The sequence below is a fragment of the Streptomyces sp. OR43 genome (genome assembly GCF_008042275.1).
Lineage (GTDB): Bacteria > Actinomycetota > Actinomycetes > Streptomycetales > Streptomycetaceae > Streptomyces.
Genome location: NZ_RDBK01000023.1, coordinates 1 through 114,304, shown reverse-complemented (window position 1 = coordinate 114,304; position 114,304 = coordinate 1). Strand labels below are relative to the sequence as shown.

Sequence of the window (114,304 nt, the reverse complement as noted above, 5' to 3'; positions counted from 1 at the left end):
CGGCAGTGCGCGGCGATCCACCGCCTCGCCTCGCCTCCGGTGGCCGTGCGCAGCGTTGCCGGGACGGCGCGGGTGCCGGTGGTGCTCACACGCGGACCGGGGCGGTCAGGCCGTGGGAGCCGGACGACGTCACTGCTCGGCCGACTTCACGAGCTCGTCGATCGCGTACGGCATCGACAGCAGCGTGCCCTGGGAGATGGCCGCGCCGACCGCCGGACCCTCGCTGTCCAGCAGGTACGACACCCGGCCGTCCTTGACCGCCTTCAGGTTGCTGAACAGCTCGGACTTCTTCAGGGCTTCCTGGTCGGCCTTGTCGTTGATGACGAAGATGCGGTCGACGTCGACGAGGTCCATGCGCTCGGGCGAGAGCACGGTGTAGAACTTTCCGCCCGCGATCTTGTCGATCTCCGTCGCGCCCTTGTAGCCGATGCCCGTCACCAGGCGTCCGCGTACGTCGGTGGTAGTGAACGGCGCCACGGACTTCTCGTACCAGGACAGGGCGACACCGGTCTGGTTCGCGAACTCCGGGTGGGCCTTGGCGGCCGCGTCGAGCTGCGCCTGAACGCCCTTCACCATCGTGGCACCCTCGGCCTCCTTGCCGAGCGCCTTGGCGATGTGGAGCGCGTTGTCCTGCCAGGGCGCGCTGAAGGGCTCCTTCTCCGCCTTGGTGCGGCCCACCGTGGGGGCGATCTTGGAGAGCTTGTCGTACGCGGCCTGGTCGACCTCCGAGTAGACCGCGATGATCAGGTCGGGCCGAAGGGCGGCGATCTTCTCGTAGTTGGGGCCCGCGTCACCGTTCTTCATGATGACCTCGGGGCGGGCGTCGCCCCACTTGTCCTTCACCCAGGGCCACTGGGTGTTGATGTCGGGGGACTTGCCGGCCGGGTTCGGGTACTGGTCCACCATGCCGACCGGCTTGATGCCGAACGCCAGGATGGTCTGGTCGTCCGTGTAGCCGACCGAGACGACCCGCTCGGGCGCCTTCTTGATCTCGGTGGATCCGAACGCGTGCTCCACGGTGACCGGGAACGCACCTGCTGCGGCCGGGGCCTTGTCGCCCGCCTTGTCCGTCTCGTCCTTCGAGTCGGAGCCGCATCCCGCCAGGAGGCCGATGCCGAGGGCGGCGGCGGAGACCGTCGCCGCCAGCCGCTGCCAGGGCTTGGTGAGCATCGTTCTGTGGAGGAGCATCCGGATTCCCTTGCTTTCGCACTGTCCAATGGGCCCCGTGTAAGGGCAGCCAAACCTTAGCCCTATGGGGTGAGGTTAGCCTAGCCTAACCTTTGTATTTCCTTTGCTCAAAACCTAGTTGAGCGATACATGCGTCCGGCCGATCGGCACGATGAGCGGCCGGTCGCCGACCGGATCGTCGATCACCATGGCCCGCAGACCGAACGCCTCCTCCAGCAGCCCGGCGGTGATCACATCGCGGGGATGGCCCTGCGCCAGAATCGCGCCTTCGCGCATCACGACGAGGTTGTCGCTGTAGCGGGTGGCCAGGTTGAGGTCGTGCAGCACCATGACCACGGTGCGTCCCGACTCGTGCAGGTCGTCGACCAGATCGAGCACATCGATGGCGTGCGCCAGGTCCAGGTAGGTGGTCGGCTCGTCCAGCAACAGCAGATCGGTGCCCTGGGCCAGTGCCATCGATATCCAGACGCGCTGGCGCTGACCGCCCGACAGCGAGTCGACGGGACGGTCCGCCAGTTCGGACACCCCGGTCATGGCCAGCGCGGACGCCACCACATCGGCGTCGTCCGACGACCACTGCCGCAGCCAGCTCTGGTGCGGATGCCGGCCGCGGGCGACCAGGTCGGCCACCGTCAGCCCTTCGGGAGCGACGGGGGCCTGCGGCAGCAGGCCGAGCTTCTTCGCCACATCCCTGGTCCTGAGCCCGGCGATGTCCTCCCCGTCCAGGACGACCGCGCCCTTGACGGGCTTGAGCAGGCGGGTCAACGTGCGCAACAGCGTGGATTTCCCACAGCCGTTGGGGCCGATGATCGTGGTGATCACGCCCGGTGGGATCGCGACGTCCAGCTCGTCGATGACGGTCCGCCCGCCGTACCCGACCGTGATGCCTCTGGCCGCCAGCCGGGCGGCGTCCGTGCCCACCGACTCGACCTCGGTGGTGGTGTGGTGAACGGCCACAGGCCCCCCATTCTCCGGGTAGTCCGACTCGTCTTTCATCTATCTGAGATTCGCCCGTACCAGCAGATACACCAGGAAGGGTCCGCCGATCGCGGCGGTGACCACCCCGACCGGGAGGCCGATCGGCAGCGCCGAGCGCGCCACCAGGTCGGATCCCGTCAGCAGCAGCGCACCGGTCAGCCCCGAGGCCACCATCGGCGGTGTCGGGCACCTCGCCAGACGCATCGCCACCTGCGGCGCCACCAGCGCGACGAACGGGACCGGACCGGCCGCACTCACCGCGACCGCGGCCAGCAGAACCGCGCACAGCAGGAGAATGGCCCGCACCCTCGTGAACCGAACGCCCAGGCCCGCGGCGACCTCGTCGCCGAGGTGCATCGGCTTGAACTGGAACGCGACGCAGGCCACGACGGCCAGCAGGACCAGCGAGCACCACAGTGCCACCCGGACCTCGTCCCACGACCGGTTGTCCAGCGATCCGACGAGCCACGCCTGGGCCCGCGCCACATCCCTGATGTCCGCCGAGACCAGCAGCCAGGTCGAGACCGCCTCCGTCATGGCGCTCACCGAGATACCGATGAGGATGAGCCGGAAGCCGTCGATCCCCCGCCGCCACGCGAGGAAGTACACCAGCAGCCCGGCCCCGAGGCCGCCGGCGAGCGCCGCCGCCGAGAGGCCCACGGAGCCGACGACCGCCGCGGCGGTCCCGCCCGACGCCGTCACCAGGAACACCGCGACCATGCCCGCGCCCCCGGTGATGCCGAGAACGTCCGGGCTGGCCAGCGGATTTCGCGCCACGGACTGGGTGATCGCCCCGGACACCCCGAGCGCGATTCCCACGACGAGTCCGGCCATGGCCCGCGGCATCCGCAGGTCCATGACCACGAACTCGTCGACCTGCTCGCCCCGGCCCAGGAGCGTGGCGATCACCCGGGAGAGCCCGATGGGGAAGTCCCCGACGCTGATGGAGAGGCAGAACACGAGGAAGCACGCGGCCGCGAGGAGCAGCGTCACCAGCACGAGCCAGGGCCGCCATACGAACGACATCCGGCCGACCCGCACACCTGGCACCGGCGCCGGCGAAGTCTTCGTCTCTGTCACGTTCATGCGCTCCTGAACTTTCCGCGCCAGACCAGACCCGCGAAGAACGGGGCGCCGAGCAGGGCGACGACGATGCCCGCGTCCAACTCGCCCGGCCGCACCACCAGCCGGCCCACGATGTCGCAGACCAGCAGGACCACCGCGCCGAGGAGACCGGCGTACGGCACCAGCCAGCGGTAGTCCGGTCCGGTCAGATAGCGGGCCACATGAGCGACCATGAGCCCGAGGAAGGCGATGGGGCCGCACGCCGCCGTCGCCGCGCCGGCCAGCAGCGTGATGGCGAGAATGCCGGCCGTCCGGCTCAGCGCGATGTTCACGCCCAGTCCCCGGGCCACGTCGTCGCCCAGGTTCAGCAGGTTGAGGGAGGGCAGCACGGTGAGCGCCAGCACCAGCCCGGCCGCGATGAACCCCGTGACCGGCCAGATGACTTCGAAGCCGACGCCGGCCACGGAACCCGCGTTCCAGAACCGCAGCGCGTTCAGCGACTTCTCGTCCGACAGCGCGACCGCGGTCGTCATGGCCGCGAGGAACACGGTGATCCCCTGACCGGCCAGGGCCAGCGTCAGCGGATTGCCCGCTCCCCTGCCGATGCTCGCCAGCCCGAACACGACGACACCCGCGAGCGCCGCCCCGAGGAAGGCGAACCAGACGTACTGGAACGGATCGGTGAGCCCGAAGACGGCGATGACGGACACCACCGCGAACGAGGCGCCCGCGTTCACACCCAGCAGGCCGGTGTCCGCGATCGGGTTGCGCGTGTAGCCCTGGATCAGCGAGCCGCCGACGCCCAGGGCGATGCCCGCCACCACGGCGAGCACCGTCCGGGGCACCCGCACGGTCTGCACGATGAGCCGGATCTCGGTGAGCCGCTGGTCGGATTCCGGCGCCGCGAACAGCCCGTGCCACACCTCGGCGGGGCTCAACGCCCGCGCACCCACGGCCAGGGACACCGCTCCCGCGACCACGAGGATCACCAGGAGCGTGCCCAGCCCCACGGCCCGCCGCCGGCGGGCCGTCGTCGTGCCCCTGGACGCGGGGCGCTCCACTGCAGTCGTGCTCATGTCGGCGTACGTTATTCCTTTGATCCACTTGGAGGCACCGCGGTCCGGACCTCGGTGAACGGCCCAGCGCGTTTCCGCAACGCCGCGAGTGTGCGTGCCAGGCGTCGCCGGGCAGGCGGGACCTTCACCACACGGCCTAGCCGGTGGCGCCGGCGACCGGTTCGGCGCAGCGGACCAGCAGCGAGTCCAGGATCTCTCCGACCCGTATCGCGGTGTTGGACAGCAGAGCCGACGTGATGCCGTGCGTGTGCTCGGTGCCGCCCTGGAGGTAGATGCCGCAGCGCAGGCCGGAGTCCGTCGCGATGCGGTAGTCGCGCTCGACGCGGAGCCGGCCCTGGTCGTCGCGCAGGCAGCGGTCCGCCAGGTCGCCCAGCAGTCCGGCCGGGTCGGCGGGGCTGTAACCGGTGGCGAGCACCACCACGTCGGCGTCCAGGAGCGTCTCCTCGCCCGTGACGAGGGACCGTACGGTGGCGCGGACATGGTCCGGCGTCTCCTTGACCTCTTCGAGGCGCGACACGTTGAGGAAGCGGAGCCGCTCGGCGCCGAGCACCTTCTCCTGGTACATCTGGCGGTAGAGGTCATCGATCAGATCGATGTCCACCACGGAGTAGTTGGTGTTGCCGTGGTAGTCCATGAGTCTGCGCTTGACGCCCTCGGGCGCGTCGAAGTACTCGTCGACCGCGCCGGGGTCGAAGATCTTGTTGGCGAAACTGCTGTCGTCGGCGGGGCTGTAGCCGTAGCGGGAGAAGACCGCGCAGACCTCGGCCCCGGGGAAGCGCCGGTGCAGGTAGGCGACGTTCTCCGCGGCGCTCTGCCCGGCACCGACGACCACGAACCGTGAGGGCGAGGTGCCCTCCAACGTGTCGACCTTCGCCAGCAGTTCGGAGTTGTGCCAGACGCGTTCGCCGCGCTCCACGCCCTCCGGTACGAGGGGACGCAGCCCGGTACCGATGACGAGGTTGCGGGCCCGGTGCACCGTGAGCCCCTCGCCCGACCGGACCGTGACATCCATGTATTCCACGACACCGTCGACGAGGACCGGCGTGACGCCGACGACCTCGTGGTCGTAGGAGACCATGCTGCCGACCTGCGCGGCGGCCCACTCGAAGTAGTCGTGGAACTCCACCCGCAGCGGGAAGAGGTTCTTGTGGTTGATGAAGTCGATCAGGCGCCCCTTGCTCTGCAGATAGCAGAGAAAGCTGAACTCACTGGACGGGTTCCGGAGCGTCACCAGGTCCTTGAGGAAGGAGACCTGCATGGTCGCGTCGTCGATGAGCATGCCGCGGTGCCAGCCGAACCGCGGCTGCTGCTCGAAGAAGTGAGCGCTGAACGCCTCCGAGGCTCCGCCCCTTGCGTTGTGCTCGCTGATCGCGATGGCCATGGCCACGTTGGACGGCCCGAAGCCGATGCCAATGAGGTCGTGGACCGGTGGTGCGTCGCCAGGACGAACCTGTGACATGTCACTCCCATCGTGCGGGGAAGCCGCCTGTCAGGTGTGGGGAACGTGCGATAGACGGGCACGCCGAGGGAGCGACCCGGTGGAACTTAGGTGAGCCTAAGCTAATCCTGTGAAGCTGTCGATAGAGCGAAACCGGCCAATCGAGACCGCCGGGGCCGGTCAACTCACCCACCGCACCCGCCCATTGCCAGATTAGGTAAGGCTTGCTTTACTGCTGTCGCTCCATTCCCACACTGAGGAGGAACCCCCATGCGGGTCGTCATGTTCGGTTACCAGACCTGGGGGCACCGCACCCTGCAAGCCCTCCTGGACTCCGAGCACGACGTGGTGCTGGTCGTGACCCACCCCAAGAGCGACCACGCGTACGAGAAGATCTGGAGCGACTCCGTCGCGGACCTCGCCGAGGAGCACGGCGTTCCGGTGCTGATCCGCAGCCGCCCGGACGACGAGGAACTGTTCGAGCGCCTCAAGGAGGCAGAGCCGGACATCATCGTGGCCAACAACTGGCGGACCTGGATCCCCCCGCGCGTCTTCGCCCTCCCCCGCCGCGGCACCCTGAACATCCACGACTCGCTGCTGCCGAAGTACGCCGGCTTCTCGCCGCTGATCTGGGCCCTGATCAACGGCGAGCGCGAAGTGGGCGTCACCGCGCACATGATGAACGACGAGCTCGACGCCGGCGACATCGTCCGGCAGGAGGCGGTCCCGGTCGGACCGGCGGACACCGCGACCGACCTCTTCCACAAGACCGTCGGCCTCATCGCCCCGGTCACCACCGGCGCGCTCGACCTCATCGCGGGCGGGCAGACGGAGTTCACCCCCCAGGACCGTTCCCTGGCCAGCTTCTTCCACAAGCGCTCAGCCGAGGACATCCGCGTCGACTGGTCCTGGCCGGCGCAGGACCTCGAACGCCTGGTGCGCGCCCAGTCCGAGCCGTACCCCAGCGCCTACGCCTTCCACCGGGGCAAGCGCCTGGAGATCCTTGCCGCTGTGGTGTCCCAGGGCCGCTACGGCGGAACACCCGGCCGCATCTTCTACCGCGAGGGTGAGGGCGTGGTGATCGTCGCCGGCGCGGACGCCCGCACCGGCCGCAACCACGGCCTGGCCGTGACACGCGTGCGCACCGAGGACGGCCGGGAGATGCCCGCGACGGAGTACTTCACCTCGATGGGCGGATACCTGACCAGCCGCCCCTGACCCACGGGGTCACGCGACCCCCGGCACGGACCGCGCCTGCCGCGAGCGGAGCCGTGGCGGTACTCCTCCGGGAGCCCGCCACGCTCTTCGCACGGGGCGGGGGCGTTGGTGTGCCGGCCGGAGCGGGGCCGGAGGGCCCACCCGCCGCCTCACGGGCCGTCTCACGCGCCCGGCGGGGAGAGCTTGCGCCGCGTCTCCTCGGCGTCGGGCACCGAGACCGCCAGTCTGCTGAGCGGTGAGCTGCGGTGCAGTTCCACGCACAGCACCGGGCCGCCCGACCGCACCAGTGTGAAGTCCTGGCCTTCGCGATGTTTCCGGATGCCCGCGCACAGTCTGCCGGGCACGCAGGTGCCGCTCTCGCGTTCACCGCGCAACGCCCGCCACCAGTCGGGCTCGACGTACACGTGGCGCAGAGCGGACACGGGCACCCGCACGTCCCGGTGGCGGGCCGCCGCCTTCTCCCACCACGACAGTCGTACGACGATGTCCGCACCCTCGGTCAGCACGCGCGCCACGGGTCCGCCCTCCTGTCCGTCCGTCGGCTCACTTGGCCAGCTCGACGCGGACCAGGGCGGCCGCCAGCCTCGGCAGGTCGTCGCCGGTGACGAGGCCGGCCAGCCCTTCGGGCGTCTTCGGCAGGTGCAGCGCGGCGGCGGCGTGACGGGCCCGGGTGTCGAACGCCGGGCGCAGCTCGGGCCACACGCCCTGTGCCTCCCGGCTGAAGATGTCCGCGCCCACGGGCCCGATCCGGGGGAACTCCCGTAGCAGCCCGCGTATCCGCTCCGGATCCCCGTCCGCCTCCTCGCGCAGCCGCCGCAGATCTCCGCGGTACCGGTCCAGGAGCAGTCGCGCCCCGTCCCCGAGGGCGGTGGCCGTGCTCTCGTCGTAACGGCGGTAGTGCGCGCGGCCCAGGGCGTCCACGCGGTCCTGCCAGGAGGCTTCCGCCATCGCGCGCGGTGTGCGCATCCCCGCCGCGGACAGTTCCCGGGCCGCGGACACCGCGATGTCGGCCTTGATGCGCACCGAGAGCAACACACAGAGCGTCAGCAGCCGGTACAGCGGGGAGGGGGTGTTCCGGAGCCGGATTCCGGCTTCCTCGGCGTACGTACGCCCGTGTTCCTCCAGCAGACGTTCGGCTTTCGCCGACCGGGGCATGAGGCACCTCCCGCGGATCTCACACGGTGGTGCGGCTCGGCCGGCGTCATCCACCGCGTGTCGCTGTTCGTCACCGCGCACCGGCTCGTATGCCGGGCCGCCGGCCGGCCCCTCATTCTACTCGTCCGGGTGCGAGCGGGCCTTCGCGCGCATCCGGTTCCTCCTGTACGGGCCGTGCGCCCGGGGTCACCCGAGCGCACGGCCCGATGGGCGTTCGCCGGGCGGCGGTGCCATGTTTCGGACGTGGGCCAGTGGCTACCCGGTGTACGGCGACGCCGCATCTGCTTGCCGGTGCGGACCGTGTGCCACTGGACAGGGAAACCGACGACTACCAGGAGGAGAGCGCCATGCCGGCAGGATCCAGCCGCAAGCGAGAGCGTCAGTACGAGCACGTGAAGGAGAGCGCCAAGGACCGCGGCGAATCCGAGAAGCGCGCGAAGGAGATCGCCGCGCGCACCGTCAACAAGGAACGCGCCCGCTCGGGTGAGTCGAAGACATCGAGCAGAACGTCCACACAGGACCCCAAGTCGGCTTCCCAGCGCGGCGGGGAGCGCTCGCACCAGGGCGCCCAGGGCCGTACCAGGGACCAGTTGTACGAAGAGGCCAAGAGGAAGAACATCGAGGGCCGCTCGACGATGAACAAGGAGCAGCTCCGCAAAGCGGTCAGCCGCTGAACCTCCGGGCATCGCCCGTGGGCCGCAGGGCCCCCCGTGGGCCGCAGGGCCGTGACCGGCCGTGCGGCCCCTTTTCAGCCAATTGCTTTTCAGCCAACGGCCCGAAGGGCGGGCAGCAGCTCTTCGCGTGCCCATCGGATGAAGGACTGCTGGTGCTCACCGCCGATCTGCACGAGTGCGATCTCGGTGAACCCGGCATCGATGAAGGCGCGTACCGCTTCGACGAACTCCTCGACGTCGTCCCCGCAGGGGACCGAGCGCGCCATGTCCTCGCGACGCACATGCTGGGTGGCCTGGTCGAACGCTGCGGGGCCCGGCAGTTCGGAGTTCACCTTCCAGCCGCCCACGGACCAGCGGAACTGGTCGTGCGCACGGCTGACCGCCGCGTCCCGGTCCCGGTCGTAGCAGACCGGCAGCTGGCCGACGCGTGGCTTCCCACCGCCGCCATGCCGGTCGAACCCGGTGAGCAGCTCCTGTCGGGGCTCCGTGGCGATGACGAGGTCCGCCAGCCGGCCCGCGAGCGCACAGGACCGGTCCCCGGAGACCGCGACACCGATGGGCACGCGCACCTCCGGTACGTCCCACAGCCTGGCGTTCTCCACGTCGAAGTGGGTGCCGTGGTGGCTGACGTATCCGCCGTCGAACAGCGCTTGGATGATCTCCACCGCTTCTTCGAGCATCTCCAGCCGCACATGCGCCGACGGCCACCCTGCGCCGACCACATGCTCGTTGAGGTTCTCGCCGGATCCCAGCCCGAGCCGGAACCGCCCGTCGGACAGCAGCTGCATCGTCGCGGCCTTCTGCGCCACGACCGCCGGGTGGTAGCGAGTCGTCGGGCAGGTCACGTAGGTCATCAGCGGGATGCGGGAGGTGGCCTGCGCGGCCGCGCCCAGCACGCTCCACGCGTAGGGGGCGTGTCCTTGCTCAGCCAGCCACGGGAAATAGTGGTCGGAGGTCACGGAGAAGTCGAAGCCGGCCTCCTCGGCCGCCACCACGTCGTCGACGAGCGCACGCGGTCCCGACTGTTCGGTCATCATCGTGTATCCGAATTGCACCATACGGAATGGTTTTCCCTGTTTTGGAGAGTGAAACATCCTCGCCGGAACGAGGTGGCCGAGGCACGTTTCTCCCCTCGAGCCCGTGGAACCCGAGGCATGAACGCCGTAGAAGCAGACAGGAACCGAGGGACACCATGACTGTCGCCACGTATTGCCTGGTCGCCGTCGATTGCCCCGACCCCGAGGCGCTGGCCGCCTTCTACCAGGGGATTCTGGGCGGTGAGGTGAAGCGGGGAGCCGAGAACTGGTACGACCTCTACGTCCCGGGCGGGGCCCGCATCGCCTTCCAGCTCGCCCCTGACCACCGTCCACCCGAATGGCCCCGGGGTGACTTCAACTCCCAGCAGGAACATCTCGACTTCCACGTGACGGACATGGACCGAGCCCAGCGCGAGGTGCTCGCGCTGGGCGCTGAGCCACTGGATCTCGACGACCGGGGCGGCGAGCGCGGTTTCCGGGTCTTCGCGGACCCAGCCGGGCATCCGTTCTGCCTCTGCCGTCAGTGAGCGGCGGATCTCCACCGCCTCTGCCGTCAGTGAGCGGCGCATCTCCACCGGCCGGGCCGGAACGCGACGCGCGCGGCAGAACTCACGCACGCGGGCGCCCGCGTCGCGTGCGCGCTCGTGACGCCGTCGCGGGCTCGCGAAGTCAGCGGGCGGCCGTGCGCCGGGCGGACCTGGCGCCGGCCAGCACGCTCCGCGCCACGGCTTCCCTCCGCCGGCCCTCCTCCTTGAGACTTTCGTCGCCGAGCGCGGCGCCGTCCGACTTGAGCTTGGCGGCCCTGGCCCTCATGGCCAGCGCGCGGACGAGTTCGACTTGCCTTCCCATGCGTCCTCCGCACCTCCCGGGTCGTACGTTCTCGGGCGCGTTCCGGTCATGCGCCCTGCGCGGAGGTTTCCCCTCAGATCCGGATTTAACCGGAATCAGTTGACCTGCCTTTCCGCCGACGCCCTCCTCCCCGACCCGCGTGATTGGCCCGGTCGCGCAGCGGGAAGGCGACTCGAATGCGGATCAACCATGAGGAAGCGCCTGTTCTCGATGCCCTGGCCGCCTATCGGCAGCGGGACGAACTCGGATTCTCGCCCCCGGGGCACAAGCAGGCCCGGGGCGCGGCACCGGAGGTCAGGGCCCTGCTCGGTGACGCCGTCTTCTTCGGTGACCTCCTCGCCAGTGGCGGACTCGACGACCGGCGGATGAAGTCGGCCGTGCTGCAGCGGGCCGAGGACCTCATGGCCGACGCCGTCCACGCCGACCACACCTTCTTCTCCACGTGCGGCAGTTCGCTGTCGGTCAAGGCAGCGATGCTGAGCGTCGCCGCGCACGGCGAGAAGCTCCTGGTGGGACGCGACGCACACAAGTCCGTCATCTCCGGCCTGATCCTGTCCGGTATCAGGCCGGTGTGGATCAACCCCCAATGGGACACGGAACGCCATCTCGCCCACCCTCCGTCGGCGGACGCCTTCGAACAGGGCTTCGCGGAACACCCCGACGCGAAGGGAGCCCTGGTCACCAGCCCCACGCCGTACGGGGTGTCGGCGGATCTGCGAGCCATCGCCGACGCGTGTCATCGCCACTCCCGCCCGCTCGTCGTCGACGAGGCCTGGGGAGCGCATCTCCCCTTCCACCCGGATCTGCCGGCATGGGCGATGGACGCCGGGGCCGACGTGTGCGTCACCAGCGTCCACAAGATGGGCAGCGGACTGGAACAGGGGTCCGTGTTCCATCTTCAGGGCGAGCTGGTCGACCACGACACGCTGGCATCACGGGCGGACCTGCTGGGCACGACGAGTCCCTCGGTGCTGCTGTTCGCCGGCCTGGACGGCTGGCGGCGTCAGATGATGACGGACGGTCACGCGCTGATGTCCCGCACACTCGATCTCGCCGCTTCCGTGCGAGAGGAGATCGAGTCGATCGACGGAATGCACGTCAACGACCGTGCCGACTTCTGTGGGCCGGGTGCCGGGTTCGGGTTCGATCCGCTGCCGGTCGTCATCGACATCGAAGGGCTCGGCATCTCCGGATACCGCGCGGCCGACTGGCTGCGCGAGCACCACCGTATCGACGCGCATCTGATGGATCACCGCCGAATCAGCACCCAGCTCACCCATGCCGACGACGCCGGCACCACGGAGCGTCTCCTGAGCGCGTTGCGTGACCTCGGCCGCCGGGCGTCCGGCCTGCCACGGGGGCCGAGGACGGCAGTTCCGTCACCGGACCGACTCCGGATGGAGCAGGCGCGTCTGCCGCGCGACGCCTACTTCTCGGCCACCGAGGACGTGCCGGTCGAGCAGGCCGCCGGACGGATCGCCGCCGAGATGGTCACGCCGTATCCTCCGGGCATCCCCGTGGTACTGCCCGGCGAGCAGCTGACCGAGCCCGTGCTGCGCTATCTCCGTACCGGGCTCGACGCGGGCATGAACCTGCCCGATCCGGCCGACCCCGCACTGGACACCGTACGAGTCTGCGCGAACGGGGACGGCGCGTGAAACGGAACCGGTCCGGCCCCCGCTGACGGCTCACTGAGCCGGGCCACCCCGGAGTCAGTCACGTGTTCCGGAGACACACTCCGTCACCACGGCCCGCAGGCCGCCGGTGCGGGCGGACACGTCCCCCGCGTCCCCCGTATCTCCTTCAAGCTTCCCGCACGACGTCCTGAGAGACCTTCCGGGCTCCGCCGCGGCGTTCGAGGGGCGCGGCGGTTGCGGGCGCCCCGGCACGGACGGGACGGACGACGCTGCACGCCGACGCGCTGCGCACCCGGAGCTCCGTGGACCGGATCGTGCTGGACGCTCATCACGTACGGCACCCTGGCGATCCGGAGCCGTTCGTCCCGGAGAGCGACCCGCGCTCGCCGTCCCCGGCCCGTCCGGCGGGACGCGCGCCACGGGCCCGGCCCCCGGAGCGTCCCGGCATCGCACGGTTCGGGAGCTGCACACGACCGGGAAACGGGTGCGGGACCTACACGGGTTCGGGAACGAAGGGGAGGAACGCGTCGGCGCCCGGCTGGATGACCCCGTAACTGCTCTCGGGCACCTGGTTCCACTCGCCGGGCAGCCCGCCCAGTGGTTCGGAGACCACCATGCGGGTGCCGTCGGACACCTCCCTCAGGACGTCCAGGTCCGGCTGAAGTGCCCGCACGGTGTCCGCGCCCGTGCTGCAGAACAGCGACCTGGACGCGCGCATGCTCGAGTAGCGGAACGCCCACAGCCGCTCACCGTCGGACACCGCCACGGTCATCTGCAGCGGATGCTCCACACCGTGCTCGTGGCCCAGCCGTTCGATCAGCCCGGCCATGCGTGCCACGGCGCCCGGCACGTCCTGGTCGAGACCGAAGGTGATGGCCAGATAGAACATCACCTCCGAGTCGGTGGATCCTTCCAGGGCGGAGAACAGCGCCGGGTCGACGGCCAGGGAAAGGGCCCGTCGCAGGCGGTGGAAGTCGGCGACGGCTCCGTTGTGCATCCACATCCAGCGGCCGCGCCGGAACGGATGGCAGTTGGTCTGCTGGATCGCCGTTCCCGTGGACGCCCGGACGTGCGCGAAGAACAGCGGAGACCGTACATGGTCCGCGAGCTCCCGCAGATTGCGGTTGTTCCACGCGGGTCCGGTGTCCCTGATGACGGCGGGTGTGTCCCTTTCGGGCCCGTACCACCCGACGCCGAAACCGTCGCCGTTGGTCGTCTCGACGCCCAGGCGCGAGTGCAGGCTCTGATCGATGAGCGAGTGTTCCGGCTTGTAGAGGAGATCGCTGAGTACGACACTCGTGCCGGAGTAGGCCAGCCATCTGCACATGAGCGGCTCCCTTTCCCGAGTGGACGTGCGGAAACGGTCCCGGCGTACTCGGGCCACCGCCACGGTCCCGGCGCGCCCGAGAGTCGTCGTGCTGTCCACGCTACCGACTCGGTGCGCCGGGACCGTGGCGGTGGCCCGAGTACGCCGGGACCGTTTCCGCACGTCCACTCGGGAAAGGGAGCCGCTCATGTGCAGATGGCTGGCCTACTCCGGCACGAGTGTCGTACTCAGCGATCTCCTCTACAAGCCGGAACACTCGCCCCCGACCCTGCCCCGTTCCGGCGCGGATCGCATGCCTCTGGCATGCATGGTCCGCGCCGGTCGGGTATGCGCAGGGCGGGGGCGTCGGTCCGGACCGGGGCGGCCGTGGGGAACTCCTCGACCACCGCGGCCGGCGCCCGGCGGGACTCGCGGACCCCAGGCAGCGGCGGCAGCGGCACCAGCTCGATGTGCTGGGGCTCCTGCGCGTAGCGGGTGAACCAGACGACCTTGCCCTCGGCCGTCCGGCAGGTGCCCCAGCTGTCGCTGAGGGCCATGACCCGGCTGAGGCCGCCGCCCTCCTGGAGCAGCCGCGGCATGTCGGAACCGTTGTCGGCGACGGAGACCGTGAGGTGCCGTCCGGACCAGCGGAGTTCGAGGACACAGGTGTTGTCGTCGCCGACGTGCCGCTGGACGTTGGTCAGCAGCTCTTCCACAGCACGGCACACGGGCCGGATGTGGAGTTCGAGACTCCAGTGGCGGAGGTGTGCGGCGACTATCCGTCGCAGCTGGGACACACGCTCTGCCGATACCTGGAGTTCGACCAGATAGTGCCGGTCGAGTGGAACGGTCATCGTCGAGGCTCCTCACATCGAGGCCCACGTACTTCGCCCGTTGAACGAACGACCCCCGCATACGAAGAGTGAGCAGATGTCACTTCTGGGTCACTCCTCAGGGTGAGGCCGCGGGGCCGGATGCGCAACACATCCGGCCCCGCACCCCCGGTGACCGGCGCGTATCACCCGCCTCGGTGCAGCGCGGACAGCACCCGGTCGGGGGTGAGCGGGAGCGTGCGCAGCCGGACGCCGGTGGCGTGGTGGAAGGCGTTGCCGAGGGCCGCGGCCGCGCCGACGATGCCGATCTCTCCGATGCCCTTGCTGCCCATGGGGTTGAGGTGCGGGTCGTCCTCGTCGATCCAGTGCGCCTCCAGGCCGGTCACATCGGCGCAGGCCGGCACGTGGTACGAGGCGAGGTCGCTCTCGGTGAAGTCCCCGAAGACCGGGTCGAGCGAGCCGCCCTCGGTCAGGGCCATGCCGAGCCCCATGGTCATGCCGCCGATGAGCTGGGAGCGTGCGGTACGGGAGTTGAGGATGTGCCCGGCGGCGAAGACCCCGAGCATCCGGCGCACGCGGACCTCACCGGTCCGCGAGTCGACCGCGGCCTCCGCGAAGTGGGCCCCGAACGCGTGGCGGGCGTAGCGCGACTCCTCGGCCGTCTCCTCGGTGGTGTCCGCGGTGACGGTCACTCCGGCGGCGGGCAGCGGTCCGGAGCTCTCGCCCAGCCGCTGCACGAGGGCGGTGGCCGCCTTGTGTACGGACCAGCCCCAGGAGGCGGTGCCGGAGGAGCCGCCGGCCAGCGGGGCGTCCGGCAGATCGCTGTTCCCGATATCGACCCGCACGTTCTCCACCGGTGTCTCCAGCACCTGTGCGGCGATCTGGGCCAGGACGGTCCGGGCGCCGGTGCCGATGTCGGTGGCGTTCACGGCGATGCGGTAGGAGCCGTCGGGTTCCGCGTGCGCCGAGGCGTGGGAGGCGGAGGCGTAGACCGGGTACGTCGCGGCGGCGACGCCCGTACCGAGCAGCAGGGCGCCTTCCCGGCGGACGGCCGGGCGCGGGTCGCGGTCGTTCCAGCCGAAGCGTGCGGCCCCCTCCCGGAGGCAGGCGGCGAGACCGCGGCTGCTGAAGGGCTTGCCGGAGTCGGGCTCGGCGGCCGGATCGTTGCGCAGGCGCAGTTCGACGGGGTCGAGCCCGAGGCCGGAGGCGAGTTCGTCCATGGCTGATTCGAGGGCGTACATGCCGGGCGCCTCGCCCGGGGCGCGCATCCAGGACGGGCTCGGTACGTCGAGCGCGGCGACCCGGTGGACGGTCCGGCTGTGCGCGGATCCGTACATCACGCGGGCCGGGACGGCGGCCTGTTCCACGAACTCCTTGACGGTGGAGGTGTGCGTGATGATCTCCTGGGCCACCGAGGTGAGGGTCCCGTCGTTCGCCGCCCCGAGCCGGACGCGCTGCACGGTGGGTGCCCGGTGGCCGACGACGGCGGCCATGTGGCGCCGGGGCATGGCCAGTTCCACGGGACGTCCCGTGTGGAGCGCGGCCATGGCGGCGAGCACGGCCTGGGGGCGAGGAGTTCCCTTGCTGCCGAATCCGCCGCCGACGTGTTCCGACACCACGGTGACCTGGTCCGGGCGGAGTCCGAACACGGTGGCGAGACTGTCGCGCACCTTGGTGGCGCCCTGGCTGGAGTCGTACAGGGTGAGCCGCCCGTCCTGCGACCAGAGCGCGGTCGTGGCGTGCGGCTCCATGGGGTGGTTGTGCAGCGGCCCGAGCGTGTACGTGGCGTCCACCTGAACGGGGGCCGCGGCGAACGCGCGGTCGGCGTCGCCGCGTTCGCGGACGGCCGGGTACCCGCCGTTGGCGGTCTCCGGGGTGTACAGGCCGGCGTGGTCGGCGGTGAGGACGGTGTCGTGCGGGGCGGTCTCGTAGGTGATGTCCAGCGCCTCGGCGCCGGCCCGTGCGCCTTCGAGGGTGTCGGCCACCACCAGAGCGATCTGCCAGCCGCGGTGCGGCACACGGTCGTTCTGGAGCACGGCGAGGATCGGGTCGTCCGGCTCCCGGGTCCTTGGCGCGTTCTCGTGGGTGAGGACGGCCTGCACACCGGGGAGGGCGAGGGCGTCGGTGGTCCGGATCGCGGCGACCCGGCCGCAGGGCACGGTGGCGGGCACCGGCCAGGCGTACAGGCAGCCGGGCAGGTGGCGCTCGGCGGCGTAGCGGGCGACGCCGGTCACCTTGTCCCGGCCCTCACGGCGGACGACGGGTGCGCCGAGCGGCTGGGGGGCGTGGCTCATGGCGGAATCCTCGGCTGTTCGGGGGGCACCGCTGGCGGGCGCCCCGGGGGGCGTGCGTCTTCAAACGTCGGCGTCTTCAAACGTCGGCATCTTCAAGCGTCGGCGCCTTCGAGCCCTGGCGTTTTCGGGCGCCGGCGCCCTCTGGCCCTGGCATCTTCAGGCACGGGCATCTTCGGGCGCGGGCATCTTCAGGCGGGGGCATCTTCAGGCGCGGGTGGTGAGTGCGGCCAGGACGTCGACGGCCAGGTGCCGGGCCAGAGTCACCTTGAACGCGTTGTCGCGCAGCGGCCGGGCCGCGGCCAGTTCGGCGTCCACCGCGCTCAGGTACACGGCATCGCCCGCGGGTGCGCCGCGCAGCGCCTCCTCGGCGGTGCGGGCGCGCCACGGCCGGTGGGCGAGTCCGCCGAACGCCAGCGCGGCGTGCTCGATCCGCCCGTCGCGCACCCGCAGGACGGCCGCCACGGAGGCGAGGGCGAACGCGAACGAGGCACGGTCGCGGGCTTTGCGGTAGAGGGAGACCGTGCCCTCGGGAAGCGGAGGAAGGACCACCTCGGTGATCATTTCGTCCGGCCGGATCACGGTGTCCGCACTCGGGTCGTCCCCGGGCAGACGGTGGAACTCGGCGACGGCCACCGTCCGTTCGCCGTCCGGTCCGTGCAGGAGCACCACGGCGTCGAGGGCCGCGAGCGCCACCGCCATGTCCGAAGGATGGGTGGCCACGCACGCGGTCGAATGACCGATGACCGCGAGGTCGCGGTGGGCGCCCTCACGGGCCGGGCAGCCGCTGCCGGGTTCCCGCTTGTTGCAGGGCTTCGACGTGTCCTGGAAGTAGGGGCAGCGGGTGCGCTGGAGCAGGTTCCCGCCGGTGGTGGCGGTGTTGCGCAGTTGGCCCGAGGCCCCGGCCAGCAGCGCCTGGGAGAGCACGGGATAGCGCGTACGGACAGCGGGGTGGGCGGCCAGGTCGCTGTTGCGGACGGTGGCCCCGATGCGCAGTCCGCCGTCGGCCGTGTCCGTGACCCGGTCCAGCGGCAGCCGGCTGACGTCGATGAGGAGGCCGGGACGCTCCACGCCGAGTTTCATCAGGTCGACCAGGTTGGTGCCGCCGCCGAGGAACCGGGCCCCGGGACGGGCGGCGCTCTCGCGAACCGCTTCGGCGACCGATTCCGCGCGCACATAGGCGAAGGGCTTCACGACGCGACATCCCCGATCGCCTCGACGATACGGGGGTAGGCGCCGCACCGGCACAGGTTGCCGCTCATCCGTTCGCGGATCTCGGCGGCGTCGAGTGCCACCGGGGCGGTGACGGGCGCGGTGGGCGCGGTCGCGTGGGACGGGAAGCCGTCCTGCGCCTCACCCAGAACGCCGACGCCCGAGCAGATCTGCCCGGGCGTGCAGTAACCGCACTGGAGCGCGTCACGCTCCAGAAAGGCCTCCTGGAGCGGGTGCAGCCGGCCGCTGTCGGCCAGGCCCTCGACCGTGGTGATCCGGGCCCCGTCCTGCGCCACGGCCAGCAGCAGACAGCTGTTGGCGCGCCGGCCGTCCACGAGCACGGTGCAGGCGCCGCACTGGCCATGGTCACAGCCCTTCTTCGCCCCGGTCAGGCCCAGGTGTCCGCGCAGCGCGTCCAGGACCGTGGTGCGGTGGTCGAGCGTCAGGGTGTGATCGGTTCCGTTGACGGTGAGGGTGAGGGTGGAACGGTGGCCGGTTGCCCGCTCCTCACCCTCGCCGCTCCTCCCCCGGGTGGTGGTCGGGTCCACGTGACGGCACCTTTCGAGAGGTAGTTTTGTCTGCTTTCTACCAGCCTGGTGGCGGCTCCGCGTCGTGAAGCCGCAGCGGCGTGGCGTTCGGCCTACTTGTTCTTCAGCCGCAGCCGGACCTCCTCCTCCTGGTCGCCGGAGACCGTGCCGACGACCTGCACGGCGAAGGCGTCCGCCAGGCCCTGCCGGAGCCGGTCGACCGCCCGGTAGCCGCCCTGCACGTCGACGGTGACGGGCTCACCGAGCTCCACGGACCCGGACACCACCCGGGCCTCCGTGACGTCGACGGTCACGACCCATGCCGTGGGCCGCTTGCCGTCGACCTCCTGGGGTACGTCGGCCGAGGCCCGGTCGGTGACGAAGGCGGCCCGAAGCACGTCGAAGACCGTGCGCGCGTCGTCCTTCCCGCACCCGCTGACCACGACCGACACCTCGCGGCCGTCCCGGTTCTCCTCGGACTGCTGCTTTGCCTGTGTGCTGTTCACCGCGGTTCCTTCCCATGGGGTCACTTCCAGGCTCACCCCGCGGGCGGACGCCTGCGACACGGGTGGCCCGGAAGCCCCGCGGGTACCCGTGAACGAGCAGCCCACGCCGTCCCAAACATTTTCAGTGGCTTTATCCACTTAAAACATGAATTCGATGCCAGAGTTGAGTGACAGCCTCACCCTGGGGTATCCGGCAAGCATGGATGTATCGGATGGAGCCCTGAATTCCCTGGCCATCACCCTCGCGGACGGACGGGGCGCGACCGGGGCGGTGCTGGGTGTCGTCGGCGTGGTCCTGGTGGCTGTGCTGATCGGCGCCTTCTGGCTGGGCAAGCGGCGGCGCGACCAGGAACTGCCGCCGCCCCGGCCCGAGGAGCAGCCGCTGACGCCGGACCACCGCGCGCACGTCGAGGAGCCCGATGTCCACGGCGACGACGCCTTCCCGCCGGATGGCCGTGGGCTGTCGCCCTACGAGCTCGGCGATCACGGGAACGAGACGCTCCACCGGGACGACGACGAGCGCCGCGACTGAGCGGCCCCCGCGTTCCGAACGGGGCAGGCACCGTCCCGGATCGGTCGCCTTTCCCCGCAAACGCCCCTTCTCGCGGCCGCCCGCGCCTTTGACCGGTCGGCCGCGTCGCCGCGTGTTGCGGGAGCGGCCGCCCGCGGAGAGGCTGGTGAGGGCCCCGAGGGCCATCGGCATTCATCTGCCGCACTCCCCATGAAGGCAGTAGGACCATGACCGGAAGTACCTCTGGTACGGCATCCGCGCCCGCACCGCTGACCGGGTCGGCGGCGCCCTGCTGGGTCAATCTGATGACCCTGAACCTGGAGTCCGCCCAGGAGTTCTACGGCCCGGTGATGGGCTGGACGTTCCGGCCGGGCAAGCTCGGCCAGGAGTTCTCGGTCGCCCGCCGCGGTGACGTACCCGTCGCCGGGATCGGCGCCGTGGCGACCACCTTCCAGGTGGCGGTGGCGTGGACGCCCTACTTCGCCGTCCAGGACGCCGATGCCACCGCCGCCCGGATCCGGGAGCGCAGCGGAACCGTCGCGGTCGGCCCGCTGACGCTGGGCAAGGGGCGCGGCGCGCTGGCGGCCGACCGGGACGGTGCGGGCTTCGGCATCTGGGAGCGGACCGCGCCCGCCACGTCGCCGCCCGCCCCGGACGGCCATGCGCACGCCTGGCTGCGGCTGCGCACGCGCAACGCGTTCGACGCCGCGATCTTCTACGGCGAGGTCCTGGACTGGGCAAGCGGACGGCCCGGCTCCTGCGAGGTGGCGTACGCGAAGGACGAGGTGGTCGTCCAGTGCGGCGGGCGCCAGCTGGCCCGGATCAGCTCGGGCGCCCTCGAGGCCGCCCCCGACCCGCTGGTCCGCCCGCACTGGCAGGTCAATTTTCCGGTGGATGACGTCGCCGTCGCTGTCGCGTCGGCCCAGAGGCACGGCGGTTCACTGGTCGAGGAACTGTCGCGGCCGGAAGGACGCGAGGCGACACTCGTCGATCCGGACGGCGGGCTCTTCACTCTCACGGACGTCCACCGCGCCGAGGACACCGGCGCGCCCTGACTCCGCGTGCCGTCACCGATCCCGCCGACGGCCGTGGGACCGGGTCAGCGCCCAGGCGGGGAAGACGAACCAGCAGATGAGGAACCACAACGCCATCCCGCCCACCAGCCAGAGGGCGAGGGCGTTGTGCAGCGCCACCCGCAGGATCAGCAGGAGCGCCGAACACATCGTGCAGAACAGCAGGATCAGCCCGATCACGGTCAGGCGGGACGCCCAGGTGACCGTCTGCGGCTTCATCCGCCGCCCCGTGAGCAGCCGGTGGTACGACACGGGCCCGATGAGCGCGCCCGCCGTGGCGGAGCCGAACATCACCGTGATCACGTAGATCGTGCGGTCGGTGTCGGAGAGATCCGTGAAGCGCGGCTGGAAGACGACGGCGAGCAGGAAGCCGAAGAGGATCTGTACGCCGGTCTGGGCGACGCGCAGTTCCTGGAGCAGATCGGTCCACCGGCGGTCGGCCCGTTCCTCCGGCGTCTCCCGGCGCCCCCACCCGCGGTCCTGTCCCTGCTCCTCCTCGGGTGGGCTCACCGTGGACCTCCGTCCGCCTAGTCACAGTTCCTGTACGTCTCGTGCCCCTTTTCCCACACCGTAGACCTCCGGCAATGGGGCCGCCCGCCGCGTCGCGGGACGCCGGCTGCCCGGCCGCTCTCAGCCGACCGGCAGCACGAGCACGGGACGGTCCCACATCACCGCGGGCGGCGCGGCCCGCACGGTTCCGGTCCGGTGGGCGCCCACGCTCGCGTAGAACCCCTCGGCCGGCGGATGCGAGACGATGCGCACCTCGGTGAGTCCGGCCGCCTGCGCTTCGTCCCTCAGGTGTCCGACGAGCAGGCGCCCGATCCCGGCGCCCTGCGCGTGGTCGGCGACGAACATGAGGTCGAGTTCCGGCGGGTCGATGATCAGGGAGTAGAAGCCGAGCAGCCGGTCCGTGGTCTCCCCCACGGCCGCGAAGACCCTGTGCGTCTCGACGTAGTCGTGGCCCACCCGGTAGCCGGCGACCATGGGTGCGTACGGACCCTCGTAAGCGCGGGAGGTTCGCACGAGCCGGGACAGGCGCTTTGTGTCCCGCGCACCGGCCCGCCTGACCCCGACGTCTTCGCCCAGGGCCCGGCGCGCCCGCTCAGTAATGCCTGATCTCATGCTCCGAGTATTACGCACCTGGGATGGAGCAAGACGCCACCGGAGGCTTCAGGAGGAGCGGCGCGCCGCTCGCCACTCCTCGACGACGGCCTCGACATCGAACGGTTCGAGTTTCAGGAGCGGCCCGGGCGGCGGCCTCCTGACGGCCTCGGCGATCTTCTCGTTCACCTCGCCCAGCATCCGCCGCACCTGGGCCTCGGTCCGCGTCCCGGGCACGGCGGCGAGGGTTTCCTCCGCCTCTTTGCGCAGGGCCAGCGCCGGCGGGAGCACGGACATCCCCTCGCGCTCCATCTTCGCCTTGATCCACCACGCCTCGTCGTAGGGGCGGTCGAGTCCTTCGAGGGGCTTGCCGAACCCCGGCAGCTGCGAGACGTCACCCCGCTGCTCGGATTCCCGGATCTGCTTGTCGACCCATGACTCGAAGCTGACGCCCGCGGGTTTGCGCTCGGTCACCGTGATGCCCCTCTCGGAGATGCCTCTGGTGTGCGGCCCCTTCACGATACCCAGCCGCACAGCGCCGGGCGGACCGGCCGGGCGGGCGGGCACCGGGCCTTGCAACGCCGACGGCGGGGTACACGAGCGGCACGCCCGTCCGGACGACGACGACGGGACACGACCGAAAGGGATGGTGAGAGTGATGCACAGCCACACGCGAACCGGGACCCGGCGGGAGTGGTGACCATGACGACCGTAGTGATCATCGTCGCGGTGGCCCTGGTGGCGGTCTGCGCAGGTGCGTTCGTGTACACACGACAGGCAGGCGGCCAGGGAATGCGGCGTCGCTTCGGGCCCGAGTACGACCGGGCCGTCGCCGGCCACGACGGCGACACGAAGGCCGCCGAACGTGAGCTGCACGAGCGGTGGAAGCGGCACCGCTCCCTGCACGAGCGCCCCCTGACGCCCGGGGCCCGCGCCCAGTACTCGGACCGCTGGACGCGGATCGAGGGCGGCTTCGTCGACGCGCCGCAACAAGCCGTGGCAGAGGCGGACATCCTGCTGGCCGAACTGGCCCGGGACCTCGGCTTCCCCGACGGCAGCGACTTCGGGGAGCAGAGCGCCGCGCTCTCCGTTCACCACGCCGAGCACGTCAACGGCTATCGCCGGGTGCACGCCGCCCGGCAGGGCGACGGCGGCACGGAGGACCTGCGGGAGGCGCTGCTGGAGGCCCGCGGCCTGTTCGACGTCCTCGTATCGAACGGAACGGACCGATCTGTCCGTCGGCACCCGCACCCTGTGGAAGGAAGTGGCACGGCATGACGCACGACGCCGGAAACATCCCGCCCGTCCCGAGCGACGCTCCCGAGGCGGCGAAGCGGCCCCGGCCCGCCGCTCCCGACGCCGGCGCGGACCGCGGCACCCGGGAAACCCGGGCAGCGAGCACCGGAGCGCCGGGCACCGTAGGAAAGCCGCGGCCGGACAGCGCCCCGGACGGGGGGCCGCGGACGAGGCCCCCCGCCGCAGCGCCCCGGAACGAAGACGGCACGGCGGATGACACCGACGGGCGCGCACCCCACGCGCTCCGGCCCCTCTTCCCGGAGGGCGACCACGACAAGCTCGCCCTGCGGATCCAGCACGCGGTGAGCGAGTTCGTCGAGAGCCCCCGCCGCGCGGTCGAGGAAGCCGAGAGCACGTTCGACTCCGTCGTCGAGGGCCTCAAGGACGCACTCGAAGAGCAACGGCGCACGCTCGGAGGCGTCGGACGGGACGGTGATCCCGGCATGCGGACCGAGGAACTCCGCGTGACGCTCCAGCACTACCGGGACCTCACCGAACGGCTGCTGAACGTGTGAGGCGCGCGGCCGCACCGGCTCGCGGGCGCATGCCCTTTCCCGCAGGGCGGCCCCGCGTCCCGGCCCGGACGTGACTCCGCCCCCGGCGATGGCGCCGGGGGCGGAGTCACGTGGTGCCGTGCGGCCGGTCAGCCGGCGGGCACCACGAGGTCGTCCCGCAGCCGCCGCAGTGCGGCTTCCGGGATGCGCAGCCCGTCGCGCGCGTACCCGTCGATCCCTCCCCAGCGCTCGTCCATGGCGTCCAGCGCCGTGTCGAGGTAGCGGGGCCTGACCTCGATGATCGCCGAGGCGATCTCCGGGTCGCCGCCCGCGTCGAGATAGCTCTGCACGGACGGCCGGAAGGCGACCCGCATCACCGGGTTCACGGAGAGGAACTCTTCCCGGACGACATCGCGCGAGGCACCGAGGAGGAGCAGCAGCAGGACCGCCCCCCAGCCCGCCCGGTCCTTGCCCGTCGTGCAGTGGAAGAGCACCGGGCGCGCGGCGGCGTCGGCCGCCGTCTCGAGGAAGGCCCGGTAGGCGGCAGCCGCACGCGGCGAGAGCACCACCTGCCGGTAGGTCTCGGCGAACATCTCCTCGGCCTTCCCGCCCCCCAGCAGCCGCTCGGTCTCGACCGGATCGGCGAGCAGGGCGCGGAGCCTGGCCGGCGCCACGCCCGGATCGTCCCCGAGCACGTCGGCGACGAACAGCCGGGCGCCGGGCGGCAGACGGTCGGGGGCCGAGGCCCGTTCGTCCGCGGTCCGCAGGTCGACGACCGTACGGATGCCGAGCACGGCCACCGTCGCGTCGTGTACCGGGTCGTGCCCGCTGAGCTGGCCCGAGCGCAGCACCACGCCGGGTCGCACCTGCCGGCCGGGCCCGAGAGCGATGCCGCCCAGATCCCGCAGGTTGAGAACAGAGGCTGCCGGGACGGCCCTGGCGGTTTGCACGATGAGATTCCTCTTTTCCCGACACGTATCCGAATTGATTTCGGCCTGGCCGGATCAAAAGTCGCATGATGTCGGGAAATCGACAAAGTAAAACGCCGGTGATCATCGATCGCGCGCACGCGGACCGAGGGGGTGCGACAGGAGGCGTGCGCAACGCTTCCGACCTGGGGCGTGGCGCTCACGCGCCGTCCGGAATCCGCCGCCGCGCCACCGGGTGTGGCGCGGCCCAGCCCGTTCTGCGGCGCGGAGTCAGCGGAAAGGCCCCGGAGAAGCCATGGAGAGAGGCGCGGAGAGGCCGCAGCAAGCGCGCCCGCGGAAAGAATCGCGACAGGGAGAAATCACGTTCTCACCGGCCGGGCCCGGCGCCGGGCCGGCCACTGCTGCCCGGCGGGTCTCACTCGGCCAGAAGTCTTGCCTTCTGGGCCTCGAACTCGGCATCGTTCAGGATGCCTTGCTTCTTCAGCTCCGCCAGTCGCTCCAGTTGGCCGATGAGATCGTCGGCGGGTGCCTGGGCGGCCTGCTGCTGAGCGGCCTGTTGCTGGGCCGCCTGCTGCTGGGCGGCCTGCATCTGCATCTGCTGACGCATCTGCTCCTCGGCCATCTGCTCGGAGTCGTCCTCGGCGAACCTCGCCTGCTGGCGCCGCTGAACGCGGCCGCTGACCGCCGAGGCGGTTCCCGCGACGACGGCCGTGCGCGCCGCGGCGCCGAGCAGACCGGGCCCGCGACGGTTCATTCCAGGTCCTCGAAAGATCGGCATGTCGTACGCCTTTCCGGTGCGGTGCGTTGTCAGCTTGCGGACGCGGCGGCTGCCACTGCGGCCTCCGCGACGTCTGCGGGAATCCGCTCATGGGCGACGAGTTGTCCGCCCGACGCGCGGACCGCCTCGGTGAGGGGCAGCGCCCAGAGGTCCTCCCACACGATCAGCGCCGCGGAACTGCCCGGTGGCACGCTCTCGCCGAGGGTCCGGATGTCATCACTGTTCAGCAGGGCGCCGGCCTCACCCTCGACCGGCTCGAAGGAGACCAGGTCCTCCGGGTCGAGGTCGTCCAGTTCGACGATGTCGATCGCACCGTCCTCGGACCGGTACACGAAGGTCAGGTCGATGATGCGCACCGCCTTGGACGCCACCGCTTCCGCCAGCGCCGGCGCGATGGCACCGGTGAACCGGCTGCCCGGGAAAGCGACGACGAGGTACTCCACAGGTCCCACAGCCACGGGCGTGTCCTCTCCGGAAGGATGAATTGCCAGCAGCATAACTTCGGACATTTATTGCCGCACTGTGGCAAATCGTCACCGGCCGGAGGATGCGCATCGGCCACGGCTGCCGGCAACCGGCGCCCGCCCGGATCTGCCGGCCCGCGAAGGGGCAGCCATGCGGCGCATGCGGACGCCGCCCTACGCGACCGTACGTGAAGGATCAAGTGCGTTCGGAGAGAGGGCAAGGTCACAGGCCGGGCCTCTGCTGCCCGTCCGGGACCTGTCCTAGCATCTGGGCATGACGGTCCAGCCTGCTGACGGGCTTTCGTTGGCCGCCGAATTCCCTGACCCCGCCCACGAGCAGTGGCAGAGCCTTGTCGAAGGTGTGCTGCGCAAGTCGGGCAAGGACGTTTCGGGTTCGGCCGCCGAGGAAGCACTGTCCACCACGGTGGAGGACGGGCTCATCACGCGCCCCCTCTACACCTCGCGCGACGACGCGCCCGATGCCGGTCTCCCGGGCTTCGCCCCGTTCACCCGCGGCAGCACGCCGCAGGGAAGTACGGCGGGCGGCTGGGGCGTACGGCAGCAGCACACGTCGACGGATCCCGTACGGCTCAACGAGTCCGTGCTCGGGGACCTGGAGAACGGCGCCACCTCGTTGTGGCTGACCGTCGGAGGCGTCGGCGGTGTGCCGGTCTCCGGTCTGGCGCGGGCGCTGGAAGGCGTCCACCTCGACCTGGCACCGCTCGTACTCGACGCCGGGGACGAACTCGACGCCGCGGCCACGGAGTTGTTCCGGCTTCACCAGGAGCGCGGCGTCCCGGCGGACGCGGTGCGCGGCAACCTCGGGGCAGACCCGCTCGGGCAGGCCGCCCGCAGCGGCGACGAGGCGGACCTGACGTCCGCCGTGCGCTGGGCAAGGCACTGCGCGGCCGGGTATCCCGGGCTGCGGGCGCTGACCGTGGACGCGCTGCCGTACCACGAGGCCGGCGGCTCGGCGGCGCAGGAGCTGGGTACTTCGCTGGCCACGGGCGTCGCCTATCTGCGCGCGCTGACCGACGCGGGACTCGGGGTCGACGAGGCCTGCGCCCAGCTGGAGTTCCGGTACGCGGCCACCGCCGACCAGTTCCTGACGATCGCCAAGCTGCGCGCGGCCCGCCGGCTGTGGGCCCGGGTCACCGAGGTCTGCGGGGCGCCGGAGGCCGGGGCGCAGCGCCAGCACGCGGTGACGTCGCCGGTGATGATGACGCGGCGCGATCCATGGGTGAACATGCTGCGGACCACGCTGGCCTGTCTGGGCGCCGGCGTCGGTGGCGCCGACGCCGTGACCGTGCTGCCCTTCGACCACGCGCTGGGTCTCCCGGACGCGTTCGCCCGGCGCATCGCCCGCAACACGTCGACGATCCTGCTGGAGGAGTCCCATCTGGCCCGGGTCATCGACCCGGCGGGCGGTTCCTGGTATGTGGAACGCCTGACCGACGAACTCGCGGACGCCTCCTGGGCCTTCTTCCAGGAGATCGAGCGGGCCGGCGGTCAGGCCGCGGCGCTCCGTTCGGGCATGGTCGCGGACCGGATCGCGGCCACCTGGGCCGCCCGCAGCAAGGACCTGGCGCGGCGCAAGGAACCGATCACCGGCGTGAGTGAATTCCCTCAGCTCGCGGAACGCGCGGTGGAGCGCGAGCCGGTGCCGCCGGCCGCGACCGGGGGTGGCGGCCTCCCGGTGGTCCGCCGCGACGAGGCCTTCGAGGCGCTGCGCGCCCGTTCGGACGCCCATCTGCTGGCGACCGGCGCCCGGCCGCGGGTCTTCCTCGCCGCGCTCGGTCCCGCCTCGGCACACACCGCTCGCGCCTCGTTCGCCGCGAACCTGTTCCAGGCGGGCGGCATCGAACCCGTCCACGAGCCGGTACAGGTGGACGCCTCGTCGGCCGCGGCGGCCCTCGCCGCGGCGGGAACGGACGTGGTGTGCCTGTGTTCCAGTGACGCGCTCTACGCCGAACAGGCCGGCGAGGTCGCCGAGGCGCTCGTCGCCGCCGGCGCGCAGCGGGTGTACCTGGCGGGACGGCCCGGGGCGCACCCGGGCGTCGACGAGTACGTCTTCGCCGGATGTGACGTGGTGGCCGTGCTCTCTTCCGTTCTCGACCGTATGGGTGTGGCGTAATGCGGATCCCCGATTTCTCCGACATCGAGCTCGGGCCGGGCGACGGCGCCGAGGTGACCGAGGACCAGTGGCGTACCGCGGTCAAGGAGTCCTCCGGGAGCTCCGAGGGCGACCTGCTGTGGGGGACCCCCGAGGGCATCGCGGTCAAGCCGCTGTACACCGGGCAGGACCTGGAGGGCATCGACTTCCTGGGGACGTATCCGGGGGTGGCGCCGTATCTGCGGGGCCCGTATCCGACGATGTACGTGAACCAGCCCTGGACGATCCGGCAGTACGCGGGTTTCTCCACCGCCGAGGAGTCCAACGCCTTCTACCGCCGCAACCTGGCGGCCGGGCAGAAGGGTCTCTCGGTCGCGTTCGACCTGCCGACCCACCGCGGCTACGACAGCGACCACCCGCGGGTGACCGGTGACGTCGGCATGGCCGGTGTGGCGATCGACTCGATCTACGACATGCGCCAGCTGTTCGACGGCATCCCGCTGGACAAGATGTCCGTGTCGATGACGATGAACGGCGCGGTGCTGCCCGTACTCGCCCTGTACATCGTGGCTGCCGAGGAGCAGGGCGTCGCGCCCGAGAAGCTGGCCGGGACCATTCAGAACGACATTCTGAAGGAGTTCATGGTCCGCAACACCTATATCTATCCGCCGAAGCCCTCGATGCGGATCATCTCCGACATCTTCTCGTTCACCTCGCAGAAGATGCCGCGCTACAACTCGATCTCCATCTCCGGCTACCACATCCAGGAGGCCGGGGCCACGGCCGACCTGGAACTGGCCTACACCCTGGCGGACGGGGTGGAGTACCTGCGGGCCGGACGCGACGCGGGTCTCGATGTCGACGCGTTCGCGCCGCGGCTGTCGTTCTTCTGGGCGATCGGCATGAACTTCTTCATGGAGGTCGCCAAGCTCCGGGCCGCCCGCCTGCTGTGGGCCAAGCTCGTCAGGGAGTTCGAGCCGAAGAACGCCAAGTCGCTTTCCCTGCGCACTCATTCGCAGACGTCGGGATGGTCACTGACGGCGCAGGACGTGTTCAACAACGTCACCCGCACGTGTGTGGAGGCGATGGCCGCGACCCAGGGCCACACCCAGTCCCTGCACACCAACGCCCTGGACGAAGCCCTCGCGCTGCCCACCGACTTCTCGGCCCGCATCGCCCGCAACACCCAGCTCCTGCTCCAGCAGGAGTCCGGCACGGGCCGGGTCATCGACCCGTGGGGCGGCAGCGCGTACGTGGAGAAGCTGACGTACGACCTGGCGCGGCGGGCCTGGCAGCACATCGAGGAGGTCGAGGCGGCGGGCGGCATGGCCAAGGCCATCGACGCCGGCATCCCCAAGCTCCGTATCGAGGAGGCCGCGGCCCGCACCCAGGCCCGCATCGACTCCGGACGCCAGCCCGTCATCGGCGTCAACAAGTACCGCGTGGAGACCGACGAGAAGATCGACGTCCTCAAGGTCGACAACTCCTCCGTGCGCGCCCAGCAGCTGGAGAAACTGCGGCGGCTGCGCGAGGAGCGCGACGAGCAGGCCTGCCAGGACGCACTGCGCGCGCTGACGGAGGCGGCCGGGCGGGATCCGGGTCCCGGTCTTGAGGGCAACCTGCTGGCGCTGGCCGTCGACGCGGCGCGGGCGATGGCGACCGTGGGCGAGATCTCGGACGCCCTGGAGAAGGTGTACGGCCGGCACGCGGGCCAGATCCGTACGATCTCCGGTGTGTACCGCAACGAGGCAGGGGAGTCGCCGTCCGTGGACCGCACCCGCGCGCTGGTCGACGCGTTCGAGGAGGCGGAGGGACGCCGTCCGCGGATCCTGGTCGCCAAGATGGGCCAGGACGGGCACGACCGCGGCCAGAAGGTCATCGCGACCGCCTTCGCCGACCTGGGCTTCGACGTGGACGTCGGCCCGCTGTTCCAGACGCCGGGCGAGGTCGCCCGCCAGGCGGTCGAGGCGGACGTGCACATCGTGGGCGTCTCCTCCCTCGCCGCCGGCCACCTCACCCTCGTCCCGGCGCTGCGTGAGGAGCTCGCCGCCGAGGGCCGGGAGGACATCATGATCGTGGTGGGCGGGGTGATCCCGCCGCAGGACATCGACGCGCTGCACGAGGCGGGCGCGGCGGCGGTGTTCCCGCCGGGAACCGTGATCCCGGACGCGGCTCACGACCTGGTGACGCGGCTGGGCGCCTCACTCGGCCACGAGCTGTGAGCCGCTGAACCGATGGCTCCGAAGATCGATCTCGACAGCTATGTGAAGGGGGTGCTCGACGGGAAGCGGGCGCACATCGCGCGCGCCATCACCCTCGTCGAGTCCACCCGTCCCGACCACCGGGCGCTGGCCCAGCAGTTGCTGCGCGAGCTCCTGCCGCACTCGGGCAACGCCCGGCGCATCGGTATCAGCGGGGTGCCCGGCGTCGGCAAGTCGACGTTCATCGACGCGCTCGGCACGATGCTCACCGGGCTCGGACACCGGGTCGCGGTGCTCGCCGTGGACCCGTCCTCCAGCCGGACCGGCGGCTCCATCCTGGGCGACAAGACCCGGATGGAGCGGCTCGCGGTGGACCCGGCGGCGTTCGTCCGCCCCTCCCCCACCGCCGGCACGCTCGGCGGCGTGGCGAAGGCGACCCGCGAGTCCATCGTGGTGATGGAGGCGGCGGGTTATGACGTGGTGCTCGTGGAGACGGTCGGCGTCGGCCAGTCGGAGACCGCTGTCGCCAACATGGTCGACACGTTCCTGCTGCTCACGCTGGCCCGCACCGGTGACCAGCTCCAGGGCATCAAGAAGGGTGTGCTGGAGCTGGCGGACGCCATCGCCGTGAACAAGGCCGACGGTCCGCACGAGCGTGATGCCCGCTCGGCGGCGCGTGAACTGGCGGGCGCGCTAAGGCTGATGCACCCGGTGGACGCGGCGTGGACCCCGCCGGTGCTGACCTGCAGCGCCCGGGAGTCCAGCGGTCTGGACACCCTGTGGGAGCGGCTGGAGCAGCACCGCACGCTGCTCGAATCGACGGGCCGCCTCGCGGCCAAGCGCAGCGAGCAGCAGGTCGACTGGACCTGGACGATGGTGCGGGACGAACTCCTGGAGAGCCTGCGCAGCCACCCCGAGGTGCGCGCACGTGCACCGGAGCTCGAACTGCGCGTACGGGAGGGCTCGTTGCCTGCCACACTGGCCGCCGAACAGATCCTGGAGGTGTTCCGGGGACCGGGTCCGGCGACCGGGCGCGCAAGCCTCTAGAGGTCGAGCTGGTACTCGAACGAACGGTGCGTCGGCTCGTATCCGAACGCGTCGTTGATGCGCCGCATGTACGTGTTGCTGTCGGCCGTATCCGCGAGCAGGCCGCCCAGGCCCGGGTGGCGCTCGCGGGCCCCGAGGATGGCCGCGGCCTTCATCCACCGGGCGAGGCCGTGGCCCCGGTGCTCGGGCAGGACGCCCGTGCCGTAGTGCTGCCCGTCGCCCTGTCCGTCACCCGGCACGACGAGTTCGGTGAAGCCGGCGATCGACCCGTCGGCCTCGTCGACGGCGGCCACCGTGTGCAGGTGGTCGCCGCGGTCCATGACGGCCCGCGCGACGGCCCTGACCCGGTCGACGTCCCAGGCCACGGTGCCGTAGTCGGTGTCGTCCATGGGCATGTCGTCCATGGCGCGGCGAGACGCGGCGAACGTGTGCGCCAGCGGTTCCGGGACGATGCCGTCCCAGGATTCCAGCCGGTAGCCCGGATGCGGTTCGCGGGTGATGGCGGTCAGGGCCGCGGCGTCCGCCTTCCCGAGTGCCAGCCGGGCGTACGTGAGGGCGAGGACCCGGCGCGCGCCTCCGGCCTGCAGGAACAGGTCGCCCGGGGTGCCGGCCTCGGTCTGCGCGACGACCGAACGCCGGCCGTGCTCCCTGGCTCCCCGGACGGCCGCGTCGAGCAGCCGGGAGCCGGTGCCCTTGCGGCGTTCCGCCGGGTGCACGTGGAGTTCCAGTTCGGCGAGATGGTCCTGGCCCTCCCGGGTGAAGACCCGGAGGAACGCCGATCCGACGGGCGCTCCCTCTTCGTCGGACGCCAGCCACACCAGGCGGTAGCCGCCCGCGTCGCGGTCGGGATCGGTGAGGGCGGTGAGGTGGATCGGCAAGGTGACTCCGCGGTCGGGAGGGAGAAAGGGCCCGGAGTACCAAACCACCCCCGCTCCCCCACCGCAACGGGTTACGGCCCCGGATGAGAACGTCGGCCGCATCACATCGGGCCTCCCGAGCCCGGCGGCCGTGCTACATTGCCATCGGTACATGTGTACGCCTCTTTTTTCAGGCTCCGGTACCGATTCACCTTCACCACGCTGATGCGCCCGTCCTCTTCGGCCGGCGATCCAGCTTCCTCGCATTGCTTCTCCAGCCCGGTACGGACTCTTTCCCGCCGGTCTTTCCTGCCCGTCGTCCGGGGCGTGAGTTCTCCGCCCCTGTCTCTGCCGGGCCCCTTCATTCGCATGTCCGCGAAAGGACCACCCCGCATGACCACCACACTCGAAAACCCCGTATCCACCACCCGGCCCGCGACCACCACGGCCGCCGCCGGCATCCTCGACCTGACGCAACAGGGGCACGGCTCACTGCGCTCGCCCGGCGGCCACCCGGCCCCCGGCGACGTCCAGGTGCCCTCGGCCCTCATCCGCCGGTACGGCCTGCGCAAGGGCGACGCCGTCGAGGGTCTCTGCGAGCGGCGCGGCGCCCTGAGCGCCGTCGCCCGCGTCAACGGGCTCGCCCCGCAGACGCTGCGCGGCCGCCCGCACTTCCGCGACCTGACCCCGCTCCACCCCCGGCAGCGACTGCACCTGGAAACACCGTCCGGCGGTCCCTCGACGCGCATCGTCGATCTGGTCGCCCCGGTCGGCAAGGGACAGCGCGGGCTGATCGTCGCGCCGCCCAGGACCGGCAAGACGGTCCTCCTCCAGCAGATCGCGGCGGCCGTCGCCGAGAACCACCCCGAGTCCCATCTGATGGTGGTGCTCCTCGACGAACGCCCCGAGGAGGTCACCGACATGCGCCGCTCGGTCCGCGGCGAGGTCTACGCCTCCACCTTCGACCGGCCCGCCAAGGAACACATCGCCCTCGCGGATCTCGCCCTCGAACGCGCCAAGCGGCTCGTCGAGCAGGGCCGCGACGTCGTCATGCTGCTGGACTCGCTCACCCGGCTCTGCCGGGCCCACAACAACGCCGCGGGCAACGGCGGCCGCACCCTCAGCGGCGGTGTGGACGCAGCCGCGCTGACGGGCCCCAAGAGGCTCTTCGGTGCCGCCCGCCTCACCGAGGAGGCCGGCTCGCTGACCATTCTGGCCACGGCTCTCGTCGAGACCGGCTCCCGCGCGGACGAGTACTTCTTCGAGGAGCTGAAGGGCACGGGCAACATGGAACTGCGGCTCGACCGCTCACTGGCCGAGAAGCGGATCCACCCGGCGGTGAACATCGCCGCCTCCGGCACCCGCCGCGACGAACTCCTCGTTCCGGCAGATGAGTTGACCGCTGTACGCGGACTGCGCCGGGCCCTGCACGCGCGGGACGCCCAGACGTCCCTGGAGACGCTGCTGGACCGGATCCGGAACACCGGGGACAACGCCGCGTTCCTGCGCATGATCCGTACCACGGTGCCGCCGGCCTGACGTGCCCCGGCTCCGGCTCACTTGAGCCGGGCGTGCAGCGAGGCGGTGTGCTCGCGGACCTGCTCCGGGGTGAGATAGCTGTCCGTGTACTCGAAGTCCCGCAGGGTCGCGGGCTTGCGCGACTGGAACCCGGTACGGACGAAGTCGTCGCCCGCCGCCGCGTTGATCAGCCAGTTCGCCATGACGCGGGCCTTCGCCACATTGGTCCGCAGCGCCGACCAGTGGTAGCCGCGCGCCACCGCCTGGGCCGTCACCCCGTGCATCTCGATGCCGAGCGGCTTGGACACGGCGTCCTTGCCGCCGAGGTCCACGACGAGTCCGAGGTCCTTGTGGACGTACGGGCGCATCGGCTGGTGCCGGAGTGTGGCGAGCAGGTTGTCGGCGAGCCTGCGGCCCTGACGCATCGCGTGCTGGGCGGTGGGCGGGCAGACCGCGCCGTCGCCCTTGACCAGGTCCGGCACGGCCGCCACGTCCCCGAGGGCGAACATGCCGTCGTAGCCGGGCAGGTTCATCTCTGGGGTCACCGCCAGCCTGCCGCGTACCGTCTCCGCGTCGAAGGTGGTGACGAGCGGGCTCGCGGTGACGCCGGCCGTCCAGATGAGCGTGCGGCAGGGCAGTACCCGGCCGTCGGTGAACGTCACCTTGTCGGCACCCGCCTCGGCGATCGAGACGCCCAGCGACACCTCGATGCCGCGTTCCCGCAGCACCTTCAGCGCGCTCTCGCCCAGCTTGTCGCCCAGTTCGGGCATCAGCTTCGGGGCGATGTCGATCAGATGCCACTTGATCAGCTTCGGGTCGAGCCGGGGGTAGTGCCGCACCGCGCTGCTGGTGAGGCGCTGAAGGCAGGCCGCCGTCTCGGTTCCCGCGTATCCGCCGCCGACCACGACGAACTGCAGCCGTGAGGCCCGCTCCTGCTCGTCGTTGCTGGCGTCCGCGAGGTCGAGCTGGGCGATCACGTGGTCGCGTACGTACGCCGCCTCGGCCAGCGTCTTCATGCCGCGGGCGTTGTCGAGCAGGCCGGGAATGTCGAAGGTGCGGGTGACGCTGCCCGGACTGAGCACGATGTAGTCGTACGGCTCGTAGACGACCTCGTCGGTGATCTTGCGGATGACGCAGACCTTCGCCTTCGGGTCCACTCCGATGGCCCCGCCGGGGATGATGCGGGTGCGGTGCCGGCTGCTCCGTCGCAGTGACAGCGCGACCGACTGCGGGGTGAGGACGCCGGAGGCGACCTGCGGCAACAGGGGCAGATAGAGCTGGTACGAGAACGGCGCGACGAGCACGATGTCCGCTTCGCCCGGGCGGAGCCCGCGCTCCAGACGGCGTACGCACTCGACCCCGGCGAATCCGGCTCCGACAACGAGAATCCTGGGTCGTGCCACAGTGTTCGTCCCTTCTCGGGGTCTGCACGGTCATCCGTTCGCCTGCCCCGTCACACGCGCCCGTCACCTCTCATCTTTACGAGACGGGCGCGAGACCGCCTCCTGAGCGGGCAGAACGGAGGACCCCGGCCCGGTTCATCTGGCCAGGTACGTCCAGGCGGTACAGGCGCCTCCCGCCGTACTCGCGACCACAGCGGCGGCGACGCAGCGGGCCCTGAGCCTGCGATAGCGCTCGCTGTACTCGCCGCGCAGTTCGGCGGCGCGGACCGAGACGCGGACCAGCATCGCCCGCGAGGCGGCGGCCCGGTCCGCCGTGTAGACCCGTTCCACGTCGTCGCGCTGGGCCGTCGTCAGCCACGGAAGCGCGTCCGTGAAGCGACGGGCGCGCCGACGGGCCTCCTCGACCTCGGCGTTCCACAGCAGATAGCCCTCCATCTGGGCCAGTCCGCGGGCGGTGTCCTGGTCACGGTCGGGACCCATGCGCTTCTCCTCTCCGCCGGCCGTCCTGCTCACGCCTGCTTGTCCCCGGGTGCCACCGTCGCGGAGCGGTCGTGGCGGTTGGCGGCATCGTCGAGCTCCCGCACAACCGGGTGGTGCAGGTCGAACGCCGGGGATTCGGAACGGATCCGGGGCAGCGTGACGAAGTTGTGCCGCGGCGGCGGGCAGGAGGTCGCCCACTCCAGCGAACGGCCGTAGCCCCACGGGTCGTCGACCTCGATCTTCTTGCCGTACTTGGCGGTCTTCCACACGTTGTAGAGGAAGGGCAGCATCGACAGGCCGAGCAGGAACGAGGAGATCGTCGAGATCGTGTTCAGCGCGGTGAAACCGTCGCTGGCGAGGTAGTCGGCGTAACGACGGGGCATACCCTCGGCGCCGAGCCAGTGCTGGACCAGGAACGTGCCGTGGAACCCGGCGAACAGGGTCCAGAAGGTGATCTTGCCGAGCCGCTCGTCCAGCATCTTGCCGGTGAACTTCGGCCACCAGAAGTGGAATCCGGCGAACATCGCGAACACCACGGTGCCGAAGACGACGTAGTGGAAGTGCGCGACCACGAAGTACGAGTCCGAGACGTGGAAGTCCATCGGCGGCGAGGCCAGGATGACACCGGTCAGACCACCGAAGAGGAAGGTGATCAGGAAGCCGATCGCCCAGAGCATCGGTGTCTCGAAGGAGAGCGAGCCCTTCCACATCGTGCCGATCCAGTTGAAGAACTTCACTCCGGTGGGCACCGCGATGAGGAACGTCATGAAGGAGAAGAACGGCAGCAGCACGGCGCCGGTGACGAACATGTGGTGCGCCCACACCGTGATCGAGAGGCCGGCGATGGCGATCGTCGCACCGATCAGGCCGATGTAGCCGAAGATCGGTTTGCGGCTGAAGACGGGGATGATCTCCGTGACGATCCCGAAGAACGGGAGCGCGATGATGTACACCTCCGGGTGACCGAAGAACCAGAAGAGGTGCTGCCAGAGCAGCGCGCCGCCGTTGGACGCGTCGAAGACGTGGGCACCGAACTTCCGGTCCGCCTCCAGCACCAGCAGTGCCGCCGCCAGCACCGGGAAGGCCAGCAGGACCAGGACGGCGGTCATCAGGACGTTCCAGACGAAGATCGGCATGCGGAACATCGTCATGCCGGGTGCGCGCATGCAGATGATCGTGGTGATGAAGTTGACCGAGCCGAGGATCGTGCCGAACCCGGAGAAGGCCAGCCCCATGATCCACATGTCGCCGCCGATCCCGGGCGAGCGGACCGCGTCCGTCAGCGGGGAGTAAGCGAACCAGCCGAAGTCCGCCGCACCGTTCGGGGTGAGGAATCCGGCCACCACGATGAGCGAGCCGAAGAGGTAGAGCCAGTACGCGAACATGTTCAGGCGGGGGAACGCCACGTCGGGCGCGCCGATCTGCAGCGGCATGATCCAGTTGGTGAACCCGGCGAACAGCGGCGTCGCGAACATCAGCAGCATGATCGTGCCGTGGATGGTGAACGCCTGGTTGAACTGCTCGTTCGACACCAGCTGGGTGCCGGGACGGGCCAGCTCGGCGCGCATGACGAGCGCGAGCAGACCGCCGACGATGAAGAACGCGAACGAGGTGACCAGGTACAACGAGCCGATCGTCTTGTGGTCGGTGGTGGTCAGCCACTTGATGACGACGTTCCCCGGCTCCTTGCCGTGCACCGGAAGCTCGTTGGCGTACGACTCCTCTTCTTCCATCGGCTCTGCTGTGCCCGTCGTCGTCACAGGGACGCTCCTTCGGTTGTCATCCGCGGGTGGACCGCGCACCCGGTGTGGCGCCGCGCCGGCGGGTCGGCCGAACGGCCCTCCCCGCGCATCGCGCGTGTTTCCGGTTGCAGCAAACCAGCCACGGGCCTCCCGGGGGACGCCCGGCGCCCGCCACGGCGGCACTTTCACTCGTCAGGGCGCCCCCCGGTTCACCACAGGCCCGGCCACGCGCGGGCATCGCCGAAAACAGCTCCGCCCCGGCTCGACGCAAGGTCGGCCGGGGCGGAGCAGCAGTCACCGGGCCTACGGACGGGGGCGAGGATGCGGCGGGCCCCCTGGTCCTTTCGCCCGTGTCACCTCAGGCGAGGCTCGCGATCGCCTGGTTGAACGTGGCCGACGGGCGCATGACGGCTGCTGCCTTGGCCGGGTCGGGCTGGTAGTAGCCGCCGATGTCGGCCGGCTTGCCCTGGACCGCGATCAGCTCGCCGACGATGGTCTGCTCCTGCTCCGCCAGCGTCTCGGCGAGCGGGGCGAACGCGGTGGCGAGGTCCGCGTCGGCGGTCTGCTTCGCCAGCTCCTGGGCCCAGTACAGGGCCAGGTAGAAGTGGCTGCCGCGGTTGTCGATGCCGCCGAGCTTGCGGCTCGGCGACTTGTCCTCGTTCAGGAACGTGGCGGTCGCCCGGTCCAGGGTGTCGGCGAGGACCTGGGCGCGCGCGTTGTCCGTGGTCTGCGCGAGGTGCTCGAAGCTGACCGCGAGGGCGAGGAACTCGCCCAGGCTGTCCCAGCGCAGGTAGTCCTCCTTGACGAGCTGCTGGACGTGCTTGGGCGCGGAGCCGCCGGCGCCCGTCTCGAACAGACCGCCACCGTTCATCAGCGGCACGACGGAGAGCATCTTCGCGCTGGTGCCGAGTTCCAGGATCGGGAACAGGTCGGTGAGGTAGTCACGCAGCACGTTGCCGGTCACCGAGATGGTGTCCTCGCCGCGGCGGATGCGCTCCAGCGAGAAGGCGGTGGCCTTCTCGGGGGTCAGGATCTCGATCTGGAGACCGTCGGTGTCGTGGTCGGCCAGGTAGGTCTTGACCTTGGCGATGAGCTGCGCGTCGTGGGCGCGGTCCTCGTCGAGCCAGAACACGGCCGGGTTGCCGGTCGCGCGGGCGCGGGTGACGGCGAGCTTGACCCAGTCCTGGATCGGCAGGTCCTTGGTCTGGCACATCCGGAAGATGTCGCCGGCGCCCACGGTCTGCTCCAGCACGGCGTTGCCGGCGGCGTCGACGACGCGCACGGTGCCCGTGGCGGGGATCTCGAAGGTCTTGTCGTGGCTGCCGTACTCCTCGGCCTTCTGCGCCATCAGACCGACGTTGGGCACCGAGCCCATGGTCGACGGGTCGAAGGCGCCGTGCGCGCGGCAGTCGTCGATCACGACCTGGTAGACACCGGCGTAGCTGCTGTCCGGCAGGACGGCGAGCGTGTCGGCCTCCTGGCCGTCCGGGCCCCACATGTGGCCGGAGGTGCGGATCATGGCCGGCATGGAGGCGTCGACGATGACGTCGCTGGGGACGTGCAGGTTGGTGATGCCCTTGTCGGAGTCGACCATCGCCAGGGCGGGGCCCTCGGCGAGCTCGGCCTCGAAGGACGCCTTGATCTCGGCGCCGACGTGGGGCACCGAGTCGAGGCCCTTGAGGATCCCGCCGAGGCCGTCGTTCGGGGTGAGGCCGGCCGCGGCCAGGACGTCGCCGTACTTGGCGAAGGTGTTCGGGAAGAACGCGCGGACCACGTGGCCGAAGATGATCGGGTCGGAGACCTTCATCATCGTGGCCTTGAGGTGGACGGAGAACAGCACGTCCTCGGACTTGGCCCGGGCGATCTGCGCGGTGAAGAACTCGCGCAGCGCCGCGACGCGCATGACGGCGGCGTCCACGACCTCGCCCGCGAGGACCGGTACGGACTCGCGCAGCACCGTGGTGGTGCCGTCGTCGCCGACGAGCTCGATGCGCAGCGTGCCGGGCTCGGCGATCACGGCGGACTTCTCGGTGGAACGGAAGTCGTCGACGCCCATGGTGGCGACGTTCGTCTTCGAGTCGGCCGTCCAGGCACCCATGCGGTGCGGGTGCGTCTTGGCGTAGTTCTTGACCGACGCGGGGGCACGGCGGTCGGAGTTGCCCTCACGCAGGACGGGGTTGACCGCGCTGCCCTTGATCTTGTCGTAGCGGGCGCGGACGTCCTTGTCCGCGTCGCTCTTCGGGTCGTCCGGGTAGTCCGGAAGCGCGTAGCCCTGCCCCTGCAGCTCGGCGATCGCGGCCTTCAGCTGCGGGATCGAGGCCGAGACGTTCGGCAGCTTGATGATGTTCGCGCCGGGAGTCGTGGCCAGCGCGCCGAGCTCGGCGAGCGCGTCGTCGATGCGCTGGTTCTCCTGGAGGTGGTCGGGGAAACTGGCGATGATCCGGCCCGCCAGGGAGATGTCACGGCTCTCCACGGTGACCCCGGCCTTCGAGGCATAGGCCTCGACCACGGGCAGGAACGAATACGTCGCCAGGGCCGGGGCCTCGTCGGTGTGTGTATAGATGATGGTCGAGTCAGTCACCCTGTGCTCCGCTCCACGTCTGCAACATTGCTTGACATCAAGATATCTCGTGATCGCCGCCGACTCGACAGGGCCCTGTCCCCCACCCGGTTTTGCGCCACGCCCGTCGGCCTGGCAGCGTGCGACGCCATGAGCGACGACAGCGGTTACGAGACGGTGGACGCGGCCCTGGCACGGGCGGTGCGCCTGCGGAAGGAGAAGACTCCGCGGGCGAACGAGGAGCTGGTGAGGCTGGCGGCGCGCCATCCGCACGATGCCGCCGTCGCCTATCAGACCGCGTGGTCGCACGATTCCCTCGGGCTCGAGGCCCGGGCCGTGCCCTTCTACGAGCGCGCGCTGCACGGCGCCGGGCTCGCGGCACAGGACCGCCACGGGGCGTTCCTCGGTCTCGGCAGCACATTGCGGGTGCTGGGCCGGTACGGGGAGGCACGTCAGGTGCTCGGCCGGGGGCTGGAGGAGTTCGCGCAGGACGCCGCCCTGCTGACGTTCCTGGCCATGACGCTGTACAACCTGGGCGAAGCCCGCGAGGCCGTACGGACACTGCTCCTGGTCTCGGCCGCCACCAGTGAGGATCCGCAGGTCCGGGCCTACCGTCCGGCGATCGAGTACTACGCCGACCGCCTGGACGACACGGAGTAGGTCCGCTCAGGGCCGGTGCCGCGGGGGCACCCGTTCGCCCGCCGGCACCGGACCGGGCGGGGTGCCGTCGCCGAACGGGCGGCCGCCGAGCTGCTCACGGTGGTGCGGGGTGAGGAACCCGGACAGGTCGGGCCCGGCGGGCACGATGCCGGTGGGGTTGATGCCGGTGTGGACCCGGTAATAGTGCTGCTTGATGTGGTGGAAGTCGACGGTGTCCCCGAATCCGGGAGTCTGGTAGAGGTCCCGCAGGTAGGCCCACAGGACCGGGTCCTCGGCCAGTTTCGAGCGGTTGCACTTGAAGTGACCGTGGTAGACGGCGTCGAAGCGCACCAGCGTGGTGAAGAGGCGGATGTCGGCCTCCGTGATCGTGTCGCCGACGAGGTAGCGCCGGTCCGCCAGTCGCTGCGACACCTGGTCCAGGCGGCGGAAGAGTGCCTCGTAGGCGCCCTCGTACGTACTCTGGCCGTCGGCGAACCCGGCCCGGTACACGCCGTTGTTGATGTCGCGGTAGATCCCGTCCATCACCTCGTCGATCTCCTCGCGCAACGGCTCCGGGTAGAGGTCGGGTGCTCCGGGGCGGTGCAGGGCGGTCCATTCGGTGGCGAGGTCCAGGGTGATCTGCTGGTAGTCGTTGGTGACGAGCCTGCCACTGGGCACGTCGACGATCGCGGGGACGCTGACGCCGCCGGGGTAACCGCGCTCCCTCGCGTCGTACGCCTCGCTCAGATAGCGGATGCCGAGCACCGGGTCCCGGCCGTCCGGGTCCAGCGTGAAGCGCCAGCTGCGGTCGTCCTGCAGCGGGTCGGCGACCGCGAGCGAGAGGGCGCTCTCCAGGCCCAGCAGCCTGCGGGAGACCAGGGCGCGGCTCGCCCACGGGCAGGCGCGGCTGACGACGAGGCGGTAGCGGTCCGCCTCGACGGGCCAGCCGTCCCGCCCGTSGGCGGTGATGCGGTCGGCGAAATGGCTGCGGGACCGTTTGAAGGGCTTGTGTCCGTACGAACGGTTGCCGTCCTGTGCCGTGCCGTCGGGGTCGTTCATCGCGTCTCCTTTGTGGTTCCGCTCAGTGGTCGGCCGATGAGGGTGCGGACTGCCGTGTACGGTCCCTTCCCCGCCGGACCCCGCCCACATCGGCCAGCGCCACGACGAGTCCGGCGAGCACGAAGGCGACGGAGACGATGAGCCCGTGGTCGTAGGCGGTGGACCAGGCCGCGGAGCCCACCTGGGCGAAGAACACCGAGCCCACCGCGGCGATCCCGATGGCGGAGCCGACGCGCTGGCCGGTCTGCAGGGTGCCGCCGGCGCTTCCTGCCGTGGCGACCGGCACCTGCGACAGGGTCAGGGTCTGGTTGGGCGCGATGACCAGACCGCTGCCCAGTCCGGCCAGGAGCAGCGGGGCGGCCATGGCCCATCCCGCTCCTCTGCCGGGCACCAGGTGGACGGCGAGCGCGGTGGCGGCCAGTCCCACCGCGACGGTGGCCATGCCCAGGACGACCAGGGGACGCCCGTACCGCCCGACGAGCCTGCCTCCTGGGCTCGCTGCGACGGCGGAGCCGAGGGCGAACGGAGTGATCGCCAGGCCCGCCTGCAGGGCGGTGTAGTGCAGGCCGCTCTGCAGGTAGAGCGTGGTGATGAAGAAGATCGAGGTGAAGCCGGCGAAGTACAGCAGGATCAGCAGGCAGCCCAGCCAGTAGGAGCGGACGCGGAAGAGCCTGAGGTCGATGACCGGCTGGGTGCCGCGGCGCCCGCAGCGGGACTCCCAGCCGACGAACGCGGCGAGCAGCACGGCGGCGACCACCAGGAGCAGCCACTTCCCGTTGCCCGGCCACTGATGGGCCTGGACGAACGGCAGCAGCAGAGCCAGCACGCCCGCGCCCAGCAGCAGGATCCCGAGGGGGTCGAGGTCCCGCAGCCGGACCGGGCCCGCGGAAGGCGTGTCCGGCAGAAGCCGCCGCGCCAGCAGGAGGCAGACGAAGCCGAGCGGCAGGTTGACGTAGAACACCCAGCGCCAGCCCTCCTCGGCCCCGGCCGCCTGGATGAGCAGTCCGCCCAGCAGCGGGCCGACGGCAGTGGAGATGCCGACCACGGTGCCGAACATGCCGAAGGCCCTCCCGCGTTCCCGCCCGGAGAACATCTGCTGGATGAGGGCGGAGATCTGCGGCGAGAGGAGACCGCCCGCCAGCCCCTGGACCAGTCGGGCGATCACCAGCCAGACGCTGGACTGGGCGGCCCCGCAGGCCGCGGACGACAGGGTGAAGAGCACCAGCCCCGCCATGAAGACCTCGCGCCGCCCACGGGCGTCCCCCAGACGCCCGGCGGGAATCAGGAAGAGGCCGAAGGCGAGCGCGTACCCGGAGAGCACCCACTGCAGGTCGGACTCGGGGGTGTGCAGCCCTTCCCGGATGGAAGGCAGGGCCACATTGACGATGGACACGTCCAGAAGGGTCATGAAGCCCGCGACCAGACAGACCGCGAGCGCCCGCCACCGTCTGGGGTCGGGGGTGTCCGCACCGGCGGCGGAACCCGCATCCCGGCCCGCAGAACCCCGGTACCCCGCACTCTCTGCCATGGCTCGCACCCTAGGGCGCACGCGCCGATTCCTCACCCCGGCAGAGCCACCCGGCCCACTGGCACAGTTCGGACTTCGCATCCCCGAAACCGGCACATTACGCTTGCACTTGCAATCTTATTGGCTCTAAAGTGCCGCATATGCAGACCTATACCATCGGGCAGGCCGCCCGCCTCCTGGGCGTCAGCCCGGACACCGCGCGGCGCTGGGCGGATGCCGGCCGTGTCGCCACCCACCGCGAGGAGGGCGGTCGCCGCCTCATCGACGGCCGCGACCTGGCCGCGTTCTCCGTGGAGGTCGCGCAGAACGGCACGGGCGATGAGGAGGTCTCGTACACCTCCGCACGCAATGCCTTCCCGGGCATCGTCACCGCGGTCAAGCTCGGGGATGTGGCGGCACAGGTGGAGATCCAGGCCGGTCCGCACCGGCTCGTGTCGCTGCTGACCCGGGAAGCCGTCGAGGAACTCGGCCTGGAGGTCGGGATGACGGCGACCGCGCGTGTGAAGTCGACCAGCGTGCACATCGACCGCACCTGAGCCGTCACCCCCGCCTGTCCGTTGCGGTGGGGCCGGCGATCTGCATCAGAGCCGGAGCGGGAGCGGCACAGCAGCCTGCGTCATCGGCCTGCCCCGCGGCGGGTTCGTCGAAGAGGCCGGCGCCGCCGCACACCCCGGTCTCGGGGAGGGTGAGCTCGACGCGGTCGGCGGCTTCGGTGTCACCGGCGAGGGCGGCCGCGACGGAGCGGACCTGCTCGTAGCCGGTCGTGGCGAGGAAGGTGGGGGCGCGTCCGTAGGACTTCATGCCGACCAGGTAGACGCCCTGTTCGGGGTGGGAGAGCTCGCGGTGGCCGTGCGGGTAGACGGTGCCGCAGGAGTGCTGGTTCGGGTCGATGAGCGGGGCGAGCTCCACCGGCGCCTGGAGGCGCTCGTCGAGGGCGAGGCGGAGTTCGGACAGGAAGGACAGGTCGGGGCGCAGGCCCGTCAGGACGATGACCTCGTCCACCGGGTCCAGACGCCGGCCGTCCTCACCGACAAGCACCAGCCGGCCGTCGGCGGCGGGCTCGACGGCCTCGGTACGGAAGCCGGTGACGGCGTCGGCGTATCCGTCGTCGACGGCGGCCTTGGCGGCCAGGCCCAGGGCGCCACGGGCGGGAAGCTGGTCGGCGGAGCCGCCGCCGAAGGTGGAGCCGCTGATGCCGCGGCGCAGGATCCACACGGAGTGGGTACCCGGCGCGTCCGTCGCCACGTCGGCGAGGGCGGCCAGGGCGGTGAACGCCGAGGCCCCGGAGCCGATGACGGCGGTGCGCTTTCCGGCGTACCGGGCGCGGACGGCGGGGTCCTTGAGGTCGGGGACGCGGTACGAGATGCGGGCGGAGGCGGCGTGCTCGCCCAGGGCGGGCAGTCCGTCGGCGCCGATCGGGCTCGGGGTGGACCAGGTGCCGGACGCGTCGATCACGGCCCGGGCCAGGATGCGCTCCTCGGTGCCGTCGGCGCGTGTGATGCGGAGGGTGAAGGGCTGCCGCTCGCGGTCGGCGTCGACGATCCGGTCGCGGCCGAGGCGGGAGACGCCGGTGACGGTGGTGCCGTAGCGGACCTTGTCGCCGAGGACGCCGGCGAGGGGCTGGAGGTACTGCTCGACCCAGTCGCCGCCGGTGGGGTAGGTATCCGCGTCGGGCCGAGTCCAGCCGGTGGGCGCCAGGAGCTTCTCGGCTGCCGGGTCGGTCAGTTCGCCCCAGGTCGAGAACAGCCGCACATGTGACCAGCCGCGCACCGCCGTCGCGGCACGCGGACCGGCCTCCAGGACCAGCGGTTCGATGGCGCGCCCGACGAGATGGGCGGCGGCCGCCAGCCCGGCGGGGCCGGCGCCGATGACGACGACCGGAAGCTCTGCGGTGATGGTCATGGCGGTGATGTCCTCCAGGACGAGCGGCCACTCACGGGCCACTGATTCGATCGCTGTCTATATCCGAAGCTTGCACCCGGTATCGACGAGTGTCAACATAGACGTATGTCGAATTCAGGGATGGTGGAGCTGCCGGTGCCGGCCACCGGAACGGTCGTGCCATGCTGCCCGCCGATCACCTCGGGGGAGCTGTCACCGGGCGACGCCGAGCGGATGGCCGTGATGTTCAAGGCGCTGTCGGACCCGGTGCGACTGCGCCTGTTCTCGAAGGTCGCGTCCCATGCGGGCGGCGAGGCGTGCGTGTGCGACATCTCCGATGTCGGCGTCTCGCAGCCGACCGTCTCCCATCACCTGAAGAAGCTGCGCGAGGCCGGCCTGCTGACCTCGGAACGGCGCGGCACCTGGGTGTACTACCAGGTCGCCCCGTCCGTCGTGGCGGCGATGTCCGCCATGCTCGACCTGCGCACCTGACGGCGTGCGGATGCCCTGCCCGCCCCGCACGTGCGGGGCGGGCAGGGCATCCGCACGCCGTCAGCCCTCCCGGCCCGGGGTGACGGGCGCGGCGAACCTGTTGCGCCAGGCCAGCGCGACGTACACCAGCCCGATCAGCACCGGAACCTCGATCAGCGGGCCGACGACACCCGACAGCGCCTGGCCGGAGGTGACACCGAAGGTGGCGACGGCGACGGCGATGGCGAGCTCGAAGTTGTTGCCCGCCGCGGTGAACGCCAGGGTCGCGGTGCGGTCGTAGGCCAGCCCGAGGGCCTTGCCGAGCGCGAACGTGCCGAAGAACATGATCGCGAAGTAGACGAGCAGGGGCAGTGCGATGCGTACGACGTCCAGCGGCTGCGAGGTGATCGTCTTCCCCTGGAGCGCGAAGAGGACGACGATCGTGAACAGCAGCCCGTACAGGGCCCAGGGGCCGATCCTCGGCAGGAACGCCGACTCGTACGACGTCCGGCCCATCCGCTTCTCACCGATGCGGCGGGTGAGGAAGCCGGCGAGCAGCGGGACGCCGAGGAAGACGACGACGTTGAGAGCGATGTGCCAGACGGGCACGTCGAGGCCCTGTCCGTCGCCGAGGCCCAGCCACCGCGGCAGCAGGTCGAGGTAGAACCAGCCGAGCGCGCCGAACGCGATCACCTGGAACACGGAGTTCAGCGCGACCAGCACGGCCGCGGCCTCACGGTCACCGCAGGCGAGGTCGTTCCAGATGATGACCATGGCGATACAGCGGGCGAGACCGACGATGATCAGACCGGTGCGGTACTCGGGCAGGTCGGGCAGGAAGGTCCACGCGAGGGCGAACATCACCGCAGGACCGATGACCCAGTTGACGACCAGCGAGGACACCATGAGCTTCCGGTCGCCGGTGACGGCGTCGAGGCGGTCGTAGCGGACCTTGGCCAGCACCGGATACATCATGACCAGCAGGCCGAGCGCGATCGGCAGGGAGATCCCGCCTGCCTCGACCTTCGCCAGGGCACCACCCATCCCGGGTACGGCCCGCCCCAGGCCCAGCCCGCCGGCCATGGCCAGCAGGATCCACACCGCGAGGAAGCGGTCGAGGGTGGAGAGCTTGCGGACGACGGACCCGCCCTCCGTCCCGGGGCCGGCCACGGGGGCGGAGTATTCGGTGGGAGTCACGGGCAAGACCTCTTGTTGACGGTCGCCGTACGGGCCGAGGCGGCCAGCGCCGCGAACTGTCCGGAGAGACCGGCGAGGACGTCGGGGCGCAGCTTGTAGTAGGTGAAGCGGCCGCACGGCTCGGTCTCCACCACACCGGCCTCACGCAAGACCTTCATGTGGTTGGAGAGGTTGGTCTGCTTCGCGCCGGTCTCCTCGACCAGATGCGTCGTACAGAGCGTCTCGCGCGCCAGCAGGGTCACGATCCGGAGGCGGAGCGGATCGCTCAGCGCCCGCATCAGATCAGCATCAACTGAAGTCAGCATGCACTGATACTCTCACGTCATCGTCCGCTGATACCAGCGGGGACTGATTCGCCGACGGCCCGTTCCGTCATGCGTCGAGGGAGCACGAACACCATGGCCGAGCCCGGCGGCAAGCCGTCCGTCCTGTTCGTCTGCGTGCACAACGCGGGCCGTTCCCAGATGGCGGCGGCCTGGCTGACCCATCTGGCCGGGGACCGGATCGAGGTCCGCTCCGCCGGTTCGGCCCCGGGCGCCCACGTCAACCCCGCCGCCGTCGAGGCGATGGCGGAGGCCGGTATCGACATCTCCGCCGAGACGCCGAAGATCCTGACGGCCGACACGGTCCGGGAGTCCGACGTCTGCGTCACCATGGGCTGCGGCGACACCTGTCCCGTCTTCCCCGGCAAGCGATACCTCGACTGGCAACTGGACGACCCGGCCGGTCAGGGGGTCGAGGCCGTGCGCCTCGTCCGCGACGAGATCAGGACGCTCGTCGAGGGTCTGATCGCCGAGCTCGCCCCGGACGCCAGGGCCTGACGTCCCGTCCGTCAGACCGCGCCCTTCTTCGCCGCGGCAAGGATCTTCACCACGGTGTGGAAGAAGCGCGTCGTCGCGTCATGACCCAGAACGCGCTCCTGGAAGCCCTTCGCGGCGGGCGCCTTGCCGTTGATCAGGTACCAGACGACGAAGGCGTCGGACCCGCTGGTGCCGATGATCTCCATGTCCTTCTTCGGGGAGAGCATCGGCAGGGAGAGCTCCGGATCGATCCGCTCGGTCGTGAACACCACGCAGCAGCGCAGCTCGTCGGTGACCGTGACCGTCTTGAACGGGTCAAGCGCGATCAGCGCCTCCAGTTCCGGCACCGTACGCAGACAGACCGCGACCTCGTAGCCGAGTTCCTGGGTCAGCCGCTCACGGACGCGCGCACCGAGCACGGCCCGGTCCGTCTCGTCGGACTCGAAGAAGACGTTCCCGCTCTGGATGTAGCTGCGTACGGAGCCGAACCCCATCTCCGTGAACAGACCGCGCAGATACTCCATCTTCACCGAGCGGCCCGGCACGTTCATTCCGCGCAGGAACGCGATGTACAGCAATCAGATCACCTGTCCGCATGAAGATGTCCGCCGGAGCACGGGAACCACGGCCGCGCCCGACAGCGTAGCCCCCGCACCGTTCGACGGCGGGGCGGCAGGTCCGCGGGCTGCGGCGGACTCTTCGGCGGACCTCGCGCAGGAGCGGGCGGCGGGGTTCTTCGCACGGGGGCTCCGGCGTCCTACGGTGGTGGTCCAGCGTCGACATCCTTCCTGGGAGATTCCGTTGCGCATGCTGATCAACGTGCCTGAGACCGTGGTCGCCGACGGGCTGCGCGGCATGGCCGCCGCCCATCCCGAACTGACCGTGGACGTCGAGAACCGTGTCGTCGTACGCCGCGACGCGCCCGTGGCCGGACAGGTCGCCCTGGTCTCCGGTGGCGGGTCCGGTCATGAACCGCTCCACGCCGGCTTCGTCGGCCCCGGCATGCTCTCGGCCGCCTGCCCCGGCGAGGTGTTCACCTCACCGGTCCCGGATCAGATGGTGCGGGCAGCCGCCGCCGTCGACAGCGGCGCGGGCGTGCTGTTCGTCGTGAAGAACTACACCGGCGACGTGCTCAACTTCGAGATGGCCGCCGAACTCGCCGACGAGGAAGGCGTACAGGTCGCCCAGGTGCTCGTCAATGACGATGTGGCGGTGACCGACAGCCTCTTCACGGCCGGGCGCCGGGGCACGGGAGCGACCCTGTTCGTCGAGAAGATCGCCGGGGCCGCGGCGGAGGAGGGCGCGCCGCTGGACCGGGTGGCGGCCCTCGCGCGGCAGGTCAACGAGGCGTCGCGGAGCTTCGGCGTGGCGCTGAGCTCGGTCACCACGCCCGCCAAGGGCTCCCCCACCTTCGATCTCCCGCCCGGCGAACTCGAACTCGGGGTGGGGATCCACGGCGAGCCGGGACGGGAGCGGCGCCCGATGATGACGTCGCGGGAGATCGCCGACTTCGCGGTCGACGCGGTGCTGGAGGACCTGCGGCCGCGGGGTCCGGTCATCGCGCTCGTCAACGGGATGGGCGCGACACCGCTGCTGGAGCTGTACGGATTCAACGCCGAGGTGCAGCGGGTGCTCTCCGAGCGCGGCGTGGTGGTGGCCCGTACTCTCGTGGGGAACTATGTGACCTCGCTCGACATGGCGGGCTGTTCGGTGACGCTCTGCCAGGTCGACGAGGAGCTGGTACGGCTCTGGGACGCGCCGGTGCAGACACCCGCACTGCGCTGGGGCCGCTGACCCGACCGGCCCCTCGCGGGGACGCCGATTCATCCGACGCACCGAGGAGCGCATGTGCTCGACGCCGAATTCTTCCACCGCTGGATGTCCACGACCGCTGCCTCCGTCGACCGTGAGGCAGCCCGTCTGACCGAGCTCGACTCCGCGATCGGGGACGCCGACCACGGCAGCAATCTGCAGCGCGGCTTCACCGCGGTCTCGGCCGCCCTGGACAAGGAGCCGCCGCAGACCCCTGGCGCCGTACTGATGCTGGCCGGGCGGCAGTTGATCTCGACCGTCGGTGGCGCCTCGGGACCCCTGTACGGGACATTGCTGAGGCGTACGGGAAAGGCGCTGGGTGACGCGCCCGCCGTCACCGCCGGGGAGCTGGCGCGCGCGCTCGGAGAGGGCGTGGCGGCGGTGGCCCAGCTGGGCGGGGCGCAGGCCGATGACAAGACGATGCTCGACGCGCTGCTGCCTGCCGCCGAGGCGCTCGCGACGTCGTTCGAGGCGGGAGCGGACGCGGCGCGGGAGGGCGCGCTGGCGACCGTACCCCTGCAGGCGCGCAAGGGCCGGGCCAGCTACCTGGGTGAGCGGAGCATCGGGCACCAGGATCCGGGGGCCACGTCGGCCGCGTTGCTGATCGCCGCGCTCGCGGAGACGGCCGCCGTGGCGGGAGGCGACGCGTGAGCGCGGACCAGCAGGTCGGGATCGTGCTGGTGTCCCACAGCCGCGCGGTGGCGGAGGCCGTCGCCGACCTGGCGAGAGGACTCGCGGCCGGCGGTGCCACCGCGCCGGTGGCCGCAGCCGGCGGCACACCCGCGGGCGGGCTCGGGACCAGCGCGGAGCTCATCGCGGAGGCGGCCCGGTCCGTGGACGGCGGCGCGGGGGTCGCGGTCCTCGTCGACCTGGGCAGTGCCGTGCTGACGGTGAAGGCGATGCTGGCCGAGGGCGACGAACTCCCGGACGGGGCACGCCTGGTGGACGCGCCGTTCGTGGAGGGGGCGGTGGCCGCCGTGGTCACCGCGTCGGCCGGCGGCGACCTGGACGCGGTGGCGGCCGCGGCCTCCGAGGCGTACGGCTACCGCAAGGTCTAGGGACGGCCTGTCATCCGGGTGTTCATCGGCCGCCGTGCCCACACTTGACGGCATGACACCCCGTGATCCCGGCAGACGCAGTGCCGGCCTCCTCCTGTTCCGCCACCGTGGCACCGGCTTCGAAATCCTCATCGGGCACATGGGCGGGCCGTTCTGGGCACGCCGGGAGAGTGCGGCCTGGTCGGTGCCCAAGGGTGAGTACGGCCCCGATGAGGGAGCGGAGGCGGCGGCCYGGCGCGAGTTCCAGGAGGAGTTCGGGCACCCGGTGCCGGACGGCGTATGGCTGTCGCTGGGTGAATCGCGCCAGGCCGGCGGCAAGACCGTGACGGTGTGGGCCGTGGAGGGCGACCTCGATCCGGCGGCGGCGGTCCCGGGGACGTTCACGATGGAGTGGCCCCGGGGCTCGGGGGTGCGGCGGGAGTTCCCGGAGGTCGACCGGTTCGCCTGGTGTACGCCGGAGACGGCGGCCGAGCGGCTGGTCAAGGGGCAACGGATCTTCGTGGACCGGCTGCGGGACCTTCTTGCGGCCGGACACGGCCCCGCCGCGCCCGACGACGAGGCCTGAAAGGACCGTATCGGCCGGCCCCGCCGTCGTGCGTGGCCGTGTCAGGAGCGGGCGACGGGCCGGCCGGCGTGGAGCTCCAGCCGGTCGCCCGTGAAGCGGCTCCGGAAGCTGCGGTCGTGCGAGACGACCACGACGGCTCCCTCGTACGCGGCCAGCGCGGCCTCCAGCTCCTCGACCAGGGCCAGGGCGATGTGGTTGGTCGGCTCGTCCAGCACCAGCAGGTCGGCGGGGCGGGTGACCAGCCGGGCCAGCGCCAGCCTGCGCTGCTGACCGACGGAGAGCGCGGACACCGGGACGGTCAGGTCCTCCGCACGGAAGAGACCGAGCGCGAGGAGCAGGTCGGTGTACTCGTCCGCATGACCGGGCCGCCCTGCCGCGAACGTGGCCAGCAGGGTGCGGCGGGTCGGCCGGGCGGGAAGTTCCTGGGGAAGGTAGCCGATCCGGGCCCGGCGGCGCACCGTGCCCGAGTCGGGGGCGAGGTCACCTGCGAGGACCCTGAGCAGAGTCGACTTCCCGGCCCCGTTGGGTCCCGTGACGAGCAGACGCTGCCCGCTGTCCACCCGCAGCTCGGGCACGTCCAGCCGGTCGCCCACCGCCACGGAAGCGAGCTCCACCAGCGGCCCGGGGCGCCGGTCGCCGTCGGAGGCCAGAGTCAGTCCGGCGGAGAACCGCAGCGGCTTGGGCGGTGCCGGTACAGGCTCCCTGCGCAGCCCTTCCAGCCGGGTTCGCGCCGCTCTGACCTGCCCGGACAACTTCGCCTCGTGCGAGCGGCGGTGCTTGCCCCAGCCCTCCCCCGGGTCCTTGCCGGTGGCGGCGAGCCGTTGTCCCGCCGCGTCCACGAGTTCTTCGGTACGGGCCAGTTCGTCCAGCCACTCCTGGTGGTCCTGCGCCCAGCGGCGGCGTGCGGCGGCCCTTGCCGTGCGGTAGCCGTCCCAGCCGTCGCCGTACCGGACGACGCTGCGCAGATCACGGTCGACCTCGACGATGACGGTGGTGGTCCGTTCCAGGAACGCGCGGTCGTGGGTGATCACGACGAGGGTGCCGCGGTGGGCGCGCAGTTGGTCCTCCAGCCAGGTGACGGCCCGGAGGTCGAGGTGGTTGGTCGGTTCGTCGAGGAGCAGCAGCTCGGGACCGGACGCCAGGACACAGGCGAGCGCGAGCCTGGACTGTTCGCCTCCGGAGAGGCTGCCGAGTGTGCGCTCACGGGTGAGATGTCCGAGTCCGAGGCCGTGCAGCGCGGCCCGGGTCCGGGCGTCGGCCCGGTATCCGTCACGCTCCTCGTACTCCGTCAGCAGGTCCCCGTACACGGCCAGTTGCGCGTCGTCGGCGCCGCCGGGGGCGGCGAGTGCCGCTTCGGCGGCGCGGATCCGCCGCTCCAGCGCGCGCAGTTCGTGGAGCGCCGCGTCGACGGCGTCCTGGACCGTACGGGTGGGGTCGAGGTCCAGCGTCTGGGAGAGGTAGCCGGTGCCGCCGTGGAAGCGGACGGTGATCTCGCCGCTGTCGGGCGTCTCGGCACCGGCGATCAGCCGCAGGAGGGTCGACTTCCCGGATCCGTTCTCGCCGATGACACCGACGTGGTCGCCGGGGCGGACGGTGAGCGAGACCTGATCGAGGACGGCGCGGTCTCCGTAGGCCTTGGAGACGTCCTTGAGGGTCAGCTGGGCGCGGTCGTACGGGAGGGGCATGGTGGTGGTTCCTTGGGGTTCGCGTGCCTCGCCGGCCCGGGACGGGGCGCGACGGGCGAGGGCTTCCGGACGGGCCGAGGAGAGGGCGGCGCGCGGCTGCCCGGGCGTCACGAGGTGACGGCCCGGCGGAGTGCGGCGGCTGCCCTGGCCGGAGTCAGCGGAAGAAGTAGTACGAACCCATGAGGTGAGTGTAACGGGGGTGGCGCGGGGCGCTCCAGATGTCCTGGACGGCGCGGGGGCCTCCAGGTGTCCGGGGTGGCGCGGGCCTTCTCAGGTCTGATGTGGCGTCGAGCGCGGCGGCGCCCGGCTCGGCTGCGTGCGGCCCGGCGGCGCCCGGCGGCGCCCGGCGGACCGTCATACCCAGGTCTGACGTGAGATTCCGGGCCCTGGTCCGATGCCGCGGGCCGGGTACACGGGAGATCGTCGGGACATGACCTCCTCCTCCCGGCCCGCCGCCCCGGGTTCCGTGCCCCGCCGCCCGTCCTCGTCCACGGTGAAGCCGTCCGCCGCCCTCGCCCCGTCCGCCGGGATGTTGCCGGTGGAACGCGCGGACGCGTTCCCGGGCCGCTGGGCGGGCGGCGTCGCGATGATCCTCGGCCCGACGCTGATGCTGTGCGGGGCTCTGCTGCGTGTCCGCTCCGACTTCTTCTATCCCGCGCAGCTGACGGCGTACGAGCGGCACCCCGGACTGATGGCCACCTCGTACGCCCTCTTCGCCGCCGGCAATCTGCTGCTCTGGCCCGCCGTGGCCGTGCTCGCGGCCCGGATCGGGGCGCGTACCCCCGGCTGGGGGCTGTGGGGCGGGGTGCTCACGCTGTCCGGGCTGTTCGCCCGGGCGTTCCACGCCGGGGCGGACCACATGGCCTTCCGGCTGGCGGACGCCGAAGGTGCCGCGGCCGCCACCCGGACCGTCTCCGAGACGTATGGCGCGTTCCAGATCTTCTCCGCGCTGAACCTCGCCGTCCTGGCCGGCTGGCTCGTCCTGGCGCTCGGCGCCTGGCGCACCCGGGTGTTCGGTCCGATCCGTGCCCTCGCTCTCGCCCTGATGGCCGCCCTCCCCCTGGGCGTGCTGAAGGGCACCACCCCGCTGTCCTTGGTGGCGCTGACGGGACTGACGGCCGCTCTGCTGCCGACCGGCGTCGGCCTCCTGCGCGAGGGGCCGCGGCCCGGGCGGGCCGCGGTGCTGCGCTGGGTGCCGCTGTCCCTGATCGCCCTTGCGCTGCTGGTCGTTCTGGGTCAGGCGGGCTGAGTGGCCCGGGACCGCTACGGTCGTGCCATGGAACGGACGGCCGGCCGGCACCTCTACGCCCTCGACCTCGCCGCGGCGCTGGCGCTGACCGCGGTCTATGCCGGATTCGCGGGCCTGACGGCGGCCGACGGGGAGCCGGCGTACGACAGCCCGGCCTGGCTCGGGTGGTTGGTCGCGGCAGCCGTCGGTCTGCCCGTCGCCGTGCGCCGGCGCCTGCCCATCACTGTCCTCGGTGTCGTCCTCGCGGCCCTGACCGCCGCCTCGGCCCTCGACCTGACCCGTGAGCCGTATGCCGCGGCGGGGCTGGCCGCCTACGCCGTGGGCCTGTCCGTGGCCCCCCGTCGCTCTGTGGCCGCGCTCGCCGTCGCAACTCCGGTGGCGGCCGGTGGTGTGTATCTGGGTGAGGCGGTGATCACTCCGGCCGGCGACGGGCAGGACGCGCTGGGGGTGGCCGCACTCGTGCTGTCGGCCATCGGTGGAGCCTGGGCCGCCGGCTTCGCCGTCCGTTCCCGCAGGGCCGAGAGACAACGGGAGGAGCGCCGCAGGGCCGAGCGCGTACGGGACCGGGAGCGGCTGCACATCGCCCGCGAGATGCACGACATCGTGTCGCACCACCTCGGCCTGATCGCCGTCAGGGCCGGCGTCGCCGCGCATGTGGCGGAAGCCGATCCCCTGGAGGCCCGGACCGCACTCCGGGCCATAGAGGAGACGAGCCGGGCCGCGCTGACGCAGATGCGCCGCACGCTCGGCGTGCTGCGCACGGAGAGCGCCCCGCTGGACCCGGTGCCAGGGCTCAGCGGTCTGCACCGGCTGGCGGAGGAGGCACGGCGGGCGGGGGTCTCGGTGGACCTGACCGTGCGCGGCGCGGAGCGGCTGGCGGACGGTCCGCAGCTCACGGTGTACCGGATCGTCCAGGAGAGTCTCACCAACGTGGTCAGGCACGCCGGCCCCACACAGTGCCGGGTCGCGGTCGACGCGGACGCCACGGCCGTGCGGATCGACGTGGTCGACGAGGGCCGCCCGGACGGSTCCGKGCCCGTCGCCGGGGAGCTGCCCGGCGGACACGGTCTGGCCGGGATGCGGGAGCGGGCACTCATGTACGGCGGGAGCGTCAAGGCAGGTCCCCTGCCGGAGGGCGGCTTCTCGGTGTCCGTACGTCTTCCCCTCGCGCCGGAGTCGGCATGACCGGGCCGGCCGACGCGCCCGCCGCACCGGACGGGCCCGGACCCGTCCGCGTCCTGGTCGCCGACGATCAGGCCATGGTCCGCGGCAGCTTCCGCATCCTGGTCGACCACACCCCCGGCCTGAGGGCCGTGGGCGAAGCCGCGGACGGATCCGAGGCGGTCGACCTCGCTCGCCGCGAGCAGCCGGACGTCGTCCTGATGGACATCCGGATGCCCGGCCTCGACGGCATCGAGGCCACTCGCCGGATCTGCTCCGACCCGGCCACGGCCGGCGTCCGGGTGCTCATCCTGACCACCTTCGATCTGGACGAGTACGTCTACGGCGCCCTGCGCGCGGGTGCGGCGGGCTTCCTCCTCAAGGACACGCCGCCGCCGGAGGTCCTCAGGGCCATCTCCGTCGTCGCCGCCGGCGACTCCCTGCTGGCTCCCTCCGTCACCCGCCGGCTGATCTCCGAGTTCGCCCGCCGGCCGGAACCGGGCCGGCCGCCCGCCCGAACGCTCGACGGCGTCACCGATCGCGAGCTGGAGGTCCTCGGTCTGGTCGCCCGCGGCCTGTCCAACACCGAACTGGCGGAGCATCTGTGCCTGAGCCTGGCCACGGTCAAGACGCACATCGGGAGGCTGCTGGCGAAGCTCCGGGCGCGTGACCGTGCGCAGCTGGTGATCGTGGCCTACGAGACCGGTCTGGTGGGCGGATATCCGCCCGGCCCTTGAGCGGGCCCGCGCGTCACCGCCGGCGGAGGCGGATGACGGCGAGGCCGCCGTCGAGGTCGACGGTGGAGCGGTGCGGCGGGGCGCCGTCCTCCTCGTCGTCGCGCAGCAGCAGCGCGCTCTGGCGCTCCTTGAGCTCGCTCTGCTTGCCGGGTGAGAACGTCGCGTGCAGTTGCTCGAACCCGGTCGCCGATACCTGGCCCTGTCGGGCGCTGTTGCGCCACGGCAGGAGACCGGCGCGTCCTGCCCGGAGCATCAGCTGGTCCAGCAGGGCGAGCACGGTCAGACCGATGACCAGTACGGGCAGCGTCATCAGGGCGGCGAATTCCATACGGGCAGTATCCCGCCGCCCGGTGCGGTGCGCATCGGTCGCGGGTATGACGATGCGGGCCGGCGCACGGTGTGCGATGGCCCGCAGGGTCATACCGGAAGGGCAGCCGGTGCCGGTCAGCCGTGGGGAAGGATGACCGCCCGGCCGTTGATCCGGCCGTCGTGCAGCCGCTCGTACGCCAGCGGCGCCTCGTCCAGGGAGTACGTCTCGACGTGGACCTTCACCGCGCCCGCGTGGGCCAGGTCGAGGACTTCGGCCAGCTCGGAGCGGGATCCCCAGTAGGGGGCGGTCACCGTCGTGCTGAACGGCAGGGAACCGAAGCCCACCGGCAGGCTTCCGCCGCCGATGCCGACGATGGTGACGTCGGAGTCGATGGAGGCGCAGGCTCCGGCCGTGGCGACGGTCGGGGGGGCTCCGACGAAGTCGAGGACGACCTGGGCGCCGATGCCGCCGGTCAGTTCGCGGATCCGGGCCGCGGCGTGCTCGTCGGACAGGACGGTCTCGTGTGCGCCGACCTCGCGGGCCAGGGCGAGCTTGTCGTCCGTGACGTCGAGGGCGATGACCCGGACCGCCGTCATGGCGCGCAGGAGCTGGATGGCGACGTGACCGAGGCCGCCGGTACCGATGACGACGGCGGTAGCGCCGGGCACGAGCTTCGGCAGGGAGCGCTTGATCGCGTGGTACGGGGTGAGGCCGGCGTCGGTGAGCGGTACGGCCTGCACGGGGTCGAGGTCACCGAGCGGGACCAGATGGCGCGGGTCGTCGACGATCATGTACTCGGCCATGGCACCGGGCGAGCCGAGCCCGGGCGGGTTGATGCCGAGTTCCGCGGCCCGCAGGCAGTAGTTCTCCTTGCCTTCCGCGCACTTGACGCACGTGCCGCAGCCCCACGGGCCGTAGACGGCCACGGACTCGCCGACCGTGAGACCGCTGACGCCGTCGCCGAGGGCGGCGACGGTGCCGACGCCCTCGTGGCCCAGGGTGAGCGGCAGCGGGTAGGGGAACTGGTCGGCGGGCCAGCTCATCACCGCGATGTCCGAGTGGCAGACGCCTGCCGCGGTGACCTTCAGCAGCACCTGTCCGGGGCCGGGTTCCGGGTCGGGGACGGTGACGACTTCGGGTGCGGCGCCGACTTCGCGGTACTGAACGGCTTTCATGGGGTCCTCCTTGACCTCTCCTGCTCCATTTCTCGCCCCCCTGTCCCCCGACCGCCACTCAGGAGGCGGAGTAGCCGCCGTCCACCAGGTGGTAGCTGCCGTGGATGAAGGAGGCGCGGTCGGAGAGCAGGAAGGCGGCGAGCTCCGCCACTTCCTCCGCCGTCCCGAGGCGCCCAGCCGGGTGCAGCGAGATCAGGTGGTCGCGGGCCGGGCCCTCGGTGTTGCGCAGCAGCGGGGTGTCGATGAAGCCGGGGCCGACCGCGTTGACGCGGACGTTCTGTGCGGCGTATTCGAGGGCCGCCGTCTTGGTGAGGCCGACGACCCCGTGCTTGGCCGCGACGTACGCGGGTGAGCCCGCGAAGCCGTTGGTGCCGAGGATCGACGACATGTTGACGATCGCGCCGCCGCCCGCGGCGACGATGGCGGGGAGTTCGTAGCGCATCGAGTAGAAGACGCCGCTCAGGTTGGTGGCGACGACCCGGTTCCAGTCCTCGACGGCGTACTCGCCGGTCGGGCTGCTCGGCCCGCCGATGCCGGCGTTGTTCACGGCGAGGTGCAGGGCGCCGAAGGTGTCGACGGCGAACCGCACACCCGCTTCGACGGAGGCGGGGTCGGTGACGTCCATCGCCACGGCTGCGGCCCTGGCTCCGGCGCTCTCCAGCTCGGCGACGGCCTTGCGGGCACTCTTCTCGTCGTAGTCGGCCACGACGACGGACGCGCCGGAGGCGGCGAGCCGGTGGGCCAGCGCCAGGCCGATGCCGGACGCTCCTCCGGTGACGAGGGCGGTGCGGCCGGCGAATTCCTGGTCGGCGGGGGTGGGGGTGGTGCTCATGGTGTTCCGTTTCCTTCCGTGGTGCTGTGTGACGCCGGTCCTGCGGGCTCCTGGACGAGCTCTGCCGAAAGGGCGCCGAATGCCTGCTCGACCAGTTGGGGCAACTCGTCGGGGCAGCCCCCGCGCACCCAGGCGGTCTGGGCGGCGAGCAGCGCTCCGGCTCCGGCGGCGACCGTCACGGCGGGGCGGATGTCCTGCCGCGGGTCGGCTCCGAGCCGGTCGGCGACGATGGCGACCGAGTCCTCCTGGGCGTCCACCCTGATGTGGTGGAACGCCGCGTAGAGGGTCGGCTCCTGCTCGGCGAGGACCAGCAGTTCGAAGATCCTCGGGCGGCGGTGCCAGGCCTCCGCTTCGGGATCCGCCAGCCAGTCCAGGACGGCCCGGCAGTACGCGGTGAGCGGGGGTTCGCCGGCGGGCCGGGCCCGCAGCGCGTCGTTGATCCGGTCGCCGTCACCCCGGACGGAGTCCAGGACGGCGGCCTCCTTGCTCGCGAAGTACCGGCTGAAGGTACGGCGGTCGACGTCGGCGCGTTCCGCGATCTCCTCGACCGTGACGTCCCGCAGGCCCCTGTCGAGCACGAGCTCGAACGCGGCCTGGGCCAGTGTGTCCCGGGTCCGGCGCGCCTTGCGGCTCCGCCTCTCCGGGGTCTTCCGTTCCCGGTTCATATCTGCACCGTACACCCAAAAATGTCCCGACGCGACATAAGTCTCGTCGGGACATGAACAGGGGTGCGCACCTGCCCCCACGGGCCGGATCCGGCGCCGTCAGCGGCCGCTGACCACCGCTGCGGCCCGCCTCGCGCCGCGGTTGCGGCACTCGGGCCGGACAGGGCTGCCGAACGGCTCCCGCCGCACGGCGAGCACGGCGATGTCGTCACGCCGCACACCGCCCGAGAACTCCTCCAGGTCGCGGTGGAGCGCGTCGAGCAGTTCCCGGGGACCGTGGTGGGCCCAGTGGCCCAGCCGGGAGTCCAGCGGGTAGAAGGCTCCCGCCGCGTCACGGGCCTCCGTCACACCGTCGGTGAACATCAGCAGCGTCGCGTCGGCGGGGAAGTCCAGCCATTCGGTGACACGCGCCTCGCCGCTGAGGTCGGCCAGGCCCAGCGGCACCGAGGTGCGGCGCAGCGGGACGGGACAGGCCACACCGTCGTGCAGCAGGCGGGGCGGCAGATGTCCGCAGTTGACGGCCTGGACGCGTCCGTCACCGTCGAAGCCGAGCACCAGCGCGGTGACGAAACGTTCGATCTCGCCGGTCTGCGCGGAGAAGGCGTTGTGCCGGGCGACCGCGTCCTCCAGGGCGTCGGCGACCCCGGTCAGGCTGGGCTCGCGGATGGCCGCCTCACGGAACGCGCCGAGTACGGCGAAGCCGGCCCCGATCGCGGCGAGCCCCTTGCCCTGGACGTCCCCGATGATCACCCGGGTTCCGTAGGGCGACGACACGACCTCGTAGATGTCACCGCCGACCAGGCGGTCCTCCTCGATCGGCGCATAGGTGCCGTGGGCGGCCACGTGGTCGGTCACGATGGGCAGCGGGCGCAGGATCTGGCGCTGCAGCGCGACGGCAGCGGAGCGCAGCCTGGCTATCTCGGTGGCATGGCGGATGCGCAGCGCGCAGGCGCCGACACCGAGGAAACAGGCCAGCACCGTGAAGATGAGGCTGCTGGTGACGTCCCAGAACGTGCCGCCCGTGACCAGGCGCGAGGTGACGACCACCACCATGATCCAGGAGGCCACCCCCACGGTCTGCCGGATCGTCCCGAACACGGAGACGAGGGCGGGCACGACGACCAGCAGCGGCACGATGCGCAGTTCGTCGCCGGACCACATGTCGAGGAGGACGATCACGGCGGTCAGCAACGCCACGCCGCAGGACAGCGCCAGGTTGCCGACCCTCGACGCCCGAACGGCCGCCTCGCCCGTCTCCGCGCTGTTGAGCTCCGCTCCGCGCGTCGCCGTCAGCTGCTGGAGCCCGATCGTCACGGCCGTCTCCTCCCGGGATCAGCCGGCCCTGCGCCGGCGTTCGTTTCCAGTGCACCCGAGACGCGGCGGGTGGCACACGAGGCTTACGGCCTCACACGCCGCGCCGAAGGTCCCGAGAACCGGCGGGGACCTTCGGCCCGCGGCTCACGGGCCGAAGGCGGGGCACGGACCTTCCGCGCCCGCGGGGACCCGGGACCTCCGCGATCAGCGCGTGGCCGCCTCACGGACGTCGTCCCGGTCGGAGCCGGGCACACGTACCGGCGGGTGCGCCGGGACGATCGCCGAGAGGAACGGTGTGCGGCGACGGAGGGCGAAGCCCAGCGACTCGTAGAGCCGGACGGCGTTGGTGTTGGACGCGGCGGCGTGCAGGAAGGGCGTTTCGCCGCGCGCCCGGATCTCGTGGGCGACGGCCCGCACGAGTCCGCCGGCGAGTCCCTGCCCGCGGACCGACTCGTCCGTGCAGACCCCGCTGATCTCGCTCCAGCCGGGCGGGCGCATGCGCTCACCGGCCATGGCGACGAGCACCCCGTCGCGCCGCACTCCGAGGTAGGTGCCGAGCTCGACGGTGCGGGTCTCGAAGGGTCCTGGCCGGGTCCGTGCGACCAGGTCCAGCATCTCCGGCACATCGGCGGGGCCGAGCCGGACGGCCTCCGCGCAGGGGGCCGCCTCGACCGCCACGTCGACCAGCTGGACGCCCTCGGCGTCGAAGACGACCTCCCAGTCCTCCGGTGGCCGCTCGCGGAAAGCGGTGACGGTGACGATGCCGCCGGGCCCGGCGAGCGCGGCCGCATCGGCCCAGTCGGCGGCCTCGGGCCGGTCCGGAAGGGCGAGCCAGGGGGTGACGGACGGCGGGTAGCGCAGAATGCGGCCGCGGCGCTCGGCGAAGTGGGCGTGCGGCCCCCGCAGCGCCGAGCCCACCGGGTCGTCGAGGGGGTGCGCAGCACTGTGGGGGGTGGCGGACCCGGTCATGCGGTCACCTCGATCACGGTCTTCCCGAGGGCATGGCCCTCCTCCACCGCGCGCAGCGCCTCGCTCGCCGCGGTGAGCGGGTGGGTCCGGGTGATGTGCGTACGCAGGGCGCCGGAGACGACGAGGGCCGCCACCGCGTCGAGCACCGCGGCGGTGCGGGCCCGTTCGACGGGCGCCCCGCCGAGCTCGGCCACCAGTGGCTTGTCGCCGGCGCTGATCAGCCGGGCCGGGTCTGCGACCAGCGAGGCCGCCTCGCGCAGGGTGTCGCCGCCGGCCAGGTCGTAGACCGCGTCGATGCCGCCGGGTGCCGCGGCCCGTACCCGCTCGGCGAGTCCCGCGCCGGATTCCACGTGGAGCGCGCCGAGCGACTCGACGAACTCCTTCTTGGCCGCGCTCGCGACGCCGATGACCTGAACGCCCGCATGGTGTGCGATCTGCACGGCGGCGCTCCCGACCCCTCCGCCGGCTCCCGTGACCAGCAGCGTGGCCCCCGGGGCGAGGCCGAGCTGGCGCACCCCGTCATAGGCCGTGGCCGCCGCGACCGGCAGCACCGCCGCGTCGGCGAACGGGAGCGAGGCCGGTTTGTGGGCGGTCACGGCGACGGGCAGCAGGGTGCGCTCGGCGTACCCGCCCGTCACCGGGTTGCCGAAGACCTCGTCCCCGACCGCGAACCCCTCGACGCCCGGGCCGGTCGCCTCGACGACCCCCGCGGCCTCGCTGCCGAAGACCGTGGGAAACGACTGCGGCACACTGCCCGGCCGGGTGTACCCGGTGCGCAGCTTCCAGTCCACCGGGTTGACCCCTGCCGCCCGGACGGCCACGAGCAGTTCCCCGGGACCGGGGACGGGCACGTCCTGGTCGACGAGCGCCTCCACCTCCGGTCCGCCGTTGCGGGTGAACACGTACGCCTTGGACATCGGCTCCCTCTCTGTTCATGGCTGGGGCAACCGGGCCGGACGCCGATTCCCCAGGAGCAGGAAGTCCGTTCGCCACGCACGTATTCCCCGCTGCGGGGTTCACACGCCGACCGGGGAATCCACCCATCGAGAACAGGAGGGGCCATTCATCCTCTTATGCGGCATAAGGGGATCCCAGCCGTCCACCCCTTGGACGGTCATTAGTCACCCTTTGACGCACTCAAAGCGCTTCGGATACTGTCCACGCCCAGTTGGGCATCAACAGTGGACAAAGTGAGATGGGTGGTTCCCGATGACCTCGGAACCGGGTGGCAACCTCAGCCGACGCCGACTGCTTCGCCTCACCGGCGCCGGCCTGGGTGTCCTCGCCGCGTCCGGTGTGCTCGCCGCGTGTGCGCCCCCGCCCGCGGACAAGTCCGGTGACGGCACGACGGGCTCGGGCGCCGGGGCGCAGGGGGCGGACGTGCCGATCGACTCGCTCACGCTCGCCCTGCCCTCCTCCCTCTCCACCCTCGACGTGGGCCGTGAGTCCGGCGTCCTCAACTACCTGGTCGCCGTGCTGGCCCAGGAGTCCCTGCTCTCGGTCGACCCGTCCGGCAAGCTCGGTCCCGGGCTCGCGTCGTCCTGGAAGCAGCCCGACGCCAGGACGTACGTGTACACGCTGCGCCGCGGCGTCACGTTCACCGACGGCACCCCGTTCACCGCGGACGACGTGGTGGCGTCGATCGACGCGATCCGGGACCCGAAGAACGGCTCCGCCCTCGGTTACGCCTACGCGGGCGTCGAGTCCGTGAAGTCCACGGGCGACCACGAGGTCACCATCCGGCTGAAGGCCCCGGACGCCATGTTCACCTGGACGACGACCGCCGGCGGGCTCCTCGTCAGCAGCCGCGCCTTCCTCACCCGCAACAGGGGCCGGATCGGCACGGCGAAGACGCTGCTGCTCGGCACCGGCCCGTACCGGATCACCGAGTTCGCCGCCGACGACCATGTCCTGCTGGAGCGCAACGACGCGTGGTGGGGCGAGAAGCCGGCCGTGCGGAAACTGAAGCTCTCCTTCGTCCCCGACGCCGGCACACGGCTGGTCGCGATGAAGTCCGGTGCGTTGGACGGCGCCCTCGGCCTCGCCTCGGACGAGGCCCGCGGCTGGGAGTCCCACGCACGCGTCACGTACACCGGCGACCGCTCCGTGGTGTCGCTGGCGTTCGACACCGCGAAGGCGCCGTTCGACGACCTCCACGTCCGCCGTGCCCTCGCCCACGCGACTGACCGCGAGGGCATGGTCAAGGGCATCCTGCACGGCAAGGCAGAGGTCGCCGACGCGCTGCCGTCCCGCGAGATGTGGGGCGACCTGATGCCGGCGTCCGAGGTCGGATCCGGCTACGACGCCATCCCCGCGCTGTCCTTCGACCTGGACGCCGCACGGGCCGAACTGGACAAGTCGTCGGCGAAGGACGGCTTCACGGCCGAACTCCACTACCCCAACAGCGGCCCCCAGCTGGGCAAGGCGGCGCTCGCGCTCGCCGCTTCGCTCAAGAAGATCGGGATCACGCTGAACGTCAAGGAGATCACCCTGGAGCAGTGGGTGGCGGAGCTCGGCTCCGGAAAGCAGCCGCTCCAGTTCCTGTGGTACTTCCCCGTCACGGGCGACCCGGCCGAACTGGCCGACCCGTACCTCAACGCGGCGGCCACGGCGACGAACATCGCGCACTACGACAACGGCACGGTCAACACGGCACTGGACACGGCGAAGTCCGCCACGGACAAGGACGTGCGTGCCCGGGAACTGATGAAGGCCGTGCAGACCGCCGGCGCCGACCTGCCGTACCTCCCCCTGTGGTGGGCCCGGACCGCGTCCGCGTTCTCCGAGGAGTACGTGCTGCTGGACCAGGGCCCGTTCGCGTTCATCGGCCCTTGGGCGACCCGGATCCGCAAGTCCGCCTGACCACCACACCTTCGAGGAACGGAAACCCATGCCCCGTACCGCTGCGATCGTCGTGCGGCGCGTCCGCGAGGCGATGCTGCGCCTGGTCCACCCGGTGGAGGCCCGGATCAGTCCGGACGGCCGCGCGGTCGCCGTGGCGGCGGCGGGCCCCGAGCGGGCCGAGCTGGTCCTCGCCCCGGTGCCCGCCGCACTGACCGGCCGGGCCGCGGACGTGCCGGGCGACGTGCCGCGCGCGCCGTCGGGACCGGCCGCGTCGACGGACCGTCACAGCCCGCGCTGGCTGCCCGACTCCCGGACCCTGCTGCACATCGCCGAGAGCGACGGCCCGACCGGGGCCGAGGTGCGGCTCGACGCCCTGGACACACAGACCGGAGCGGTACGCACCGTCGTCCGGGCACCCGGCGCCGTGGAGGAGCTCCTGGTCTCCGACGACGGGCGCCAGGCGCTGCTGCTCTGCGCGGCGGACGGTGCCGAGCGTGACGGCATGCACCTCGGTCTCCCGGTACGGCTCGGGGCCGTACCGGCACCGGAGCGCTTCGCCCCGGGGACCGGCCGCCGTTCCCTGCATCTCGTCGGCCTCGCCGACGGCTCGCTGCGGGAGGCCGGGCCCGCGGGGCTCACGGTGTGGAACATCGCGTGGCGCGGCGGCTCGACCGCTGTCGCCACGGTGTGCGAGGACACCCTGCCCGCCGGGTACTACGACGCCCGGTTCGCCGCCCTGGATCTCGACGCCCGCACCTCCAGGACCGTGTACACGCCCCAGGGCCAGCTGGGCGCCCCGGCGCTCGCCGCCGACGGCCGGTCGGCGGCGGTCTGCGAAGGCATCTCCATCGTCGCCGGACGCCCGGTCGTCGCCGACCTGGCCACGGGGAACACCACCGTGGCGGCCGGCGTCGAGGACGCCACCTGGCTGCGGTTCGACGACACCTCGCCCGGCGCCCTGTGGTTCGCCGGCTGGGACGGGACGGGGTCCCGCGTCGGGCACACCGCTCACCCCGGGGTCGTCCGCTGGTCGGGTCCGGTGACCCTCGGCGGGGCCGGCTACCAGCCCGGCCTGTCGCTCAGCCGCGACGGGCTGCTGGCCGCGACCGTGCTCGACGCACCGGGCCGTCCGCCCGAGGCCGTCGTCACCCGCACCGAGGGGCCGGCTGCCTGGAACTGGACACCGGTCACCACGCTCAACGCCCAGGCGGACCCCGAACTCGCCGGTCTCCGTACCGAACAGATCCACTGGTCCGCGCCCGACGGCCGCACCGTACAGGGACTCGTCCTCTCCGACGGCGACAGCACCGGCCCCCGCCCCCTCGCCGTCCTCGTGCACGGCGGTCCCGCCTGGCTCTGGTCCGCCGGGTACGCGCCGGGCGACGTGCTGGGGCTGGCGCCCGCCCTGGCCGCCGCCGGATACCTCGTGCTGCTGCCCAACCCCCGCGGCAGCAGCGGCCGGGGGCTCGAACATGCCCGCGCCGTGGTCGGGGACGTCGGCGGCGCCGACCTGGAGGACGTGCTGTCCGGTGTGCGCCACCTGACCGGCGCCGGTCTCGCCGACCCGGACCGCACCGCGGTCCTGGGCCACAGCTACGGCGGCTTCCTCGCCGCCCAGGCCGCGGCACGCACCGATGTGTTCCGGGCCGCGGTCGTCGTCTCGGCGCCGACCGACTGGCTGAGCTTCACGCACACCAGCAACATCGGCGGCGGCTACGACCGGACGTACGCGATCGGCGGCCCGGACGCCCCGCAGGAACTGATCCGGCGCTCGCCCGTCTTCGCCCGTGGCGGCAGCGGCACCCCGACGCTCATCGTGCACGGATCCGCGGACCGGGTCACGCCGGTCGGGCAGGCCCAGGAGCTGTACCGGTCGCTGCTGCGCACCGGCCGCGCCCCCGTCGAGCTGTACGTGTACCCGGACGAGGGCCACGAGTTCACCGACGGCGGGCACCTCCTCGATGCCGCGGCCCGGGTCGAACAGTGGCTCGCCACGCACCTGGCGCCGCGTCCCGCGGCCGCCCACCCGACCGCCGTGCCGGGGGACGCTTCCCCCGAGCCGATCCCCGGCACGGCCTTCCCGGCGGGGCCGGAGGACGTCACCCTCCTGACACCCTCCGGTCCCGCCATCCCCCGCCCGGCTTCCGCCGGCCCCGCCGGAGCCGAACGATGACGGCCACCACCCGGTCGCGGCTGAGCGCCGCGCTCCCCGCCGGGCTCGTGGTGCGCCGCCTCGGCGGCACCCTGGGGCTGCTGTTCGTCCTGTCCGTCGCCGTGTTCGCCCTGCTCCAGGCCGCACCGGGCGACCCCGCCCAGACACTGCTGGGTCCGCGCAGCGCCACCCCCGAGGCGCTGGCCGCCGTACGGGCCCGCCACCACCTCGACAGCCCGATGGCCGTGCAGTACTGGTACTGGCTGAGTGACGCCGTCCGGCTCGACCTCGGTACGTCGATCCGCACCGGCGAGAGCGTCGCCGCCGCACTGGGCGACCGCCTGCTGCTCACCGGGCAACTGGTCGGGCTGGGCTTCGCCGTGGCGCTGCTGCTCGGGATACCGCCGGGCGTGCTGGCGGGCCTGCGCAACCGGCGCGTCACCGACCGGGCCGTGCAGAGCCTCGGGGTGGTGGCCCTGTCCACCCCGGCGTTCGCGGGCGGACTGGTGCTCATCTACGTGTTCTCGCTGATGCTCGGCTGGTTCCCGGCGTACGGACCGGGCGAGGGCTCGGGAACGGACCGGCTGGCACACCTGGTGCTGCCGGCCCTGGCGCTCGGACTCGCCGTGACCGCCGTCCTGCTGAAACTGACCCGGGCGGCGGTGATCCGGGAACTCGGCCGGGAACACGTCACGTTCGCCCGCGCCCGGGGGGTCCGGGAGCGGGACATCCTGCTGCGGTACGTGCTGCGCGGCACCGTCGTCCCCGTCCTCACCGGCATCGGGCTGATCCTCGCCTACCTCCTGGCCGGAACGGTCATGGTCGAGCAGGTCTTCGCGCTGCCGGGGCTCGGCTCCCTGCTCGTCGACTCGGTCACCTTCCGCGACGTGCCGGTCGTCCAGGCCGAGGCGTTGCTCATCGCCGCCCTCGTCTGTCTGGCCAACCTGGTCACCGACCTCGTACAGCCGCTGCTGGATCCGCAGTTGCGGAGCGCGCCCGCGGCCGGGACCCCGTCCACGGCGAAGGCGTCCGCCTCCGCCCTGCCGTCCGGCGCCCATCAGGAGGGGAACGCGTGAAATCCCGTGCCGTCCGCAGGTTCTCCCCGCTCACGGTGTCCTGCACCGTCCTGCTGGTGCTGTTCGCGCTGGCCGCGGCCGTCGGCCAGCTGGTCCTGCCGGACTGGGACGCCCAGGATCTCGCGACGGGCGCGGCCATGCCCGGTGGCGGGCATCTGCTCGGCACCGACGAACTCGGCCGCGACATCGGCCGGATGGTGGTCGCCGGTGCCCGGTCCACCCTGGCCGGTGCGGCCCTGGTCGCGGTCGGGTCGATGGTCATCGGCAACGTCCTCGGTCTGCTGGCCGGCTACCGCGGCGGCTGGATCGACACCGTCGTGCGGCGCTGGGCCGATCTGCTGCTGGCGCTGCCCGCGCTCCTGGTGACGATCGTCGTGGCGGGGATCGGCGGTGGCGGCTACGCGCTCGCCGTCGGTGTGCTCGTCGTACTGACGTCGCCCGCCGACATCCGCCTCGTCCGGTCCGCCGTGCTGGAGCAGCGGCACCGCGCGTACGTCGAGGCGGCACAGACCCTCGGCCTCTCCCCCTTCACGGTGATGACCAGGCACATCTGGCCCAATGTGCTGCCCGTCGTGGTGGCGAACACCCTGCTGAACTTCGCCGGGGCGATCGTGGCGCTGAGCTCCCTGTCCTTCCTCGGCCTCGGTGTCCCGCCGGGCGCCCCGGACTGGGGCCGGATGCTCTCCGAGAACCGCACCCTGCTGTACGACAACCCGTCCGCTGCCCTGGCTCCCGCCGTACTCATCGTCGCGGCGGCCGTGGCACTCAACCTCCTCGGCGACCGGTTGTTCGAGGCGTTCTCCGACCGTGGGAGGTCCTGATGACGGCGCGTGCGACCACGGCCGGCCCTGCCGCCGCCGCTCCACCGGCGACCGGACAGCTGCTGGCCGTCGACGGCCTGCGGGTGGCGGCGACGGCCTCGCCGGGCGGTCCGGTCCCGATCCTGGAGGGCATCTCGCTGGAGGTGGGCCGGGGCGAGTGCATCGGCATCGTCGGCGAGTCCGGCAGCGGCAAGTCCCTGGCCATGCGGGCCGTGGCGGGACTGCTGCCGTCCGGGACCGGGGTGACGGGCGGCTCCGTACGCATCGACGGCCGGGAGGTCCTCGGTCTTTCGCCGCGCGAACACCACGCATTGCGGGGGCGGCGCGTCACGCTGCTGATGCAGGACCCCTTCACCATGCTCCATCCGCAGCTCACCTGCGGACGCCAGATCGCGGACGGGCTCCGCGACCTCGACGGCGGACGGAACCTGCGCCGGGCGAAGACGGCCCGGCGCGCCGAAGTGGAGCGGCGGCTGGCCGAGGTCGGCCTCGGCCCCGATGTCGCCGACCGCTATCCGCACGAGCTGTCGGGCGGGATGCGTCAGCGCGTCGCGGCGGCCGCGGCGCTCGCGGGCGACCCCGAACTGCTGATCGCGGACGAGCCGACCACGGCCCTGGACGCCGCCAGCCAGGGTGCCGTACTGGATCTGCTGCGTGGCCTGCAGCGGAGCCGGCACATGGGGCTGGTCCTCATCACGCACGATCTGCGGGTCGCGTTCTCCGCCTGCGACCGGGTGTACGTGCTGTACGCGGGCCGGGTACTGGAACACGGCAGCTCGCAGGAGCTGGAGTCCGGACCGCTGCATCCGTACACCGCGGGCCTGCTCGCCTCCGAACCGTCGGTGCACGAGCGGTTCGCGGAACTTCCGGCCATACCCGGCTCCGTGCCCGCCCCGGGGTCCCGGGGACCGGGCTGCCCGTTCGCCGACCGCTGCGCCCACGCGGCCCCGGTGTGCCGCAGCCGACCGGTCGAGCTGCTGCCGCGGGTGGGGGCCGGGGCGGCGGACGGAACGGTCCGGTCGTCGGCCTGTGTGCGCCTGCCCGAGATCGGCGGCGCGCTCGCCGCACCGTCGGCGCGCACGGTCGCGGTACCGGCGGCGGTGCCCGGTCGGGAACCGCAGGAGGAACCGGCCCCGGACGCGGCGCTCGTGGCCACGTCCGTCGACCGCACGTTCCGCTCGTCGGCCGGGGACCACACCGCGCTCCTCGATGTCGGTCTCACGGTTCCGCGGAACACGGTCGTCGCCCTGGTCGGCGAGTCCGGCTCGGGCAAGACGACGCTCGCCAGGATCGCCGTCGGCCTGGAGACGTTCGACCGGGGCGCGGTGTCCGTGGGCGGGATCGCCCTGCCCGCGGGACGTCGTCCCACCACGGCGGACCGGCGGCGTCTGGCGGAACAGGTACAGATCGTGTTCCAGGACCCGTACTCCTCGCTCAACCCGCTGCGCACCGTGGGCGCGACGCTGCGCGAGGCCCTGGCCGCCGCCGCGGGCGGGCGCGGGCGGGGCGACGCGCCCGGGGTGGACGACCTCCTCGCACAGGTCGGGCTGCCCGGGGCGTACGCCTCGCGCCGTCCGGCCGCGCTCTCCGGCGGCGAGCGCCAAAGGGTCGCCCTGGCACGCGCCCTGGCCGCCCGGCCCCGGCTGCTGATCTGCGACGAGGCGGTGGCGGCGCTCGATGTGTCGGTCCAGGCCCAGCTGCTCAACCTGCTCGTCGCGCTGCAGCGCGAGGAGGGCTTCGCGGTGCTGTTCATCACCCACGACCTGGGCGTGGTGCGGCAGATCGCGGACCTGGTGGCCGTGATGCACCGGGGGCGGATCGTCGAGCAGGGGGTCGCCGCCCAGGTCCTGGACGACCCGCAGCACCCCTGGACCCGCCGCATGATCGACGCGGTTCCCGGGTCCGCCGGCACCGGTGGTCACCCCTGACCGGTGCCCGCAGGCGCGGGTAGAGTGTGCCGCTGACCTGCGCGAAGCAGCGAGAGCGAGGAGGAACGGTGTCCGAGACGACCACCGACGCCGGACCGCCCCCGGCCGCGCGTCCTCCGGAGGCGGGGAAGTCCGCCTCCGGTGTGCGGGCTTCCCTGGCCGGGAATCTCAACCGGCGTCGGCTCGCCAGGGGTTGGAGCCTGCGTGAGCTGTCGGCAGCGACCGGCGTCAGCAAGGGACTGCTGTCCCAAATAGAGCGGGCGGAGGCCAATCCGACCGTTGACGTGCTGGTCCGGATCGCCGACGTGCTGGGCACCAACTGCACGGATCTGCTGCGCCAGCCGCTGCTGGAACCGGAGATCATCCGGGCCTCCTCGCTGGACGAGCCCGCGGACGAGACCTCGGTCAGCCTGCTCTACTCCGGTCACGAGCAGGGCCGTCTGGAGATCTACCGGACCAGGCTCCACCCGCACGCGCAGAGCCAGGTCAGTTCGCACGGCACGGAATCGGTGGAGTACGTGCTCGTGATGTCCGGTCAGGTGACGCTGGTGGTGAACGACGTTCCGTACCTCCTGGAGGCAGGGGACACGGCCCGTTTCTCGGCACAGTGCAGCCACTACTACACCACCGAGGACTCCCCCGCGGTCACCCACACGATCGTCGGATATCCGCGCGACTGACGGCCCCGCCCGGGGCCGGGCGGGCCTCGGCGCACCGTCGATTTCGACTCAACTACCGCCGGATACGCGTCGGCCCGCCCCCAGGCGGCCGCGGCTGTGGCACTCTGGTGAGGACCGCCCCACCGGGCTCCCCCGTACCGGTGGGGCGGTTCTGCGTGCCGGGACGCCGAGCCCTGCCCAGGCGGCCGGAAGCCCGTCGACTTCCGGCCATTGACGTCAAGTCACTGATCAAATTCCGTTTGTGCGCATGGGAAACACCTGACGGGGCAAGCGTCTACACCTGATGGCCTACCACCAGGGGAGCGTGACGAGATGACGACGCACACTGCGCGAACTGCCGGTGCGGAGCGAGCGGAGAGTGCACGGTCGGCACCGGCCGGCCAGGACACAGTCGTGACGGCTGTCGCCGGGCAGGACGAACTCACGGGCACCGGGCCTGCCCCCATGGACCTCGGCGACCTGCCGTGGATCGAGGACGCGGGCAAGGTGGCGCCCACCGACGCACGGGAACTGTCCCGGCTGTTCTTCGACCGCCTCCAGGTCCTGGAGGAAGGGACGCCCGCCCATCAGTACGCGCGGAACACGCTCATCGAGATGAACCTGTCCCTCGTCCGCTTCGCCGCCGGCCGGTTCAGGAACCGGGGCAGCGGCGACATGGAGGACATCGTCCAGGTCGGCACCATCGGGCTGATCAAGGCCATCGACCGGTTCGACCTGTCCCGCGAGGTCGAGTTCACCTCCTTCGCGGTCCCGTACATCACCGGGGAGATCAAACGATTCTTCCGCGACACCAGCTGGGCGGTCCATGTGCCGCGCCGGCTCCAGGAGTTGCGGGTCGACATCGCCAAGACCAAGGAGGCCCTGGCCGGTGAGCTCGACCGCGACCCCACCGTTCCCGAGCTCGCCGCGCACCTGGGGCTGAGCGAGGAGGAGATCACCGAGGGAATCGTGGCGGCCAACGGGTACACCGCGGGTTCGCTGGACATGCCGGCCGCCGCGGCCGACCCGGGGCAGCACAGCACGACGGGGCGGACCTTCGCCGATGTGCTGGGCGGCCCGGATCCGGCCATGGAGACGGTCGAGAACCTGCACGCCCTGGCACCGCTGCTCGACGATCTGGACGAGCGGGAGCGTCGCATCATCGACATGCGGTTCGGCCAGGAGATGACGCAGTCGCAGATCGGCGCCGAGCTCGGCATCTCGCAGATGCACGTCTCCCGGCTGATCAGCCGGATTCTGCGCCGGCTCCGTGACGGGATGACCATCGAGGAATGAGCGTGACGTGCGGGCTCCGGGTCGCCGCAGCGGCCCGGAGCCCGCACGCGTGTCCGGACGCGGTCCTCGCCGGAACCTGCCGTCGCGGCCGTCCGAACATTGCGGCCCGATGAAATCCGCACCCCTCAGGGACAGCAGCGGCCCCCTGCCCCGGCCGGCACGCCCGATCTCTCCGGTGCCGCGTCCGCGCAGGTCGAAGCCGTGCCGGGGGCCCGGGGGCACACCGCGCACGTCGGCCGGTCCGGTCTCTTACCTTCCCGGCGGGTCCTGGGGCCCTGCCGACGCGCGTTGACGCCCCGATGGGCCGCTGACACGCTCACCCGCATGCCCGCGAACCCGGCTCCTCCCTCGCGGCGGCACGGGGATCCGGGACGCCGCGCACACCCGCGCCTGCTGATCGCCTCCGCCGCCCCGCTCTCCTCTCGCCCCTGGAGTCGTCCATGAGATCCGTTCCGCCGTCCGAGGCCTCCTACGACCGGACGCGGCTGCGCCAGTGGACGCGTGGTGCCGCGCGCTCCGCGGGGATCGAGCGCCGTGATCTGCTGCGGCTGGTCGCGGCGGCTTCGGTGGCGGCCCCGCTCGCCGGGCTCGCCGCTCCCGCCCACGCGGCGTCCGCCACCGCCCCCGGCATCGTCAAAGCGCTGCCGCCCGAGGTCTTCACGGTGCGCGGCACCAACGCGGAGACGAACTTCGCCGCGCTGCGCACGACCGGGCTGCTCACCCCGGCCGAGCGGTTCTTCGTCCGCAACCACACGGTGACCCCGCGGATCGCGGCGGCCGACTGGCGGCTCAGGGTGTGGGGCGACGGACTCGGCGGCGCTGCGGTCGAGTTCACGTACGACGAGCTGCGGGCGCTGCCGTCGGTGACCCGTACCGCGTTCGTCGAGTGCGCGGGCAACGCCCGCAGTTACTACACGACGCAGCAGGGGCAGCAGGTCAGCGGGACGGCGTGGACCCTGGGGGCGATCGGCACGGCACGCTGGCGCGGAGTGCGGCTCGCCGACGTACTGCGGCGCGCGGGCATCACCCGGCACGCCGTCGACGTGCTGCCGCGGGGCCTCGACGACGAGGTGGTCAGCGACGGGATCAACCTCGGGCACGTGCGCCGGCCGCTGCCGGTGGCGAAGGCGCTGGACGACGTCATCCTCGCGTACGAGATGAACGGCGAACCGCTGCCGCCCGATCACGGCCATCCGGTGCGGCTGATCGTGCCGTCCTGGGTCGGGATCGCGAACATCAAGTGGGTCGGCGACATCGAGGTGAGCGCCCGGCCCCTGGTCTCCCCGTGGAACACCGGCCTCTACCGGCTGTTCGGCCCCGGCTACCCGGCCGAGGGCAGTGCACCGCTGACCCGGCAGACGCTGAAGAGCGCCTTCGAGCTCGCACCGGATGCCGAGTTCCCCGCCCATCGGCGTCAGGTACTGACCGGACGGTCATGGTCGGGCGGGGCGCCCGTGCGCACGGTCGAGATCAGCACGGACGGGGGCACGCGGTGGCGCCGGGCCCGGCTGCGCGACGAACCGCGGAGCGGCAGCTGGGTGCGCTGGTCGGCCGACTGGGTGCCCGGGGCCCGTGGCCCGGCCGTCCTGCTGGCACGGGCGACGGACCGGTCGGGCCGCGTCCAGCCGGACGTCGCCGTGCACAACACGCAGGGCTATCTGTTCGACGCGGTGGTCCGGCACGAGGTGCTGGTCGTCTGACGCGCACCGGTGCCGGGCACGCTCGGGATCAGTCGCCGTCCTTCTCCGGGGGCCGTCCGGCGTAGTAGGTGGCGATCATGTCCTCCCCGCCGTGCCCGGCCGCCTCGGCGCGTTCGAAGCGGGCGGCCGACGCCTTCGTCAGGTCGAGCCGGACGCCGGAGTGTTCGGCGGCTTCGAGGATGAGGCGGGTGTCCTTGAGGGCTGTGGACAGGGCGAAGCTCGGGGTGAGGTCGCCGGAGAGGACGGCGGCGGACTTGCCGTGCAGATAGGCGGAGTCGAGCGGCCCGCCTTTCATCACGTCCAGGAACGTCTGCGGGTCCACCCCGAGCCCTTCGGCGAGGTTCAGGCATTCCGCGACGCCGCCCACCATGTTGATCACCCAGGCGTTGACCACGAGCTTGAGCCGGGAGGCGGCTCCCGGCTCCTCGGCGACCCAGACGGTGCGCTGCCCGATCGCGTCGAGCACCGGTCCGGTCACCTCGCGGGCGGCGGACGGTCCGGAGACGAAGACGGTCAGTGTGCCCTGTTCCGCGGGCTGCCTGGTGCCGGAGACCGGGGCGTCGAGGTAGACGAGGCCGAGGTCCGCGGCCCGCTGCGCCAGTTCGGCGGTGGCCTCAGGCCCGACGGTGGAGCTCTGCAGGAGGACCTGGCCGCGGTGCACCCCGTCGGACGCGGCGGTGAGCGCGGCGGCGACGGCGGTGCTGTCGTTGAGCACGGTGAGGATGACGTCGGCGCCGCGTACGGCTTCGGCCGCGGTGTCCGCGACGGTGGCACCGTCGGCGGCGAGCGGTACCGCCCTGGCATGCGTACGGTTCCAGACGCGGACGTCGAGACCGGCCCTGAGCAGGCTCCGGGCCATGCCCGAACCCATGAGTCCGGTGCCGAGGACGGCGACGGCCGGCCGCTCGCGGACCGTGTCGGCTGCTGAGGTCATGAGGGCTGTTCCCTTCGTCGGCCGCGCGGAGTGTGGCCCGCGGCGTTTCGGATGGTCAGGATGGCCGCAGCGCGCCTTCGAGGACGGCAGCGTGCACGGCCCGGGCAAGTCGTGCGCCCCAGAGCGAGCGCGGCCCGGCGAACGGTTCACCGGATCCGGTGTCCGGGGAGGGGGCGGGCGCGGCGACGCAGACGGAGTCGGTGGGGGTGCCCGAGCAGTCGAGTCCGGCGTCCAGGAGGGCCTGCACTTTGGCCTCGGTGGCGGTGGCGACGGCGTTGACGAGCGCGGCGTCGGTCAGGGGGGCGGGGAGGGTCACGACGATGTTCACCGTGCCCGGCGGCTGCGGTCCCCCGCTTCCCTCGGCCGCTGCCGCCGCCCAGCCCCGTACGCCGAGACCGCACGTGGCGACAGCGGTGACGCCCTCGTCGGCGGCGACGGTGTACGCGCTGACGTCGGCGGCCGTCATCAGCCCGGCGCCGGTGCCGGTGAGCCGTTCGGCGGCGGCGATCTCGGCGAGGTGGCGGTCGGGGTCCATACGCGGATAGCCGCCGGGCACCTGCGCGTTGAGGATCCAGTCGCGCGGGCCGATGCCGCCGCCGAGCACCGCGCTGCTGCACACCCGCCAGCCGGGCCCCAGCCGCCACACGAGGTGGTGCAGTTCCAGGCCGTCCTCGCGCCGGGCCAGCAGTTCACCGCGCTGTTCGGGCAGCCGGATACGTACGGAACGGATGGGATACCCCCGGTGGTGCGGCAGGACGGTGATCGGCGTGGGACCCGTCGATCATAGGTGCCGGGGCAGGGCTGCGCCGGGGGCGCCCCGCACCATGCCGGTGGTCAGGCCTCGCCGCGGGCCATGCCGATCAGCCGGTCCAGCACGGCGGCGTCGGCCCGGACGCCGTCGTGGGCGTAGGCGTCGGTGACCCACGTCCGCAGTCCGCGTACGGCACCGGCGGTGGCCAGGGCGTGCTCCCGGTCGACGTACATATCGTCGTGGTAGACGGCGGCGACGACGGGGACGTCGTTGGCGGCCAGCCGGTCCAGGTCGTACAGCGCCGGCCAGTCGGTACGGGCGGCGAGCGCCTCGGCGGCGGCGCGCAGCGGGACGAGCGCCGGGTCCTCCTCGAACTGCCAGGGGTAGACCATCTCGCCGGTGAACCGGAGCGGGCCGCCGGCGGTGGCGTCGAAGGCCGGGAACTCCTGGCGGATCCGGTGCGCGGACCAGTCCGTGGGGCGGCTGCCCTGGGCGTAGATCGGCTCGTGGAGCGCGGCGTACAGGGGGCGTTCGGCGAAGGACACGGCGGCGTCGACGCCGCGCAGGAAGGTGTCGGTGAGTTCCGGTCCGTCCGGGCCCTCGGTGAAGGCGGTCTCCAGGAGGTAGTGCAGCGAGTCGAACTTGGCCGCGGTGCCGAAGGTGATGCCGAGGGTCTGGAAACGGCGCGCGGTGAGGCGCTCCCCGGCCGGCATCCGGACGTCGTGCGTGTCCAGGTGTGCGGCGACGGCGTCGGCGAGGGCCTGGTCGCCGGGGTAGCGCGCGAAGTAGCGCTCGTTGTGGGCGAGGGTACGGGCGTACGCGGCGCGGTAGACGTCGTCGGCGTGGCCGGTGAGCGTCGGCAGTCCGCCGGTGATGTAGACCTGGGCGAGACCTTCGGGGGCGAGGGAGAGATAGGTGAGGGTGGAGAATCCGCCGAAACTCTGGCCGAGGACGCTCCACGGCGCCTCGCCCTGGAGATGGCGGCGCAGGTGTTCGGCGTCGCGGACGATCGAGTCGGCGCGGAAGTGCGCGAGGTAGTCGGCGGCGGCCTCGGAGTCCGTGCCGAAGCGGGCCAGGGTGACCCGGTCGGCGGGAGTGGAGCGGCCGGTGCCGCGCTGGTCCAGGAGGACGACACGGTAGTCGGCGAGGGCGCGGCGCAGCCAGGCACCCGCGGCGTTGGGCCGCTCGGCGCGGCCGCCGGGGCCGCCCTGGAGCCAGAGCAGACGGGGCAGGTCCTCGCGCTCACGGCCCTCGGCGACGACCTCGCGGGCGAACAGGCCGATGGCGGGACCGTCCGGGGTGTGGTGGTCGAGCGGCACGTCGAGGGTGTGGTCGGTGCAGACCAGGCCGCCGTGGCGGTAGGAGACGGGGGCGGGGGTGGTCATGGGCGCTCCTTGCGCGTCTCGGTGCGGTTGACGGGTGCCGGGCGGGCCCGCCCGGGTGCGTGGGCGGGCCCGCCGGAGTAGGTGCGGGGCCGCCCGGTAGGTCCAGGCCCGACCGCATAGGCGCGGGCCCGACCGCATAGGCGCGGGCCCGACCGCATAGGCGCGGGCCCGACCGCATAGGCGCGGGCCCGACCGCATAGGCGCGGGCCCGACCGCATAGGCGCGGGCCCGACCGCATAGGCGCGGGCCCGACCGCATAGGCGCGGGCCCGCGCGGCGGACAGCTCAGTAGCCGGCAACGCCCAGGTCGCGGCAGATGTCGACGAGCTCGGGGTGCACATAGCGCCCGTTCTCCTCGATGGCGACGCCGTCCAGGTAGATGGACGGGCCGAGGACGCTGCCGTCGGTGTGGGCGGCGGCGACCCACGGTTCGCCGCCGATCCAGGCGCCCTTGGTGCCGATGCCGAGCTCGACGCAGCCGAAGACCCGCTCGTCCTCGACGATGCGGCCGGTCGGGGCGAGCACACCGGGGTTGAAGCCGAGCGACCAGTGCGCGACGCGGAACATGTTCGGGTCGTCGAAGGACTCCATCCAGCGGCGGAAGGTGTCCGCGTCGGCGTCGCCCTCGATCTTGGTGACGACGCCCTTCTCGACGGTGCAGCGGACCGGGGAGCGCAGCAGGCCGAGCTCGTCCGGCGGCCACAGGGCGCCGTCGAAGACGAGGACGCCGTCCTGGGTCTCCTCCAGAGGGTTCCAGGAGATCTGGCCGGAGAGCATCACGGTCTCGCCGGGCTTCTCGGCGGGCTTGCCGCGCAGGTTGATCGGCCGGTCGCCGTTGCGGCCGACGAGGTCGGTGCCGTTGGCGGAGGTGATCCGTACCTCGTCGGCGGCCTCCAGGAGCGCGACGAGCGCCTTGCCGAGGCGGATGACGCCCTGGAAGTCCGGGCGGCCGACGGTGGCGACCAGCATCTGGACGTCCATCGCGGTCAGGTTGGTGTAGCGGCAGCCGTTCGCCATCGCGGCGCGGAAGGCGTCGGAGTGCATCAGGTACGAGACCGCGAACTCGATCCAGACGTCGGCGTCGGCGATGGCACCGGCGACGGGCCGGGGCGGCTCCATGGAGGCGCCGGGCAGCGTCTCGTACCAGACGACGACGGGGTGCGCTCCGGCGGCGGCGACCGCCTGGGCGGTGGCCTCGATGACGCGGCGGTCGCTGCTGGTGTCGCCGGTGAGGACGACGTGCTCGCCGCGCTTGACCAGCATGACCTCCTCGACGAGCTTGCGGGCGGCCAGGGCGAGTTCGAAGCTGAGGTACTCGGGGCGCGGTTCGAGCCTGCTGTACATGTCCATGGGGTGGTTCTCCTTGCCGTGCGGGTGGTGCTGAGTGGTGCGGAGTGTGGTTCGGGGGGGGGCGTCGGCCGTCAGGTCTTGAGGATCTGGGCCGAGTCGCCGAGCGAGCTGCCCGCGATGAGCCCGGCGCCGACCAGGTTGAGTTCCTCGTCGGCGGCGGGACCGCGCAGCTTCCGGTAGCCGACCCGGACGACGAGGGCGCCGAGGACGAGCCAGCAGGCTTGCGGGGTGAGGATGAGCAGACCGGTGGCGAGCATGACGCCCATCTGCCGGCGGGTGCCGCCGAGCAGTTGGATGGCCGCGCCGGGAATGGCCCAGAGCAGCATGGTGCGTACCGCGTCCGGGTCGCTGAGCCCGCTCTTGATGGTGTCGGCGTACACCTTGGCGACGGGCGGGATGAGTCCCTGTCCGAAGTAGGAGCGCCAGGCGAGGGCAACGACGACGAGGGCGACGGCGAATCCGATGAGGGCGGCCATGAACTGCTGGCGGCGGCCTTCGCGCTCGAAGGGGTCCCAGGGACGGTGCTGGCGCCGCAGCAGCCAGCCGGCCTTGAGGTCGTATCCCATGTCGGCGAAGGCGGGGCCGGTGGCGGAGACGTATCCGACCAGCAGGGCGAGCGGCACGGACGGGATGCCGATGGCGAGGCCCAGGATGAGGAAGATCAGGGTGACGGCGAAGGACGGGAACCAGCCGGACTGCATCGCGGCGAGGCCGACGATCAGTTCGTGGACCAGGGCCGCGAAGGCGGCGAACAGGACCCAGCCGACGATGCCGAGGGGGCTCATGTCGCCGATCAGGCCGCCGAGGACGGCGAGGACGACCGCTCCCCCGGTGAAGAGCGCGAAGCCGCGGACCAGGGAGGTGCGCAGGGCCCGTTCGTCGACGGTGTAGGCGGTCGTCGGGTCCGTGTCCCGGACGGTCGCGACGCTCGCGGCCTCCGCGGCGGCTTCCCTGCGCTTGCGTTCGCGTCGCCCTATGAGCAGGTGGACGGCCTGGCCGAGTGCGACGATCCCCGCGCCGACCATGACGCCGTGCGGGATGTAGCCGGCGCCGAGATCGGTGTGGAAGACGTCGGGGCTGTACTGGCGCAGCATCAGGCCGATGCCGAACATCATCAGCGCCCAGACGTTGCCGAGGAAGGCCACACCGGCGGCGGACAGCGGCAGGCTGAAGAGCGTTCCGGCGAGACCGACCGCGGTGCCGCCGGCCAGGATCAGGGCGCGGCGTCCTCCCCGGTCGCCGGCCTTGATCGTCTCGGCGGCGGCGGTGCCGGGCGGCCAGGCGGCGTCGGCGGGCAGCAGCCGGGAGCCGAAGGCCCGGTACAGGACCCAGGCGTCCACGAGGAGGCCGATGAAGGCGCCGGCGAGCATCGGCCAGACCAGGTCCTCGCGGCCGAAGACGTACGGGACGGCAACGGACGTGAGCAGCGCGTTCGCCGAGGCGAAGGTCGCGGCGGAGATGGCGCTCTGGGCCAGGTTCTGGCGGTGCACGGAACGCATCCGGCGCAGGAAGCCGAGGGGAATGCGTCCGATCAGCATGGCGACGAGTGCGCCGACGACCGAGGTGTTGGCGGAGATGCCCAGTTTGGAGACGAGGTCGATGCCGATGACGGCGCCGACGGCGGAGAGCACGACGAGGATGACCAGCAGGACGGGTTCCGTCACCCTCGGGTGCGACCGGGGTTCTTCGGGACCCGGCTGCGGCGGGGCAGGGTGCGGCGCGGAGACGTGGTGCGCCATGGGGCACCCCCTTCGGTGAGCAGGGCGGGGAGCTCGGTGTATCCCCGGTGGGGTGGGCGGCCGGGCAGGCCGGCGGCGCGGGAGGGCCGCGGTGGGGCGGGTCGGTTCGGGGCGCGTGGGGCTCAGCCGCCGAGAGCGGCGGTGATCTCCGCCGCTCCGGCGCGTACCAGCGTCACGAGGGTGTCGGCGGCCCGGTCCACGCGGTGGGACGGGCCGATGACGGTGAGGGAGGCGGGGACACCGTCCCCCTGGAAGACGGGGGCGGAGACCGCGGTCACCGCTTCGTCGTACTCGCCGTGGCTGATGCAGTAGCCGTCGGCGCGGACCTGCGCGTAGCAGGCGAGCAGCGCGTCCAGGTCCGTGATGGTGCGGTCGTTGAAGCGGGTCAGTCCGGTGGCGCCGAACATCTGCCGGATCTCGCGTTCGGGGTGGTACGCGAAGATCGTGTGCCCGGACGCGCCGGCGTGGCCGGGCATGACCGCGCCGATGATCGCGGTGTAGCGGACGGGCCCGGTGCCGTCGACGGCGGCTTCGCAGCGGTAGCTGCCGCCGTGCGGGACGTTGAGGACGATGCTCTCGCCGGTCTCGCGGAGCAGCCGGGCGAGTACCGGGCGGGAGATCGAGGACAGCACCCCGCTGTGCTCGCTGACCCTGGCCAGCCGGGACAGGGCGGGGCCCGGGCGGTAGCGGCGGCTGTTGTCGTCGCAGAGCAGGAAGCCGCGCGCGCTCAGGGTGGTGAGCAGGCGCTGCACGACGGCCTTGTCCCAGCCGTGGTGACGGGCCAGTTCGCTGACGCCCCATTCGGGGCGCTGCTCGGTGAAGGTGAGCAGCACGAGCAGGGCCCGGTCCACGGTCTGCAGCACGGCGGGTGCCTGCGGTCCGGCCGGTGCCGGAGTGGTGGTGTCCGTGCCGTGCTCAGCCATGGGCCGTGCTCCTTCGTCCACGTCGTCGATCTTCCGGTGCGGAAATCGCAACGCCGTTGCGATTTCTGGCGAAAGGATGCGGGCGCCCTCGGCGGGTGTCAAGGGTTTGCCGGAAATTCGCTCACGGCGGGAACGGGCTGATCAGAGGTGGTGGGGGGCGGACCTCCGACGAGGGAGGGTCCGGTGCCGGGTGAGGGCGGAGAACACGGTCCGCTCCGGGTGCCGCACCACGCGGCCGTTCCGCCCCGACCTCCGAGGGCCGGACTCACGGGGCCTCACCACCCCCGTTCACTCGATTGGCCTAATTGGGCCGACAGCCCCACAGCCGCGTCGCACGGGGCCTGCACGGACGTGGGGCGGGTACGGCAGCCGGCCTCCGGCGGCCGGGCGGTTGCAGCGTCCATCCGGGTGAGGCGCGATGGAATCCGGACGCGCCTCCCCTGCTGGACCCACCCACAGGACGCGCCCGGGCGAGGAGGAATCGGTCATGGGAGCCGCTGACGGTTTCACGGATTCCGGAGAGCTCGACGGCCTGACGGTGTACGACACCGAGGGCGAGAAGATCGGCAACGTGGGGCGGGTGTATGTCGACGACAACACCGGCCGGCCGGACTGGATCACGGTGAAGACCGGCCTGTTCGGTATGAAGGAGAGTTTCGTGCCCCTCGCCGGAGCCCGTCGCGTGGGCTCCGACCTGCACATCTCTCATCCGAAGGACCGCGTGAAGGAAGCCCCCCGGGTGGACGCGGATGCCCATCTGTCCGTCTCCGAGGAGGAAGAGCTCTACCGGCACTACGGCCTGAGCCGGAATACCAAGGCCAACCTCGGCGACCGCGCCGGGGCCGCCGGCACCACGAGCGCCGACGCACCGACCACGACCGGCACGGGCACCATGGGCGCGGCCGGAGCCGGGGCGGGAGCCGGGGCAGGGGCCGGGGCGGCAGCCGGCGCCGGTGCCATGGGCGCCGCGGGCACGGGCCGCACGACCGACACGACCACGTCGGCCGGCATGGCCGGTGCGGGCACCGGGACCGGGACCGGCCGGCACCGCGACACCGAAACCTCGGGCACGTCCCGGCCGCTGGTCGGAGCCGGTGCGGGAGCCGAGCGCTCCGGCGCCGACCTCGGCGGCAAGGAGGAGCTGATCCGCTCCGAGGAACAGCTGCACATCGGCACCGAGGAGTACGAGAGCGGCAAGGCCCGCCTCCACAAGTACGTCGTCACCGAGAACGTCACCAGGACCGTGCCCGTCACGCACGAAGAGGTGCGCGTGGTCCGTGAACCGCTCCGTCCGGGCGACAAGGCGGCCGGCCGGTCCGACATCACCGAGCAGGACGTGGAGGTCACCCTGCACGCCGAACGCGCCACGATGCGCAAGGAGACCGTGCCGGTCGAGCGGGTGCGGATGGAAACGAAGAAGGTGACCGAGCAGAAGGAAGTCTCCGCCGAGCTGCGCAAGGAGCAGATCGACTACGCGGACGGCACCAGCAAGAGCGGCAAGGACATGGGCGGGAAGGACATGGGCGGCGAGTTCGGTCAGGGTCGGCGCCGCTGACCCCCGGCCGACCGCGCCGGAAGGCCGTACCGCACCGAGACGGGCGGGCCCCGCACCGGGGCCCGCCCCTTGCGCTCCACGGCGCGGGACAACCGCGTGTCCGCAACGCCTCAGCCCTCCATGACGCCGCGGGACCTCAGTCCGCACCGGACGCCGGAGAAACCACAGAGCCCTCCTCGGACGCAGCAGGAACCTCGGAGCGGCCCCGGGTGCCGTGGGACCCTCCTCAGAGCCGCCCAGGACGAAAGCGCACCGAGGGCCGTCCCTGCGGGCCGTCCGGTGTCACGACGGCCCGTACCCGGTAGACGCCGGCGATGAGTTCCTCCGTGATCACTTCCGCCGGAGTGCCGCCGGCCACGACCTTTCCGCCGTCCATCACCACGATCCGGTCGCAGAACATCGCGGCCAGATTGAGATCGTGCAGGGCGATGACGGCGGTGAGCGGCAACGAGGTGACCAGGGCCAGCAGTTCGAGCTGGTGCTGGATGTCCAGATGGTTGGTCGGTTCGTCCAGGAGCAGTTCGCGCGGCTGCTGGGCGAGCGCGCGGGCGATCTGGACGCGCTGGCGTTCACCGCCGGACAGTGTGTGCCAGGACTGGTCGCGGTGGTCCGTGAGACCGGTCCGCTCCAGGGCTTCCCGCACCGCCCTCTCGTCCGCCGCCGTCGGCGCCGCCCAGGCACGGCGGTGCGGGATGCGGCCCAGGCGGACGACGTCCACGACGCTGAGCTCGACCTGGGTGACGGCGTGCTGGTCCACCACCGCGACGCGTCGGGCCACGGTGCGGCGGCCGGCCGCGGTCAGCGGATCGTCGTCGAGGGTGACCAGGCCCGTGTCCGGGGCGAGGACCCCGGCCAGGATCCGCAGCAGCGTGGACTTCCCGGAGCCGTTCGGCCCGATCAGACCGATGGTGGCGCCCGGCGGCGGCGCGAGCGAGACACCGTCCAGGATGAGGCGTCCACCCGCCTCCCGGCTGACCCGGTCGGCCCGCAGACCGCCGGGGGCGGCCCGGGTCACGGGGTCCGCCGGGTGCGGTGGAGGACCAGCACGAAGGCGGGGACCCCGATGAGTGCGGTGACGACCCCCACCGGTACCTCCTGCGGATCGAGTACGGTCCGGGCGAGGGTGTCGACCCAGACCAGGAACACGGCCCCGGCGAGTGCGGTGACCGGCAGCAGTCTGCGGTGCCCGGAGCCGGTGAGCGCCCGGGCCGCGTGCGGCAGCACCAGCCCGACGAACCCGATGGCACCGGCGGAGCTCACGAGAGCGGCGGTCAGCAGGGCGGTCGTGCACAGCAGGACGATCCGGGTACGGCCGACGTGGACGCCGAGGGCGGCCGCCGCGTCCTGGCCGAAGGCGAAGGCGTCGAGCGTACGGGCGTGGCCGAGGCAGATCAGCAGCGTCACGCCGAGCACGGCGGAGCAGATCCATACATCGCTCCAGCCGACGCCGCCCAGCGAGCCGAGCAGCCAGAACAGCACGCCGCGGGTCTGCTCGGCGTCGGCGGCGGTCATCACGACGAACGAGGTGAGCGCGGAGAAGAGCTGCATGGCCGCGACGCCCGACAGGACGACCCGGTCGGTGCTGCCGCCGAGGCTGTGGCTGAGCAGCATGACCAGGGCGAAGGAGCACAGGGCCCCGATGAACGCCCCGGCCGACAGGGAGACCGCTCCCCCGCCGACCCCCAGGACGACCACGACGACGGCGCCGGTCGAGGCTCCGGAGGAGACCCCGAGGACGAACGGGTCGGCGAGCGGGTTGCGCAGCAGCGACTGCATGACGGTGCCGCAGACCGCGAGCCCCGCTCCGCAGACGGCGGCGAGCAGGGTGCGTGGCATGCGCAGGTTCCAGATGATGCCGTCGCGGATCGGGCTGAGCCTCGATTCGCCCGCGCCGAGGTGGGAGGCGACCGCGGACCAGACGTCGGCGACGGAGATCCGGGCCGGGCCGATGGTGACGGCGACGGCGACGGACAGGGCGAGCAGCAGGAGCCCGCCGGTCCACAGGAGTCCTTCGCGGATGCCCCGGATCCCGGGCCCGGTGGGCGCTGCCGTGTCCTCGCGGGGCGCCGCGGCCCGTTCGGTGTCCGTCACCCCGCGAGCCCGAAGGTGCGCAGGCCGGCGGCCACGCGCTCCACGCCCTCGACGGTCCGGATGGTCGGATTCATCGCCTGGCCGCTGAGCAGCACGTAGCGCTTGTGCCGGACGGCGTCCATGTTCTTCGTGACAGGGTTGGACTCCAGGAAGGCGATCTTCTTCGCGGCACTCTCGGCGGTCTGCGACTTGCGGGTCAGATCGCCGATGACCAGCACGTCCGGGTTGCGGTCGGCGACCGTCTCCCAGTTGATCTGCGGCCATTCCTCGTGGGTGTCGTCGAAGGCGTTCTTCGCGCCGAGTTCCCGGGTGATGATGCCGGGCGCACCGCAGCAGCCTGCCAGGTACGGGGACTCGGAGTTGGCGAACCAGTACAGCAGGGAGGCCCCGGAGGCATCGATGCCGCTCGTCGCCTTCCGTACCCGGGAGCGCAGGCCGGCGACGAGTTTCTCGCCGCGCTCGGGAACGCCGAACACCTCGGCCAGGTCGCGCACTTCGGCGTAGACGCTGTCCATGGTCAGGGCACCGGTGCGGACCCCGTCGCCGTCCTTGCTGTTGTCCTTGGCGGTGCAGTCGGCGGGCGAGACGTAGGTGGGGACGCCGAGCTCCTCGAACTGCTCGCGGGGCGCGACACCGCCCTTGGCGAGCGTCGATTCGAAGGAGGCGCTGACGAAGTCGGGCTCCTGGTCCAGGACCTTCTCCGACGAGGGGCGGTTGTCGGAGATCCTCGGGACGCCCGCGTTGGCCTTCTCCAGGCCCTTGAGTACCGGATCGGTCCAGGTGGCGGTGGCCGCCAGCCGGTCGGCGAGACCGAGCGAGAGCAGGATCTCGGTCGATCCCTGGTCGACCGGTACGGCGCGCTTCGGCGCCGCGTCCACGGTGACGGTCCGTCCGCAGTTCTTCAGGGTGACCGGATAGCCGTCGGTGTCGCCGGACTTGGCGGTGGTGCCGTCCTTGCCGCCGCCGCAGGCGGTCAGCAGGATCAGGGCGGCGGTGAGCAGGGCGGCGGAGCGGGCGGGGCCGGCTGTGGGCGGCACGGAGGACCTCGGCGTCTCTGGGCCCATGCGCGGGGCCCGTACGGAGTTCCGCGGCCCGGTACCGGACCGCGGTTGCCAGCAGGTCTTCGGACTCGGGTTCACGCGGACGGGACGCCTTCCCGGGAAACCGTGGGTCTCCCAGTGGCCGTGGCCCCGCCCGTCCCCCTCACCGCTGCGCGTCAGTTCCGGATTCGCACCGGATTCCCTGACTCCTACGTGGAGTTCGACTGGCTCCGGGCACGCTACCACGAGCCTCCGTGCAGCTCAGCGGCGGTGCGGGCGGGGCGGTTGGCGGGGCGGTGTGCCGCGCACCGCCCCGGCCACCGGACCGTCCGGGCCGGCCCCGCTCCGGTCACGCTTCGCGGTGAACCGATTCGTCACCAGGGGTGCGCGAACCGGCCGCTCCCGGGGCTGCGGCGGTGTGCCAGGAGGCGCCCGGATCGTCGTAGGCGTCGGTGTAGCGGGCTCCGGTGATGGGCCAGTCGGCGAGCAGTTCACCGGGCAGCGCGAAGGACGCGGCCAGTTCCGGCAGATGGCCGCTGACGGCGGTGACGAGCTGTTCGGTGGCGTCGCTCAGTCCGTCGACCTGCCCGGAGGTCAGGTGGCCGGCCGCGAGCAGGTCCCCGCTGTTGTGTGCGACCCAGCGCAGCGCGAACAGCCGGGCCAGTTCGTCCAGCCGCTCGCGGGCCTCGCCCTCGGGCAGCGCCGCGAGCGCGTTCTCGTACGCCTGGGCCGCCTGCCGGTACGCATGGGCCTCGACCCCCCGCAGAGCGGGCCCGGACGCCGCGTTCCAGCGCTCCAGGGGGCCGCCGTCCGCCGCCCGCGCCATCCGCGCGGCCGCCCGGGCGAACCAGATGCGCTCCACCTCGTCCAGGAGGCGGCCGAGGAACCGGAGGTCGGTGAGGTCGCCGCCCGTGCGGCCGGCGGCCGGTTCCGCCCGCGGGGTCCGTGACGCGTCGAGGAGCAGTCCGGCGGCCGCCCGGGAGTGAATGGCCAGGTTGTCGCCCTCGGCGGTGATGGCACCCTCGATCCCGGTGACGAGTTCGGTCATCCCGTTGTTCTCCAGCAGCCCCTGGGCGCCGCACCGTTCCCGGCATTCCACGATCACGGTCCTGGCCTGCCAGGTGATCCATCCCTTGGCGATGTCGACCAGCCGCTCGTCCGCCTCCCGCTCCGCGGGCGGCCGGGCCGCCGCCTTCTCCCACCGGTCGAGTACGCGCCGGTGCAGCAGGCTCATCGCGAAGACGGTGGCCATGGCCTCGGCGAGCGGGCCGTGGTGGCTGCGGTGGGCGGCCACCGGCACCGGCGGCGCCGTGCGGCCGCCGGAGACGAAGCGGTGGCCGCCGTAGCGGACGGCGACGGCCAGCGTGGTGCGGGCGGAGCCCACCGCGCTGGCGCTCATGCAGATCCGGCCGGTGATGACCCGTCCGATCGAGGCGAGGAAGCGGCGCCTGCGTCCCTCGGTGCCGCTGCGGAACACCCCGTCGTCGCCGATCCTTCCCTGCGCGCCGCCGAGCAGCGCCCCGCGGTCCACGAAGACCTGGTCGAAGGAGGTCAGGCAGTGGTCGACGGGGCTGCCCATCCGTGCGGGAAGCCGGCGCACCCGGATCCCCGGGAGGGCCCGGGACGCGTCCGTGAGCGGCACCAGCAGCAGGAAGACCCCCTGGTCGCGGCCGTCGACGATCAGGCGGGCGGCGACCAGGCCCGACTTGGGGCCGCCGGCCGGACTGGTGTTGGGCATGAACTTCTGGGCGCCGGCGTGCGGGGTGTGCAGCACGAACCCGTCCCGGCCGGGGTCGTAGGTGGCGGTCGTCTCGATGGCGGCGGCGTCGTTGCCGTGCGCGACCTCCGTACAGAGGAAGGTGCCGATCCGTCGCAGCCCGAGGAAGTCCGACAGGTCGCGGGGGTTGTCGGAGTCGTGGTCCAGAAGGCTGCCCAGGAACAGGTTGTAGTGGATGCCCGCCACCGTGGCGAACGCCGGGTCCACCGGGGCGAGCCACTCGTGCAGTGCGGCCAGGGCGCGGGGGTCGGCGGCCGGCCGGGCGGCGCTGTCCAGCGCGTTGTTGAGGGTGCGCAGCCGCGCGTGGGCCAGGGCGAGGCGTTCGTCGGGTGTGGGGCCGGGAGGCGGCCAGAGGGGCCGGCGGAACGGCTCGGTGGCGACGAGCCGGCGCCAGAATCCGTGTTCCCGGCGGGCGTCCGGACCGAGGAGCACGGTGCTGAGCGGGCCGGCGACCGGACCGGTTCCGGCCTCCGATGCGGGGGCACTGTCGAAAATGGTGTTCATAAAACCGGAAACGATCAGGAATCGTCCAGGACACTCCACAAGCCGGTGGGTCCGGGCTGATGCGCGACAGCGGCCCGGCGGCCGTCCGTCACCTGTATGCAGCAATCCGCCGCGCTGTACGGGCGGACAGGGCATCCCCTTGGTTCATGGAACGGCACCCCGATCAGCCCGCGGCCCAGGACGAACACGCCGAACTGGAAGCCCTGCGGGCCAGGGTGGCGCAGCTGGAGGCCCGTGCCCCGGCTCGCTCACGGCTGCGTCTGCGTTCCTTCTTCGCGGTCCTGCTGATCCTGGTGGCGGCCGTGCTCACCCCGCTGAGCGTCCTGTCGAGCTGGGCGAGCAGCGTCGCCGGGGACACGGACCGCTATGTGGACATGATGGAGCCGCTGGCGTCCGACCCCGATGTGCAGGCGGCGGTGACCGCACGCGTCACCGCCGCCGTCATGACCCATCTCGACGTCGACGCGCTGCTGGCGGACGTCGCGCCCGCCGACCGGCCCGTGGTCGACAAGGCCCTCGAGAAGCTGGGAGGCCCGCTCACCACGGGCGTCACGGACTTCGTGCACGGCACGGTGCAGCGCTTCGTCACCAGCGACGCCTTCGAACGGGTGTGGAGCGACCTCAACAGGCGCGCCCACGCCTCCGTCGTGAAGGCCCTGACCGGCGAGGGCGGTGGCGCGGTCGAGCTGGCCGGCGACACCGTGACCCTGGACCTCGCCCCGGTCATCGACCGGGTGAAGCAGCGCCTCGTCGACCGCGGTCTGACGGTCGCCGAGAGGATTCCCGAGATCCATACCGACTTCACCCTCCTCACCTCGGACTCGGTCGGCAAGGCCAAGAAGGGCTTCCGGGCCCTCGAACTCCTCGGCTTCTGGCTTCCCGTCTTCACGCTGGTCGTGGCGGCGGGCGGGGTGCTGCTGGCGGTGCGCCGCCGGCGGGCGCTGGTCACCGCGGCGCTGGCGGTGGCGGTGGGTGCCGCGCTGCTGGGGCTCGGGCTGTGGGCCGGGCGCGCGTTCTATCTCGACAGCCTGCCCCCGCATGTCTCCCAGCCCGCGGCGGGGGCGGTGTTCGACACGCTGGCCGGCTATCTGCGCGCCGGGGTCCGGCTGGTGGTGACCGTCGGCGTTGTGGTGGCGCTCGCCGCGTGGCTCACGGGCGGCGGCCGCGCGGCGGGCCGGGTCATGGCGATGTGGAGCGGTGGCATCGGGGCTGTGAGGGACGCGGCCGGATTCACCGGTGGGCCGGTCGGCCGGTGGGTGCACCGGGCGAGGCGGCCGCTGAACTGGACGGTGGTCGTGGTGGCCGTCGCGGTGCTGCTGGCCTGGGACCGGCCGACGGGCCTGGTCACGGTATGGATCGCGCTGTGTGCCCTGTTCGTCCTCGCGGTCGTCGAGTTCCTCGATGACGACAGCGCTCCGCATCTGGCGGCGGCGTAGCCCGGCTGCCGCGGGGCCGCCTTGTAATGCCCGAGTAACGGGCGGTGGGTACAACGGTGCCGTGCCGGTGACAGCTGGGCGGTGAGGGATGGGCAGCATCTCCGGAGTCACCGACCCAGCAGCTCCTCGTCGGCGCGAGGGCGGTGCCGCCGTCCCCGTGGGGGGTGACGGTGGCACCGCCGCGTTCACGCCCGGCCGAGTGCCGCGTCCAGTTCCGCCGCGTCGGGCGGGCTGGCGCCGGCCCGGGAGACGGTGACGGCAGCGGAAGCCGCCGCGCGGCGCAGGACGTCCGTCACGGTGGCCCGGTCCATTGCCCGCAGCCGCTCCCGGCCGGCCGGCCCGAGCAGTCCGTGCGCGGCCAGTGCGTGCAGGGTGCCGGACATGAAGGCGTCGCCCGCGCCCACCGTGTCGACGACCTCGGCAGGCAGCGCCTCGACGCTCACCGGCCCGCCGGGCAGGACCGCGCAGGCCCCGTCGCCGCCCCGGGTGACGAGAACGACGGCCGGGCCCGTGGCGAGCCATCGTCCGGCGGCCTTCACCGGGTCCTCGCCCGGATACAGCCACTCCAGGTCCTCGTCGCTCGCCTTGACGACGTCGCTGAGCGCCACACAGAGCTCGGCCCTGCGGACGGCGGCCTCGTGGTCCCCCATCAGCTCCGGCCGCACGTTGGGGTCGTAGCTGACCGTCGCGGCGGCCCGCAGCGACTCGACGGCGGCGAGGACCGCGGATGCCCCGGGTTCCGTGACCGCGGCGATCGAGCCGGTGTGCACATGGGCGGGGGTCCGCTCCAGGGAGACCGGGCCGAGGGACCAGGTGATCTCGAAGGCGTACGCGGCCCGCCCCGCGCCGTCCAGGGTCACGACGGCTGACGGGGTGGGCGCGGTCGAGCCGTCGGTACGGACGTCGACCCCGGCCGAAGCAAGGTGGTCACGGATCAGCCGCCCGTTCCCGTCCGCTCCGAGCTGCGTGAGCAGGGTCGCGGAGTGTCCGAGCCGGGCCAGGCCGTACGCGACGTTGGCCGGGCTGCCGCCCGGATGGACCCGGTCGGCCGTGCCGGGCTCCCGGACGATGTCGGCGACGCACTCGCCGATGACCAGCAGGTCGAGTCTGTCGGGCATGAGGGTGAGGTCTCCTGTGGTGCGGCGGCATGGGCGTCCGGGCAGACGGCACGGCAGTGGCCGCGAACGCGTCGCCCCCGATCCTGCCCTGTGCGGCCCGCTCCGGTGGTGCCGAGTCGCCGGTGCGAGGCGGCGCGCCCCGGACCGCCCCGCGCCCCGCTACGCCTCCAGCGCCTCGGCCACGAGCGCGAGGAAGCGCGCATGGGCGCGCGCGCTGCACACCGGCTCCGGGTTCCAGGGGACCACCCGTACGGAACCCGCGACCGAGGCCCACGGCCCATCGCCGCGGAGCTCGTCGAGCGCGGTGGCGTGGGCCCGGATGTCGGCGAGCACGACGGCCGGTCTCAGGGCGGCCGCCTGGGCCCAGCCGACCGTGGACCAGTTGGCGCCGGGGCCCTCGGCGGGCTCCACCAGGCCGACGCCGAGCTCGGCCAGCACCCGCAGCTCGGGCCACATGCGGGGGCGGGCCAGATGCGCCTGCTCCTGGCCCGCCGGTGACAGGGCGAGGACCCTCGTCCGGTCCGGGCCCGAGGTGAGCGCGCGCAGCCGGTCCCGGACCGCGTCGAGCTCCTGGGTGGCGGCCGCCGGCTCCTCGGCGCCGAGTGATCGCGCCAGCTCGGCGAACCGGTCACCGATCTCCGTCAGGGTGCGGGCCTGGCCCACGTCGATGACCACGACCGGAACGTGCCCCTCCAGGTGTTTGGCCGTCTCCGGATCGAGGCCGTAGACCTGACCGCCGCCGTAGCTGACGGCCACCACGAGGTCCGGTTCCCCGTTCAGCAGCGCGTCCACGTCCAGCGTGGCACCCGCCCCGGCGTACGCGACGCCGTCCAGGGGCAGCGATCCGGTCTTCGCCGCGTCCGGCGACGCGGGGTCGTCGTGCCCCGAGCCGAATATCCCGCTCGGGCGGATGCCGTGGTCCCATAAGGTCGCACCGGCCTGGACATAGGCGAGGACCCGTGCCGGGCGCCTCCCCGCGGTCGACACCTGTCCTCGGTCGTCGCAGAATTCCCACACGGTCCGCTCCCTCACGTCACACCCCTCGCCACTGGTCGCCCGCCCCCCGTAGCGGTCTCGTCCAGGACTACCTGCCCAGCGAACCCGCGCGGCACCCGCGCTGCGGCGACGGACTACAGGCCGGCCGCCGTGGAGCGTACGAGATAGGTGACGGGTCCGGGGTCCGGTACCTCGGTCTCGGTGAAGCCGAGCCGGTCGTAGAACGCCCTGGCCCGGGTGTTGGCCGTGAGCATGCACAGATGAACGCCCTCGACCCCCTTGGCGTCCAGGGCCGCGAGGAAGGCACGCATCAGCTCCCTCCCGTACCCCTTGCGCTGCCAGCCGGGCAGCAGGTCGATGTGCAAGTGGGCGGGGTGGGCGGCGAGTTCGGGAAGGACCATGCGCTCGGGGTTGTGCAGGAGGGCGATCATCTCGTCGCTGGGGCTGCGTGGTGCCGCCTCCGACCGCGGATAGCGGTCCTCGACCAGCGGCAGCCAGCGCGCGCGGAACTCCTTGACGAAGCGCGGGGTGTCGGCCGTACCGAGGATGTAGCCGACCGCCCGGCCCGTTCCGTCGTCGATGACGAAGGCAAGGCCGGGTTCGAGGTGGGCGTACGGCGCCGCGAAGATCGACGGCATCAGCTCCGGGTCCGGGTACAGATGCCGGGAGTCGCCGCCGTTGTCGGCGGTCCGGACGCAGATGTCGGCGAGGGCGTCGCGGTCACTGGGTCGGTAGGCCCGCAGGCCGGGAAGCAGGGTCACCGTCTCATCCTCCGACCTTGGGAGCGCTCCCACAAGGGGCAGGGGTATATGAACGGCGTCGCCGGCTCCGTCAGCGGTTCAGTCGTTGACGGCCGTCAGCAGCACCACGGCGTCCTCCAGGGCGAGCAGCCCGTGCCGTTCCTGCGGGATCGGGTGCAGCTGTCCTGCGGCCAGTTCCACATCGCCCGAATCCGCCGTGAGCCGCACCGAGCCGCGCAGCACCTGGAGGGAGGCTGCCGGCGGGGCGTTGTGCTCGTCCAGGGCGCGGCCCGAGGCCAGCGCGATGACGGTCTGGCGCAGCGTGTCCTCATGGAGCAGGAGGTGGGCGCTGCGGCCGTGCGGGGAGGTGCGGGCGGCGGCCAGGTGCTCGTCGGCCAGGGCGTTCAGATCGTTCGGTGCGTCCATACGCCCCACTGTGCCGCAGCCCCCGCTCCCCCGCGATCCTGCCGGCCCCCGGCCGCGTCGCACGCGGCCGGGGGCCGGGCGGTCAGACGCGAAGCCACACCGCCGTGTCCTGCGGCAGCCTCCCCGTACGGTCGAGAGGGCCGCTGGCCAGCAGCACTGCGGTGTGCGAAGGCAGCTCGGCGGGCTCGGCGGCCAGGTTGACGACGCAGACGAGACCTTCGGTCCGTGTGAAGGCGAGCACCTCCGGCGCCGTGTCCAGCCAGGTCAGCCTGGCGATCCCGGGCTGTCCCGCCGTCTCGAAGCCGGGTTCGCTCCGGCGCAGCCTCAGTGCTTCGCGGTACAGGCTGAGCATGGAGTCCGGGTCGTCGCTCTGGAGGTCGGCCGCGTAGGCGGACCAGCCGGCCGGCTGCGGCAGCCAGGGTGCGGTGGTGCCGCCGAACCCGGCGTGCGGTTCCCGCGCCGACCAGGGCAGCGGCACCCGGCAGCCGTCGCGTCCCGGGTCGGTGCCGCCCTTGCGGAAGTGCATCGGGTCCTGGATGCGGTCCAGGGGGATGTCGGCCTCCGGCAGCCCGAGCTCCTCGCCCTGGTAGAGGTAGGCCGCGCCGGGAAGGGCCAGCGAGAGGAGGGCGGCGGCACGGGCCCGGCGGGTACCGAGGGCGAGGTCGGTGGGGGTGCCGAAGGTCTTCGCCGCGAAGTCGAAGCCGGTCTCCGCGCGGCCGTAGCGGGTCACGGTGCGGGTCACGTCGTGGTTGCACAGGACCCAGGTGGCCGGGGCGCCGACCGAGGCGTGCTCGGCGAGGGTGTCGTCGATCGCGGTCCGCAGGAGTGCGGGGTCCCACGGGCAGGCCAGGAAGTTGAAGTTGAAGGCGGTGTGCAGTTCGTCGGGCCGCAGGTAGCGGGCGAACCGTTCGGTGTCCGGGAGCCACACCTCACCGACGAAGACACCGTCGTACTCGTCGGCTATGGCGCGCCAGGAGCGGTAGATGTCGTGCAGTTCGTCCCGGTCGACGAAGGGGTGCGGGTCCTGGCCCAGGGTGAAGTCGGGCAGCGCCGGGTCCTTGGCGAGCAGGGCGGCCGAGTCGATGCGTACGCCGGAGACACCGCGCTCGAACCAGAAGCGCAGCACGTCCTCGTGCTCCTGGCGGACCGCCGGGTGGGCCCAGTTGAGGTCGGGCTGCTGGGTGGCGAAGAGGTGGAGGTACCACTCCCCGTCGTCCAGCCGGGTCCAGGGTGTGCCGCCGAATTCGGAGACCCAGTCGTTGGGCGGGATCTCACCGTCCGCGCCACGGCCGGCGCGGAAGTGGAAGAGGTCGCGCTCGGGGCTGCCGGAGCCGGCTTCGAGGGCGGCCCGGAACCAGGCGTGCCGGTCGGACACGTGGTTGGGCACGATGTCGATGATGGTGCGGATCCCCAGCCCGCGGGCCTCGGCGATCAGTTTCTCGGCCTCGGCGAGGGTGCCGAACGCGGGGTCGATGGTGCGGTAGTCGGCCACGTCGTAGCCGCCGTCGGCGAGCGGTGACAGGTACCAGGGGGTGAACCAGAGTGCGTCCACGCCCAGTTCGACGAGGTAGGGCAGCTTGGCCCGGACCCCCGCGAGGTCGCCGGTGCCGTCACCGTCGCCATCGGCGAAGCTGCGTACGTAGATCTGGTAGATGGCGGCGTCCCGCCACCAGTTCGCGGTGGCCTCGGACGGACGGTTGGCTGCCACGTGACGTTCCTTTCGGGCAGGTGGTACTCCGCCGCCGGCCCGGCGAGCGGGGCAGGATGGGAGGGCCGGCGGCGGAGTGCTGAGGGGAAGACGGCCGGACGGGGCCCGGGACAAGCGGGGCGCGGACCGGAAGGGGCGCGGACCGGAAGGGCGCTACCCCTTGAGGCCGCCCGCGGTCAGACCGCTCATGATGTTGCGCTGGAAGAGCAGGAAGATGAGCAGCGTCGGGATCGACGCGATGGTGAGCGCGGCGATGAGGACGTTCTCGGGTACGCCGCTGGCCAGCGAGTAGATGCCCACGTTGAGCGTCTGCTTGCTGGGGTCGGGCAGGGTGAGCATCGGCCAGAGGAAGTCCTTCCACACCCCGACCACGGCGAAGATGGAGACGACGCCGAGGATCGGCCGGGAGATCGGCAGGACGATCGAGCGCAGGGTGCGCAGGGGCGACGCGCCGTCGATGGAGGCCGCGTCGAGGAGCTCGCGCGGGATGGAGTCGAAGAACCGCTTCAGCAGGAAGATGTTGAAGGCGTTGGTGACCGACGGCAGCCAGATCACCCAGGGCGAGTTGACCAGGTTGCGCTGGAAGACCGGCACATCCAGCACGGTGAGGTACTGCGGGACGACCAGCACGGTGGCCGGGATCATCAGGGTGGCCAGCATCATGCCGAGAATGACCTTGCCGAACACCGGCCGCAGCTTCGACAGCGAGTAGGCGGCCGCGACGTCGAAGACCAGCTGGAAGGCGAGCGCGCCGAAGGCGTAGTACAGGGTGTTGAAGAGCAGCTTGGACAGGTCCATCACGGTCCAGGCCTGGCTGTAGTTCTCGGTGTGGAGCGAGCTGGGGAATGCGGTGGGCGGGCTCTGCACGACTTCCTGGGTGGTCTTGAGTCCGCCGGTGACCATCCAGTACAGCGGCCCGAGGAAGGCGACCGTGAACAGGATGATGACCAGGGTGAAGACGATCCAGTAGACGGCCTTGCCGCGGGGCCTGCCGAGCTGGGCCGGTGAGATCAGGGTCCGCTGGCGGCCGAGGTCGGCGGGGCGTGCCGCCCTGCGCCGGCCGGTCCCGCGTACGTCGCTCCCGCGCCGGGAGACAAGCGTGTTCGATGCCATGGTCGTGCTCCCGTCCTAGTCTTCGCTGCTGCGGCTCAGTCGTACGTACACCGCGGAGAATCCCGCGAGGACGACGAGCAGGACGAGGCCGAGTGCCGCCGCGCTGCCGTAGTTGTTGAAGTTGAAGGCGTACTGGTAGATGAGGTAGACGACGGTGGTGGTGGAGCCCTCGGGACCGGCGCCGTTGGTGAGCAGGAACGGCTCGGTGAAGACCTGCATCGTCGCGATGACCTGCATGAGGAGCAGCAGGGAGAGGATGAGCCGGGTCTGCGGGATGGTCACGTGCCAGACCTTGCGCAGCAGTCCGGCGCCGTCGAGTTCGGCCGCCTCGTACAGCTCGCCCGGGATGCCCTGGAGGGCGGCCAGGTAGATGAGGGTGGCGCCGCCCATGTTCATCCAGGTCGCCGCGATGACGACCGAGAGCATGGCCGTGTCGGTGTCCTGGAGCCATTGCTGGGCGGGCAGGTGGAAGACGTCCAGGATGCGGTTGAAGAGTCCGTATCCGGGGTCGTAGAAGTACTTGAAGAGCAGCACGGAGGCGACCGGCGGCAGCATCACGGGGAGGTAGACCAGCAGGCGCAGATAGCCCTGCCCGTGCCGGAACTCGTTGAGTACGACGGCGACGACGAACGGGACGACGAAACCGAGCAGCAGGGCCAGCACGGTGAACAGCAGGGTGTTGCGCCAGGCCTGCCAGAACGCCGGGTCGTTGAAGACGTAGGTCAGGTTGGACCAGCCGGCCCAGGTGGTCCTGCCGTCCTCGGTCTTCTGGAACGCCAGGATGAACTCCCGGACCATCGGATACCAGGAGAAGAGCGAGAAGCAGAGCACCGCTCCGATCAGGAAGCCGTGTGCGGAGATGTTGCGGCGCACGGCTCGCAGGAAGTCCTCGCGGGCGGAGTCCCGGCGGGCGGGGCGTGAATGCCCTGGGCCGGGCGTGGGCGCCTTGCGGGAGGACAGGGTAGGGGCCGACATGGTGTGTCTCCTATGTGCCGGTGAACTCAGGGGGGCCGGAGCCGGAGCCGGGTCCGCGTGACCCGGCCCCGCGCGTCCGTTACTGGTTCGCCAGAACCTGGTTGACCTGCTGCTCGGCGGTGGCGAGCAGCTTGTCGATGTTCGCGTCCTTGTTGGTCAGCACACCCGACATGGCGTTGTCGAGGATCTTGTAGATCTCCTGCGCCTTCGGCGGTTCGGCCTTGCCCGGGACGGGGTTGTCCATGAAGGCCTTGAAGTTCTCGACGGGCATCGTCGCGTTCGCGGCGCGCGCGGCGTCGTCCTTGGTCTTGCTCTCACCGAGGAAGAAGTTCGGCTGCGGCAGCCCGACGGGCAGCTTGTCTGCCTTGGTGCGCGCCCAGTCGAACTGGCCCTTGCCCACGGTGAGGTTCTTGAAGTTGAGCCAGGCGATGCCCGCCTTGATCTGGTCGGGCGAACTGCCCTTCTTGATCAGGTAGTTGTTGCCGCCGAAGAGAGTGCCCTTGGCGCCGGGGATCGGGCCCAGGCCGAAGGTCTCGTACGAGGCGCCGAGCTGCTGCACCATGTAGGCGATGTCGTCGGGGGCGGCGAGGAACATGCCGAGCTTGTCGCTGGCGATCTGCTTCTGGAGGTCGCCCCACTTCAGCAGCTGGGTCTTGCCCATGCTGTCGTCCTCCCAGCGCATGTCGTGCAACTGCTGGAGGACCTGCTTGCCGGAGGCGTCGTTGAAGGCCGCCTTCTTGCCGGACGCGTCGACGATGTCACCGCCGAGGCCGAACTGGGTGGCTGCGAAGTGCCAGCCGCCGTTGTTGCCGGCGCTGTACTCGCCGTATCCGGAGATGCCCTTGCCCAGGCCCGCGATCTTCTTGGCCGCGGCGCGGACCTCGTCCCAGGTGGCCGGCGGCTTGTTCGGGTCGAGGCCGGCCTCGGTGAACAGCTTCCGGTTGATCATCAGACCCATGGTGTAGTTGCTGGTCGGCAGGCCGTACAGCTTGCCGTCCTTGCGCGCCACGTCGACGACCTGGGTCTGGATGTCCTTGAGCGCGGGCACGGTCTTGTCCGTGACGTACGCGGAGATGTCCTCGGCACCATCGTTGTCCAGCACCTGCTGGAGGTCGCTGAAGTAGGCGTAGAAGACGTCGGGTTGCGACTTGCCCTTCAGCATGGCGGTGAAGCGGGGCGGCTCGTTGCACTGGCCGGGGGTGGACTTTCCGTTGATCGTGACGTTCGGGTAGGTCTTGTTGAACGTCTTGATGTCCTCGTTCCACTCGCGCAGCTCCGCGGCCTTGGCCGCCGGCGGCATGCAGTCGATCGAGATCGTCACCTTCGCCTTCGGGTCGAGCGGGGCGGACGGGTCGGACGATCCCTTGGACGCACTGTTCGTGTCCTCGTCCTTGCTGCTGCTCGTGCCGCAGGAGGCGAGCGAGGTCAGGGCAAGTGCGGTGACAAGGGCAGCCGCGGAGGCACGGCTGATACGGCGTGTGCGGCGCAACCCAGCACTTCTCATCGATGGTCCCCTTTGGGCATGAGCGTGGATGGCCCTCGGCCGACTCTCTGCCGGGGCGAGGCACACTCAACCAGCGCCGACATGTGAGCGCAATATCTCGCGCAGTTTTCGTAAAAGTTTGACAGCCTTTCGCACGCGGCGTGCGGAGCCCGGCGCACGCGGCGTGCGGAGCCCGGCGCACGCGGCGTGCGGATCCCGGCGCACGCGCAGCACGGAGCGCCGTCCGGCGGACCGGACGGCGCCCTTGGTTGCGGTGCCGGTTACGGGTTGATGGTGATCTTCATGGTGGACGTCGTGTTCTTCACGTCCAGGGCGTTGCCGCTGAGCTTCAGACCGTTGAAGGTCACCTCGCCGACAGCGGGGCCCTGGCCGGCCTCGGGCATCTCGTTGGCCCACAGTCCGAAGCCGGACTTGGCGTCGTAGGCGTCACCGCTCCTGCGCGCGCCGGAGATCGAGATGTCGGTCAGGATCGTGTCCTTGATCTGGAACTGGGGCTGTCCTCCCACGTAGTTGGTCTGGAACATGATGCCGCTGTACGTCGGGTCGACGATGTCCACATGGTTGATGCGGATGCCCTGGAAGACCTTGGAGGCGGAGAACAGCCAGATGCCGGGGAAGGTCTGCGACCCCCAGAAATGGCCTCCGGAACGGAGCACGGAGACGTTCTCGACCGTGGTCGGACCGGTCCCGAAGCCGTTCATCGGGTAGCCGAAGTCCAGCGAGCTGACCGTGATGCCGGAGTAGACCAGGGTGTCCGCTATGAGGATGTTGCGGAAGGTGTTGTCGTAGCCGCCGTAGACGGCGACACCCGCCGCACGCCAGGTCAGCAGGGACGTGAGGTTCTCGTAGACGTTGTTCTTCATGTCCGCGCCGCCGGAGTCGATGGCGGAGAACAGCGCGAAGCTGTCGTCCCCGGTGGCCCGGGACTCGTTGTTCACGACGTGGTTGTCCGTCGAGCCATTGGTCATGTTGATGCCGTCGGCGAACGTGTTCCGGATACGGGAGTTCTTGATGGTGATGCCGTCGGTGTTCGCGCCCCAGTAGAGGCACACCTGGTGCTCGTTCCAGACGTTGTCGATGACGATGTCCGAGACGTTGGAGAAGTCGAACACCTTGCCGGGACCGTCGATGCGCGAGGTGTAGTTCCCGAAGTACGCGAAGTTCGCGAACGTCGAGCCCTTGGCACTGGCCTCGGCGCGGAAGCCGTTGTCGGTGTTCTCCTGGAACGAGGGTGCGAAGAACCTGGTGTACCAGGGCCCCGCGCCGACGACCTTGACCGCCTTCCCGTAGACCTGGAACTTGCTCGCGGTCTGGTAGTCACCGGCCGGCAGGTAGACGCCCACCAGCTTGCCCGTGGCGTCCATCCGCACCTTGTCCAGGGCGTTCTGGACGTCCTGGTGGGTGAACCCGGCGGGAACGGCGTAGGCGGCCGCGTCCGGGTTCGGGATCTGCGTGGCCTGTTCCAGGCTGACGAAGTCGATCGCGTACGTGCTGGTGTTCGCGGCGTCCTTCTGCAGCCGGATCTTGCTGCCGGCCGGGACGGTCCTGCCCAGCAGCATGTTCGCCTCGTCGTAGATGTGCCGCGGCGAACCCGCGCCCGGGGAGTTGCCCGGCCCGGTCTCGGCGCCGTACAGCCACGCGTATTTCGAGGTGAGGTCGATCGCCTTGAGGAAGGTGCCGTCCACGTAGACGTTCAGCTTGGAGTCGATGCCGCCGCCGCCCGCGGAGTCCGGGATGGAGAAGCGGGTCACCAGCGAGTTGGTGCTCGACCTGGTGGTGAACTCGACGTAGTTGCCGGTGCTGTTGAGGGTGACGGCCTTACGGCCCGACGCCTCGCCCGCGACGTCGCCGACGGTCCTGTTCGGGCCGACGACCTGCGCGCCGCCGCCGGTGACCCCGTCCTCCGCCTCGTACATGTCGTACGGCATGTTCGCGCCGCGTCCGACGAAGAGCGAGCTGGTGGTGGTGTTGTTCTCGCGCTTCACCGGAAGTTCGTTGGCGTCGTCCGCGATGACCGTCTTCACGGAGTACGAGCCGTTGGCCGCGGTCCAGCTGCCCAGGTTCACCGGGGCACTCGTCGCACCCGCGGCTATCGTCCCGGTGTAGGTGCCCGTGAGGGTCTTCACCGTGGCGCCCCTGGAGTCGAGCAGGGTCAGCGTGATGGCGTGGCCGCCCGCCGCGGAGGCCACCGAGCCCTGGTTCTTGAGGGCGACGGAGAAGGTGACGTTCTGACCGGCGGACGGGGCCGACGGGGAGGTGCTGACGCCCGTGGAGACCAGGTCCGAGCTGGCGACCGGCTTCACGACGAGACCGGTCGTACTCGTGTAGGTGTTGTCGGTCTCGTTCTGCTCGATGACCTCGTCCCCCGGGTCGGCGACCGCGCTCAGCGCGTACGTGCCGGCGTCACGCGCTCCGATGTCGGCGCTGACCTGGGCGGAGGCCCCGCCCGCCAGCGCGCCCACGGACGCGGTGGCGACCTTGGAGCCGCCGAGCCGGAACTCGACCTTGCTCGCCGGCGCCGCGACCGAACCGGTGTTGCGCACGGTCGCCGTGAGCGTGACCGGGTCCGACTCGACGGGCGCGGCCGGGGCCGACGTCACCGCGCTGACCTGGAGGTTCGGATTGGGTGCCGGGGCGCCCAGGACCTGGAACTCGGCTACCTGACCGGCACCCGATCCGGTGTTGGAGTTGAACTTCAGCTGGACGTCGGCGACCCGGCCGCTGACCGGAATGGTCACCGTGTTGCCGCTGCCCGGGCTGAACGCGTAGTCCTTCGCCGCGGCCAGGCCGGTGAACGCCGAGGCGCTCTGCTCCCGGCCGAGGACCTGGATGTTCTGCGTCCTGGCGCCCCAGCTGCTGTCCGGGTTGAGCTTGACGACGACGTTCTCGGTGTCGGCGTTGGCACCCAGCTTCACGGTCAGCGTGTTGGGGTAGCTGCCCCCGGCGCCTTCCCAGTAGGTGGTCACGCTGTTGTCGTTGGCGTTCTCCGCGACGAACGTGTGGACCACGGACGAGGCGGTAATGGGCTTGCCGATCGCGAGGTTGGACGCCGTGCCCGTGCTCCCGTTGCGGGTGACGGTGTTGCTGTCGCCCGATACGTTGCCCGCCGCGTCCTTGGCCCGGACGGTGTAGGAGACGGTGGTGCCGGCGGACTGGGTGTCGGTGTAGGCGGTGACGTCGCCGGCCACGCTCCCGCGCAGCACGTTGTTGGCGTAGATGTCGTACCCGGTGACGGCCTTGTTGTCGGTGGACGCCTGCCAGACCAGCTTGATCTGACCGGCGGTCGCCTCGGTGAAGCTCAGGTTCGCCGGTGCGGTCGGCGCCTGGGTGTCGCCGGTGTTCCCGGTCCGGGTCACGGTGTTGCTGTTCGCGGAGACGTTGCCCGCCGCGTCCTTGGCGCGGACGTAGTACGACACGGTGGTGCCGGCCGGGCGGGTGTCGGTGAACGTGGTGACGTTGCCCGCCACACTCGTCAGCAGCGCGTTGGCGGCGTAGATGTCGTACCCGGTGACGGCCGTGTCGTCCGTCGACGCGTTCCAGGTGAGCCTGATCTGCCCGGTGGCCGGTTCGGTGTACGCCAGCTGCGAGGGTGCGGTGGGCGCCTGGGTGTCGCCCGAGCCCGGTCCGTAGATCTCCAGCTCGGAGACCTGGGCGCCCGGCTGGACGGAGTTGGCGCTGACGAGCACGCGTACGTATCGGGTGGTGGTGGCGTCGAAGGAGATCGTCGCCGTCTCACCGGCCGTGGGGCTGAAGGTGTACGCCTGCGCCTGCGTCACGTCGCTGAAGTCGGTGCCGTTGGTGCTGCCCTGGATCTTCAGCGTCTGGCTGCGGGGCTCCCAGCCGTCCGGCAGCCGCAGGACCACCCGGTCGACCCGCACCGAGGATCCGAGGTCGGCCTGGATCCACTGGGGCAGGGCGCCGTTTCGGCTCTCCCAGTAACTGCCCGCGTTGCCGTCGTTGGCGTGGGCGGCGATGTACGTCTCGGTGTAGCTGCTGGCCGTGAGCGTGCGGCCGGCCGCGAGGTTCACCGACGACTCGGCCGCCGCGCGCACCTCCAGCTCGGCGAGCTGGCCGTTCTCCGAGGCGGAGTTGGCGGTGATGTTCGCCCGGACGAACCGCGCCCGGGTGGCCGGGACGGAGATCGTCACCTTGTTGGAGCTGCCCGGTGCGAAGGTGTATGCGGCCGAGGTCTTCAGTGTGGTGAAGCTCGTGCCGTCGGCACTGCCCTGGAGCGAGAGGGTCTGGCTGCGGCTCTTCCAGTCCACGGGAAGCTTCAGGGTGACCTGGTCGATGCGGGTGACCTGGCCCAGATCGCTCTGCACCCACTGGGGAAGGGAGCTGCCCGACCCTTCCCAGTACGTCGACTGTTCTCCGTCGGCGATGTTCCCGGCGTCCCTCCCCTTGCCCGCGCTGCTCGCGGCCGTCCTGTGACCGGCGGCGACGTTCGGGCCGCCGGCGGCCGACGCGTTGAGCGCCGGCCAGCCGACCATCAGCAGGCTGGTGGTGAGGGTGGCGGAAAGGATCCGCCATCGGCGGTGTTGCGTTCTCATTTGTCCCCGATCTCTTCGGCCTCGGCGCAGGGCGCGACCAAGGCGCGGCTCTGTCTGCGTGCCCGTTGGTCATGACTTTCTGCGCCAACGGGAATGGACTTTTGCGTTTTGCGGTCAGAGAATTGCAGAGAAGTGATGCCTCGTCCACCACTGGAGCACAGGAGAGATTCCGGACGACTCTGATGAGGTGCCTTAACTGGCCTGCTGCACTACACATTTGAGCGCAGGTCAGTCAGGCCGCGGGCAGGCCGTTACAACGCAAGTCACTTGCGTCATGATGAAAGACGCTGAAAGGTGCCAGCTCGCAGGGTCGGTGGGCACGCGGGTTCCAGCCCGGCCACGGAGCGGGCCGGCCGCTGCGGCAGCGGACCACCGGCGCCCGCGCCCGCAGCGGGCGCTCCGGGGCGGCGCCCCGCCCCGAGCCATCGCGGCAGGGCGATCGGGGACGGTCACCGCTCAATGACGAGCGGGGCCCGCGCCCGCGGACCCCGCTCGTCTTCTTCGGCCGTGCATGCCCGGGATCAGCCCGCCGGGCTCCAGCGGTACCTGACGTCCGGCTCGTTCTCCTCGTTGCGGCTGCCGTCGTCGAAGCCGACGGCGGTGAACCCGTGCCGCTCGTAGAAGGCCCGGGCATCGGCATTGCGCTGGAAGGTGTAGAGGCCGAGCCCCTGCGGACTGCGTTCCCTGGCCTTCGCCAGCAGCCGCGTTCCGATACCCCGTCGCCGCATGTCGGGGCGCAGGTAGAGCTGTTCGATCTCGTCGCCGTCGACCGAGACGAAGCCGACCGGCTCCGCCGTTCCGCCGTCCTTCCCCAGCTCGGCCACCCAGACGTCCGTGCCGGGCAGCACGACGTGTGTCATCCAGCCAAGGGTCGCCTCGTCACTGTGCACCCTCGGCAGGTATGGCAGGGCGGCGGCGCGGGAGTCGAGAAAGAGCCGGGTGAGCGCGTCGGCGTCCTCGGCGCGCGCCTCGCGCAGTAGTACCGCGCCCGCGCGCGGGTGGCTGTCCGATGGCATCCGGAGTCTCCCGTCCGAAGGGGCCGGGTGGCCGGAACGCCCCCGCGCCTCGTGAGCGCGGCGAATCGGCCACCGCGCGATCGAACATACGTCGGCCCCGGTCCGGATCTCCATAGGATATCGATGACCGCTCCGCCGTGACACGTCCTCACGGCTCCCGCCCGGCGAAGGAATCGACGTAACGGTGTACCAGCCCAACCTGTTCGCGTTCCCGGAGGACGGCCACCGGATCCCCGCCCCCCTCGTCCCGCCGGGCTCCCCCGGGCTGTGGCTGGTGGACGCGGATCGGCAGAGCGGACCGGCGCAGCGGCTCGCGCCGGGGATCCTGGATGCCGGCGAACTCGACAGAGCCGCACGCCTGGTCGTCGCGGACGACCGCAGATGCTATGTCGCCGCGCACGTGGCCCTGCGGCTGCTGCTCGGGGCACGGCTGGGCGTCGCACCGGACGCCGTGCGCCTCAGGCGGGAGCCGTGCCCCTCCTGCGGTGGGCCGCACGGCCGTCCCGCGACCGACGGCGGTGTGCACTTCTCCCTGTCGCACACCCGTGGGCTGGCATTGTTGGCGTTCGCGGACACCCCCGTGGGAGCGGATGTCGAGCTCGTCCCGAGGCCCGAAATCGTGTCCGAGACAGCCGGTCAGCTGCATCCGGCGGAGACCCGTGAACTCGCGGAGCTTCCCGAGGAGCAGCGTCCCGCCGCCTTCGCCCGGGTGTGGACCCGCAAGGAGGCCTACCTGAAGGGCGAGGGCATCGGCCTGGCCGACGGACTCGCGGCCGAACACGTGGGAGCCGGTCCCCGCCCCCGGCCGGGTCCCGCGGGGTGGACGGTCACCGATGTCAAGGTTCCCGCCGGCTATGCGGCGGCGGTAGCGGTCCGCGCGGCGGGGCAGCCGCCCGCCCGCGCGGCCGAGCGGCGAAAATGACGGGCGGGCAGATCGCATGGAACGACCGATACGGAGGAGTGGCAGATGCCGCAGACACGAGCCGGGCAGCAGGCACGCCCGGAGGACCTGACCGATGTGGCGCGGCTGGTGACGGCGTACTACACGCTGCACCCCGACCCCGCCGAACCGGGGCAGCGGGTGGCCTTCGGCACCTCGGGGCATCGCGGGTCGTCGACGGCCACCGCGTTCAACGAGGACCACATCGCGGCGACGAGCCAGGCGATCAGTGAGTACCGGGCGCAGCGGGGCACGGACGGGCCCCTGTTCCTCGGGGCCGACACCCACGCGCTGTCGGAACCCGCGCGGGTGACCGCCATCGAGGTGTTCGCCGCGAACGACGTGACCGTGCTCATCGACTCCGCCGACGGCTACACGCCGACCCCCGCGGTCTCGCACGCCATCCTCACGTACAACCGCGGCCGCGCCTCTCACCTCGCGGACGGGGTGGTGGTGACGCCCTCGCACAACCCGCCGGGCGACGGCGGGTTCAAGTACAACCCGCCCAACGGCGGCCCGGCCGGGTCCGAGGCGACGGGCTGGGTCCAGGAGCGGGCCAATGAGATCATCGCCGGCGGCCTCAAGGACGTGCGCCGCCTGCCGTACGTCCGGGCGCTGGCGGCGCCTTCGACCGGTACGTACGACTTCCTGGGCGGCTATGTGGCGGACCTGCCGTCCGTGCTCGACCTGGACGCGGTGCGCGCGGCCGGTGTACGGATCGGCGCCGACCCGCTGGGCGGCGCGTCGGTCGCGTACTGGGGCCGCATCGCCGAGCAGCACCGGCTCGACCTGACCGTCGTCAATCCGCTCACCGACCCCACCTGGCGTTTCATGACGCTGGACTGGGACGGCAAGATCCGGATGGACTGCTCCTCGCCGTACGCGATGGCCTCGCTGATCGGGCAGCGCGACCGTTTCCAGATCGCCACCGGCAACGACGCCGACGCCGACCGCCACGGCATCGTCACCCCGGACGCGGGGCTCATGAACCCGAACCACTACCTCGCCGTGGCCATCAACTACCTGTACGCGCACCGGGACCGGTGGCCCGCGGCTGCGGGCATCGGCAAGACCCTCGTGTCGTCCGGCATGATCGACCGGGTCGCCGCGGATCTCGGCCGGCAGCTGGTCGAGGTGCCGGTCGGCTTCAAGTGGTTCGTGGACGGCCTGGCCGACGGGTCGCTCGGCTTCGGCGGCGAGGAGTCGGCCGGGGCCTCGTTCCTGCGCCGTGACGGTTCGGTGTGGACGACGGACAAGGACGGCATCCTGCTGGCTCTGCTCGCCTCCGAGATCCTCGCGGTGACGGGCGATTCGCCGTCCCAGCACTACCGGGCGCTGACCGCCCGCTTCGGTGAGCCGGCCTACGCCCGGATCGACGCCCCCGCGGACCGCGAACAGAAGGCCGTGCTGGCACGCCTCTCCCCCGAGCAGGTCAGCGCCGACACCCTGGCGGGCGAACCGGTCACCGCCGTCCTGACCTCGGCGCCGGGCAACGGGGCCGCGATCGGCGGGATCAAGGTGACGACGGAGAACGCCTGGTTCGCGGCGCGCCCCTCGGGCACCGAGGACGTCTACAAGATCTACGCGGAGTCCTTCCGCGGTGCCGAGCACCTCGCCCGCGTCCAGGAGGAGGCGAAGGCCGTCGTCTCCGCGGCCCTGAACGCCTGACCGCAGCCGTCCTCCCCCGCACAGCCGGTGCGGGGGAGGCGGTGCGGCTCCTCACCGCACGCCCCCGCACACCGCCGACTGGTCGGGCGCATAACCGTACCGGTCGATAGAATTCGGGCATGGGAGAGCCGCCGCCGGCCGCACCGACTGCACCCGAACTCGTACTCGAAACCGACGCAGGACCCACGGTGATGAGTCCGGGCCGGGAGTACCACGTCGGACGCGACCCCTTGAGCGACATCGTGATCGACGACGTCCGGGTCTCGTGGCACCACGCGGTGCTCAGGGCGCCGGACGGCCAATGGTGGATCGAGGACGAGGGCAGCACGAACGGCACGTACACCGGTGGCCGGCGGATCCATGAATCGGACGTCGGACCCGGCACCCTCCTGCGTTTCGGCCATCCGGAGGACGGCCCGCAGGCCGTGCTGAAGGCCCGGCCCGCAGCCACGCCGACGCCCGCACCGGAAAGCCCCTCCGCCGTCTCCGTGCCCGCCGCGACCGGCACCTTCCGGCAGCCGACCACGGTGAGGCCGCTGCCGTCCCGCACCGTCCGGATCGGCCGCGGATCCGGGAACGACCTGGTCGTCGACGACCTGGGCGTCTCCCGCCGCCACGCCGAGCTGCTGGCCCATACGGACGGCACGTACGAGATCGTCGACCTCGGCTCGCACAACGGAACCTTCCTCAACGGTCAGCCGGCCGACCGCGCACCCGTCTTCCCCGGGGACATCGTCGGCATCGGCCACTCCGCCTTCTGCCTGGTCGGGGACACGCTGCAGGAGTTCGTCGACACCGGTGAGGTGTCGCTCGACGTCCAGGACCTGGCGGTCACCGTCGACAAAGGACGTAAGACGCTGCTCGACCACGTGGCCTTCCCGGTGGGCCAGAAATGCCTCCTGGGAGTGGTGGGGCCCAGCGGCGCGGGCAAGTCCACGCTCCTGAACGCCCTGACCGGACTGCGCCCGGCCGACGAGGGAACCGTCCTCTACGACGGCCGCGATCTCTACCACGACTACGCCGAACTGCGCCAGCGCATCGGCCTGGTGCCGCAGGACGACATCCTGCACGCCCAGTTGACCGTGCGCAGGGCGCTCGGATACGCGGCGGAACTCCGTTTCCCGCAGGACACCGCCAAGTCCGAGCGTCAGGAACGCGTCGCCGAGGTGGTGCGCGAGCTCGGACTCGAACAGCGCGCGGGCCAGCCGATCCACAGTCTCTCCGGAGGCCAGCGCAAGCGGGTGAGCGTGGCCCTGGAGCTGCTGACGAAGCCGTCGCTGCTCTTCCTCGACGAGCCGACGTCGGGCCTCGACCCCGGCATGGACCGCTCGGTCATGCACATGTTGCGCGGGCTCGCCGACGACGGCCGCACCGTCATCGTCGTCACCCACAGCGTCCTGAGCCTGGACGTGTGCGACCGGCTGCTGGTCCTCGCGCCGGGCGGGCGGATCGCCTACTACGGTCCGCCCGGGGACGCGCTGGCCTTCTTCGGGTTCGCCGAGTGGCCGGAGGCGTTCGAGGCCTTCGAGAACGACCGCGGCCGTCCCTGGGCCGAGGAGTTCGCCGCCTCCCCCTTCCACCGGCAGTACATCGCCAACGCCAGTTCGCAGCCCCGGCTGCCGCACGCCGCGGCCGCGGAGGTCGCCCCGCCGCCCAAGACCCGCAGCTGGGGCGCTCAACTGCGGACCCTCGTACGGCGCTACGCGGCCGCGCTCGGCGCCGACCGGACGTTCCTCGTCATCATGATCGCGCTGCCGTTCGTGATGGGCGCCATGACGCGGGCCCTGGCCGGCAGCAGGCTGACCCAGGAGACGGCGATGAACGCGCTGCTCATCCTGTGTGTCGGCGGCGTCCTGACCGGCGCCGCCAACGCGGTCCGGGAACTGGTCAAGGAACGGGTGATCTACCAGCGGGAGAGAGCCGTCGGCCTGTCCAGATCCGCGTATCTGATGTCCAAGGTGGTGGTGCTGGGCACCGTCACGGTGCTCCAGGCCGTCGTGCTGACCCTGGTCGGCCTCGTGGGCGTCGATCTCAACGCCCCTGGCGGTAAGGGGGTACTGCTGCCGCCTCTGGCCGAAATCACCCTGACGGTGGCCCTGTTGTCCTTCACCGCGATGATGCTCGGCCTGCTGGTCTCCGCACTGGTGCGCAAGGAGGAGGTCACCATGCCCCTCCTGGTGCTGCTCGCGATCGTCCAGGTCGTCTTCTGCGGCGCGCTGCTGAAGCTGCACGGGGTGCCCGGCATCGAGCAGTTGTCCTGGCTGATCCCCTCCCGCTGGGCGCTGGGCGCCATGGCGGGGACGATCGACCTGGCGAGGATCGTGCCCGGGAAGCTGACCGCGGACCCCCTGTTCGAGCACTCCGCCGGAATCTGGCTCCTCGACATGGGCATGCTGGTCGTGCTCTCCGTCGTCTTCGGATTCGCGGTGGCCCGGCTCCTGCGCCGGCACGAGCCCGCCATCATGCGGAAGTAGGAGCGGCCCATGGAGACCGAGGACTTCCGCCCCACCCATGTCGTCCCCCAGGACGGACTGCCCGCCTGGGAGGCGCCCGACGTGTCCCGGCCCACCGAGCCCCTGGACCCGCTGCTCCCCGTGCAACTGCTCGGCCGGCGCGGCGACTGGGGCCAGGTCCTGTGCGCCAACGGCTGGTCCGCCTGGGTCGACGGCCGGCTGCTCGTGTCCGTACCGCACGACCCGCCGCAGGCCGGACAGCCGATGACCCGCACGGCGGACCCGCGGCCGTTGCTCGCCCGCGTCCAGGAGTCGCTGGACCGCTTCCGCCGGGCATCCGAGGAACTCGTCGAAGGCCGCATCGACGGCGAGACCTTCCGCCGTCGCACGCAAGGGCTGCGGGCCGGAGTGGTCGTCGACGGCGAGGCCGTGTGGCTGTTCGACGCGGAGCACGAGCGCTGGGTGTATACGGACGGAACCCGGCTGACGACCTACGCGGCCGCGTCCGGTCCCGGCCGGCCGGGCAGCGCCCCGGCGGGCGGCGCCGGGCCGGAGGCGACCCGGCTCGTCGACCCCGGCACACATCCGCGGACCCGGCCGGGTGACGGGTGATGGCCCCCGCCGCCACCGGCCCTCCCGACGATTCCGCGCTGCCCACCGGGCGGCCCTCCGACCTGGTCGGCAGGCAGATCGCCGACTATGTGGTGGAGGACGAGATCGGACGCGGTGGGATGGCCGTCGTCTACCGGGCCAAGGACCTGCGCCTGGACCGCACGGTCGCCCTCAAACTGCTCGCCCCGGAACTCGCCCGCAACGACACCTTCCGCAAGCGCTTCACCCATGAGTCCCGGGTGGCCGCCGCGATCGACCACCCGCACATCGTCCCGGTCTTCGAAGCGGGTGAGACCGAGGGCGTCCTCTATATCGCCATGCGCTACGTCGCCGGCCAGGATCTGCGCGCCCTCATCGACCGGCAGGGTCCGCTCCCCCTGGGCACCGCGCTGCGGATCGCCGCCCAGGTGGCATCCGCACTCGATGCCGCCCACGATCACGATCTGGTGCACCGGGACGTCAAGCCCGGCAACATCCTGATCGCCGCGGGCACGGACAGCGACCATCCGGAGCATGTGTACCTCACGGACTTCGGCCTCACGAAGAAGTCGCTGTCCCTGACGGGGTTCACCTCCGTGGGCCAGTTCGTCGGAACGCTCGACTACGTGGCACCCGAACAGATCTCCGGCCGTCCGGTGGACGGGCGCTGCGACGTCTACAGCCTGGCGTGCGTCGTGCACGAGACGTTGGCCGGCGCCCCGCCGTTCCAGCGCGACGACGACATGGCGCTGTTGTGGGCCCATCAGTTCGACCCGCCGCCGGCGCTGACGGGGCTGCGCCCCGATCTGCCGGTGGGCCTCGACGCGGTGCTGGCGAAGGCCCTGTCCAAGAGCCCGGACGACCGCTACGACTCGTGCCTCCAGTTCGTGGCAGCGCTGCGTGCCGCGGCGCGGGGCGAGGTGGGAGGCGGTCATCCGCCGACACAGGTGGACCGGAGGATCGGCGCCTGGCCGTCGGGCCCCGAACCGCCGCCGAGCCCGCCGCGGTGGGCGCTGCCGATGTTTCGCGGGGTCGTGGAAGGCCGGGACCTCTGAAGCGTGTTGCCCCGGACCCCGCCGTTCCCCACCACCGGCAGCCGTTGTGCCATGCCGCCTCTCGCGGACCGCCCTCGAGGGCCGCCGCGACCTGTTAGTTTCCGAATGTCGCCCGCACGGCGACCTCGGACAACAGTGGGGGGTCCACTTGAACGGATACAGTCACGCCCGTTTCAGACGCGCACGAGGTCTGCTCGTCGCACTCGCGCTCAGCGCCGCCGCACTGACCGCGGGAACACCGGGCGCCCGGGCGGCCGAACCGGGTGAACCGTCCGACGTCACGATCGAACTGCCGACGAGCACGTACTCGCGCATGCTGGTCGACGAGGCGCGCCAACGGGTGTACGTCACCACCGGCGGTCTGTCGGCGACCGTCCACGCGATCCTGGTGTACGACTTCGACGGCAATCTGCTCCGTACCGTCACCACCGAGGCCTTGACCGCCGCGGGCGCGATGACGCTCTCCGCCGACGGCAGCATTCTCTACGTGGCCGTGGCCGACTACGTACTGATCTTCAACCCCGACACCTTCGCGTACATCGGCGGCGGGTGGGTGAAGAGCGACTTCAGGGACGGGCTGTGCTCCGGCGACCTGGGAATCACCGGGGGTCAGCTGTGGGTCACCAGAATGGGCAGCCAGGAGTACCCGAGGGACTGCTCCACCGAGGTCCAGACACTGTGGAGCGGGGCCCCCACGGGCGGCACCTTCACCGACAGCGGCAGCCTGGTGAGCGCGAAGTTCGCGACCTCGCCGGGACTGCCGGGCAAGCTCGTCCAGGCCTACGCGACGTACGGGACGCCCAGGCTGGTCGTCGGTGTCTACGACGCCACCACGCCCTACACCAAGCAGCTGGCTCTGCGGGCGTACACCGCTGCTACGGACCCGGCGGCCCCGCCCAAGGACGTCGCCATCAGCCCCGACGGCTCGCTGGTGGCGGTCGCGGCCGGAACCTCCGGCACCGCGACGTTGTCCACCACCGGCCTCACCGACGCGGCGCCCGGCTACGGTTCGCTGCCGGCGGGCACCAGTTCGACCGCGGTCGCCTTCAGCCCGGACGGCTCCCTCGTCGCCCGAGGCGGCGCGGTCGACGGCACGGCGGCCGACCTGCTGGTCGACCCGGCCCGCCCGTCCCAGGGCGACGCACCACGGGGATACACCTTCACGGACGGATCGTCGGGCGGAGACAGGGTGGCCGACCGCGGACTCGCCTTCAGTCCGGACGGCTCACGGCTGTTCGCCATGACCACCAACGCCGCCAAGGACTCCTACTGGCTGCACATCATCACGAACCCCGGCGCCCGCTACCACTCCGCGTTCGACGGTCCACCGGCCGTGGAGCCGGGTACCCCCTTCGCGGGTCAGACCGTACGGATCTCCGGCACCCTGCGGCGCAACGGTCCAGGACCCGGCGAACCGGCGCGGGTGACCGCCGTGCGCCACGACGCGGACGGCGACCACACGGTCCCCTCGGCGACCGTCGGCCCCGACGGTGCCTTCACCCTGGTCGACACCCCGTCCACCACCGGGAGGGCCACCTACACCGTCTCCTTCGCCGGCGACGCCGCGCACGACCCCGCTCCGGACTCCACCGTGAGCGTGGAAGTGACCAAAGCCCCGACGGAGTTGGTGCTCGACCAGCCCGACAGCGCGACGACCGCGGGCGTGGTCCTGCACGGCACCCTGAGCACGGCCGGGACGCCGCTGCCCGAGGGAACCCGCGTCGCCGTCCAACGCTGGACGAAGAAGGGAATCGCCGACCTGCCCCCCGCCCTCGTGGGCCCCGACGGTGACTTCACCGTGACGGACGCACCACGCGCTGCCGGGAGCACCCTGTACACCGTCTCCTACGCCGGTGACGCCTTGCACGACGCCTCGGCAAACTGGGTGACGGTCCCGGTCACCCGCTGAACCGGGCACCGTGACGGGACGGCGGACGCGCACCACGCCGACGCCGTCCCGTCGAACAGGCGGGGCGACAGTGCACGGGCCGGATTTCCGCGCGGGGTCGGTGACGTGCCCACGACCGCCGGCACCAGCCCCTCGATGTCCGGACTATCCGTGGGGACGCCCGTCCGGCGGGACCGCCTCGCCGCGCCGGTGTACGCGGGCCGCGAGCAGCCCGCCGAAGAAGCCGGTGACCAGACCCCACAGAAGGGCCAGTCCGAGCGCGCCCCACAGCCGCGGCCGCAGCAGCACCTCGCCGCCCAGCCCGCCGCCGAGGTCGCCGAGGCCGAGGAGGGACAGACCGTAGTGCGCCGAGATCCGGACGAGCAGGCACACGGCGAGCACGGTGAGGGCGAGCGCCACGGCCATGTGCACGGCGTGCTGCCAGGGACGCATCCGGGCCGGTGAGCGCACGGCCGTCAGGAACGCGGCTGCCAGGGTGAACAACGCGGCGACGGCGACGCACCACCAGACGCGGCCGTCCTGCTCGGCGAGCGTGCCGACGTTCAGCGTGGCGAGGTCCGGTGTCCGCAGGACGGCGTCCAGTACCTGCGGCATCGGCAGTCCGAACGGCCCGTCCACCTTGCCTTCCCAGGACGCCCCGAGGCCCAGGGTGAACGCCAGCCAGACGAGGTTGGGCAGTCCGAGCAGAATCACGGCGAAGGTCTCGGCGGGATGTCCCCGGGTCACCACGACGACGAGCGCGATGACCAGGCCCACCAGCACGTACGCGAGCAGCAGCGCCACCATCGCGTACGCGGCCGGGCGCACCGATTCCTGGAAACGCACCAGCCGTGCGGGAAGCGGCGCTCCGCGCGAGACCAGCAGGGCGAGGACGAGGAGGCCGGCCAGCCAGAGCAGGCCGAGGACCAGGGTGAGCGGGATCTCGGCACGGAACCCGGCCCGGGACGAGGCGTCGAGCACGTCACCGATGACGCCGCCCGTCGGGTCGGCCCCCGGAACGTCGAAGGTCTGCCGGGCCAGGAGGGACAGCCCGATGAGCACCAGGAGCCACAGGACCGCGATCCGGCCGGCCCATCCGGCCAGTTCGCGGGTGGCGGCGACGGCCCGGTGCCGCAGCGGGCGAAGGAATCCGGCGGCGAGGACGAGCGCGCCGACGAGGGTGACCGAGAGCGGCAGCGCCGAGATGTCCGCGTGTGTCCCGGCGAGTTCCCCCGAGTTCCCCGACAGGGCGACCGATCCGCCGGCCGCCATCACGACGACGGCCGCGACCACGCGGGGGAAGGAGCCGCCGGGCAGTTCCGCGGCGCCCGCCGCCCACAGTCCGAGGGCGGCGGTGACGCCCATGACCAGCAGCCCGGCGAGAACGGTCAGGAGGGCGTCGCCCCAGCCGTGCGCGGCCCGCGTTCCCGTACGGTCCCGGCCGTCCGAACCCTGTGTCGTCACGGCCCCACGCTAAGGCGTGCGGCAGAGGGCGGCGAGGTGCTCCGCCCCTCGGGCGGGCCCACCGCGTCGGCTTGCGGGCCGTGCGGGTGGCGGGCACACAATGGCTGATACCTGAAGAATTCGGCACCGACCCTGGCGTGGGAAAGAAGAGCCGTGAGTGACCAGCCGCCGTCGTCCGGCCGCCCCACGGGGCCGCCGTCGGGACCGCTTTCGGGTCCATCGCAGGAGGGACCCGTCCCGCCGCCTCCCGGGCGCCCGTCCGGCCCGCCGGCGGGTCCGCCCTCCGGCGGCGGCCATGACGGACCTCCCGGCCCCGGCGGTCCGGGCGAGACCCCGCAGGGCCCTGGGCGCGGCCCCCGCACCCCGTGGTGGCGGTCGGTCCCGAAGGTGGCGACGATCGCCGTCGCTCTGGTGGCGGCAGTGGTGCTGACCGTCGTCCTCACCCGGCCGGACGGGTCGGACCGGGCGGGCGGGGAGGTGTTCCTGGAAGCGGCCGGATCGACCGGGCCCGCTCCGTTCACCGGTTCGACCGCACGCAGCAGCGCCGGGGACGCGACGCCCACCGCCGTACCGAGTCCGGCGGCGAGCGCCTCCCGGACCCGGTCCAACGTCACCCAGGGCGTGGACGGTTCGGCCCCCGGTCTGTACGGCGGCACCCGCAAGGTCGCCTCGTGCGACGTGGAGAAGCAGATCACGGCCCTGGGGGACCAGCCGGCCAAGAACAAGGCATTCGCCTCCGTCGAGGGAATCGCCCCGTCCGGCGTCCCGGCCTATCTGCGCGCCCTGACTCCGGCCCGGTTGCGGCTCGACACCCGCGTGACCAACCACGGTTACGAGAACGGCTCCGCCACGAGCTACCAGGCGGTCCTCCAGGCCGGCACGGCGGTGCTGATCGACGACCGGGGAGTGCCCAGGGTCCGGTGCGCCTGCGGGAACCCGCTGCTGCCGCCGGTCGCGCTGAAGGGAACGCCGGAGCAGAAGGGCGAGGCGTGGCCGGGCTACCGGGCCGGAGATGTCGTGGTGGTGGAGCCCGCCGCACAGCCGGTGAACGTGTTCGTCATGTTCGACCCCGGGACCGAGGGCTGGTTCGAACGGGACGCGGGCGACACGGGTGACGGCGACAAGAAGACCGATCCGCCCGCAGAGCCGGACGCCTCGCGGTGTCCGCCACGGTCCGGCGGCGGTTCGGCCGACCCATGCCCCTCGGACTCCTCCTCACGTGCCCCGTCGTCCGGGGAGCCGTCGTCGCCCCCGACGGATCCCGGTGAGCCGACGGAGCCGCCCCCACCGCCGCCGCCTTCGTCCGAGGGGCATGGGTCGGCCGAACCGCCGCCGGACCGTGGCGGACACCGCGAGGCGTCCGGCTCTGCGGGCGGATCGGTCTTCTTGTCGCCGTCACCCGTGTCGCCCGCGTCCCGTTCGAACCAGCCCTCGGTCCCGGGGTCGAACATGACGAACACGTTCACCGGCTGTGC

At 71.7% G+C, this 114,304-nt stretch carries 102 protein-coding genes and 1 riboswitch (1 of these 103 cut by a window edge); of the genes, 40 read left to right on the top strand and 62 right to left on the bottom strand.

The features are described 5' to 3' along the window. The 6 genes from EAO72_RS12360 to EAO72_RS12335 form a co-directional block, all read right to left on the bottom strand. Positions 1-89, bottom strand: the beginning of a protein-coding gene (locus EAO72_RS12360; protein WP_148017339.1) for an ABC transporter ATP-binding protein. The gene continues 1,699 nt to the left of window position 1, outside the view; 89 of the gene's 1,788 nt are visible here — the first part of the coding sequence; it begins with the start codon at positions 87-89; the stop codon falls past the left edge of the window. A gap of 40 nt (positions 90-129) precedes the next feature. Continuing rightward, entirely contained in the window at positions 130-1,188 is a 1,059-nt protein-coding gene (locus EAO72_RS12355; RefSeq protein WP_148017338.1) for an iron-siderophore ABC transporter substrate-binding protein, read from the bottom strand. Positions 1,189-1,302: 114 nt separating this feature from the next. After that, positions 1,303-2,145 carry an ABC transporter ATP-binding protein gene (locus tag EAO72_RS12350; RefSeq protein WP_148017337.1) on the bottom strand — a complete coding sequence of 281 codons (843 nt, stop codon included), beginning with the start codon at positions 2,143-2,145 and terminating at the stop codon, positions 1,303-1,305. 39 nt (positions 2,146-2,184) lie between these two features. Next, positions 2,185-3,252 carry a FecCD family ABC transporter permease gene (locus EAO72_RS12345; RefSeq protein WP_148017336.1) on the bottom strand — a complete coding sequence of 356 codons (1,068 nt, stop codon included), beginning with the start codon at positions 3,250-3,252 and terminating at the stop codon, positions 2,185-2,187. Further along, positions 3,249-4,307, bottom strand: coding sequence for a FecCD family ABC transporter permease (locus tag EAO72_RS12340; protein WP_148017335.1), 1,059 nt, complete (start codon positions 4,305-4,307; stop codon positions 3,249-3,251). The genes EAO72_RS12345 and EAO72_RS12340 overlap by 4 nt, the downstream gene beginning before the upstream one ends. A gap of 136 nt (positions 4,308-4,443) precedes the next feature. Further along, the gene (locus EAO72_RS12335; protein ID WP_148017334.1) at positions 4,444-5,766 is read right to left on the bottom strand and encodes a lysine N(6)-hydroxylase/L-ornithine N(5)-oxygenase family protein; all 1,323 of its coding nucleotides are present in this window, start codon (positions 5,764-5,766) and stop codon (positions 4,444-4,446) included. A 249-nt stretch (positions 5,767-6,015) separates the two neighbouring features. Between EAO72_RS12335 and EAO72_RS12330 the strand changes: the two genes are divergently transcribed. Continuing rightward, on the top strand, positions 6,016-6,963 hold the full coding sequence (locus EAO72_RS12330; protein ID WP_148017333.1) for a methionyl-tRNA formyltransferase: 948 nt from the start codon (positions 6,016-6,018) through the stop codon (positions 6,961-6,963). A gap of 161 nt (positions 6,964-7,124) precedes the next feature. Here EAO72_RS12330 and EAO72_RS12325 read toward each other — a convergent pair whose 3' ends face one another. Next, complete coding sequence (locus EAO72_RS12325) at positions 7,125-7,478, bottom strand: hypothetical protein (RefSeq protein WP_148017332.1); 354 nt, start codon at positions 7,476-7,478, stop codon at positions 7,125-7,127. 28 nt (positions 7,479-7,506) lie between these two features. Further along, entirely contained in the window at positions 7,507-8,118 is a 612-nt protein-coding gene (locus EAO72_RS12320) for an endonuclease (RefSeq protein ID WP_148017331.1), read from the bottom strand. A gap of 347 nt (positions 8,119-8,465) precedes the next feature. Between EAO72_RS12320 and EAO72_RS12315 the strand changes: the two genes are divergently transcribed. Beyond that, positions 8,466-8,792 (top strand): plasmid stabilization protein, encoded by a 327-nt coding sequence (locus EAO72_RS12315; RefSeq protein WP_148017330.1) that lies wholly within the window; start codon positions 8,466-8,468, stop codon positions 8,790-8,792. An 89-nt stretch (positions 8,793-8,881) separates the two neighbouring features. Here the strand turns inward: EAO72_RS12315 and EAO72_RS12310 are convergent, their stop codons facing one another. Beyond that, a complete protein-coding gene (locus tag EAO72_RS12310) occupies positions 8,882-9,850 on the bottom strand; it encodes an LLM class F420-dependent oxidoreductase (protein WP_148017329.1) in 969 nt (322 codons plus the stop codon). A gap of 134 nt (positions 9,851-9,984) precedes the next feature. On the opposite strand from EAO72_RS12310, the gene EAO72_RS12305 reads away from it, so the two are divergent. Continuing rightward, a complete protein-coding gene (locus EAO72_RS12305; RefSeq protein ID WP_148017328.1) occupies positions 9,985-10,356 on the top strand; it encodes a VOC family protein in 372 nt (123 codons plus the stop codon). Positions 10,357-10,498: 142 nt separating this feature from the next. Here EAO72_RS12305 and EAO72_RS12300 read toward each other — a convergent pair whose 3' ends face one another. Continuing rightward, positions 10,499-10,678 carry a hypothetical protein gene (locus EAO72_RS12300; RefSeq protein WP_148017327.1) on the bottom strand — a complete coding sequence of 60 codons (180 nt, stop codon included), beginning with the start codon at positions 10,676-10,678 and terminating at the stop codon, positions 10,499-10,501. A 176-nt stretch (positions 10,679-10,854) separates the two neighbouring features. On the opposite strand from EAO72_RS12300, the gene EAO72_RS12295 reads away from it, so the two are divergent. Beyond that, a complete protein-coding gene (locus EAO72_RS12295; RefSeq protein ID WP_148017326.1) occupies positions 10,855-12,336 on the top strand; it encodes an aminotransferase class I/II-fold pyridoxal phosphate-dependent enzyme in 1,482 nt (493 codons plus the stop codon). A gap of 472 nt (positions 12,337-12,808) precedes the next feature. Here the strand turns inward: EAO72_RS12295 and EAO72_RS12290 are convergent, their stop codons facing one another. The 6 genes from EAO72_RS12290 to EAO72_RS12265 form a co-directional block, all read right to left on the bottom strand. Further along, positions 12,809-13,642, bottom strand: a complete 834-nt coding sequence (locus EAO72_RS12290; RefSeq protein ID WP_148017325.1) for a class II glutamine amidotransferase — start codon at positions 13,640-13,642, stop codon at positions 12,809-12,811. 227 nt (positions 13,643-13,869) lie between these two features. Continuing rightward, on the bottom strand, positions 13,870-14,475 hold the full coding sequence (locus EAO72_RS12285) for an ATP-binding protein (protein ID WP_261991441.1): 606 nt from the start codon (positions 14,473-14,475) through the stop codon (positions 13,870-13,872). 164 nt (positions 14,476-14,639) lie between these two features. Beyond that, entirely contained in the window at positions 14,640-16,748 is a 2,109-nt protein-coding gene (locus tag EAO72_RS12280) for a xanthine dehydrogenase family protein molybdopterin-binding subunit (RefSeq protein ID WP_148017324.1), read from the bottom strand. Positions 16,749-16,952: 204 nt separating this feature from the next. Continuing rightward, complete coding sequence (locus EAO72_RS12275) at positions 16,953-17,939, bottom strand: FAD binding domain-containing protein (RefSeq protein WP_148017323.1); 987 nt, start codon at positions 17,937-17,939, stop codon at positions 16,953-16,955. Beyond that, positions 17,936-18,505 (bottom strand): 2Fe-2S iron-sulfur cluster-binding protein, encoded by a 570-nt coding sequence (locus tag EAO72_RS12270; RefSeq protein ID WP_148017322.1) that lies wholly within the window; start codon positions 18,503-18,505, stop codon positions 17,936-17,938. Before EAO72_RS12270 ends, EAO72_RS12275 begins: the two co-directional genes overlap by 4 nt. Before the next feature lie 92 nt (positions 18,506-18,597). After that, on the bottom strand, positions 18,598-18,990 hold the full coding sequence (locus EAO72_RS12265; protein WP_148017321.1) for a hypothetical protein: 393 nt from the start codon (positions 18,988-18,990) through the stop codon (positions 18,598-18,600). Positions 18,991-19,189: 199 nt separating this feature from the next. Here EAO72_RS12265 and EAO72_RS12260 point away from each other — a divergent pair, with 199 nt between their 5' ends. Together EAO72_RS12260 and EAO72_RS12255 are read left to right on the top strand one after the other, a co-directional pair. After that, complete coding sequence (locus EAO72_RS12260) at positions 19,190-19,522, top strand: DUF6479 family protein (protein ID WP_148017320.1); 333 nt, start codon at positions 19,190-19,192, stop codon at positions 19,520-19,522. Positions 19,523-19,728: 206 nt separating this feature from the next. Beyond that, complete coding sequence (locus tag EAO72_RS12255; RefSeq protein ID WP_148017319.1) at positions 19,729-20,556, top strand: VOC family protein; 828 nt, start codon at positions 19,729-19,731, stop codon at positions 20,554-20,556. A 12-nt stretch (positions 20,557-20,568) separates the two neighbouring features. Here the strand turns inward: EAO72_RS12255 and EAO72_RS12250 are convergent, their stop codons facing one another. The 3 genes from EAO72_RS12250 to EAO72_RS12240 all read right to left on the bottom strand — a co-directional run bounded on the left by EAO72_RS12250 (position 20,569) and on the right by EAO72_RS12240 (position 22,149). After that, positions 20,569-21,084, bottom strand: coding sequence for a DUF6328 family protein (locus EAO72_RS12250; RefSeq protein WP_148017318.1), 516 nt, complete (start codon positions 21,082-21,084; stop codon positions 20,569-20,571). A gap of 120 nt (positions 21,085-21,204) precedes the next feature. Further along, entirely contained in the window at positions 21,205-21,696 is a 492-nt protein-coding gene (locus EAO72_RS12245; RefSeq protein ID WP_148017317.1) for a GNAT family N-acetyltransferase, read from the bottom strand. Positions 21,697-21,744: 48 nt separating this feature from the next. Beyond that, positions 21,745-22,149 (bottom strand): DnaJ family domain-containing protein, encoded by a 405-nt coding sequence (locus tag EAO72_RS12240; protein WP_148017316.1) that lies wholly within the window; start codon positions 22,147-22,149, stop codon positions 21,745-21,747. A 228-nt stretch (positions 22,150-22,377) separates the two neighbouring features. Here EAO72_RS12240 and EAO72_RS12235 point away from each other — a divergent pair, with 228 nt between their 5' ends. After that, positions 22,378-22,953, top strand: coding sequence for a hypothetical protein (locus EAO72_RS12235; RefSeq protein ID WP_187285020.1), 576 nt, complete (start codon positions 22,378-22,380; stop codon positions 22,951-22,953). Then, a complete protein-coding gene (locus EAO72_RS42975; RefSeq protein ID WP_261991440.1) occupies positions 22,950-23,486 on the top strand; it encodes a hypothetical protein in 537 nt (178 codons plus the stop codon). The genes EAO72_RS12235 and EAO72_RS42975 overlap by 4 nt, the downstream gene beginning before the upstream one ends. A 128-nt stretch (positions 23,487-23,614) precedes the next feature. Here the strand turns inward: EAO72_RS42975 and EAO72_RS12225 are convergent, their stop codons facing one another. The 3 genes from EAO72_RS12225 to EAO72_RS12215 all read right to left on the bottom strand — a co-directional run bounded on the left by EAO72_RS12225 (position 23,615) and on the right by EAO72_RS12215 (position 25,630). Further along, entirely contained in the window at positions 23,615-24,415 is an 801-nt protein-coding gene (locus EAO72_RS12225; protein WP_148017314.1) for a tyrosine-protein phosphatase, read from the bottom strand. A 394-nt stretch (positions 24,416-24,809) separates the two neighbouring features. Continuing rightward, complete coding sequence (locus tag EAO72_RS12220; RefSeq protein ID WP_148017313.1) at positions 24,810-25,148, bottom strand: SHOCT domain-containing protein; 339 nt, start codon at positions 25,146-25,148, stop codon at positions 24,810-24,812. Positions 25,149-25,201: 53 nt separating this feature from the next. Continuing rightward, entirely contained in the window at positions 25,202-25,630 is a 429-nt protein-coding gene (locus EAO72_RS12215; RefSeq protein WP_261991439.1) for a DUF1269 domain-containing protein, read from the bottom strand. Positions 25,631-25,910: 280 nt separating this feature from the next. Between EAO72_RS12215 and mutA the strand changes: the two genes are divergently transcribed. The 3 genes from mutA to meaB are packed head-to-tail and all read left to right on the top strand — an operon-like array spanning position 25,911 to position 30,997. Then, positions 25,911-27,770, top strand: coding sequence for a methylmalonyl-CoA mutase small subunit (gene mutA / locus EAO72_RS12210; protein WP_148017312.1), 1,860 nt, complete (start codon positions 25,911-25,913; stop codon positions 27,768-27,770). Then, a complete protein-coding gene (gene scpA, locus EAO72_RS12205) occupies positions 27,770-29,971 on the top strand; it encodes a methylmalonyl-CoA mutase (RefSeq protein ID WP_148017311.1) in 2,202 nt (733 codons plus the stop codon). Before mutA ends, scpA begins: the two co-directional genes overlap by 1 nt. 12 nt (positions 29,972-29,983) lie before the next feature. Beyond that, on the top strand, positions 29,984-30,997 hold the full coding sequence (meaB, locus tag EAO72_RS12200; protein ID WP_148017310.1) for a methylmalonyl Co-A mutase-associated GTPase MeaB: 1,014 nt from the start codon (positions 29,984-29,986) through the stop codon (positions 30,995-30,997). Here meaB and EAO72_RS12195 read toward each other — a convergent pair. Beyond that, positions 30,994-31,875, bottom strand: a complete 882-nt coding sequence (locus EAO72_RS12195) for a GNAT family N-acetyltransferase (protein ID WP_148017309.1) — start codon at positions 31,873-31,875, stop codon at positions 30,994-30,996. The two genes, meaB and EAO72_RS12195, sit on opposite strands and share 4 nt — an antisense overlap. A 348-nt stretch (positions 31,876-32,223) precedes the next feature. Here EAO72_RS12195 and rho point away from each other — a divergent pair, with 348 nt between their 5' ends. Beyond that, positions 32,224-33,393, top strand: a complete 1,170-nt coding sequence (gene rho / locus EAO72_RS12190) for a transcription termination factor Rho (RefSeq protein WP_410090244.1) — start codon at positions 32,224-32,226, stop codon at positions 33,391-33,393. A 17-nt stretch (positions 33,394-33,410) separates the two neighbouring features. Here the strand turns inward: rho and EAO72_RS12185 are convergent, their stop codons facing one another. The 4 genes from EAO72_RS12185 to EAO72_RS12170 form a co-directional block, all read right to left on the bottom strand. Next, positions 33,411-34,775 carry an NAD(P)/FAD-dependent oxidoreductase gene (locus EAO72_RS12185; RefSeq protein WP_148017307.1) on the bottom strand — a complete coding sequence of 455 codons (1,365 nt, stop codon included), beginning with the start codon at positions 34,773-34,775 and terminating at the stop codon, positions 33,411-33,413. 135 nt (positions 34,776-34,910) lie between these two features. Then, the gene (locus EAO72_RS12180; protein ID WP_148017306.1) at positions 34,911-35,255 is read right to left on the bottom strand and encodes a hypothetical protein; all 345 of its coding nucleotides are present in this window, start codon (positions 35,253-35,255) and stop codon (positions 34,911-34,913) included. Between the two features lie 29 nt (positions 35,256-35,284). After that, on the bottom strand, positions 35,285-36,988 hold the full coding sequence (gene ctaD / locus EAO72_RS12175) for an aa3-type cytochrome oxidase subunit I (RefSeq protein WP_410090258.1): 1,704 nt from the start codon (positions 36,986-36,988) through the stop codon (positions 35,285-35,287). Positions 36,989-37,355: 367 nt separating this feature from the next. Beyond that, a complete protein-coding gene (locus tag EAO72_RS12170; RefSeq protein ID WP_148017304.1) occupies positions 37,356-39,578 on the bottom strand; it encodes an NADP-dependent isocitrate dehydrogenase in 2,223 nt (740 codons plus the stop codon). A 129-nt stretch (positions 39,579-39,707) separates the two neighbouring features. On the opposite strand from EAO72_RS12170, the gene EAO72_RS12165 reads away from it, so the two are divergent. Then, positions 39,708-40,217: a tetratricopeptide repeat protein gene (locus EAO72_RS12165; RefSeq protein ID WP_148017303.1), complete on the top strand. Its 510-nt coding sequence runs from the start codon at positions 39,708-39,710 to the stop codon at positions 40,215-40,217. A gap of 6 nt (positions 40,218-40,223) precedes the next feature. Here EAO72_RS12165 and EAO72_RS12160 read toward each other — a convergent pair whose 3' ends face one another. Together EAO72_RS12160 and EAO72_RS12155 are read right to left on the bottom strand one after the other, a co-directional pair. Next, positions 40,224-41,255, bottom strand: coding sequence for a glutathione S-transferase family protein (locus tag EAO72_RS12160; RefSeq protein ID WP_148017302.1), 1,032 nt, complete (start codon positions 41,253-41,255; stop codon positions 40,224-40,226). Between the two features lie 22 nt (positions 41,256-41,277). Continuing rightward, positions 41,278-42,783 carry an MFS transporter gene (locus EAO72_RS12155; RefSeq protein WP_148017301.1) on the bottom strand — a complete coding sequence of 502 codons (1,506 nt, stop codon included), beginning with the start codon at positions 42,781-42,783 and terminating at the stop codon, positions 41,278-41,280. 140 nt (positions 42,784-42,923) lie between these two features. Here EAO72_RS12155 and EAO72_RS12150 point away from each other — a divergent pair, with 140 nt between their 5' ends. Then, positions 42,924-43,319, top strand: a complete 396-nt coding sequence (locus EAO72_RS12150; RefSeq protein ID WP_148017300.1) for a TOBE domain-containing protein — start codon at positions 42,924-42,926, stop codon at positions 43,317-43,319. A gap of 4 nt (positions 43,320-43,323) precedes the next feature. On the opposite strand, the gene EAO72_RS12145 is transcribed toward EAO72_RS12150, so the two are convergent. Beyond that, on the bottom strand, positions 43,324-44,685 hold the full coding sequence (locus EAO72_RS12145; RefSeq protein WP_148017299.1) for an FAD-dependent oxidoreductase: 1,362 nt from the start codon (positions 44,683-44,685) through the stop codon (positions 43,324-43,326). 105 nt (positions 44,686-44,790) lie between these two features. Between EAO72_RS12145 and EAO72_RS12140 the strand changes: the two genes are divergently transcribed. Next, positions 44,791-45,156 (top strand): ArsR/SmtB family transcription factor, encoded by a 366-nt coding sequence (locus EAO72_RS12140; protein ID WP_148017298.1) that lies wholly within the window; start codon positions 44,791-44,793, stop codon positions 45,154-45,156. Positions 45,157-45,216: 60 nt separating this feature from the next. Here the strand turns inward: EAO72_RS12140 and arsB are convergent, their stop codons facing one another. Further along, complete coding sequence (arsB, locus tag EAO72_RS12135; protein ID WP_148017297.1) at positions 45,217-46,332, bottom strand: ACR3 family arsenite efflux transporter; 1,116 nt, start codon at positions 46,330-46,332, stop codon at positions 45,217-45,219. After that, entirely contained in the window at positions 46,329-46,637 is a 309-nt protein-coding gene (locus EAO72_RS12130) for an ArsR/SmtB family transcription factor (protein WP_148017296.1), read from the bottom strand. The genes arsB and EAO72_RS12130 overlap by 4 nt, the downstream gene beginning before the upstream one ends. 93 nt (positions 46,638-46,730) lie before the next feature. Between EAO72_RS12130 and EAO72_RS12125 the strand changes: the two genes are divergently transcribed. Then, positions 46,731-47,153, top strand: coding sequence for an arsenate reductase ArsC (locus tag EAO72_RS12125; protein ID WP_148017295.1), 423 nt, complete (start codon positions 46,731-46,733; stop codon positions 47,151-47,153). A gap of 11 nt (positions 47,154-47,164) precedes the next feature. On the opposite strand, the gene EAO72_RS12120 is transcribed toward EAO72_RS12125, so the two are convergent. Then, entirely contained in the window at positions 47,165-47,710 is a 546-nt protein-coding gene (locus tag EAO72_RS12120) for a DUF1697 domain-containing protein (protein ID WP_148017294.1), read from the bottom strand. A gap of 223 nt (positions 47,711-47,933) precedes the next feature. On the opposite strand from EAO72_RS12120, the gene dhaK reads away from it, so the two are divergent. Genes dhaK through EAO72_RS12100 form a run of 4 tightly spaced genes read left to right on the top strand, consistent with a single transcriptional unit; the run spans position 47,934 to position 50,567 of the window. Then, entirely contained in the window at positions 47,934-48,926 is a 993-nt protein-coding gene (gene dhaK, locus EAO72_RS12115; RefSeq protein ID WP_148017293.1) for a dihydroxyacetone kinase subunit DhaK, read from the top strand. Between the two features lie 54 nt (positions 48,927-48,980). Beyond that, positions 48,981-49,595, top strand: coding sequence for a dihydroxyacetone kinase subunit DhaL (gene dhaL / locus EAO72_RS12110; RefSeq protein ID WP_148017292.1), 615 nt, complete (start codon positions 48,981-48,983; stop codon positions 49,593-49,595). Then, positions 49,592-50,002: a dihydroxyacetone kinase phosphoryl donor subunit DhaM gene (gene dhaM / locus EAO72_RS12105; protein WP_148017291.1), complete on the top strand. Its 411-nt coding sequence runs from the start codon at positions 49,592-49,594 to the stop codon at positions 50,000-50,002. Before dhaL ends, dhaM begins: the two co-directional genes overlap by 4 nt. A gap of 52 nt (positions 50,003-50,054) precedes the next feature. Beyond that, entirely contained in the window at positions 50,055-50,567 is a 513-nt protein-coding gene (locus EAO72_RS12100) for an NUDIX domain-containing protein (protein WP_148017290.1), read from the top strand. A 41-nt stretch (positions 50,568-50,608) separates the two neighbouring features. Here EAO72_RS12100 and abc-f read toward each other — a convergent pair whose 3' ends face one another. Next, entirely contained in the window at positions 50,609-52,252 is a 1,644-nt protein-coding gene (abc-f, locus tag EAO72_RS12095) for a ribosomal protection-like ABC-F family protein (RefSeq protein WP_148017289.1), read from the bottom strand. A gap of 430 nt (positions 52,253-52,682) precedes the next feature. Between abc-f and EAO72_RS42970 the strand changes: the two genes are divergently transcribed. From EAO72_RS42970 to EAO72_RS12080, 3 genes are read left to right on the top strand one after another with little or no spacing between them, the layout of a single operon-like run. Further along, positions 52,683-53,501 (top strand): hypothetical protein, encoded by an 819-nt coding sequence (locus EAO72_RS42970; RefSeq protein WP_261991438.1) that lies wholly within the window; start codon positions 52,683-52,685, stop codon positions 53,499-53,501. Positions 53,502-53,528: 27 nt separating this feature from the next. Continuing rightward, positions 53,529-54,686 carry a sensor histidine kinase gene (locus EAO72_RS12085; RefSeq protein WP_148017288.1) on the top strand — a complete coding sequence of 386 codons (1,158 nt, stop codon included), beginning with the start codon at positions 53,529-53,531 and terminating at the stop codon, positions 54,684-54,686. Beyond that, entirely contained in the window at positions 54,683-55,399 is a 717-nt protein-coding gene (locus tag EAO72_RS12080) for a response regulator (protein WP_148017287.1), read from the top strand. Before EAO72_RS12085 ends, EAO72_RS12080 begins: the two co-directional genes overlap by 4 nt. Positions 55,400-55,412: 13 nt before the next feature. Here EAO72_RS12080 and EAO72_RS12075 read toward each other — a convergent pair whose 3' ends face one another. The 7 genes from EAO72_RS12075 to EAO72_RS12045 all read right to left on the bottom strand — a co-directional run bounded on the left by EAO72_RS12075 (position 55,413) and on the right by EAO72_RS12045 (position 61,581). Continuing rightward, on the bottom strand, positions 55,413-55,727 hold the full coding sequence (locus EAO72_RS12075; RefSeq protein WP_148017286.1) for a DUF6191 domain-containing protein: 315 nt from the start codon (positions 55,725-55,727) through the stop codon (positions 55,413-55,415). 116 nt (positions 55,728-55,843) lie between these two features. Next, positions 55,844-56,884: an NAD(P)-dependent alcohol dehydrogenase gene (locus tag EAO72_RS12070; protein ID WP_148017285.1), complete on the bottom strand. Its 1,041-nt coding sequence runs from the start codon at positions 56,882-56,884 to the stop codon at positions 55,844-55,846. 58 nt (positions 56,885-56,942) lie between these two features. Next, positions 56,943-57,716 (bottom strand): SDR family NAD(P)-dependent oxidoreductase, encoded by a 774-nt coding sequence (locus EAO72_RS12065; protein ID WP_148017284.1) that lies wholly within the window; start codon positions 57,714-57,716, stop codon positions 56,943-56,945. Further along, entirely contained in the window at positions 57,713-58,381 is a 669-nt protein-coding gene (locus tag EAO72_RS12060) for a TetR family transcriptional regulator (RefSeq protein WP_148017283.1), read from the bottom strand. The genes EAO72_RS12065 and EAO72_RS12060 overlap by 4 nt, the downstream gene beginning before the upstream one ends. Positions 58,382-58,480: 99 nt before the next feature. Continuing rightward, entirely contained in the window at positions 58,481-59,695 is a 1,215-nt protein-coding gene (locus tag EAO72_RS12055) for a PP2C family protein-serine/threonine phosphatase (protein WP_187285019.1), read from the bottom strand. Positions 59,696-59,899: 204 nt separating this feature from the next. After that, positions 59,900-60,664, bottom strand: a complete 765-nt coding sequence (locus EAO72_RS12050; protein ID WP_148017282.1) for a GNAT family N-acetyltransferase — start codon at positions 60,662-60,664, stop codon at positions 59,900-59,902. Beyond that, entirely contained in the window at positions 60,661-61,581 is a 921-nt protein-coding gene (locus tag EAO72_RS12045; RefSeq protein ID WP_148017281.1) for an NADP-dependent oxidoreductase, read from the bottom strand. Before EAO72_RS12045 ends, EAO72_RS12050 begins: the two co-directional genes overlap by 4 nt. A 292-nt stretch (positions 61,582-61,873) precedes the next feature. On the opposite strand from EAO72_RS12045, the gene EAO72_RS12040 reads away from it, so the two are divergent. The 8 genes from EAO72_RS12040 (at position 61,874) to EAO72_RS12005 (ending at position 73,140) form a co-directional block, all read left to right on the top strand. After that, positions 61,874-63,526 (top strand): ABC transporter substrate-binding protein, encoded by a 1,653-nt coding sequence (locus EAO72_RS12040; protein ID WP_148017280.1) that lies wholly within the window; start codon positions 61,874-61,876, stop codon positions 63,524-63,526. A 28-nt stretch (positions 63,527-63,554) separates the two neighbouring features. Continuing rightward, positions 63,555-65,681 carry an alpha/beta hydrolase family protein gene (locus tag EAO72_RS12035; RefSeq protein ID WP_148017279.1) on the top strand — a complete coding sequence of 709 codons (2,127 nt, stop codon included), beginning with the start codon at positions 63,555-63,557 and terminating at the stop codon, positions 65,679-65,681. Then, a complete protein-coding gene (locus EAO72_RS12030; RefSeq protein WP_148017278.1) occupies positions 65,678-66,736 on the top strand; it encodes an ABC transporter permease in 1,059 nt (352 codons plus the stop codon). Before EAO72_RS12035 ends, EAO72_RS12030 begins: the two co-directional genes overlap by 4 nt. Then, positions 66,733-67,557 carry an ABC transporter permease gene (locus EAO72_RS12025; RefSeq protein WP_148017277.1) on the top strand — a complete coding sequence of 275 codons (825 nt, stop codon included), beginning with the start codon at positions 66,733-66,735 and terminating at the stop codon, positions 67,555-67,557. Before EAO72_RS12030 ends, EAO72_RS12025 begins: the two co-directional genes overlap by 4 nt. Then, positions 67,557-69,485 (top strand): ABC transporter ATP-binding protein, encoded by a 1,929-nt coding sequence (locus EAO72_RS12020; RefSeq protein ID WP_148017276.1) that lies wholly within the window; start codon positions 67,557-67,559, stop codon positions 69,483-69,485. Before EAO72_RS12025 ends, EAO72_RS12020 begins: the two co-directional genes overlap by 1 nt. A 68-nt stretch (positions 69,486-69,553) precedes the next feature. After that, complete coding sequence (locus tag EAO72_RS12015; protein WP_148017275.1) at positions 69,554-70,165, top strand: helix-turn-helix domain-containing protein; 612 nt, start codon at positions 69,554-69,556, stop codon at positions 70,163-70,165. A gap of 312 nt (positions 70,166-70,477) precedes the next feature. Further along, a complete protein-coding gene (locus EAO72_RS12010; RefSeq protein ID WP_148017274.1) occupies positions 70,478-71,440 on the top strand; it encodes an RNA polymerase sigma factor SigF in 963 nt (320 codons plus the stop codon). Positions 71,441-71,880: 440 nt separating this feature from the next. Then, a complete protein-coding gene (locus tag EAO72_RS12005; protein WP_148017273.1) occupies positions 71,881-73,140 on the top strand; it encodes a sulfite oxidase in 1,260 nt (419 codons plus the stop codon). 28 nt (positions 73,141-73,168) lie between these two features. Here EAO72_RS12005 and EAO72_RS12000 read toward each other — a convergent pair whose 3' ends face one another. From EAO72_RS12000 to EAO72_RS11975, 6 genes are all read right to left on the bottom strand, one after another. Then, a complete protein-coding gene (locus tag EAO72_RS12000) occupies positions 73,169-74,074 on the bottom strand; it encodes an NAD(P)-dependent oxidoreductase (protein WP_148017272.1) in 906 nt (301 codons plus the stop codon). Positions 74,075-74,129: 55 nt separating this feature from the next. After that, positions 74,130-74,720 (bottom strand): adenosylcobinamide amidohydrolase, encoded by a 591-nt coding sequence (locus EAO72_RS11995; RefSeq protein ID WP_315986302.1) that lies wholly within the window; start codon positions 74,718-74,720, stop codon positions 74,130-74,132. 188 nt (positions 74,721-74,908) lie between these two features. Next, positions 74,909-76,210, bottom strand: coding sequence for an alpha/beta fold hydrolase (locus tag EAO72_RS11990; protein WP_148017270.1), 1,302 nt, complete (start codon positions 76,208-76,210; stop codon positions 74,909-74,911). Between the two features lie 284 nt (positions 76,211-76,494). After that, entirely contained in the window at positions 76,495-77,559 is a 1,065-nt protein-coding gene (locus EAO72_RS11985; protein WP_148017269.1) for a M29 family metallopeptidase, read from the bottom strand. Positions 77,560-77,630: 71 nt separating this feature from the next. Then, positions 77,631-79,298 (bottom strand): OPT/YSL family transporter, encoded by a 1,668-nt coding sequence (locus EAO72_RS11980; protein ID WP_148017268.1) that lies wholly within the window; start codon positions 79,296-79,298, stop codon positions 77,631-77,633. Positions 79,299-79,420: 122 nt separating this feature from the next. After that, positions 79,421-80,221, bottom strand: a complete 801-nt coding sequence (locus EAO72_RS11975; RefSeq protein WP_148017267.1) for an IclR family transcriptional regulator — start codon at positions 80,219-80,221, stop codon at positions 79,421-79,423. Between the two features lie 487 nt (positions 80,222-80,708). Here EAO72_RS11975 and EAO72_RS11970 point away from each other — a divergent pair, with 487 nt between their 5' ends. Further along, positions 80,709-81,776, top strand: coding sequence for a PRC and DUF2382 domain-containing protein (locus EAO72_RS11970; RefSeq protein ID WP_148017266.1), 1,068 nt, complete (start codon positions 80,709-80,711; stop codon positions 81,774-81,776). A gap of 226 nt (positions 81,777-82,002) precedes the next feature. Here EAO72_RS11970 and EAO72_RS11965 read toward each other — a convergent pair whose 3' ends face one another. The 4 genes from EAO72_RS11965 to EAO72_RS11950 all read right to left on the bottom strand — a co-directional run bounded on the left by EAO72_RS11965 (position 82,003) and on the right by EAO72_RS11950 (position 87,188). Continuing rightward, positions 82,003-82,791, bottom strand: a complete 789-nt coding sequence (locus EAO72_RS11965) for an ABC transporter ATP-binding protein (protein ID WP_148017265.1) — start codon at positions 82,789-82,791, stop codon at positions 82,003-82,005. Further along, on the bottom strand, positions 82,788-83,867 hold the full coding sequence (locus EAO72_RS11960; protein WP_148017264.1) for a FecCD family ABC transporter permease: 1,080 nt from the start codon (positions 83,865-83,867) through the stop codon (positions 82,788-82,790). The genes EAO72_RS11965 and EAO72_RS11960 overlap by 4 nt, the downstream gene beginning before the upstream one ends. Further along, on the bottom strand, positions 83,864-84,904 hold the full coding sequence (locus tag EAO72_RS11955; protein ID WP_148017263.1) for an ABC transporter substrate-binding protein: 1,041 nt from the start codon (positions 84,902-84,904) through the stop codon (positions 83,864-83,866). The genes EAO72_RS11960 and EAO72_RS11955 overlap by 4 nt, the downstream gene beginning before the upstream one ends. Before the next feature lie 60 nt (positions 84,905-84,964). Then, positions 84,965-85,150, bottom strand: a riboswitch (cobalamin riboswitch). A gap of 106 nt (positions 85,151-85,256) precedes the next feature. Continuing rightward, positions 85,257-87,188, bottom strand: coding sequence for an acyl-CoA dehydrogenase family protein (locus EAO72_RS11950; protein ID WP_148017262.1), 1,932 nt, complete (start codon positions 87,186-87,188; stop codon positions 85,257-85,259). A gap of 146 nt (positions 87,189-87,334) precedes the next feature. Here EAO72_RS11950 and EAO72_RS11945 point away from each other — a divergent pair, with 146 nt between their 5' ends. Continuing rightward, complete coding sequence (locus tag EAO72_RS11945) at positions 87,335-88,624, top strand: hypothetical protein (RefSeq protein ID WP_148017261.1); 1,290 nt, start codon at positions 87,335-87,337, stop codon at positions 88,622-88,624. Positions 88,625-88,809: 185 nt separating this feature from the next. Here the strand turns inward: EAO72_RS11945 and EAO72_RS11940 are convergent, their stop codons facing one another. The 10 genes from EAO72_RS11940 to EAO72_RS11895 all read right to left on the bottom strand — a co-directional run bounded on the left by EAO72_RS11940 (position 88,810) and on the right by EAO72_RS11895 (position 102,770). Continuing rightward, positions 88,810-89,742, bottom strand: coding sequence for a carbohydrate kinase family protein (locus EAO72_RS11940; RefSeq protein ID WP_148017260.1), 933 nt, complete (start codon positions 89,740-89,742; stop codon positions 88,810-88,812). Between the two features lie 159 nt (positions 89,743-89,901). Continuing rightward, entirely contained in the window at positions 89,902-90,774 is an 873-nt protein-coding gene (locus EAO72_RS11935) for a substrate-binding domain-containing protein (protein WP_148017259.1), read from the bottom strand. A gap of 98 nt (positions 90,775-90,872) precedes the next feature. Then, positions 90,873-91,499, bottom strand: coding sequence for a GNAT family N-acetyltransferase (locus EAO72_RS11930; RefSeq protein ID WP_148017258.1), 627 nt, complete (start codon positions 91,497-91,499; stop codon positions 90,873-90,875). Between the two features lie 78 nt (positions 91,500-91,577). After that, a complete protein-coding gene (locus tag EAO72_RS11925) occupies positions 91,578-91,904 on the bottom strand; it encodes a cupin domain-containing protein (RefSeq protein ID WP_148017257.1) in 327 nt (108 codons plus the stop codon). Between the two features lie 82 nt (positions 91,905-91,986). After that, a complete protein-coding gene (locus EAO72_RS11920) occupies positions 91,987-93,612 on the bottom strand; it encodes a glycoside hydrolase family 13 protein (RefSeq protein WP_148017256.1) in 1,626 nt (541 codons plus the stop codon). A 153-nt stretch (positions 93,613-93,765) separates the two neighbouring features. Continuing rightward, a complete protein-coding gene (locus EAO72_RS11915; RefSeq protein ID WP_187285018.1) occupies positions 93,766-94,725 on the bottom strand; it encodes a carbohydrate ABC transporter permease in 960 nt (319 codons plus the stop codon). 15 nt (positions 94,726-94,740) lie between these two features. Further along, positions 94,741-95,700: a carbohydrate ABC transporter permease gene (locus EAO72_RS11910; protein WP_148017255.1), complete on the bottom strand. Its 960-nt coding sequence runs from the start codon at positions 95,698-95,700 to the stop codon at positions 94,741-94,743. A 79-nt stretch (positions 95,701-95,779) separates the two neighbouring features. Continuing rightward, positions 95,780-97,204: an extracellular solute-binding protein gene (locus EAO72_RS11905; RefSeq protein WP_148017254.1), complete on the bottom strand. Its 1,425-nt coding sequence runs from the start codon at positions 97,202-97,204 to the stop codon at positions 95,780-95,782. Positions 97,205-97,464: 260 nt separating this feature from the next. Next, positions 97,465-101,754 carry a discoidin domain-containing protein gene (locus EAO72_RS11900; RefSeq protein WP_148017253.1) on the bottom strand — a complete coding sequence of 1,430 codons (4,290 nt, stop codon included), beginning with the start codon at positions 101,752-101,754 and terminating at the stop codon, positions 97,465-97,467. Positions 101,755-102,275: 521 nt separating this feature from the next. Continuing rightward, positions 102,276-102,770, bottom strand: a complete 495-nt coding sequence (locus EAO72_RS11895) for a GNAT family N-acetyltransferase (protein ID WP_148017252.1) — start codon at positions 102,768-102,770, stop codon at positions 102,276-102,278. A gap of 184 nt (positions 102,771-102,954) precedes the next feature. Here EAO72_RS11895 and EAO72_RS11890 point away from each other — a divergent pair, with 184 nt between their 5' ends. The 6 genes from EAO72_RS11890 to EAO72_RS11865 all read left to right on the top strand — a co-directional run bounded on the left by EAO72_RS11890 (position 102,955) and on the right by EAO72_RS11865 (position 111,386). Continuing rightward, a complete protein-coding gene (locus EAO72_RS11890; RefSeq protein WP_148017251.1) occupies positions 102,955-103,692 on the top strand; it encodes a 4'-phosphopantetheinyl transferase family protein in 738 nt (245 codons plus the stop codon). Between the two features lie 45 nt (positions 103,693-103,737). Next, positions 103,738-105,378: a phosphoglucomutase (alpha-D-glucose-1,6-bisphosphate-dependent) gene (gene pgm, locus EAO72_RS11885; protein ID WP_148017250.1), complete on the top strand. Its 1,641-nt coding sequence runs from the start codon at positions 103,738-103,740 to the stop codon at positions 105,376-105,378. A 119-nt stretch (positions 105,379-105,497) separates the two neighbouring features. Further along, positions 105,498-107,852 carry an FHA domain-containing protein gene (locus EAO72_RS11880; protein WP_148017249.1) on the top strand — a complete coding sequence of 785 codons (2,355 nt, stop codon included), beginning with the start codon at positions 105,498-105,500 and terminating at the stop codon, positions 107,850-107,852. Between the two features lie 9 nt (positions 107,853-107,861). Continuing rightward, the gene (locus tag EAO72_RS11875; RefSeq protein ID WP_148017248.1) at positions 107,862-108,443 is read left to right on the top strand and encodes an SH3 domain-containing protein; all 582 of its coding nucleotides are present in this window, start codon (positions 107,862-107,864) and stop codon (positions 108,441-108,443) included. Then, positions 108,443-109,477, top strand: a complete 1,035-nt coding sequence (locus EAO72_RS11870; protein WP_148017247.1) for a serine/threonine-protein kinase — start codon at positions 108,443-108,445, stop codon at positions 109,475-109,477. Before EAO72_RS11875 ends, EAO72_RS11870 begins: the two co-directional genes overlap by 1 nt. Positions 109,478-109,625: 148 nt before the next feature. Beyond that, on the top strand, positions 109,626-111,386 hold the full coding sequence (locus EAO72_RS11865; RefSeq protein ID WP_148017246.1) for a WD40 repeat domain-containing protein: 1,761 nt from the start codon (positions 109,626-109,628) through the stop codon (positions 111,384-111,386). Between the two features lie 144 nt (positions 111,387-111,530). Here the strand turns inward: EAO72_RS11865 and EAO72_RS11860 are convergent, their stop codons facing one another. Continuing rightward, positions 111,531-112,730 carry a streptophobe family protein gene (locus tag EAO72_RS11860; RefSeq protein ID WP_410090256.1) on the bottom strand — a complete coding sequence of 400 codons (1,200 nt, stop codon included), beginning with the start codon at positions 112,728-112,730 and terminating at the stop codon, positions 111,531-111,533. 252 nt (positions 112,731-112,982) lie between these two features. On the opposite strand from EAO72_RS11860, the gene EAO72_RS11855 reads away from it, so the two are divergent. Further along, positions 112,983-114,304 (top strand): DUF6777 domain-containing protein (locus EAO72_RS11855; RefSeq protein ID WP_261991437.1); only part of this gene is annotated, 1,322 nt, incomplete at its 3' end.

Excerpts from the sequence above, each read along its gene's own strand:
- EAO72_RS11905 (WP_148017254.1), bottom strand. The coding sequence starts at position 97,204 with ATGAGAAGTGCTGGGTTGCGCCGCACACGCCGTATCAGCCGTGCCTCC.
- meaB (WP_148017310.1), top strand. The coding sequence starts at position 29,984 with ATGGCTCCGAAGATCGATCTCGACAGCTATGTGAAGGGGGTGCTCGAC.
- EAO72_RS11870 (WP_148017247.1), top strand. The coding sequence starts at position 108,443 with ATGGCCCCCGCCGCCACCGGCCCTCCCGACGATTCCGCGCTGCCCACC.
- EAO72_RS12300 (WP_148017327.1), bottom strand. The coding sequence starts at position 10,678 with ATGGGAAGGCAAGTCGAACTCGTCCGCGCGCTGGCCATGAGGGCCAGG.
- EAO72_RS12295 (WP_148017326.1), top strand. The coding sequence starts at position 10,855 with ATGCGGATCAACCATGAGGAAGCGCCTGTTCTCGATGCCCTGGCCGCC.
- EAO72_RS12065 (WP_148017284.1), bottom strand. The coding sequence starts at position 57,716 with ATGAGCACCACCCCCACCCCCGCCGACCAGGAATTCGCCGGCCGCACC.
- pgm (WP_148017250.1), top strand. The coding sequence starts at position 103,738 with ATGCCGCAGACACGAGCCGGGCAGCAGGCACGCCCGGAGGACCTGACC.
- EAO72_RS11975 (WP_148017267.1), bottom strand. The coding sequence starts at position 80,221 with ATGGCTGAGCACGGCACGGACACCACCACTCCGGCACCGGCCGGACCG.
- EAO72_RS12285 (WP_261991441.1), bottom strand. The coding sequence starts at position 14,475 with ATGACCGTTCCACTCGACCGGCACTATCTGGTCGAACTCCAGGTATCG.
- EAO72_RS12040 (WP_148017280.1), top strand. The coding sequence starts at position 61,874 with ATGACCTCGGAACCGGGTGGCAACCTCAGCCGACGCCGACTGCTTCGC.
- EAO72_RS11900 (WP_148017253.1), bottom strand. The coding sequence starts at position 101,754 with ATGAGAACGCAACACCGCCGATGGCGGATCCTTTCCGCCACCCTCACC.
- EAO72_RS12130 (WP_148017296.1), bottom strand. The coding sequence starts at position 46,637 with ATGCTGACTTCAGTTGATGCTGATCTGATGCGGGCGCTGAGCGATCCG.
- rho (WP_410090244.1), top strand. The coding sequence starts at position 32,224 with ATGTCCGCGAAAGGACCACCCCGCATGACCACCACACTCGAAAACCCC.
- EAO72_RS11985 (WP_148017269.1), bottom strand. The coding sequence starts at position 77,559 with ATGGACATGTACAGCAGGCTCGAACCGCGCCCCGAGTACCTCAGCTTC.
- EAO72_RS11875 (WP_148017248.1), top strand. The coding sequence starts at position 107,862 with ATGGAGACCGAGGACTTCCGCCCCACCCATGTCGTCCCCCAGGACGGA.
- EAO72_RS12070 (WP_148017285.1), bottom strand. The coding sequence starts at position 56,884 with ATGAAAGCCGTTCAGTACCGCGAAGTCGGCGCCGCACCCGAAGTCGTC.
- EAO72_RS12345 (WP_148017336.1), bottom strand. The coding sequence starts at position 3,252 with ATGAACGTGACAGAGACGAAGACTTCGCCGGCGCCGGTGCCAGGTGTG.
- EAO72_RS11970 (WP_148017266.1), top strand. The coding sequence starts at position 80,709 with ATGGGAGCCGCTGACGGTTTCACGGATTCCGGAGAGCTCGACGGCCTG.
- EAO72_RS12330 (WP_148017333.1), top strand. The coding sequence starts at position 6,016 with ATGCGGGTCGTCATGTTCGGTTACCAGACCTGGGGGCACCGCACCCTG.
- EAO72_RS12165 (WP_148017303.1), top strand. The coding sequence starts at position 39,708 with ATGAGCGACGACAGCGGTTACGAGACGGTGGACGCGGCCCTGGCACGG.
- scpA (WP_148017311.1), top strand. The coding sequence starts at position 27,770 with ATGCGGATCCCCGATTTCTCCGACATCGAGCTCGGGCCGGGCGACGGC.
- EAO72_RS11940 (WP_148017260.1), bottom strand. The coding sequence starts at position 89,742 with ATGCCCGACAGACTCGACCTGCTGGTCATCGGCGAGTGCGTCGCCGAC.
- EAO72_RS11880 (WP_148017249.1), top strand. The coding sequence starts at position 105,498 with ATGGGAGAGCCGCCGCCGGCCGCACCGACTGCACCCGAACTCGTACTC.
- EAO72_RS12080 (WP_148017287.1), top strand. The coding sequence starts at position 54,683 with ATGACCGGGCCGGCCGACGCGCCCGCCGCACCGGACGGGCCCGGACCC.
- EAO72_RS12010 (WP_148017274.1), top strand. The coding sequence starts at position 70,478 with ATGACGACGCACACTGCGCGAACTGCCGGTGCGGAGCGAGCGGAGAGT.
- EAO72_RS12075 (WP_148017286.1), bottom strand. The coding sequence starts at position 55,727 with ATGGAATTCGCCGCCCTGATGACGCTGCCCGTACTGGTCATCGGTCTG.
- EAO72_RS12340 (WP_148017335.1), bottom strand. The coding sequence starts at position 4,307 with ATGAGCACGACTGCAGTGGAGCGCCCCGCGTCCAGGGGCACGACGACG.
- EAO72_RS12145 (WP_148017299.1), bottom strand. The coding sequence starts at position 44,685 with ATGACCATCACCGCAGAGCTTCCGGTCGTCGTCATCGGCGCCGGCCCC.
- EAO72_RS12310 (WP_148017329.1), bottom strand. The coding sequence starts at position 9,850 with ATGGTGCAATTCGGATACACGATGATGACCGAACAGTCGGGACCGCGT.
- EAO72_RS12030 (WP_148017278.1), top strand. The coding sequence starts at position 65,678 with ATGACGGCCACCACCCGGTCGCGGCTGAGCGCCGCGCTCCCCGCCGGG.
- ctaD (WP_410090258.1), bottom strand. The coding sequence starts at position 36,988 with ATGGAAGAAGAGGAGTCGTACGCCAACGAGCTTCCGGTGCACGGCAAG.
- EAO72_RS12005 (WP_148017273.1), top strand. The coding sequence starts at position 71,881 with ATGAGATCCGTTCCGCCGTCCGAGGCCTCCTACGACCGGACGCGGCTG.
- EAO72_RS12235 (WP_187285020.1), top strand. The coding sequence starts at position 22,378 with ATGACGACCGTAGTGATCATCGTCGCGGTGGCCCTGGTGGCGGTCTGC.
- EAO72_RS12180 (WP_148017306.1), bottom strand. The coding sequence starts at position 35,255 with ATGGGTCCCGACCGTGACCAGGACACCGCCCGCGGACTGGCCCAGATG.
- EAO72_RS11925 (WP_148017257.1), bottom strand. The coding sequence starts at position 91,904 with ATGGACGCACCGAACGATCTGAACGCCCTGGCCGACGAGCACCTGGCC.
- EAO72_RS11860 (WP_410090256.1), bottom strand. The coding sequence starts at position 112,730 with ATGGGCGTCACCGCCGCCCTCGGACTGTGGGCGGCGGGCGCCGCGGAA.
- EAO72_RS12255 (WP_148017319.1), top strand. The coding sequence starts at position 19,729 with ATGACCGGAAGTACCTCTGGTACGGCATCCGCGCCCGCACCGCTGACC.
- EAO72_RS12060 (WP_148017283.1), bottom strand. The coding sequence starts at position 58,381 with ATGAACCGGGAACGGAAGACCCCGGAGAGGCGGAGCCGCAAGGCGCGC.
- EAO72_RS11910 (WP_148017255.1), bottom strand. The coding sequence starts at position 95,700 with ATGTCGGCCCCTACCCTGTCCTCCCGCAAGGCGCCCACGCCCGGCCCA.
- EAO72_RS42970 (WP_261991438.1), top strand. The coding sequence starts at position 52,683 with ATGACCTCCTCCTCCCGGCCCGCCGCCCCGGGTTCCGTGCCCCGCCGC.
- EAO72_RS12140 (WP_148017298.1), top strand. The coding sequence starts at position 44,791 with ATGTCGAATTCAGGGATGGTGGAGCTGCCGGTGCCGGCCACCGGAACG.
- EAO72_RS12315 (WP_148017330.1), top strand. The coding sequence starts at position 8,466 with ATGCCGGCAGGATCCAGCCGCAAGCGAGAGCGTCAGTACGAGCACGTG.
- EAO72_RS12220 (WP_148017313.1), bottom strand. The coding sequence starts at position 25,148 with ATGAACCGTCGCGGGCCCGGTCTGCTCGGCGCCGCGGCGCGCACGGCC.
- EAO72_RS12290 (WP_148017325.1), bottom strand. The coding sequence starts at position 13,642 with ATGTGCAGATGGCTGGCCTACTCCGGCACGAGTGTCGTACTCAGCGAT.
- EAO72_RS11945 (WP_148017261.1), top strand. The coding sequence starts at position 87,335 with ATGGAACGGCACCCCGATCAGCCCGCGGCCCAGGACGAACACGCCGAA.
- EAO72_RS12155 (WP_148017301.1), bottom strand. The coding sequence starts at position 42,783 with ATGGCAGAGAGTGCGGGGTACCGGGGTTCTGCGGGCCGGGATGCGGGT.
- EAO72_RS12280 (WP_148017324.1), bottom strand. The coding sequence starts at position 16,748 with ATGAGCCACGCCCCCCAGCCGCTCGGCGCACCCGTCGTCCGCCGTGAG.
- EAO72_RS12000 (WP_148017272.1), bottom strand. The coding sequence starts at position 74,074 with ATGACCTCAGCAGCCGACACGGTCCGCGAGCGGCCGGCCGTCGCCGTC.
- abc-f (WP_148017289.1), bottom strand. The coding sequence starts at position 52,252 with ATGCCCCTCCCGTACGACCGCGCCCAGCTGACCCTCAAGGACGTCTCC.
- mutA (WP_148017312.1), top strand. The coding sequence starts at position 25,911 with ATGACGGTCCAGCCTGCTGACGGGCTTTCGTTGGCCGCCGAATTCCCT.
- EAO72_RS42975 (WP_261991440.1), top strand. The coding sequence starts at position 22,950 with ATGACGCACGACGCCGGAAACATCCCGCCCGTCCCGAGCGACGCTCCC.
- EAO72_RS12320 (WP_148017331.1), bottom strand. The coding sequence starts at position 8,118 with ATGCCCCGGTCGGCGAAAGCCGAACGTCTGCTGGAGGAACACGGGCGT.
- EAO72_RS11980 (WP_148017268.1), bottom strand. The coding sequence starts at position 79,298 with ATGGCGCACCACGTCTCCGCGCCGCACCCTGCCCCGCCGCAGCCGGGT.
- EAO72_RS11915 (WP_187285018.1), bottom strand. The coding sequence starts at position 94,725 with ATGGCATCGAACACGCTTGTCTCCCGGCGCGGGAGCGACGTACGCGGG.
- EAO72_RS12125 (WP_148017295.1), top strand. The coding sequence starts at position 46,731 with ATGGCCGAGCCCGGCGGCAAGCCGTCCGTCCTGTTCGTCTGCGTGCAC.
- EAO72_RS11990 (WP_148017270.1), bottom strand. The coding sequence starts at position 76,210 with ATGACCACCCCCGCCCCCGTCTCCTACCGCCACGGCGGCCTGGTCTGC.
- EAO72_RS12150 (WP_148017300.1), top strand. The coding sequence starts at position 42,924 with ATGCAGACCTATACCATCGGGCAGGCCGCCCGCCTCCTGGGCGTCAGC.
- EAO72_RS12035 (WP_148017279.1), top strand. The coding sequence starts at position 63,555 with ATGCCCCGTACCGCTGCGATCGTCGTGCGGCGCGTCCGCGAGGCGATG.
- EAO72_RS11895 (WP_148017252.1), bottom strand. The coding sequence starts at position 102,770 with ATGCCATCGGACAGCCACCCGCGCGCGGGCGCGGTACTACTGCGCGAG.
- EAO72_RS12020 (WP_148017276.1), top strand. The coding sequence starts at position 67,557 with ATGACGGCGCGTGCGACCACGGCCGGCCCTGCCGCCGCCGCTCCACCG.
- EAO72_RS12050 (WP_148017282.1), bottom strand. The coding sequence starts at position 60,664 with ATGACCGGGTCCGCCACCCCCCACAGTGCTGCGCACCCCCTCGACGAC.
- EAO72_RS11950 (WP_148017262.1), bottom strand. The coding sequence starts at position 87,188 with ATGAACACCATTTTCGACAGTGCCCCCGCATCGGAGGCCGGAACCGGT.
- EAO72_RS12355 (WP_148017338.1), bottom strand. The coding sequence starts at position 1,188 with ATGCTCCTCCACAGAACGATGCTCACCAAGCCCTGGCAGCGGCTGGCG.
- EAO72_RS12305 (WP_148017328.1), top strand. The coding sequence starts at position 9,985 with ATGACTGTCGCCACGTATTGCCTGGTCGCCGTCGATTGCCCCGACCCC.
- EAO72_RS12335 (WP_148017334.1), bottom strand. The coding sequence starts at position 5,766 with ATGTCACAGGTTCGTCCTGGCGACGCACCACCGGTCCACGACCTCATT.
- EAO72_RS12045 (WP_148017281.1), bottom strand. The coding sequence starts at position 61,581 with ATGTCCAAGGCGTACGTGTTCACCCGCAACGGCGGACCGGAGGTGGAG.
- EAO72_RS12260 (WP_148017320.1), top strand. The coding sequence starts at position 19,190 with ATGGATGTATCGGATGGAGCCCTGAATTCCCTGGCCATCACCCTCGCG.
- EAO72_RS12245 (WP_148017317.1), bottom strand. The coding sequence starts at position 21,696 with ATGAGATCAGGCATTACTGAGCGGGCGCGCCGGGCCCTGGGCGAAGAC.